This is a genomic window from Microbacterium sp. AG1240, assembly GCF_003635115.1.
Taxonomy (GTDB): Bacteria; Actinomycetota; Actinomycetes; order Actinomycetales; family Microbacteriaceae; genus Microbacterium.
Genome location: NZ_RBXJ01000001.1, coordinates 168739 through 282080, shown reverse-complemented (window position 1 = coordinate 282080; position 113342 = coordinate 168739). Strand labels below are relative to the sequence as shown.

The window sequence follows — 113342 nt, the reverse complement described above, 5'->3', positions numbered from 1 at the left end:
CCGAGCCGATCGACAGGACGTCGACGTTGATGTTGCCCTTGTTGCCCGTCTCGTACTTGAGCGCGATGCTGTTCGCCCCCGCGACGAGGTCGAGGTTGCGGGTGATCGTGCTCCAGGTCTTCCAGTCACCGGTCGACGGGAAGGTCCAGTTGTCGACCTTGGTGCCGTTGACGTAGAGACCGACGTCCTTCGCCCCGGGTGCGGGGTTGGGGCCGTTCGAGTACCGCACGTTCACGGGGAAGTTGCCCGCGGTCGCGGAGTCCACGGTGAACGTGAAGGCCGATCCCGCGTTCCACATGCCGCCGGCGAACCCGGCACCGGAGTATCCGCTGTGCTCCCAGTCGACCTTGGCGCCGCCGGTGAGCGTCGCCTCCTCGGCCTCGTACCAGCCGCGGTCGGCCGGCGAGACGTAGCCCGGCAGCGAGTTCAGCGTGTACCAGGCCTCGGTGCTCCACAGGTCGTTGCCCGAGGCCGCCTCGAACGGACGCGGCGATCGGATGTAGACCACGCGATCCTGCTTGAGTCCCTCGATCTGCAGCGTGACCGTGCGCTTGTCACCGGAGACCTGGGCGCCGGAGACGCTCAGCACCTCTTCGTCGAGCTTGGGTCCGCCGTAGGTGGAGGTGGGAAGGTAGCGCCACTGCTTGGCCTGGTAGGCCTTGGAGATGTTCGCGACCGTCTCGTCCGAGATGGGCTCGGTGTACTCGATCTGGAATCCGCCTTCGACGACCTTCATCGAGGTCATGTCGAACGCGCTCGGGGTCGTGTTCGGAACCAGCTTCTGGAGGCCGTAGGTGAGCTTGCCCGCCTCGCCCCAGTTGCCGCCCTCGCCGGTGCCGCCGATGTAGAGCGACTTGTCCGGGCCCTCGATGACGCGGTTGACCCCGACCTCGAAGCCGGCGGAGTGACGGAACACCGCACCCTGGAACTCGCCGTCGACCTTCTCGAGGAAGGCGCGCTGCAGACCGCCGTAGGTCACGTCGCCGAACATCATCTGGCCGGCGAAAGGACCGTCCTTGAGCATGATGGGCGTGCTCGGGGAGTTGCCGATCTCGTTCTGCGGGATCCAGACGACCGGCCGGGTGACCGGCTTGTCGTCGAACAGACCCGGCTTGCCGTCGATGTCGGTGGTGAAGTGGTTGAAGAAGCGACCCGGCTTGATGTTCACCAGCTTGTTGGCCGGCAGCCACGCGCCCTGGTTGTCCATCGCGAACAGCTCGTTCTCGGGGCCGAAGGCGACGCCGTTGGGCGTGCGCAGCCCACCGGCGACGTAGGTGAGCGCACCGGTGGTGCGGTTGATCGCGACCGACGTGCCGCGGTTCTTCGCCGGCTGGGGGTTGGTGGTGGCGCCGCCGTTGTTGATGGCGACGGAGAGGTTCACGTAGAAGTTCTCGTCGTCGTGGATGAGGCCGAATGCGAACTCGTGGAAGTTGTTGCCCGAGGGGTATTCGGCGACCTTCCGCTTGGCGTCGAAGAGACCGTCACCGTCGGGGTCGCTGAGCTCGGTGAGCTGGTAGCGCTCCGAGACGTAGATCTTGTCGCCGATCACATCGATGCCCATGGGGTTGAGCAGTCCGTCGGCGACCTTCTTGTAGGTCACGTCCTGCGGACCGCTGGCCGTCTGAACGCCGTCGAGGAGGTACACCTCACCGGGCTTCGACGTGTCCCAGCCGCCCGAGTTGACCGACCCGGTGGTGAGGACGGCCAGCTTGTCGCCGAGGAACGCCAGGCCGGAGACCTTCGGGTTGAAGCCCTCCGGGCGCAGGTTGACGAGGGAGTAGTTGGGGTTGACCGCGTCCAGGCGCAGACCGTCTCCGGCGGAGTCGGCACTGCCCTCGCAGTACTTGGTGCCGGGGGCGGTCACTCGCACGACGCCGGCCTCGGTGCTCAGAGCGCTGGTGGGCACGACCACGAAGGAAGACGTCCCGGGGACCTTCCATTCCAACTTCAGCGCCTGACCGTTCGTGGCCTCGAACATCTCGACGAAGAGGTCGTGCACACCGACGTCGAGGGTGGTGGTGCCCTCGACTGCCTCGGTGCCGTGCAGGCCGTCGTTGTTGATGAGCAGCTTGCCGTCCAGCGTCATGCGCGAGCCGTCGTCGCTGCTCAGGCGGAACGTGTAGGCCCCGGGAGTCTCGACGGTGAGGTTCGCCGTCACGTGGGTGATGAAGTTGTCGTTGCCGCCGAAGTCCTCGTCGGTCGAGTAGTTGATGTTCGACATCAGTTTGTCGACGTTCGGGGTCTGACCGGACTTCAGCGTGCAGAGCTGGGTGAGGGGCGGGGTGTAGTAGGTCCGCAGCGTCACACCCTGGTCCTGGCGGGGCAGGTCCGCCGCGGAGGCGGGAACGATCGCACCGGCGGTGACCAGCACGCTGCCGAGCGCCACTGCGATCAGGGATCTCGCCGTTCGGCGAGTGCTGCGCCGGCGGGTGCCGGACAAGACAGCAGATTCGGGCATCTTTGCTCCTTTGGGTCATTGCCGCCCCGCGCGCGAGTACTGAGACGACGACGGCGGAAGCGGGCGTCGTCATCGTAGGCAACTTTTGCCGAGTTGTCTACAAAACCTGTCAGGTGAATGTTGTTTGGCGCCGAGGTGCGAGATGGGACCGGAGTCCACCCCGGTTGATCCTTTATCAGGGCCCGAGTCGAGGCAGGTTTTTCGGCCCCTTCGAGGCCCGAAGAACATTTGATGCCGTTCCGGCAACTTCTGCTTGACGGGTGTCAACCAGCCGACTACTGTCACATCGAACCCGAGTACACCGACCTTCGTGACAGCGCGGCCACGAGACGACTTCGTCATCGATGCCTGCCGTTTCTCCGGTCGGCATCCCGTTCACCGGGCTGCGCACCGCCGCCCCGCCCATCGAAAACGTCGCGGTCGACCCGTCGTCCGCGCACTCGCGGTCGTCGACGACACCGCAGAACGGAGCACACCAACATGACCTCCACCCGCACCGGGCTGGGCGCGCGCATCGGCGTCGCCGCCCTCGGCATCGGCATCCTCACCGCCCTCGGCTCCGGTGCAGCCATTGCCGCGACCGAGGACTCTGTCGACGTCAGCGTCGAGATCGAGCCGAACGCCGAACCGGGAGCCCTCGCCCTGACCGTAGCCGGCGAGTCCGCCGCCCTGACCGAGACGGATTCGATCGGAACCGACCGGGTCTTTACCGGAACGCTCCCGACCGTCACGGTCACCGATACTCGCCTTGCCGACGACGTCGATCCCGAGGCGTTCTGGTACGTGCTCGGCTCGATCACCGATTTCACCGGCGATGCCGACCAGCCCGACATCCTCGCGGCCGACGCATTCGGCTGGGCTCCGGCGATCACCGCGGGCGACCCCGCGCTCGTCAGCGAGGGCGACGAAGTGCTCCCCGGCGCACCGTTCGGCACGGGATTCGGCGACGACCAAGAGCTGCTCGCCCTGGCTGACAACGCCGCCGCGGCCGCGCCCGGCTCCTACTCCGCCAACGCTGAGCTGACGCTGCGCACCCCTGGCACGGTCGCCCCCGGCAGCTACGCCGCGACGATCACACTGTCGCTCTTCGAGGGCTGACACGCGCCACACGGTGAAGGGCGGGGCGAGATGATCTCGTCCCGCCCTACGTCGTACCGGTCGATCTCCGCGCTCCTGACCTGACGGAGGCGTCGACTCAGGCCCGCGCGTCACCCTCACCGGTGACCCGCCGTCCCGCCGTCGGCTCCACGGGAACCGGGGCAGCGCCCCGATCCCGATCCTCCGCCGCCGTCGGCGCCTCCGGCTCGGCGATGAGCGCTTCGCGCACGATGCGACGCGGGTCGAAGCGACGGGGATCGAGCTGGCGCCAGTCGGTGTCGGTGAACTCGGGCCCCAACTCCTCGCGTATGCGCCCCTCGGCGGATCGCGCGAACACCTTGGCGCGGTCGACGACACGGCGAAGCCCTGCCGCGTAGACGGGCAGTCGAGCGGGACCGATGATCATCACGGCGATGAAACCGATCAGGATGAGCTTCTCGAAGGTGAGGCCGAAGGTCATGCGTCGAGCTCCGCGCGATCGGGGACGACCGGCAGCGCCTTCGTCTTGCGGCGATCGAGGATCAGCGAGACCCCCACGGCGGCGAAGAAGAGAGCGCTGAGCACTCCCGCCAGCATCAGCATCGAGATGACGTCGGCCGCGGGCGTGGCCAAGGCGGCGAAGAGCGTAGCCACGAGGATGGCGATGCGCCACCCGCGGAGGATGTCGCGCCCGCTCATCACGCCGGCGAGATTCAGAGCGACGAGGAACACCGGCAGCACGTACGCGACACCGACGACGATCAGGAGCTTGAACACGAAGTCGTAGTAGAACGACGCCGTATAGAACTGAGCCCCCTGCTCGGGCACGAAGGTGGCCATGAGCTCGACGATGTGCGGAACGATCGCGAGGCCCGAGGCGCAGCCCGCGAAGAACAGCGGGATCGCGGCGGCGAGGAAGCCGACCGTGTAGCGCACCTCCGAGCGGCTGAGCCCGGGCATGATGAACGCCCAGATCTGCCAGAGCCAGATGGGCGCCGAGGCAAGGATGCCGATGGCGAAGGCGATGCGCATCCGAAGATCGAACCCGCTCGTCACGGTGTCGAAGTTCAAGACGGCGAAGTCGTCACCCCTCGTTGCGGCGACGACGCGGATCGGTTCGGTGATGACGTGGATGACGGCGTCGGTGAGGATGAAGGCGCCGACCATTCCGAGCACGAGCGCGAGCGCGGCGATCATCAGTCGCTTTCGCAGCTCGACGAGATGGCCGCCCAACGACATGCGCCGATCGCGGCGGTGCACCTTCTTCTCGACGGTCGACGCCCGAAGGGGCGCGGACATCTCTTCTCTCAGCGCGTCGGCGCGGAGTCGCCGACGTCCGAGGCGGCCAGCGGGGACGCAGCGGCGGCGGGGGCCGGCGATGCGACGTCGACGCTCCCGTCCTCGGATTTCATCGCCTTCATCTCACCCTTGAAGACGCGGGCCGACTGCCCCACGCTCTTCGCGAGCGCCGGCAGTTTCGCGGCGCCGAAGAGAAGAAGGATGACGGCGAGAACGATGAGCAGATGCCATCCGGTCAGTCCGTGAAGCATGGGGCCCTCCTTTGGGCTGCGGGCGACATCGCCCGAAAGATCGAGGCGGCGACGGAGAGTGGAAGGCTCCGACGGCAACGTGGCCGATGCTATGCGCGACGACGGACATTTACAAGGTAAGTGAACATGAGAGTCTTGTTACCGATTATTCGGCACCTTTTGATTGACCGCTGGCTGAACATCAGCCATGATGACGACTGAGCAGCTCGCTCCAGAGACGGACCGAGCGCTCGACCCCCCGCAGGCCTCACGGTGCGCTTCGCTGCGTACCGCGGCTCTGGCCTGCCCCAACTCGACGAGGAGTGGAGGACATGGCGCGCGGAGGAGGACTCCGCGCGGGCTTAGGCCCGGGCCGCCACGAGAAGCCGTTGGACCGGCTGGTGACGACCCGGTGAAAACAACTCGAACTCGCATAACAGGAGCTGTTTCACGATGAATCTTATTTCCCGGCGGCAGAGCCGGCGCCAGCGCGCCGTAGCCTCTTTCGCCATCGGCGCCCTCGCGCTGACGGCCCTGGGTGCGGGCGCTCTGCCCGCGTATGCCCACGAGGGCGACGACCACCCGCCCGTCACTGAAGAACCAGGCACTACTCCCCCCGTCACGACCCCCGGTGACACCGCAGCCGCGCTCGACTGGTCGAACTACGAGAAGGTGCTGCTGACGAAGAACGTCGGCGAGCCCATCGACCTCGCGGTGATGCCCGACAAGAAGGTGCTGCACACCGCTCGCAACGGCGATCTGCGTCTGACGGATCCCGCCACCGGTGTCACGAAGACGGTCAACACGATTCCCGTCTACATCAACTCCGAGGACGGCCTTCAGACCGTCGCACTCGACCCCGATTTCGAGAACAACAACTGGGTCTACCTGGTCTACTCGCCCATCGACGCCGACGGCGACGGAGTCGCAGACACCCCGGTGGGCAACGCGCCCAACAGCCTGCCCGCGGGAGCCGACGAGTCGTACTGGGATCGGTGGGTGGGCGTCAACCGCCTCTCCCGCTTCACCTGGAACGGCTCCAGTCTCGACATCGCCAGCGAGCAGAAGATCCTCGACGTCGAGGTGCAGCGCGGCCAGTGCTGCCACGTCGGGGCCGATATCGACTTCGACGCCGACGGCAACCTCTACCTCTCCACGGGTGACAACACCCCGGCGAGCACCCCGGGTTCGAACGGCTTCGCGCCGAACAACGACGCGCCCGGAATGAACCCCGGGTTCGACTCCCGTCGCGGCGCCGGCAACACCAACGACCTGCGCGGCAAGATCCTCCGCATCCACGTGGAGTCCGACGGCTCGTACACGATCCCCGAGGGCAACCTGTTCGCTCCGGGTACCGAGCTGACCCGCCCCGAGATCTTCGTGATGGGTGTGCGCAACCCGTTCCGCATCGAGGTCGACCCCGAGACGAACTCCCTCAGCTGGGGCGATTACGGCCCCGACGCCACCAAGGCCGTCGCGGCTTCCGCGGGCCGCGGCCCCATGGGGTACGTCGAGTGGAACGTCGTCGGTCTCGACGATCCGCACAACGCCGGTTGGCCCTACGTCCACGGCGACAACTTCGCCTACAACGACTGGGACTTCGCCACCGCGACCCCCGGGGCGTTCTTCGACCCCGAGAACCTGGTCAACGAATCGCGATGGAACACCGGTCTCACCGAGCTCCCCGCCGCACGGGCGGCAACGCTCTACTACGGCGACAACCCGGGTGACCAGCCGCGCGACGAGCTCGTGAACTTCGGAACCGGCTCGGGCCAGGCGCCGATGGGCGGACCCGTCTACCACTACGACGCGTCGAACCCCTCGACCACCAAGCTGCCGCAGCACTGGGACGGCAAGGCGTTCATGGGCGAGTGGTCGCAGGACTACATCGCGGCGTTCTCCGTGAACTGGGACGACTTCACCGTCGGGGCCATCGAGGACTTCCTCCCCAACGCAGCGCTGAGCTCCAACGGCCAGCCGATCCACGACAACCCCACCGACATGGAGATCGGTCCCGACGGATCGATGTACGTGCTCGAGTACGGAGACGGCTACTTCCGGGCGAACCCCGATGCCGGGCTCTACCGGATCGACTACGTCGCGGGCAACAAGTCGCCCCAGGCGCGCTACACGGCGACCCCGCGTTCATCGTCGTCCGCTCCGCTGACGGTGCAGTTCGACGCCTCGGGATCCACCGATCCCGAGGGTGAGGCACTCACCTACGAGTGGGACTTCGACGGCGACGGCACGTTCGACGCCACCGGCGTGACCACGTCGTACACGTACACGACCATCGCGAACTACACCGCCCGTCTGCGCGTCTCCGACCCGCAGGGCAAGTTCAGCCTCACGTCGCAGACGATCTCCGTCGGCAACCAGGCCCCCGAGGTCACCATCGAGTTCCCCGGCAACGGCGCATTCTTCGACTGGGGCCAGGCGGTTCCGTTCAAGATCACGACGAAGGATGCTGAGGACGGCACCGCGACCGACTGCACCAAGGTCGCGTGGACGTACGGTCTCGGACACGACGAGCACGCCCACCCCGAGTCCTCGGGCACGGGATGCACGGGCTCGTTCCGCACCGACCCGAACTCGCCTGAGCACGGGCCCGGCGCGCTGCTGTACGGCGCCGTCGTGGTGACGTACACCGACAAGGGCGCGAACGGCCTCCCGCCGGCGACGGGTGAGGCGTCGATCCGCCTCAACCCGAAGACGCAGCAGGCCGAGCACGCCATCCAGCGCCAGGGCGTCGTCACCTACGCCGACTCGGGAGCCTCGGGCGGCAACGCCATCCGCGGCCTGGGTTCGGGTGACTTCCTCAAGTTCGATCCCGTGAACTTCTCGGGCATCGACGGAGCAGTCGTCCGCGCCAACGGCGGCGGAGAGATCCAGCTGCGCTGGGGCGCCGCCGATGCGGCACCGTTCGCGACCGCGACGATCCCCGGCGGCTCCGGCTGGCAGGACGTCTCGATCACGTTCGACGCTCCCGAGGGATCGGGCGCTCTGTTCGTCACCTCCGCGGACGAGCTCGCAGTCGACTCGGTGAAGATGGTCGGCGCCGGTGCTGCCGACGTGACGCCTCCCACGGTGACGCACACCCTCGCTCCGGCAGCTCCTGCCGGTGTCGGCGGCGTGTACAACGTGCCGGTGCGCTTCGCGCTCCAGCCGGTCGACAACGGCGCCCTGCAGAGCGTGCAGTACTCGCGCGACAACGGTGCGACGTGGACCACTCTGAGCGCGAACCAGCAGTACGCTGCGACGTTCTCGGCGAACGGCGTCTACGACCTCCGCTACCGGGCGACCGACGCCGGCGGCAACGTGTCGCAGGTCGGATCCGTGACGTTCACGATCGACCTCGCGGCGCCCAACGAGCCGACGGTCGACACGCGCACGCTCGTCACCCTCGGTTCGCCGCGTGCGACCTACGGCGCCCCCGGCGACGTGGTCGTGGCGGTCACCGGCGACGGCGGCGTTCCGACCGGCGAGGTCGTGCTCTCCGTGGGCACCACCGAGGTCGGCCGCGGAACGCTCGGCGCGGACGGCAAGGCGACCATCACCCTTCCCGCAGACCTCCCGGTCGGCACGCACACCCTGCGTGCCACCTACGGGGCCGACGAGGTCTTCAAGACCTCGGCGGGCACGGGCCGCCTCATCGTGTCGCAGGCACGCTCGACGACCGAGGTCGTCGTCGCGCCGAACCCGGTGAAGCCGGCAGTTGCTGCAACCGCGACCATCTCGGTGGAATCCTCGACGGGCATCGCCCCGTCGGGAACCGCCACGGTCACGGTGCGTCGAAACGGCGCGGTCGTCGCGACGGTCACCGGCACGCTGAACGCGGAAGGTGACGTCGCCGTGACGCTGCCGAAGCTCAGCACGGTCGGCACCTACCAGGTGCAGGCGGCGTACGACGGCTCGACCGGCGTCGCCAAGAGCACGGCGACGGCCAGCCTGACCGTCAAGAAGTAACAACTCGGTGAGGGGTCGCACTCCGGTGCGGCCCCTCACCACCCCGGCCGCCCCCGGGCCCACCGGGCGGACCCACCTCGAAGGAGAGTCATGAGTCACCACCACGATCACGCGCACCCGACGGTGTCGGCGCAGCCGATGAGCCGTCGGACCCTGCTGAAGGCACTGGCGGCATCGTCGGTCGCCGTCGGCATCGGCGCCGCGGCCGCCCCGGCCGCCTCCGCAGCATCCGCCTTCGGCACGAAGGCCGCCCTCCCGACCGTCACCGCCGGCAAGCGCCTCGTCCCCGTCAACCGCATCGGCATCCAGCTCTACACGATCCGCGACAAGGTCAGCTCGCTGGGCTTCCGCGCCGTGTTCGAGGAGCTCGCCAACATCGGCTACTCGGAAGTCGAGTTCGCCGGCTACACCCAGGGCCAGAACGGCGCCATCACGCCGGCCCAGATCCGTCAGCTGCTCGACGACAACGGCCTGCGCGCGGTCGGCGCACACGTCAACCTGAACGCGGGCAACATCGACGCGCAGCTGGAGATCGCGAACGTGCTCGGCATGCCGCACCTCGGCCAGGGCGGTCCCATCGCCGGCGGGTACGGCGGGCCGCTGCCGAAGGAGCAGTGGACCACCGCGATCGCAGCATGGAACGCGATGGGCGCCAAGGCGAAGGCCGCCGGCATCAAGCTCTACGCCCACAACCACTCGCAGGAGTGGAACTTCACGACCGACACGAAGGAGCGCGTCTACGACCTGCTCTGGGACGGCTTCGACCCCGACCTCGTGTTCTTCGAGATGGACGTCTACTGGGCGCACGTGGGCAAGTACCTCTACCCCGGCGTCGAGCCGATCGACTACATCAAGCGCGACCCGCGGCGCTTCCCGATCCTCCACCTCAAGGACGGCAAGACCAACACGGCCAGCACGAACGGCTACGACATCGTCGAGTTCGGCGCCGGGAACATCGACTACACGGCGTTCCTGTCGGTGCTCCGCGACCGCGGTCAGCGCTACGGCGTCTTCGAGCAGGACAACGCCTCGACCGTCCCGCTGAACCCGGGGGGCAACTCGCTCGCCAACGCCGACCGCAGCTACGACAAGATCGCCGCGCTGCGCGGCTGAGAGACCAAGGACATCACATGAGAAACCTGATCAAAGCGTCCACGGTCGCGCTCGTCGTCGTCGGGGGCAGCCTCGTCGCCGTCCCCGCGTACGCGGCCGACCTGACCTGCTCCGGCGACCTGGGCAGCCAGACCGTCGCGGGCACCCTGACCGTCCCGGCCGGCGTCGACTGCGTCATCGGCGGCGGCACCGTCGAGGGCGACATCATCGTCGAGGAGGACGGCTGGCTCGACGCCACGTCGGTCACCGTGACCGGCGACGTCATCGCCACCGACGCCTACGGCGTGTCGATCGACGGCACCAGCGTCGGCGGCGACATCGTCGCCTACTCGGCCGACACCCGCGGCGGCTTCCTCTACCTCAACGACCTCGCGGTCGGCGGGTCGGTCGAAGCCGGCGGCATCGATGTCGAGGTCACCGACAGCACCATCACCGGTTCGCTGAACACCCTGGCGGCCACGTACGTCGACCTCCTGCGCACCTCGGTGGACGGCGACGTCTCGATCGACGGCTCCGACTACGGCGTCTCGGTCTACGGCGCCATCGTCAAGGGCGGCGTCTCGGTGAGCGGCAGCTCGCGCGATGTGCTCATCGGCGCCGACGCCGACGGCGCGGCCGACTCGTTCGGGAACACCATCGGCGGCGGCCTCTCGCTCACCGGCAACACGGCGAACCTCCGAGTCGCGTCGACGACGGTGTACGGCGGCATCGCCCTCGACGGCAACACGCCCGCAGCGGCCTTCGGCACCGGCGTCCTCGCCGGTTCGGTCACCGGCGACTACACGGGCGAGGCGCCCGGGCAGGCCGACGGCGACCAGTCGATCGCGGTCACCGTTCCCGAGCAGGGCGACGGAGAACTGACCTGGTCGCTCGAGGGGACGTCCAACCTGGTCGACCTCGGTGTGGCCGAGGAGCGTCTCGACCACTACTTCGCCGATGGCGAGATCGTGCCGATCCGCATCCAGGACACGCGTCGCGACAACCCGGCGTGGTCGATCACCGCGCAGGTCTCGGACTTCACCGCGGGCGGCGCGGCGGTCTCGAGCAAGTACCTCGGCTGGATGCCCGAGGTCTTCGAGTCCGAGGGTGGAGCCGTAGCCGGCCCCGCCGTCCCCTCGGGCTTCGACGGTGGCGACGGACTCTCCGTGGCGCGCACGCTGGCACAGGCCGACGCGGGTCACACCCGTGGCTCGTCGCTCGTCGGCGCCGATCTCGAGCTCAAGCTTCCGCTCGACACCCCCCGCGGCACCTACACCGCAACGGTCACGCTGACTGTCCTCGGCTGATCATCCCCTCCCGCCCCGGTCGGCGACGTCGAGTCGTCGGCCGGGGCGGGATCCCTTTTTCCGAAAGCGAGCCCCCCGCCATGTCCCAGGCGCCCTTGTCCCCCTCCCCTCTTCCTCGACGGCACCGCGGGTTCCTCGCGGTCGTCTTCGGCCTCCTCCTGGCCTTGACCGCCCCCGGCGCCGCCGCCTTCGCGCAGACCACCGCCGACCCGTCGTACGAGACGACGGTGTCGTGGAGCGTGCGCCCGGCCGACACCGCACAGGGCACCGGCCGCCCCAACTTCGCCTACGAACTCAACCCGGGCGGCACCGCCGGCGACGCCCTCATCGTCACGAACCGCAGCGTCGATCCGATCGACCTCGGCATCTACGCAGCCGACGGATTCCTCACCGCCGACGGCACCCTCGACATCCTCGCCGGCGGCGAGCCCTCCACCGAGCTCGGCAGCTGGGTCGACATCGACGTCCCCCAGCTGACCCTGGCCAGCGGCCAGGCGGTCGAGATCCCCTTCACCGTCGCCGTCCCCGCCGACGCCGCGCCGGGCGACTACGCCGCCGGCGTCGTCGCCTCCATGCTCGTCACCGGCGACGACGGCACGATCACCGAGCGACGTCTGGGCTCCCGCATCAACCTCCGCGTCCTGGGCGACCTCGTACCCGCCCTGTCGGTGACGAACGTCTCGGTCGACTACCACGGCACCCCGAACCCCATCGCCGGCGGGGCGGCCACGGTCACCTACACGCTCGTCAACGACGGCAACACCCGCCTCTCGCCCGACGTGAACGTATCTGTCGCCGGCCCGTTCGGATGGGCCCCCGTCACCGCCGCCGAGGAGGTCCCCGACCTCCTCCCCCGCAGTTCCATCGAGCGCACGGTCGAACTCGCCTCCGTTCCGCCGCTGGCCCTCCTCACCGCGGAGGTCACCGCGACGTCGACGGTCGTCTCCCCCGGCATCACGACCGACGCCGCCCTGCCCGAGCCCCTCGTCTCAAACGGATCGGCCGCGACCGCCGCGGTCCCCTGGACGGTGCTGGCGATCCTCCTGGTCATCGCCGCGCTGATCTACTGGCGGATCCGCGCGCACAAGAGCGCCAAGGTGCAGCAGCAGCGCGCGATCGACGACGCCGTGGCCGCCGCGAAGGCCGAGCTCGCCGCAGCCGAGACGACCGACGGCCCGGCTCCCGTACCCGCCGGAAGCGCGGCGACGCCCGGCTCGCCCTGAGCGAGCCCCCAGACACACCTGCGGCGCGGGGAGGGACACTCCGCGCCGCAGGTGCACCATGTCCCATGGCCGCTCGCGCCGTGCGCGCCCGCTCGTCAGCCCTCCGCGTCGGAGGAGACATCCGCGTCGGAGGACGAGGTTCGCCGGCGGTCTCGCCCCCATCGGACGACAGCGCTGCACGACCGATCGAGGAGAGCGCAGGAGGATCCTCGAAGACCGCGGTCTCGTCGGAGAACGACGACCGGTGGATGCGGCGTGGCCGCCTCAGGAGGTGATGAAACCGCTGCTGAGGGCCTCGGGCGAGAGTGCGTGCTCGACGGCGAGCATGCTGGCGCCCAGGACGGCGGCCCGTTCGGCGGCGATCGACTGCACGATGGAGAGGTATTCGGTGGCGAGCGGCGTGGAACGCGTGTAGACGACCTCCCGGACGCCGGCGATGAGGTGCTCGCCCACCCGCGCCATGGATCCGCCGATCGCGATGATGGAGGGGTTCATCAGACTGACGCAGGTCGTCAGCACCTCGCCGATGTCGCGCCCGGCCTGGCGCACCGCCTGGATGGCGTCGATGTTGCCGCGCTTGACCAGATCGACGACGTCGCTGCCGGTGTGCGCGTCGATGCCCTGTTCGCGCAACGCACGCGCGATCGCGGGACCGGAGGCCAGCGCCTCGAGACAGCCGCGGTTGCCGCACTGGCACGGCACGTTCGCGCCCCGGGCGACCTGGACGTGTCCGATGTCGCCGGCGATGCCCTGCGCGCCGCGCTGCAGCTCGCCGCCCGAGATGATGCCGGTGCCGATGCCGGTGGAGACCTTGACGAACATGATGTGGTCGACCCCGGGCCACGCGACGGCGCGTTCGCCGAGAGCCATGATGTTCACGTCGTTGTCGACGAGCACGGGCACGGGCATCGGCAGGTGCTGCTGGATCCAGCCGGGGATGTCGAAGCGGTCCCAGCCGGGCATGATCGGGGGGTTCACCGGCTGGCCGGTCGAGTGCTCGACGGGGCCGGGCACACCGATGCCGATCGCGGCGACATCGCCGACGGTACGGCCGGACGCGGAGAGGAGCGCCGTGGCGCTCTGGATGAGCCAGGTGAGAACCGGCTCGGGGCCGAGGGCGACGTCGAGCGCCTCGGAGTGCTCGTCGAGCACGTGACCCGTGAGGTCGGTGATGGCGACCGTGGCGTGCGATGCGCCGATGTCGGCGGCGACGACGACCTTGGCCGCGGGGTTGATGGCGAACTGCGAGGGCGGGCGTCCACCGGTGGAGACACCGTCGGCGACGGGAGTGATCAGACCCATGCGCATGAGTTCGTCCACGCGCACCGCGACCGTGGAGCGGGCGAGCCCGGTCGATTTCGCGAGTTCGGCGCGCGTGCGGGGAACCCCGTCGCGGAGCAGCTGGAAGAGCTGGCTCACGCCTGTCACAGACTGTGTGGAGTCCGTCGTCATTCTTGCCACGCCCTCAGTAGATCACTAGATGCTATCGCTCAGCCGTTAAGTCGACGGCGGCCACGCAGAAGCGTGGCCGCCGTCGCTACATGTTCGCCTCAGCTCGACTTTCCGGACGGCCGCGCGAAGCGCTGCTGCAGGAGCACCGCGACCACGATGATGACGCCCTTCGCCACCGCCTGCACCGACGAGGACAGGTTGTTCTGCACGAACACGTTGGTCAGCGTCGAGAAGATGAGCACGCCGAAGACCGTGCCCGTGATGGTTCCACGTCCGCCGACGAGCAGCGTGCCGCCGACGACGACGGCCGCGATGGCGTCGAGCTCGAGGAGCGTGCCGTTGGTCGAGCTTCCCGCGGTCGTGCGACCGAGGATCATGACGGCACCGATACCGGCGCACAGGCCCGACAGGGCGTAGAGCCACATCGTGTGACGGCGCACGTTGATACCGGCCAGACGCGCGGCCTCGCGGTTACCGCCGATGGCGACCGTGCGTCGACCGAAGGTGGTGCGGTTGAGGAGGATCCAGCCGAGCGCCGCGACCAGCACGAAGATCCAGATGAGCACGTCGACGCCGAGGAAATCGGCGTTCATGAAGCTGACGAACCCGCGATCGCTGACGATCAGCGTGCGACGGTCGGCGAGGATCTCGGCGAGACCCCGGGCGCCGACCAGCATGGCGAGCGTCGCCATGAACGCCACGACGTTGCCGTAGGCGATGACGATGCCGTTGATCAAGCCCGCGCCGAGACCGACCGCGAGGGCGATGATGACGATGAAGACCCAGTGGAGGTTGTCGGCGAGGTCCTGCACCGCGGCGAGGGTGGCCACGACCGAGGCGAGTCCGAGCACCGATCCGACGGAGAGGTCGATACCGCCGGCGATGATGACCAGCGTCATACCGATGCTGACGACGCCGAAGATCGACGCCTGCCGGAGGATGACGAGGATGTTGTCGACCGACATGAAGCTCGTCGGCGCGGTGATGGCGCCGACGATCACGATGACCAGGAGCGCGACGACGAGGCCGAGGTTGCGGCCGACGGGTCCCGAGAGGGCGCGACGCCATGCGGGCTGAGGTGAGTCCACGGGCGTCGCCGCGGTCTCAGGAGGGGCGCTTCGCAACCCGGTGGGGGACATCTGCTCGCTCACGCGGCGGATCCTTTCATGACGAGGTCGAGCACTCCGTGCTCGTCGATCTGGTCGGACGGGAGGGTGCGGAGGATGCGGCCGTCGGCGACGACGAGGACGACGTCGGCGAGACCGAGCACCTCCTCGATCTCACTGGAGACGACGACGACGGCGTTGCCGGCGGCGGCGAGATCGCGGATCAGGGTGTAAATCTCCGCCCTGGCGCCCACATCGACGCCGCGGGTGGGTTCGTCCAGCAGCAGCACACGGGTTCCGTGCACCAGCCACCGGGCGAGGAGGATCTTCTGCTGGTTGCCGCCCGAGAGGGTGCGCGCGGCACGATCGGGATCGGCCGGACGAAGCTCGAACGCCTCGATCTGCTCCAGCGCCGTCTTCCGAGCCGAGCGGTCATCGGTGAAGCCGCCCTTGGTGAACTTCTTCATCGACGCCAGCGTGATGTTCACGAAGATCGGTTCGTCGAGCACGAGGCCCTGGCTCTTGCGCTCCTCGGGCGAGAGGCCGATGCCGGCCTTGACCGCATCGACGACCGACCCCTTCTTCAGGGGCTTGTCACCGACCTTGACCGATCCGTTGGTCGCCTTCCGCGCGCCGTAGACCGTCTCGAGGATCTCGGAGCGTCCCGACCCGACGAGGCCGGCGAGTCCGACGACCTCGCCCGCTCGCACCGTGAACGAGACGTCTTCGAAGACGCCGTCGAGCGCGAGGTCGCGCACGTCGAGCATGGTCGCCGCATCCGCCGGCACCGGGACACGCGGGGGGAAGATGTTGGCCACCTCGCGGCCCGTCATGAGTCGGATGAGTTCGGGCGTCGGCGTGTCGGCCGCAGAGAGGCCCACGGCGGTCGTGCGGCCGTCCTTCAGCACGGTGATGCGATCACCGATCTGGCGGATCTCCTCGAGGCGGTGCGTGATGTAGACCACCGCGATGCCCTCGGCGGTGAGCTCGTGCACGACGTGGAAGAGGTTCTTGACCTCTTCGGTGTCGAGCACGGCGGAGGGCTCGTCCATGATGATCAGCTTGATGTCGTGCGAAAGGGCGCGCGCCATGCTGACGATCTGCTTGTTGGCCGCGCTCAGGGAGCCGACCTCCGCGTGCGGGGAGAGGTTCGAGTGCCCGAGGCGCTTGAGGAGCGCCCGCGTCTGCTTGGCCGCCTCCGAACGCTTGGTGAAGCCCCCGCGAGCCAGCTCGTGGCCCAGGAAGATGTTCTCGGCGATGGTCAGGCCGTCGACGACGTCGAGCTCCTGGTACATCGTGGCGATGCCCAGCTCGATGGCTGCCTCGGGCGTCGGGATATCGACGACCTCGCCGCGCCAGCGGATCTCTCCGCCGTCCGGGCGATGCACTCCGGCGAGGGTCTTGATGAGGGTGGATTTGCCCGCACCGTTCTGCCCCAGCACGCAGTGGACCTCACCCGGTGCGATGTCGAGATCGACACCGCGCAACGCCCGAACGCCGGCGAAGGACTTCGTTACATCCCGTACCTGGAGTAATGACGACTGATGGTCAACTTTGATCACCGGGCGAACATAACACGACACCGCACCAGCGCGCGACCCTTTCCCGCACGTCGATGCGGCGGGCACGTACAGACCGTCCACGCACGCGCGGGCGCGGGTTTGCGCGCCTCCCGACAGGTCAGCGGAACTTATAACCGTCGGATAACAAAAGTTGCCCAATCCGCCGTCACTTCTGTTACGGTGATGCTCGTCAGCGTGGACCTCTCCTTCGTATGGAACTCCCGAGAGCACGCTGGCCCAAGCTGCATCACATTCAAGGAGGAAAGAACATGCGCACAATCCTGAAGTCGCGCTCTCGCCTGGTTCTCACCGGCGTTGCGCTTCTCGCCAGCGTCGGACTTCTCGCGGGCTGCACCGGCGGCGCCGCCGAGGGCGAGAACGTCGTCGACCAGGGCACCACGACCGAAGAGAACGCCGAAGCCGGCGACACGGTCGTCATCGGCTTCTCCGGTCCCGCGGCCGACCACGGCTGGCTCGGCGCCATCAACTCGGGCGCCCTCGCCGCAGCGGCGAGCTTCCCCGATGTCGAGCTCCGCCAGGCCGAGGGAACCAACGACGTCACCGCGCAGATCGCGGCCGTCGAGACGTTCATCAACGACGGCGTCGACGCCATCGTGCTCCTCCCCAGCGACGGCGCAGCCCTGACCGAGGTCGCCATCAAGGCGATGGAGGCCGGCATCCCGGTCATCAACGTCGACCGCGAGTTCTCGAGCCCGTTCGCCGCGCGTTCCACCGTTCTGGGTGACAACTACGGCATGGGCGTCAGCGCCGGTACCTACATCTGTGCCGAGCTCGGCGGCAACTCCGACGCCGTCATCGGCGAGATCGCCGGCATCGACTCGCTGCCGCTGACCCAGGACCGCTCCGCGGGCTTCGCCGACGCGCTGTCGGACTGCGGCCTCGAGGTCGGACCCCGCGTCGCCGCGGACTTCACGGTGCAGGGCGGCGAATCGGCCACCTCGCAGATGCTCTCGGCCAACCCGAAGATCGACGCCATCTGGAACCACGACGACGACCAGGGCATCGGCGTCCTCGCGGCGATCTCCGCCGCGGGTCGCGACGAGTTCTTCATGGTCGGCGGTGCCGGCAGCCGCAACGCGATGGAGGCCATCGAGGCCGACGACAGCGTGCTGAAGGCCACCGTCATCTACCCGTCGACCCAGGCCGCGGACGGCATCGCCCTCGCTCGCCTCATCGCACAGGGCAAGACCGCGGGCGACCTGATCACGCCGAGCGTTCCGAACCGCATCGTTCTGGACGCGCCCGTCGTGACCAAGGAGAACGTCGCGCAGTTCATCGACCTCTCCTTCGAGTCCTGATCTGATCGTGTGGGGGCACCCGTCATTCGGGTGCCCCCACCTTTCACCCGTTGTCTAGAGAAAGACCTTTGCCTTGACCAAGCCCCTCCGCGTCGCAATGATCGGCGCCGGTTTCATGGGTGTCGCGCATTCCCAGGGATGGCGCGTCGCCCCTCGCTTCTTCGAACTCCCCCTGCAACCCGAGATGTCGGTGCTCGTCGGCCGCGATCTCGAGCGCACGCGGACGTCCGCCGAATGCTGGGGCTGGTCGGAGGCTGCCACCGACTGGCGCGAGGTCATCGCCCGCTCCGACATCGACGTGGTCGACATCGTCACCCCCGGTGACACCCACGCGGAGATCGCCATCGCCGCGCTCGACGCCGGCAAGCACGTGCTGTGCGAGAAGCCGCTGGCAAACTCCGTCGCCGAGGCCGAGGCCATGACGGATGCTGCCGAGCGCGCCGCCGCGCGCGGGGTCCGCTCCATGGTCGGCTTCACCTACCGCCGCGTCCCCGCGGCCACCTTCGCCCGCGACCTCGTCGCCGCCGGCCGCATCGGCGACGTCCGCCAGGTGCGCGCCGAGTACCTGCAGGACTGGCTCAGCGACGCCGAGGCGCCGCTCACCTGGCGCCTGCAGAAGGACCGCGCGGGGTCGGGCGCACTGGGCGACATCGGCGCCCACGCCGTCGACCTCACCGAATTCATCACCGGCCAGAGCCTCTCGCGCGTCTCGGGCATCCTCGAGACGATCGTCGCCGAGCGCCCTCTTCTCGGCGAGTCCTCGGGACTGTCGGGCACCGCGACCACCGAGCGCGGCGCGGTCACCGTCGATGACCTCGCCCTGTTCACGGGGCGCCTGTCCTCCGGCGCTCTCGCCTCCTTCGAGGCCACCCGCTTCCGCACCGGACGCAAGAACGCCCTGCGCATCGAGATCGCAGGCTCCACCGGCGCGCTCTCGTTCGACCTCGAACGCCTCAACGAGCTCGAGTACTACGACGCCACGGCACCGGCGGAGGAGCAGGGCTTCCGCCGCATCCTCGTCACCGAGCCCGGCCACCCGTACGTCGGCAACTGGTGGCCCGCCGGCCACATGCTGGGTTACGAGCACGGCTTCTCCCACCAGGCGAAGGACTTCGTCGAGGCGATCGCCGACGGCTCCGCCCCCACGCCGTCGTTCGCGGACGGCCTGCACGTGCAGCGCGTCCTCGACGCCGTGGAGCGAAGCTCGAACGCCGACAGCGCCTGGACGCCCGTCGACTGACCGACTTCTCCTCCCCCGCCTTCTCAGGCGATTCCGAGTACCGACGAAAGGACACCGCGATGGCGCGACCGATCACGCTTTTCACCGGCCAGTGGGCAGACCTGCCCTTCGAGGAAGTCGCCCGCCTCGCGGGCGAATGGGGCTACGACGGCCTGGAGATCGCCTGCTGGGGCGACCACCTCGACCCGTGGCGCTGGGATGACGACGCCTACGTGCAGGGCAAGCTCGACGTGCTCGAGCGCAACGGCCTGAAGGTGTGGACGATCTCGAACCACCTCAAGGGCCAGGTCGTCTGCGACGATCCGATCGACCAGCGCCACCGCGACATCGTGTCCGATCGCGTGTGGGGCGACGGCGATCCGGAGGGCGTGCGCCAGCGCGCCGCGGAAGAGCTCAAGAACACGGCGCGCCTGGCCGCAAAGCTCGGCGTGAAGACCGTCACCGGCTTCACCGGCTCGTCGATCTGGAAGTACGTCGCGATGTTCCCGCCCGCCAGCGCCGAGATGGTCGCCGCCGGCTACCAGGACTTCGCCGACCGCTGGAACCCGATCCTCGACGTCTTCGACGAGGTCGGCGTGCGGTTCGCCCACGAGGTGCACCCGTCGGAGATTGCGTACGACTACTGGACGACGAAGGCCGCCCTCGAGGCCATCGGTCACCGCGAGGCGTTCGGGCTGAACTGGGACCCGTCGCACATGGTGTGGCAGGACATCGACCCGGTCGGCTTCCTCTGGGACTTCCAGGACCGCATCTACCACGTGCACTGCAAGGACACGAAGAAGCGCCTCGTCGACGGTCGCAGCGGCCGCCTCGGTTCGCACCTGCCGTGGGCCGACCCGCGCCGCGGCTGGGACTTCATCTCGACCGGCCACGGCGACGTGCCGTGGGAGGACGCCTTCCGCATGCTGAACGCCATCGGCTACCAGGGACCGCTGTCGGTGGAGTGGGAGGACGCCGGCATGGACCGCCTCGTCGGCGCCCCCGAGGCCCTCGCCTTCGTTCGCCGCCTCTCGAGCTACGAGCCGTCGGCCGCGGCCTTCGACTCCGCCTTCAGTACGAAGTAGCCTCGACGCCAAGGGCCCGACTCCCCAGCCCGGGGGTCGGGCCCTTGCTCTGTGCCGGCCCGCTCCCTCGCGCAGCATCCGATCCACGTCAGGTGCGGGCGGGGAAGCGCGCTGCGAGCCAGACGAGCAGATCCGCGCGCACCTCGGCCTGGTTGAGCTCGTTGAAGATCTCGTGCCGGGCTTCGGGGTACACGAGCGTCGTGACGTCGGTGAGGCCGGAGCGCGTGCGGTAGGCGTCGGCGAGCTTGTGCACGCTGCGGGGGCCGCCGACCGAGTCCTCGCGCCCGACCATCAGCAGCGCCGGGATGTCGCGCAGGCCTCGGGCGGGGCGTCCGAACAGCCGCACGGCGTCGAGCGGGCCGAAGAGCTTCAGCAGCGGTACGGAGGTCGTCAGCGGATCATCGAGGAACGCCTGCCCGACGTCGGGGTCGGAGGAGAGCCATTCCGTCCCGGTCGCGCCCTCGGCCTTCCACGCCGCGTTGAGGTTGCCGGCGTTCAGCGAGCCGGGCCAGCGCAACGCCGACCCGCTGAGCACGAGGGCGTCGTAGAGGTCGGGATGCTGGTTCACCAGGATCTGCGCGAGGAACGACCCCCACGAGTGACCGACCAGCACGAGCGGCAGCCCGGGGTTCTCGCCGCGGATGCGCTCGGTCAGCTCCCGCACCGCGTCCACCGCCGCGCGGTGTCCGCCGCGCCCCAGCCGTCCGAGCTTCGCGGGATCGCCGTGTTGACGCAGGCCGGTGCGCCCGTGGCCGCGGTGGTCGTCGGCGTACACCGTGTACCCCTCGGCGACGAGGGAGTCCACGAGCGCGCCGTAGCGGCCGGCGTGTTCACCGACGCCGTGCAGCAGCTGCACCACGGCGCGGGGCCGATCGGCGGGGTGGACGTCGTAGACGATCGCGACACCGTGCGCATCGGCGAACTCGGGCATGTCGCCGAGCCTAGCGGGGCGATGGCGCGAGCCCTCCCCCACCCTGCCCTTAGCTCGACTAATGAGCTATGCTAATCACTGCATGAACGACTCGACGACACCCCCCGAACCACCGAGCGACCTCGGCACCGCAGCATCCGATTTCCGGATGGCGACCTTCCGACTCGCCCGCCGCCTCCGCGCCCAGCGCGCGGTCGACACGATGAGCGACGGCCAGTTCGCCGTGCTCGCCGCCCTCAAGGTCTTCGGCCCCCACACGCTCGCCGAGCTCGCCACCCGCGAGCGGGTGACGGCGCCGTCGATGAACCGCACCGTCAACAGCCTCGAGGAGTCGGGGCTGCTCAGCCGCACGCCCTCGCTCGATGACCGCCGCAAGATCACGCTCGATCTGACCGACGAAGGACGCGCCGTCGTCGTCGAGACGGCCCGCCGCCGCGACGCGTGGCTCGAGGGAGCGCTGGCGGAGATCACCGACGACGACCGCGCCACCCTCGTCCGTGCCGCGCAGATCATGCAGAGGCTGGCGGACCGATGAGTTCGTCGATGTTCCGATCGTTCGCGGTGTTCAACTACCGCGTGTGGTTCATCGGCGCCGTCGTATCGAACGTCGGGGCGTGGATGCAGTCGACGGCCCAGAGCTGGGTCGTGCTCACCCAGCTCACCGACGGCGACGCCGGCGCGATGGGCGTGACGATGGCCCTGCAGTTCGCGCCTCCCCTGCTGCTGGTGGGGGTGACCGGTTGGGTGGCCGACCGCTTCGACCGCCGGCGCCTGATCATGGTGACGCAGACGGTCATGCTGCTGCTGGCCGTCGCGCTCGGCGTGCTCGTGCTGACCGGCGTGATGACCCTGCCGCTCATGTACGGCTTCGCCCTCGCCCTCGGCGTGGTCACGGCGTTCGACAACCCGGCTCGCCAGGCGTTCGTCTCCGACCTCGTCGCGAGAGAGAACGCGTCGAACGCCGTGGCGCTCAATGCGGCGTCGTTCAACACCGCGCGCCTGATCGGACCCGCCGTCGCCGGGGTGCTCATCGTGCTGATCGGCAGCGGCTGGGTCTTCCTCGTCAACGCCTTCACCTTCGTCGCGATGCTCGTGGCTCTTGCGATCATGCGGCCGCACGAGCTCGTGCCGCGCCCGAAGATGCGCGGCCGCTCGCGCCTGGCCGACGGATTCCGTTACGTCGGAAAGCGCGGCGACCTGGCGGTCATCTTCGTGATGGTGTTCCTCCTCGGGGCCTTCGGCATGAACTTCCCGATCTTCGCGTCGACCATGGCCCTCGAGTTCGGCCAGGGGGCCGACGGTTTCGGCCTCCTCAGCTCGATCCTGGCGATCGGCTCGCTCACCGGCGCGCTCCTCGCCGCCCGTCGGGAACGCGCCCGATTGCGGCTGGTGGTGGTCGCCGCTGGCGGTTTCGGAGTCGCGATGCTCGCCTCGTCGATCGCCCCGAGCTACCTGCTGTACGCCGTGACGCTCGTGTTCGTCGGCTTCTCGGTCGTCACGATGCTCACCACGGCGAACGGCTACGTGCAGACCACGACCGACCCCGCCCTGCGCGGCCGGGTGCTGGCGCTCTACATGGCGATCCTCCTCGGCGGCACGCCCGTCGGCGCTCCCGTCGTCGGCTGGATCGCCTCGGAGTGGGGCCCGCGCGCGGCCATACTCGTCGCCGCGATCGCCGCGCTCGTCGCCTGCGCGGTCGGCGTCACGTGGACCCTCCTGTCGGGCCGCGTGCATCGCCACGAGAGCCGGCGCTTCGCCCTCACGCTCGACGAGACGCGTCCGATCGAGGTCGTGCCCGCACCGGTTCCGGAGGAGTTCAGCGACGAGGTCGCCGGCACCACGGCCATCCCCCTTCCGCGCCCCACGGAGTCGTCGCCCCGCTCCTGAGCCGCGCACGCGGGCGCGTCCTCGCGCTCGAACAACGAGGGTGCCCGTTCTCGCCATAGGTGAGCGAAAATGCGGGCACCCTTGGCCGAATCGGGCACCCTCGACGGTCAGCTCGGCGGCGGCGTGTAGACCAGCGCGTTCTTGTAGTCGCTGACGGGGATCGCTCCCGCCCTCCGCGGCTCGATCGCCACGCGCACGCGGAGGTGCTCGCGCACCAGCGCGGCCGCCGCGCCCAGCGACGCAGCCGCGTCGGCGGGCTCGACACCCTCGCGCAGTTCCACTTCGAGCGGGATGTCCTCGTCGAAACGAACCTGGGCGTCGTCGTCCTTGCGGATGCGCATGGTTCCCGACAGCACATCGGATGCTGCCTCCAGCACCACCTCGCGGATCGCCGAGGGGTAGACGTTCATGGCCTTGTAGATGAGCATGTCGTCGGTGCGTCCGACGCAGCGCATCGTAGGCGTCGCACGCCCGCACGGGCAGTCCACCGCGGTGATCTGCAGCTGATCGCGCGACCGGAACCGCAGCACCGGTGACGCCTCACGACGAAGGGTCGTGTAGATCGCCTCACCGGTGGCGCCGGTCTCCCACGGCACGTGAGCGAGGGTTTCGGGGTCGATGAGCTCGACGAACACGTCGGGGGCGGCGGTGAAGTGCATACCCCGACCGATCTCGCACTCGGCCCACATCGCGGGGAGGATGTCGCCGAGCCCCATGAACTCGCTGACGCGGGTCGCACTCCAGGCATCGAGGATCCCGCGACGGATGTGCGGCACGCCCGCGCCGGGCTCTCCGCCCGCGATGACGGTGCGCACCGAGAGTTCGCGCGCCGACACCCCGAGCTCCTGCTCGCACCGCTCGGCGAAATGCGCGGCGAACGACGCGGTGGCCACGAGGACGTCGACGCCGAGCCGCTGCATGCCCAGCGCCATGCGCCCGGTGGTCTGGCCGCCGATCCATGCGAGCGCGCCGCCCGCGTCGCGGATGCCGTCGGCGTACGGCAGGCCGCCCGCGACGATCGCCATTCCCGTCGTCAGCGCGACGACCGATCCGGGCGTGACACCGGCGGTGCGGTAGGCATCGCCGATGCGGGCGCTCCAGCGGCGAACGTCGGTGTCCGTCAGACCGAAGTACGTCGGGGCACCGGTGGTGCCCGACGAGCTCGTCACCTGCGATAGTCGACGCGTGTCGACGAGTTGAAACGCGCCCAGCGGGTGCTCGGGGGTGCGTTCGGCCTGCGCCGCGCGGAGGTCTTCCTTCGTCGTGAAGGGCAGTGCGAGCAGGTCGTCGAGGTGGGAGGGCGCGGCGCTGCGTCCGATGCGGGTCTCCCACGCGTCATGGCGCCCCAGGCGCGCGAGCAGCGGGCCGAACTCCTCCAGTTGCGCCGCCTGCGTCGATTCCCAGGTCGCTCCGGCAGCGACCGTCGTCACTTCTTCGCGCTTCCGGCCTGGCCCATGTTGCGAGGGGCGAAGCCGCCGCCATCGACCGTGACCACCTGGCCGGTGATCCAGCGCGCCTGCTCGGTGACGAGGAAGAACGCCGCCGACGCGATGTCCCAATTGTTCCCCTCGGTCTTGAGCGCCACATTGTCGGCGCGCACCTGTCGCTGTTCGGCCGACAGACCGCGGGCGGCGAACGCGCCCCAGATCATCCCCACCCGTACGCAGTTGACCCGGATGCCGCGAGGGGCGAGACTCGCCGCGGCCCCGGTCGACATCTTCTCCAGCGCCGACTTGGCGAACGAGTACGACATCCCGGGCCCGCGCCCCTCGGCCGCCCCGGACGAGATCGTCACCATCGCACCCCCGCGCCCCAGGTGTCGCTGCGCGTGCCGCAGCACGAACCACACCGCGGTGAAGTTGAGCATCATCCCCCGCTCGAACTCCTCGGGCGTCGCGTCGAACATCGGCTGGGTGCCGCCCCCGCCGATCGAGTCCGCGACGACGTCGATGCGTCCGAAGTGCGCGGCCGCAGCATCCACCGCCGTCTTCACCGACTCGTCATCGGTGACATCGACCTCGAAGAACTCGGCCGTGCCGCCGGCCTCGCGAATGGCCGCGACCGTGCGCTCCCCCGCGGCCGGGTCGCGGTCGAGCACGGCGACGCGGGCCGCGTTCCGCGCGCAGAGCCAGGCGAGGGCGAAGCCGACCCCGCCCTCGGGCCCGCTCAGACCACCACCGGCGATCAGCGCCACCTTGCCCTCGAGCCACGGGGCCGACGCCGTCGCCAACGGGTCGCCGACCGGAACGGGCCAGTTCTCTTCGCTCATGTCGCTGCCTCTCTGCAGGGATGGATGTCGGCGCCGCGATCAGCGCACGGGGAAGGCGCGCCCCGACCAGGCGCCGAGCACCCGGAAGACCAGCGACATGGCCGCGTTCGATGAGCCTGCCACCACGATCGGGAACTGCCCCACCGCCGATCCGGCGATCGTGCGATGGAAGTGGTCCGGCTCGAACGTGCGGTCGCCCCGCCCGTTCAGCCCCTTGCCGACGGCCGCCAGCTCGCGCTCGGTCTTGCCCGCGCGGGTGGTGATCCACTCGCGCACGTCTTGCTTGCTCATGCCGGCGGAGGCGAACAGACGCGCGTGTTCGGGGTTGAGGAGAAGTCCGGCCGGGCTGTGCGGGCCGATGAGGGCGCCGGAGCGCTGCACGGTGTCGACGAGGTCGCCGAGCACATCCTCCGCGGAGGTGAAGCTGCGGTTGTCGACGAGTTCGAATCCTCGGACGAGCGTCGCCGAGACCACGTCGTCACCGGGCGCGTGGCCCAGCTCGACCGACAGGGGCTCCCACGGGCTCTCCTCCTCGTTCTCCCCGATGCACAGGTTCCATCGCCCGGGCACACCGAGGGTGGCCTGCTCGAGCTCACGCGGCCGGATGCCGAACCCGTTGCGCACGGTCAGACCGATCGCCCGCGGCACGCTGAGGTTGGCGCGGAAACCCGGCCCCAACGCACCCCCGGCCGAGGCGATGCCCAGACGCTGTCGGATCGGGCCGTTCACGATCAGCAGCGGACCGGGGCCGCTCGTGCTCTGCCACCCTCCCCCGAGGGCGGCGCGCTCGGAGGACAGAGCGTCCCACGAGGCGAGCACGAGCGGCAGATGTTCGGGCAGGCACCCGGCCATGACGGCGTTGACCGCGACGTCGCGCACCGTGACCTCGCGCTCGAGTTGCGGGTGCCTGCCGACGACGTCGTCGGGGTCGCGATCGGTCTCGGCGAGGAAGCCGGCGACGATGTCGTCGGTCGCGGCCACCGCGGGCAGACCGTCGGTCCACCCTTGGCTGTGGAGATGCTCGGTGACGTCGCGAGCCCCCTCCGGATCGAGCTGCGCGATCCGCTCGTCGACGGGCGATTCGGTCCCGACGAAACCGGTCACGGCGCGAGGGCCGGAACGCGGTCGCCGAGCAGGCGAGCCTCGACCGCGGCGGCCAGCGAGCGCCCCCGCTCCTCGACGCCCGCGTCGCTGAGGTTCGCGATCGGGTGGGCCGTCTGGAGGAACGGGAACTCCGGCGCCCCCTTCAAGCCCGCCATCGCCTGCGACGGTGCGACGAACGAATCGGTGCAGATGACCGCGGTCGGAATCCCCATGCGTTCCAGCGCGATCCCGTCCGCGACCGCCGAGGCGCTGCACGACCCGCAGTCACCGACTCCGACGACCACCACGTCGCATTCGTTGATGAGCTCCTCGACGAGGTCGACGGGCAGAGGCATCGCGAACACCGTCTTGGTGAGGTGCACCAGCGACTCCACGTCGTTCCGAGCGGCCAGCTCGGCGCCGAGCGCCGCCAGGATGCCGTCGGCGTTGCGCTTGGTGTTCTCGAGCAGGCCGATGCGCAGCCCCGCAAGGCTGTCGGGTCGTGGTGCCGCGGCGGCTGCCGCGGATGCGCCGACCTGATGCCGCGCCGTGGGGTCGATGATCGCAACCATGGGAGTACCTCCTCGTAGAACTGGCACCACTATGACGCGGGCTCATCGACCGCCGGGCGGCGCTTCCACACCGCGGAATGGCGGATCGTCCGCCGCATCCGGCCTCTTAGCGTCGAGATGTCAACGACGACCGATGGAGGGAACACCCATGACGACAGCACGCGCCGCGTTCTTGAGCGGACCGAGTCGATTCGAGATCGAGGAGGTGCCGCTTCCCGGGATCTCCGCCGACGACGCCCTCCTGAGAGTCGAGGTCAACGGTCTCTGCGGCAGCGACATCGAACAGGTCACGACCGGGGGGAGGTTCGGCCGGCTCGTTCCCGGGCACGAGCCGGTGGGGGTCATCGACCGCATCGGCGCGGATGCTGCGCGACGATGGGGGGTCTCCGAAGGCGACCGCGTGGCGGTGGAGGTCGTCGTCCCGTGCCACCGGTGCCGGCAGTGCGCCGCCGGGATCTTCAGCTCCTGCGAGGACTCCGTCGGCGCCTACGGCTACCGCCCCGTACCGGGGAGTGCACTGACGGGCGGCTTCGGCGAGTACATGTACCTTCACCCGAACACCGTCATGCACCGCATCTCGAACGACGTGCCGCTCGTCGAGGCCGCGATGTACAACCCGCTGGCCGCCGGCTTCCGATGGGCGAACCACCTCGGCGGCGTGAAGGAGGGCGACACGGTCGTCGTCTTCGGCGCGGGGCAACGGGGCATCGCCGCCGCCATCGCCGCGCTGTCGGTGGGCGCCGCGCACGTCATCGCCACGGGCCTGACCCGCGATGCGCACAAGCTGGAGCTCGCCCGCCGATTCGGCGTGGAGACCACGATCGACGTGGAGCGCGAAGACGCCGTCGAACGCATCGCCGAGGTCACGGGCGGCCGGGGAGCCGACGTCGTGCTCGACCTGACCCCCAACGCGGCGCAGCCGGTGCGCGACAGCCTCGACGTCGCCCGCATGGGCGGGACCGTCGTGCTCGCGGGTCTGAAGCACGGTGCGTCCATCGAGATCGTCACCGACCGCATCGTGCAGAAGGGTCTGCGCGTGATCGGCGCCCGAGGGGTGGAGGGGCGCGCTATCGGCGAGGCGATCGCCCTCATCGAGTCGGGCGCCTACCCGCTCGGTGCGCTCAGCACCCACACCTTCGGTCTCGACGACGCCGCCCGCGCCATCGAGGTGCTCGCGGGCCGCGTCGACGATGAGCCGAGCGTGCACGTCAGCATGATCCCCTGACCCAGCCGTACACGCAGAAGCGCCCGCCCCGGGATCGGGACGGGCGCTTCTGCGTGTGGACGGTCAGCCCTTCAGCGTCATGGACGTCCACGGGGTCAGGTTCGTCGCCGGCATCCGCTCGTCCACACCCTGCCAGCGCGAGTCGTTCAGCAGCGGCAGCCAGCCGGTGTACCACGCGACGGGCGCGTAGATCATGAGCTCTCCCGCGCGCTCCTGCAGATCGCGGAAGGCCTCCCCGCGCACCTCCCGGTCCGTCGATGCGAGCGCGGCCGACGCCGCCGCCATGATCTCGTCGTCGCAGATGCCCGACGGATTGGATGCGGCGAGCTTGTCGGGGTTGCACGCGTACCAGCGCACGATGCCGTTGCTGGGGTCCGACCCCAGCGTGGAGCGCAGGAAGGCGATGTCGAAGTCGCTCTCGGTGTAGACCTTCTCGGTGAACACCGCCGAGGCCGACCCGACGAGGTTCAGCGTGATGCCGACGCGCTCGAGCTGCGCCGCCGCCATCTCGGCGGTCGATCCGACCTCGCTGAGCTCGGTGATGTACCGGGTGTTGAGCGTAAAGCGCGAGCCGTCGGGTCCGACGGGGTACCCGGCGTCGTCGAGCGCGTCGTTGATGGCGTCGACATCGTGCGGGTAGTCGGTGGCGAAGTCGATGTCGTCGTTGACGGCCCAGTCGAGCGCGGGCGGGAAGAAGGTCTCGGCGGGGGTCCCCCGTCCGCCGAGCGCCACATCGGTGATCTCGGTGCGGTCGAGGGCCGCGTAGACGAGCTTGCGCAGCTCGGGGTCGTCGAGCTTTCCCCCCACACCGTTGAACATCATGGTGATCACCTGGGGGAACGACCCGCCGCTCATCTGACTGATGTCGTTGCGCCCGTCGGCCTGCGACAGCTGCGCGGGGTCGAGGCCGGCCTGGTCGACCTCGCCCGCGAAGAGCGCCAGCGCGCGACTGTTCGGATCGCTCATGATCGGGTAAATGGCTCGGTCGACGAGCACCTCGCCGTCCCAGTAGTCGGGATTCTTCTCCAGGATGACCTCGGAACCCGACTGGAACGACCCGAACATCATCGGTCCGGTTCCGATCGGCGCCATGTTCGCGGGGTTGGTCACGTAGTCGGTGCCCTCGTAGATGTGCGCCGGCAGCATGTACTGCACCGCCAGCGTCTCGAGAATCGGGCCGTACGTCTCCGTCAGGCGCACCTCCACCGTCCGCTCGTCGATGATGTCGACCGACTCGAACCTCGCCGCGAGGGCCGCACCGAAGGTCTGCAGCTCCACGATCTCGTCGAGGTTGAACTTCACGTCCTCGGCGGTGAACGGCTCGCCGTCGTGCCAGGTCACCCCCTCGCGGAGAGTGAGGGTCAGGAGCTTCCCGTCGTCGCTCAGATCCCACTCCTCGGCGAGCCCCGGAGACAGCTCGTACGTGTCGGAGATGCGGATCAGGGTGTCGAGGATCTGCGCGCTGAAGGCCGACGGCGAAGCGCCGTTCGTCAGCTGGGCGTTGAAGCTCTGGGGGTCGGCGGCGAGCGCCTGCACATAGATGCGTTCGTCGGAGCCGGATGCACCTCCGCCGTCGGTGGAGCCGGAGCAGGCGGTCAGCGCCAGGCCGACCGTCGCGATCGCGGCGAGCACCCCCAGGGTGCGGTTGCGTTTGTTGAGCACGTTTCTCTGCCTCTCTGCAGGTGTCTGGGACACGGTGTGTTCTCTGGATGGACGCTCAGTCGGCCGGCGCCAGTTCGGGCGCAGCGGCCAGGAGCGTCCGGGTATACGGATGCTGCGGATCGGCGAACAGTCGGTGCTTCGGCCCCTCTTCGACGATCTCGCCGGACTTCATCACGTAGACGTAGTCGGCCACCTTGCGGACGACCGGGAGATCGTGGGTGATGAAGACGTAGCCGACGCCGATCGTCTCGGTCAGGTCTGCCATGACCTTCAGCACCCCCGCCTTCACCGAGGCGTCCAGGGCCGAGACCGCCTCGTCGGCGACGATGATGTCCGGGCCGAGCGCGATGGCGCGGGCGATGAGCACGCGCTGGCGCTGGCCGCCGCTGAGCTCGTGGGGGAATCGGTCGAGGAAGCGCTCGGCGGGCTCCATGCCGACGAGCTCGAGCGCCTCGACCACCTTCGCGCGCACGGCCGATCGACCGGTCGCGATGCGGTGCAGCCGGACGACCTCGCCGATGGCCTGCTCGACGCGCTTTCGCGGATTGAGCGAGCCTGCCGGGTCTTGCAGCACCGCCTGCACGCGGCGCCGGTAGGCGCGCCGGTCGCCACCTCGCAGCTGCGCGATGTCGCGGCCGTCGAGTTCGACCGTGCCGTCGGTGACCGGGACGAGGTCGAGGAGCATGCGGGCCAGAGTGCTCTTGCCGCTCCCGCTCTCGCCGACGATGGCGACGAACCGCCCGGGCTCGGCGCGCAGTGATGCGTTGCGCACCGCGACGACGGGTGCGCCCCCGCGGCGACCGCGGAAGGACTTGGTCACAGACCGTGCTTCAAGGAGCATGGGTCGCCGCCTCCTTCGAGAGCTCTCGACGGAGCTCCCACGGGATCGAGTACAGCTCGAGGTGTTCGTCGGAGAGACTGCGGACGCTGCGCAGGAGCGCCCGGGTGTATTCGTGTCTCGGGCGAGCGAGCACCTCGGCGGTGAGGCCCTCCTCGACGACGCGACCGTTGTACATGACGTAGATGCGATCGGTCATGCCCGCGACGACCGCGATGTCGTGCGAGATGAGGATGAGGGAATTGCCGAGCTGCGAGACCGTGTCGTCGAGCGTGCGCAGCACCCGGGCCTGCACGGTGGCGTCGAGGGCGGTCGTCGGCTCGTCCGCGATGATCAGATCGGGGAGCTTCGCGATGGCGATCGCGATCAGCACGCGCTGGCGCATCCCCCCGCTCAGTTCGTGCGGGAAACTCATCGCGACCTGTTCCGCGTCGTCGAGTCCCGCCAGCCGCAGGAAGCGGGCGACCTCGCTCGTGCGTGCGGCGCGTCCTCGTCGCGACTGAGGTTCGAGCGACTCCGCCACCTGCGCCCCCACACGCATCGTGGGGTTGAGGAACGTCAGCGGGTCCTGGAAGATCATGCCGATCCTGCGGGCGCGCACCTCGGCCCACGCGTCGGCGGACGCACCGTTCATCTCGCGACCGGAGAAGTGGATGGAGCCTTCCACGCGTACCCGCGGCGAGGTGGGTAGGAGGCCGGAGATCGCTCGTCCGGTGATCGACTTGCCCGATCCCGATTCCCCGACGATGCCGACCCGCTCGCCGTCGTGCACGGTGATGCTGACATCACTGACCGCCTCGACCTCCGTGCGGTCGCCCGTCGGCAGGTGCACCCTGAGGTTCTCCACCCGCAGGATCGGCTCCCGCCCCGCCGCACGCGACTCCCGCTCGGCGGTTCGCCCGTTCGTGTCGACGGCCATCACTTGACCCTCCCGATCGTCGGGTTCAGCGCGTCGTTCAGTCCGTCGCCGAGGATGTTGACGGCCAGCACGACGAGGAAGATGCACATGCCGGGGAACAGCGCGAGCCACCACGCCTGCTGCATGTAGGCCTGCGCCGAGTTGAGCAGCGCTCCCCAGCTCGGCCGGTTGGTGTCGCCGATGCCGAGGTAGGCGAGTCCCGATTCCACGAGGATCGCGCGACCCACCGTCATGCTGGTCGCCACGAGCACCGGGGGCATGGCGTTGGGGATGACGTCCGACCAGAGGATGCGAAGGCCCCCGAACCCGGCGGCCTTCGCCGACTCGACGTATCCGAGCTTGGAGATGCGCATCGCCTCGGCTCGCACGATCCTCGCGCAGCTCGGCCACATGGTGATCGCGAGGATGACCACGATGATGAGGACGTTCGACCCGAGCAGGGCCGCCGCGACGAGCGCCAGGATCAGCCCGGGCAGCACCTGGAAGAACTCGGCCACCTTCACCAGGGCCGTGTCCATGAACCCGCCGTAGTACCCGGCGAGCCCACCCACCACCACGCCGATCGTCATGCACAGGAGAGCGACGGTGAAACCGACGAGGAGCGAGATCTGGCCGCCGTAGACGACGCGGGCGAGATAGTCGCGTCCGAGGTCGTCTGTTCCGAGGGGGAACTGCCCGCTCGGCGGGAGGAGGGGCGGATTGCCCGTGGCACTGGGGCTACCGACGAAGAACGGCCCGATGACGGACACGAGCACGAACAACAGCAGCAGCGGCAGGAAGATCAGGGTGGAGGGCTTGCCGAGGAAGACCTTCCATGTCGGCCGACGTGAGGCGACCCGTCCCTCGGTGGGAGCGCCGTGGTCCGTTCCCGTGGGCTGGGAGGCGCCGATGACGATGGCCTCGTCCGTCGTGGTCATGCTGGCACCTCGATCTTTCGTGTGGTGGTGCTTCTGCGGACGAGCTGCGACCGCAGCCGGGGGTCGACGATGCCGTAGACGACGTCGGTGAGGATGTTGACGATGATGATCGTGACCGTCAGCACGATCACGACGCCCAGCACGACCTGGTTGTCCTGGCGACCGATCGCATCGATGAAGAGCAGCCCCATCCCGGGCCATCCGAAGACGCGCTCGACGAGCACCGAACCGGCCAGGATGAACCCGAGGCTGTAGCCCGAGATCGTGACCATGGGCAGCAGCGCGTTCGGCATGGCGTGGCGCCACAGCACGCGCTGCGACGAGACGCCCTTGGACCGGGCGGTGTCGATGAAGTCCTGGCTCAGCGACTCGATCATCGACGCGCGCATGATCCGGGTCTTGTAGGCGAGCTCGCTCGTGGCCATCGTGATGATCGGCAGCACCATGTACTGCAGGGCGATGCCCTCCTGGCCGTACGGCGCCTTGCCCTGGGTGGGCAGCCACCCGAGGGTGAGCGAGAACACCATGATGAGCATCATCCCGAGCCAGAAGTTCGGCACCGAGAAAAGACCGACCGCGACGCCGGAGATGCTGCTGTCGAGCCACCGGCGACGCGTGCGAGCGGCGATCGATCCGAGCACGATGCCGAGCGTGGTCGAGATGACGAACGACGGGATGGCCAGGGCGAGGGTATTGCCGGCCCGTCCGAGGATCAGGTCGAGCACCGGCTCGCTCGTACCGAACGAGAAGCCGAGGTTGCCGGTGAAGACGTTCCCGAGGTAGATGAAGTACCGCTCCCAGAGCGGCTTGTCCAAGCCGTAGGCCGCGGTGATCTGCGCTTCGAATGCGGGGGAGATCGGCACGTCGCCGACGAGGCTCTGGATGGGGTTGCCCGGGGCGAGCTCGAGCAGCACGAACAGCACCGTGATCACGGCGACGAAGAGCAGCAGCGAGGAGACGAGCAGCCTCCCGTAGCGGCTCACGATCGCCCTCATCGTCGGGCTCCTCGTCGGCCGGCGGGGGCGAACCGGCATCCGCGGCACCGATGACCCGGCGCTGCGGGACCGTCGGAACGGGTGGTGGGGAGTGCGAGCATCGGATCTCCTTCGATTCACGCTCGTGAAGTGTGGGTTCACCTTCGCCCCGGGCCTCTCGGTGACCCAACGCCCGGTTCCGCCGGGCGGAAGGTCGGTCGCCGGGCAGGCCGGGACGGGGGGTGTCAGAAGAAGCCCGCGCTGCGTCGGTTGAAGTCGACGGTGCGCGGGTGGGGACGGGTTCGACGCTCGGCGAGCGCGTGCCCGACGCGCGTCGCCGCGGCGCGCACCGGATCGACGAGTTTCGCGGGATCGTCTCGTCCGATCAGGTACACCGTCCCGACGACGGTCTCCACGCTCCCGTCCTCGCTGAAGACCGGGGCGGCGACGGCCCCCGCACCGAGCGAGATGGTCTGGCTCACGACGACGAACCGATTGCGTCTCGCGACCTCGAGCGCCGCCCGGACGGCACCCGGATCGGCCAGGGTGTGCGAGGTGAATCTCTTCAGCGGGCGGGAGAGGTAGTCGTCCACGAACGCCGGTTCGGCGTAGGCGAGCAGGGCGAGCCCCGTCGCGGTCACGTGCAGCGGCATCCGACCGCCCATGCGGTTCTCGCCCGAATAGTTCGAGTGCGGACGGAGCGCTTCGAGATACATCACGTCGCCGCCGTCGCGCACTCCGAGGTGCACGGTCAGGCCGGTCAGCCGGTGCAGATCGGAGATGTGCGGCAGGGCGCTCTCACGCAGGCGCAGAGCCCGTGTGGACGACGACGCGAGATCCAGGATCTTGCGACTCAGACGGTACCGACCCTCGTCGTCCAGTTCGAGCCCGCCCCATTCGAGCACCTCGTGAGCGAGCCGGTGAGCCGTCGTCAGAGAGAGATCGGCGTACCTGCTGATCTCCGTCAACGTGAGCGCACCACCGCCCTGCGAGAAGGCCCCCAGCACCGCGAGCACGCGCGCCGCGGCCGTCCGCTTCGGGTTCTCCTGCTCCGTCACGGTCTCCAGAACCATCGTGTTCCCCCTCCCCCGCACCTGACCCCGTCCGGCAGGGCGCTCGTCGTCGTCATCACGGCACGTCGATCAGGGCCTCGGCCAGATCGAGGAACGCGAGCGCGTTGGCGGATCCGATGCTCTCGGCGTCTTCGTCGGACAGCTCCAAGCCCGAGAGGGTCGCTCCGAGCACACCCGGTCGGGGCATGGCGGGGAAGTCGGTGCCGAGCACCAGGCGGTCCGCGCCGAGGTAGTCGACCGCGAAGCGGAGTCCGCGCGGGTCGAAGAGCATGGAGTCGTAGAAGAAGCGTCTCGCCACGGCGCTCGGCGCCTGCGCCGATCGCGTGTCCGCATCCTGCTGCGACCAGAAGTAGTCGGCGCGCGCCAGCATGAGCGGGAGGCCCCCGGCGGCATGGCTGAAGAGCACGCGATCGAGCCGGCAGCTGTCGGCCATGCCCCCGAAGAGCAGGGAGGATGCGGCGCGCGCGCCCTCGATGCCGACCCCGATCGAGCCGCGGAGGGCGGCCGGCAGCTCCGGCTCGTCGGCGCGCGGGAGGGTATGGACGAACACCGAGAGACCGCGGCGGTCGATCTCCCGGAAGAACTCGGTGAACCGGGCGTCCCCGATCGCCACCCCCCGCACGTTCGAGGGAACCTCCACGCCGCGGAGCCCGAGATCCTGGACGGTGCCGAGCTCCTCGGCGGCCGACTCGGGATCCTGCAACGAGACCATCCCCAGTCCGTGGATGCGCCCGTCGCCGGCGGCGACGAGTTCGGCCACCGACTCGTTGACGTAGCGGGAGATCTCGCGGGCCAGGGGCGCCTCGACGGCGGTGTTCAGGAGCGGCGGCATCGGAGAGACGATCTCCTGGTCGACCCCGGCGGCGTCCATCGCGTCGATCCGGCTCTCGGCCTCGAAGAACGCGGCACGTGCGCGGAACCGGGTCGCACCGAACACGAGCATCCTCGCCGTGTCGGCCTCGATCGGCTCCATCGCAGGGAACCCCTCATCCGGGGGGAAGACCCCCGGGATGACATGGGCATGGGCATCGATGATCATGCGTCCTCCTCGTCGAGGTCTGCCGTCGGCCGGCGCCACCACTCTCCGACCACGCCGGGGTCGAGACATCGAGGCTTCCGCCTGATGGAAGCCGAGCACGTCCGCAGCGCTGCTCTCGACCGCACCGAACGCCTTCCGCTGAGTGGAAAGGAGGGGCGGATGCTACGCCCCCTCCGACGTACGTTGGGTGCGGCGATCGGCACTCCCGCGATCGCTGACAACGACCGCGCCGACGCGGTGCGGTCGGCACGGCTGAGATCGAGGACGACGATGCCCGAACTGCGCAGCAACCTGCCTCCCACCTCCGCTCTGGGAATCGCCCGGCGCGCCCACTGGGTCTCGCTCGGGATCCCCGTGTCGGACCTCCGCAAGCCGAAGGTCGCGATCGTCAACACCTCGTCTGAGCTCGCCGCCTGCTACGCCCACCTCGACGAGATCGTCCCGGTGCTCAAGGAGGAGCTCCGCGCGCAGGGGATGCTGCCGTTCGAGATCCGCACGACCGCTCCGAGCGACTTCGTCACCAGCGCCGGACGGGCCGGGCGCTACATCCTGCCCAGCCGCGACCTCATCGTCAACGACATCGAGGCGGCCGTCGAGGGCGCGAAGCTCGACGCGATGATCTGCCTCAGCTCGTGCGACAAGACCACCCCCGCGCACCTGATGGCCGCCGGGCGCCTGAACATCCCGACCGTCGTGGTCGCGTGCGGCTACCAGCATTCGGGGCGCGCCGAGGGGCGCGAGGCCGACGTCGAGGAGGTCTTCCTCCTCGCGGCGAAATCAGCCGTCACCGGCGAACCCGTCGACGACCTCGAAGAACTCGCCGACGACGCGATCCTCGGTCCCGGCGTCTGCGCCGGGATGGCCACGGCCAACTCGATGCACGTCGTGGCCGAGGCCCTCGGCATGGCCGTGCCGGGGTCGACGCCCGTGCGCGCGAACAGCGAGCGGATGTGGGATGCCGTGCGTCGGTCGGCTGCGGCGCTGGCCGACCTGGTCGAGCGCGATGTGCGCCCGCGTGACATCATCACGGCCGGGTCGATCCTGAACGCCGTGCGGGCCATGCTCGCCGTCGGCGGCTCGATGAACACGATCAAGCACCTGCAGGCGATCGCCGTCGAGTCGGGGATCGATGTCGACGTGTGGGAGGCGTTCCGCGAGCTCGGCCGCCAGACGCCCCTCCTCGCCTCGGTGCGCCCCAACGGCCCCGCACTCGTGGAGGACTACGAAGACGCCGGCGGCGCGGCGACGATGCTCCGCGAGCTCCGCCCGCTGCTCGACCTCGATCGACTCACCGTGACCGGACAGACGATGGGCGAGGCGCTGGAGTCCGCGGCCCCCGCCGACGGCACCGTCATCCGCTCCCTCGACCACCCCTTCGGCACCGACCCGGCGATCTCGGTGCTGCGCGGCACTCTCGCCCCCGGTGGCGCTGTCGCCAAGCGTCCGGTGCCCGACCCCGGCCCCCACCGCTTCACCGGGCCCGCTCGCGTGTTCGCCAATCGCGAGGAGGCGATCGCGGGGATATCCAGCGGGCGTCTGCGCGAGGGCGACGTCGCCGTCATCCGGGGCATCGGCGTCTCCGGAGCGCCCGGGATGGGACTCACCTCCGCCTTCATCTTCGCCCTGCACGCACGCGGTCTCGCCGACAGCGTCGCGCTCGTCACCGACGGCCAGTTCAGCGGTCTGGTCAACCAGGGCGTCTCCGTCGGCGAGGTCTCCCCCGAGGCCGCCGCCCCCGGCGCCCCGCTGGGGTTGGTCCAAGACGACGACGTGATCGACATCGACCTCGCCGAGGGTCGCGTCGACCTGCTCGTCGATCCCGCCGAACTGGCGGCGCGCCCGCCGTACTCGCCCCCCGTCGATCGCGACTCCGGCGGCGGGATGCTCGACCAGTACGAGCAGCTGGTGCAGCCCCTCTCGTGCGGTGCCGTCCTGTGCACCCGCCCCGGGCGCAGCACCTGCGAGAAATCCCCCGAACAGCGAACGAAGGAAACGGTATGACCTCCTCCACCATCCACCTTCCCGCGCGCGCGGTCCCGGTGATCGGCGAGTACGACGTGGTCGTGATCGGGGGCGGGCCCGCCGGGCTCCTCGCGGCGACCGCCGCTGCCCGAGCGGGCATGTCGACACTGCTCGTCGAACGCTACGGGTTCCTCGGCGGCGCGGGCACGATGGGCGGACTCAGCACGTTCTGCGGCCTGCACGCCCGCGTCTTCGGGGAGGACCGCCTGGTCGTCCACGGCTTCGTCGACGAGCTCCTCGACCGCCTCACCGCGCTCGACGGCCTGAACACCCCTCACCTGACGATCGAGAACCGCATCATGGCGGTGTCGTTCGACATCTCGGCCTACAAGATCGCGGCCGACGAGCTCGTTCTCGCCGCCGGGGCCGAGCTCCTCTTCCACGCGACCGCGGTCGACGTGGTGATGTCCGACGAGAAGACGATCGACGCCGTCGTGCTGGAGTCGAAGTCGGGCCGCAGCGCCGTCCGCGCGCGATTCTTCATCGACGGATCGGGCGACGCCGACATCGCCGCCTGGTCGGGGGCTCCCTACGAGCGCTCCCCCGAGCTGCTCTTCCCGTCGCTGATGTTCCGCATCAACGGCGTGCACCCCGAAGAGGCGGGCGAGGCGTGGAAGACCATCCGACGGCTCATGGAAGACGCCGAGGCGGCGGGGACCCATTCGTTCCCGCGCAAGAAGCCGATCGTGCGCCCCCAGCGCAACCCCCTGGAGTGGAGGTCGAACCTCACCCAGCTCCACAACGACGACGGCAGCGCGGTCGACGGCACCGATGTGCGCCAGCTCACCCACGGCGAGATCCAGGGGCGCCAGCAGGTGAAGGAGACGTTCGCCTTCATCCGCGAGCGCACCCCCGGGTTCCAGGACTCGTACGTGGTCGACATCGCACCCCAGATCGGCATCCGCGAGACGCGTCGCATCGTCGGCGGCTACCAGCTGACCCAGGACGACGTGCTCGGCAACGCCGACTTCGACGACACGATCGGCGTCAACGGCTGGCCCGTCGAGGCGCACGTCGCCGGTGATGTCGAGTTCCGTTTCGCCCCCGAGGGCAGCCGCGGATTCCATCAGCTGCCGTACCGGATGATCGTGCCGCAGCAGGTGGGCAACCTCCTCGTGGTCGGCCGGTCGGCGTCGATGACGCAGGGCGGCCAGTCGTCGGGCCGGGTGACAGGCCCGTGCTTCGCGATGGGCCAGGCCGCCGGCACGGCCGCCGCGCTCGCCCTGTCGGGCGGGACGGATGCTGCGAGCATCGACGTCGCGGCGCTCCAGGCCCAGCTGGCGAACGACGGCGCCTACCTCGGCACCGACCTCACCGTCGCCGTGTAGGCCGCGCGTCCGCTGGACCCTCACTCGCGCGCACGAGAACCACCGCGGCGCACCGAGCCCCGCTCACCGCACCGATTCTCGGCGCGGAGCGGGGGTCAGGCCCGCGCGACGACTTCGCGCTCGAGACGCTCGAGGTCGGCGGCGACCGTGGCGACGTCGCGCGCGAACTCCTCGTCGTCGAGCTCGATCTGGCGGACGGTGAAGACCACCTCCGCCCCCTCCGGGTGTGCGAGCACACGGACGGGGTTGGTGACCACGGTTCCGGACGGCAGCGTCACGTCATGGTCCAGCACGCCGAGGGTGTTCCTCTCGACGAAACGGACCTTCACACGCCCCATCGGGGATTCGACGAGCAGCGCATCGCCGTCTCGCACGACCTCGGTTCGCGCCAGACCCGCGGCCCATCGCGGGAGGTTCCCGACGTCGCGGGCGAACTCGTACACCGATTCGGGGGATGCGGCGATGACGCGGCTGACGTGGTGGCTCCTCATGACCGCATCGTGGCACACCACCACGGCCGCAGCATCCGACCCTCGCCGTCACGACGGGAGGAGATCTCACGAAGGGAGGACCCTGAACACCCGGGGCGTCCTCCGCTCGTGAGAACTCCTCCGTGCGTCCTGCACGCAGGACGGTCGTGGCGGGGCTAGGCGCCTCGACGCAGAACCGTCACGACGCCGCGGTCGCCGTCCACGCGCACCCAGTCGCCGGTGCGGATCGCGGCCACGGGGTCGGGGATGCACTCCACCACGCTGGGAACGCGCGTGACGATCGCTCCCAGCACGGCCTTCGTGGTCATGACGTTGAAGACCATCGCGCGCGGCGCCGTGCCCATGAGGCGGGTGCTCTGGAAGAACCCCGACCAGCCCGACGAGCCCTTGGCGCCGGGGAAGACGAGGATCTTGTCGGTGAAGCAGACGCCGAACAGCTCGTGGCGCGGCTCGATGACCGTGCCTTTCGAGGGGTCGATGCCGCCGAACCCCGAGATCGTCTCGGTCGAGACGAGAGCCTCGCCCTCCACGACCCCGGCGACGATCGGACGACCGGTGAACGTCTCGACGACGGTGGTCATCTCGAGAGCTCGCCTCGCCACGTGCCGGTGATCGCCGCATCCACGCACTCCTCGAGGGTGCCGAACCAGCCCTCGATGCCCAGGATGGCCGGCAGGTAGTGCACCTGCTTGGCAGAGTCGGTCGCCATCACGCGGGTTCCGTCGGGGGCGGCCTTCGACATCGCCGGGCACGAATCGGTCAGCACGCGCCCGCCGGCCCGTTCGATCGCGCGGGTGTAGCCGCTGCGGTCGGCCATGGTGCGGATCGCCGCCGGCGTCATCACCCAGAGCTCGGTGTCGGAATGGATGCGGCGACCTTCCAGGCGTCGCGCGACGCGCTCGAGCTGGTCGAGCGAGGCGTGCGGACACCCGAGGAGGATGAAGTCGACGTCGGTCGACTCCCCCTGGTCGTTGAGGGTCTCGTAGACCAGGCGGCGTTCGGCCTCGCCGTACACGAGCGGCTCCGGGACGCCGGCACCGCCGAACGCGGCCTCGAGCGAGGTCGCCTCGGGCGTGACGCCCGGGATGTGGTAGATCTCCACGCCGCCGGCGGTGGCCGTCGCGGCACCGAAGTGCTTCAGGTCGGCCAGGTCGGGGTTCACGAGCTCGCCCGTGATGACGGGCCGACCCTCCTGCACGGCGTCGCCGACGAAGTACCCCAGCATCCCCCACTCCTGGAAGTCGTCGACGGGTACGCCGGCGACGAGATGGTGCGTGCCGAAGCGGTTCTCGGGGAGGTGGTTCCCCCAGTAGGGGATGCGGCCGGTCAGCCCGGCGGCTCCGGTGGAGGCGCCCCCTTCGCAGTTCGTCCGAGCCCCGAGCACGGAGTTGCAGTAGACGACCGCCGACGACTCCATCCACGCGCAGTGCTCGCCCCGCACCGGGATGTTGCCCACCTGGTACGGGGTGCAGGTGGCGAGGATGTTGACGCCGCGCTCGCTGAAGTACGACTCGGCGTCGCCCTGCAGCACGATCGACTGCTCGGGGTAGGACGTGAGTCCCGACGCATCCTTGCCGAAGCCGTGCTGCAGTTGGCACGTCGGCACCTTCATGCGAGGAATCTCGATGTCGTCGTCGCAGTCGAGGTTGATGACCGCGAACGACTTCGCCCAGCCGCCCTCCTCGACGAGTTTCGCCTTGGCCGGCGAGGGCTGGGTCATGGTGCCCGCGACGTTGCGCGTCTCGCACAGCCGCTCCGCACCGAGGGCCTCGCCGTAGCGGATCAGCAGATCCATCGCCGCGGCGACCGCTCCGCCCTCGGCGCCGTCACGCATGCCCTTCTCCTCGTCGGTGAGCAACATGGGCGTCAGGCCGTCGCTTCGCGCAGGCCGTAGACCGACTCGTGCCAGGGGATCACGAAGCGCTTGGCCTCGTTCACGATCAGGTAGAGCACGAGCCCGATGAGCGAGAGCAGGATGATGAGCGCGAACGTCCTCGCCGCATCCAGAGAACTCATCGCCCTCACCACCATCGCCCCGAGCCCCACGCTGCCGCCGAGGTACTCCCCCACGATCGCGCCGATCGTCGCGAGCACGATCGCGACCTCCATTCCGGCGAAGAGGTAGGGCTGGAGGCTCCGCATCTCGAGCTGGAGGAAGGTCTGCGCGCGGCTCGCGCTGATGCTGCGCATCACCTCGCGCTGCCCCTGCTCCACGGAGCGGACGCCGAGGAGCACGTTCAGCATGACGGGGAAGAAGGCGAGGAGCGCTGCGAGCAGCACCTTCGACGTGATGCCGAAGCCGAACCAGATCACGAAGAGCGGGATGAAGGCGACCTTCGGTGCGACCTGGGCCGCGACGATCAGGGGGCGGATGCTGACCTCGAGCCAGGGGAGCTTGCCCAGCACCACGCCGACGATGATGCCGCTGACCACGGCGATCGCGAACCCGACGATGATCTCGAGGACGGTCACGCCGACCTCTTCCCAGGTGCCACCGTCACCGAGGAGCACGACGAGGGCCTCACCGACGGCGAGCGGCGGCGGGAAGACCAGCGGATTCACCTCGAGCGAGGTCACGAGGATCTGCCAGACGGCGATGATGACGACGATGAGGGCCGGCGTGACGATCCACGGCAGCAGCTTCATGATCCGGGGCTTGGGCATGTCAGTGCTCCTCGTCGAGGTCGTGGCGGAGGGCCCGCACGATGTCGTTGAACTCGGGCATGGTCTGAAGGTCGACCGCTCGCGGCTTCGCGAACGGCGCCGGGAGGATCTGACGGATGCGTCCGGGGCGCGGCGTCATGTGCACGACCCGGTCGGCGAGGAAGACCGCCTCGGGGATGTCGTGGGTGACGAACACCACCGTCGAGTTCGTCTCCAGAACGATGCGCTGCAGCTCGAGGTTCATCCGCTCGCGGGTCAACGCGTCGAGCGCACCGAACGGCTCGTCCATCAGCAGCAGGTCGGGCTTCGTGCTCAGCGCACGCGCGATCGCCGCACGCTGGCGCATTCCTCCGGAGAGCTCCCGCGGGTACGACTTCTCGAACCCGGCGAGACCGACCAGCTCGGCCAGCTCGCTCGCGCGGCGCCGCCGCTCCGTCTTGCCGACGCCGCGGATCTTCAACGGCAGCGCGATGTTGTCGAGCACCGAGAACCACGGGAAGAGGTTGCTCTCCTGGAAGACGAAACCCAGCTTCGTCACCGCGGAGCTGTCGACGCGACCGTCGCGCCACAGCTCCTTCCCGTCGACGGCGATGGTGCCCGCCGTCGGCGGCAGGAGCCCGCCGATCATGCGCAGCAGCGTCGTCTTGCCGCAGCCGGAACGCCCGATGAGGGCGACGAACTCCCCTCTCTGGATCGACAGGTCGACCCCCGACACGGCGTGGGTCGTGCCGTTCTTGGTGTGGAAGTCGCGTCCGACACCCTGGATGTGCAGGCTGGGGACGGCGGTGGCTCCGCCGGTGGCGGCCGTGGCGGTGTCGAGCGTGTCGTTTCTCATCGGCATGCCTCTCATTCGTGCGGGTGCGGCGCGGAACGGCTGGGTCTTCGGTCGATCAGCCCGCGGGGAGGTAGTCGTTCGTGATCCACTGGAGCGGATCCTGCCCGCCCTCGACGAAACCGGCCTTCGTGTACACCTCGTAGGTGTCGGTCCAGGCGTCCATGTCGTTCTCGAGAAGCGAGACGCTTCCGTCGGGGTCGACCCAGGTGCCGGTCACGTACTCGGCGAGCGCCGCACGGGCGACGGCGTCGTCCTGGAGCGCGGGGAAGTTCCAGTCGCCGCTGTCGCGCATGATCTGCAGCACGTTGTCGAAGTCGTTCTCCGCGTCGTCGATGACGAACTGGGTGGCTTCCTTGATCGCGGTCAGGAACAGCTCGATCTCCTCGACGCGCTCCGGGTTGTCGAGGTTGGACTTCGTGGTGATCCATGTCTGGATGTCGGGCTGGTCGACGAGGCCGACCTGCTCGATGACCGCGTCGTCGTTCTGCTGCTCGATCGCGAGGGAGGTGTCGAGGCTGACGATGTATCCCGCGAGCTGCTTCTGGCGCACGACCTCGAGGGTCGCGGCCGTGACGGGGACGGCCTGGCGGGTGACCGAGTCCTGGTCCACGCCCGCCTCGTCGAGTGCGAGGTTCAGCATCTTCTCGCTCGTGCCGCCGATCGAGCCCATGCCGATGGTCTTCCCCGACATATCAGAGGGATCGACGATCGGGTCCTCCGTCGTCGAGACGACCCGCAGATTCGACCGGTAGGCCATCGTGCCCACCGCGGTGATCGGCTGCCCGCTCTCCATGGCGGGGAAGACGTCGACCGTGCTGGCGCGGGTGATGGTCGTCGCCCCGCCCACGAGCGACTGGATCGCGGCGGCCGTGCCCTGCACGGGCTGCAGGTCGACGTCGAGCCCGTTCTTCTCGAAATAGCCGCCCGAGTACGCGAACATCTCGGGCGTGAAGCTGAACGACTCCAGCGGCAGGAAGGTGACGACCGTCATCTCCTTGAGCTCGCCGTCGGAACCGGAGGAGCTCTGCCCTCCTCCGCCCGAGCAACCGGCGAGGGCCAGTGCTCCGGCAGCGATCAGGGCCGCCGTAGCACGGATGCCGCGCCGTGCGCGGGAGGGGGCCGTCGAGGTCTGTGCGGTGATCATGTCTGACTCCTGTGTCGGAACGATCCGCCCGCAGCGTTGCGGTCGGCCTGCCCGAGTCTGCCGACCGCCCTCGCCGACTCCAACCCGAATTTTCACTCAGCGAAAGGATAGTTGCTGGCTGTGAAAGCCCTCCACGAACGATGACCCCCGGCCGTCCGGCCGAGGGTCACTGTTCGCGCAACGTCAGTGGGCGTCGGCGGGCAGCACGACGTGGTCGAGGCTGTAGGGCGTCGGCTCGAGGGCCGCCGCCATGATGGCCTCCATCACGGGCTGCGGCACGAGGCAGTCGGCGCACGCGCCCTCCGTGGCGTCGATGCGGACGACGATCTTCTCGTCGTCTGCCGGCGTCCACGACAGCACGTAGCCGTCGGTCGCCATCATGTCGGTGAACTGCTTCAGCGCAGCATCCACCGATGCCGCTTCGGTCAGGTCTGTCATGTCATTCTCCGATCCTGCTGTACGAGTACGGGAACTCCCGGGGCGGGTTGAGGGTGAACACCTCGACGATCGCCGAGACACCCGCGTTGTTCGCGCCGGCGACCATGATCTGCACCGACGTGCGGTGGCTGAGCGAGGGCACGACGTCGGGCTCGGCGGTGGAGCTGGCCGAATCGGGCATCGAATCGGGATGGTCGGATGCCAGGCGCCACCGGGTCTTGTGCGACAGGGCGTCCTTGCCCACCGCGACGAGCTCGTCGCGGGTGCGGTGCGCGTTGTCGAAGATGAAGTCCCGCAGGTCGTCTTTGCTCCAGCCCGCCGAGGCGAACACCTCGGCGTGCTCGGGAGTGAGCACGAGGAGGGCGCTGGTGTACTCGTGGATGAGCGCGCCCGTGCGCCGGATGGTGTCGACGTAGTCCAGGGCGAGCTGCTCGGGAACCATCGTGTGCCGCGCCTCGATGTGCACGACCGAGCGGATCACGTAGGCCGTGACCACGCTGTCGGACGCGTCGAAGCCGTACTCGGTGTGCAGCGGGGGCCAGGGGCTCTGCTCCTCGTCCTCACCGATGCACGAGGAGTACTTCGACGGGTTGCCCTGCGTGGCCTGGTCGAGCTTGTGCGGGTGCAACCCGAACACGTTGATGCAGCCGAGCCGGATCGCGCGACCGATCGTGGCGTTGGAGCGGGTTCCCGATCCGAAGATGTTCCCCTCGCTGTTCAACCCGATCTCGTGACGGATCGGCCCGTTGACCACGAGGAAGGGGGCGGTGCCCGTCGTCGACTGCCAGATGCCGCGCGCCGGATGCGGCTCCTTCGCGATCGCCTCCCATGCGGCGACGACGACGGGGAAGTACTCGGGCTTGCACCCCGCCAGGGCCGCATTGATCGCGGCCAGCTTGATGGTGAGGTGGCGGTTCAGGTGAGTGATCGTGAAGATCACCTCGGCGGGATCGCGGTCGACCGCCGCGAGGAAGGGAGCCAGCGACGACTCGGTCACCGGAACGACCGGCAGTCCGTCGGTCCACTCCTGGTCCCAGTAATAGTCGAGGATCTCGTGGATGCGGTCGATGTCGACGTCGGGGATGTTCCCGATGATCTGCGCGGTCATCTCAACCCTCCAGACCGAGGATGCGGACGACCTCGGGCACGGCGACGAGAGCGCGCTCGCGCACCTCCGGCGCCGACAGGCTGGCCATCGGGTGCTGCACCGCGTGGAAGTCGAACCCGGGGAATCCCTGCACGGAGGCCATCGCCCGCCCCGACATGAGGAAGGAGTCGGAGGTGATCGCCACGGTGGGGATGCCGGCCCGCTCGAAGAGGATGCCGTCGGCGACGGTCGCGGCGCTGCACGAGCCGCAATCACCGACGGCGGTGATCACGATGTCGCACTCGGCGACGATCTGGTCGAGGAGCTCCTGCTTCACGGGCGTGCCGAAGTAGTCCTTCGTGTACAGCCGGGACTCCCCCGCGCCGTAGTGCTCGCGGAGCTCGGCGAAGATGTTCTCCAGCAGCATGGTGGAGTTCGGTTTGGTGTTGTCGAGCAGGCCGATCGTCAGGCCTTTCAGGCTCACCGGCCTGGGCGACAGGGTGTCGTCCTGCGTGTTCTCGGCCGTTCCCGTAGGGTCCAGCAGAAGTTCCATGTTCGCCATCGCGGCTCGCCCTTCGTCGTCATCGGTCGTCGGCGACCCGACTATGACATGGCGCCCGAGCGGCCCCGCGCGGCACTTCCACCAGGTGAAAAACCGCTGTCGTCCCCACGGGGACAACCGAGAGGATCGCCAGGGACGAGCCGCCGCGGCGGCGCGCGACACGCAGCGAAGGAGCTGGCATGACAGACACACGCACGGCGACCCCCACGACGATGGCGGAGTTGCCCGCGCTGGCCGGAGCAGAGCTCGGCCCGTCATCGTGGCGGGAGGTGCCGCAGGCCGACATCGACACCTATGCGGAGTTGACCGGAGACGACAACCCCATCCACGTCGACGAGGTGCGCGCCGCATCCTCTCCCTACGGCGGCCGGATCGCGCACGGGATGCTGACGCTGAGCATGGTCGTCCTCCACCTCCGGGAGATCTACCGCGTCACCGACGCCGGCATGGGCATCGTGTACGGGTTCAACCGCATCCGCTTCCCCAACGCGGTGCGCTCGGGCGCCCGCATCCGCGTCCGCGGCACCGTGTCGCAGGTGGAGGAGATCACGGGCGGATACCAGGTGACCCTCGAGCTGGTCTTCGAGACGGAGGGCGAGACGAAACCCGTCTGCGTCGCCGAACTCGTCCTGAGGCACTACCGATGAGCGCCGTCCGCCTGGACGGGCGCGTCACCATCGTCACCGGCGCGGGCCGCAGCCTCGGGCGCGCCTACGCGATCGCCCTCGCCGACGCGGGATCGGCCGTGGTCGTGAACGACGTCGACGCCGAGAGCGCCGAGTCGACCGTCGCGCAGATCGTGGAGCGGGGCGGTCGCGCCGTCAGCTCGATCGGAGCGGTCGGACCCGCCGAGACCGCCGACGCCCTCGTGGCCGCGGCCGTCGACACCTACGGCCGTCTCGACGCGCTCGTCGCCAACGCCGGAGTGCTTCGCGACCGCGTGCTGTGGAAGATGTCGGATGCGGAGTTCGACGCGGTGGTCTCGAGCCACCTGCGCGGAACCTTCACCTGCGGGAGGGCCGCCGCGACGTACCTGCGCGAGCAGGGCGAGGGAGGTCGGCTCGTGCTCATCGGTTCGCCCGCCGGCCAGTTCGGCAGCTTCGGCCAGACGAACTACGCGGCGGTGAAGGCCGGACTGGTCGCGATGGCCCGCACCTGGTCGCTCGAGCTCGCTCGCGCCGGGATCACGGCCAACGCCGTGGTGCCGACGGCGCTGTCGCCCATGACGGCGACCATCCCGGCGTACGCCGAGCTCTACGAGCGCTACCTGGCCGGCGAGCCCATCCCGGCCTCGTTCCGGCACGACAACGCGCTCGGGACTCCGGAAGACGTCGCTCCGCTGATCGTCTGGCTGGCCTCGGCCGACGCCGGCGACGTCACCGGTCAGGCGATCGGCATCGGCGGCGACAAGCTCACCCTGTACTCGCACCCCGCCGAGCTCGATGCCGCTTACTCCGACGGCGGATGGGATGCGGCGGGGATCGCCGACGCCTGGCGGTCGACCTTCGCCTCGCAGGCGCAGCATTCCGGCCCGCCCGTGCGGAAGGCGGTAGGTGCATGACGTCCGCTCCGCACTACAGCGACCTCTGGCAGGGAATCGCCCGCGCCGCCCCCGACCGCCCCGCCGTCATCAGCCGCGACGGCACGGTGACGTGGTCGCAGCTCGCCGCCGAGGCGGGCGCCCTCGCGACGCATCTGGTCGATCGTGGACTGAAGGTCGGAGACGCGGCAGCGCTCCTGCTGTACAACCGCGCCGAGTATCTCGCCTTCACCTGGGCGAGCCTCGCCGTCGGGGTCTCCCCGGTCGCGATCAACTACCGCTACCGCGCCGGCGAGGTGCGCGAGCTGGTGCTCGACTCTGAGGCGCGGGTTCTGCTGACCACGCGCAGCCTGGGCGAGCTCGCCCGCGAGGCCGTCACCGGACTCGACGTCGAGATCATCGAGGTCGACGACGGCTCGCCCGCCACCCCCGGCTCGCTGGACTACGCCGACATCGTCGCCGCGGGTGGGGCGCTCCCCGAGAGCGCACCGCGGGGGGCCGAGTTGCGGCTCTACACGGGCGGCACGACGGGGTCGCCGAAAGCCGTGGTGTGGGACCTCGACACCCTGCTCGTAGCGCGACGGCAGTCGACCTGGGGCCTGCTCGGAATCACCCCGCCCGAGGATCTCGCCGAGGCGATCCGGATCGCGGTCGATCCCGCCACTCCCCGGATCGTGACCCTCCCCCTGACGCCGCTCCTGCACGGCACGGCACAGTCGACGACGATGGGGACGATGGCGCTCGGCGGCACCGTGGTGCTGCACGCCGCTGCGCGCATGGACATGGAGGAAGCCGCCGACCTCATCGCCGAATTCGGCGTCTCCCGCCTCATCGTTGCCGGAGACGCCCTCGCCCTGCCCCTGGCCGAGACCGTCGAACGACGCGGCACGGGGCTGCCCGGAGTGCGGTGGATCCTGAGCTCCGGGATGCGCTTCAGCGACGACGTGAAGCGGCGCCTGCACGCCCTGGGGGACCTCGCCATCGTCGACATGCTCGCCTCGAGCGAGGGAGGCCCGTTCGCGTTCGGTGTGACGAACGGCGTGGACGAACTGCCCGCCCGTCTCGTGCTCACCCCCGGCGCGGTGCTGCTCGACGACGACCTCGCCGAGATTCAGGCCGATGCGGGGGCCCTCGGCATCCTGGCCTTCCGCGGCATCCTGCCGAAGGGCTACTACCGCGATCCGGCGAAGACGGCCGAGACGTTCCCCACCATCCGAGGCAACCGCTACATCATGCCGGGGGACTGGGCGCGAGCGCGGGGCGACGGCTCGGTCGAGCTGCTGGGGCGCCTCAGCGCCGTCGTGAACACCGGCGGCGAGAAGGTCTTCCCCGCCGAGGTCGAGGAGGCCCTCCTGTCGCATCCGACCGTCGACGACGCCGTCGTCTTCGGTCTGCCCGATCGGCGCTTCGGCGAGGTCGTGAGTGCGATGGTCTCCCCGGTGCCGGGGCGCGAGATCGACGTCGAGGAGTTGCGGACCTACCTCGACGAACGTCTCGCCGGCTACAAGAAGCCCCGGCACGTCTTCGTCCGGGCGAGCCTCGAGCGGTCGATGACCGGGAAGGTCGAGCTCGCCCGCGTCAAACAGGACGCGCAACGCGAGCTGGCGGAGGCGGTGCGATGAGCGCGGGCTGGCCGGGGTTCGATCCCGCGAAGGTGTCGATGATCGACGTGCACGTGCACGTGTCCATCGACGAGACCGGACGCACGGCATCTCCGCCCGCGCTCACCGAAGCGATGGCCGCGTACTTCAAGAGCAGCGAGAAGCCGCGCACCGTCGATCAGACCGCGGAGTACTACCGCGCCCGCAACACCGGCGCGGTCGTCTTCACCGTCGACGCCACCACCAACCTCGATCACCGCCCGAACAGCGTCGACGACCTCGTCGCGGGGGCCCGCCGCAACTCCGACGTGCTGATCCCCTTCGGGAGCGTCGATCCGCTGCAGGGCGAAGCCGCCGTCGAGGAGGCGAAGCGTCAGGCGATCGAACTCGGCGTGCGCGGGTTCAAGTTCCACCCGTCGGTGCAGGCGTTCGACCCGTCGGATCCCGCCTACATCCCGCTCTTCGCCGCGATCGAGGAGCTCGGGCTGCCGATCCTCGTCCACACGGGGCAGACGGGCGCGGGAGCGGGACTCCCGGGCGGGTGGGGCTTCCGGCTCAGCCTGTCGAACCCGATGCTGCTCGACGACGTCGCGGCGCGGCATCCTCATCTCCCCGTGATCATGGCGCACCCCAGCGTCCCCTGGCAGGACGAGGCGATCTCGATCGCCACGCACAAGGCGAACGCGTGGATCGACCTGTCGGGATGGTCGCCGAAGTACTTCCCGCCCGCACTGGTGCGCGCGGCGCGGACGTACCTGAAGCACAAGGTGCTGTTCGGATCCGACATGCCCGCGCTCACCCCCGAACGGTGGCTGACCGACTTCGCACTGTTGGAGTACCCCGACGAGGTGCGCGCGATGATCCTGAAGGACAACGCGGTGCGACTGCTGGGCCTCGCGGGTGAGTGACGCGGCCACCGACCTGTTCGGCTTCTCCGACCGGCTCTCCCCCGCCGCCCGGGCGAAGCTCGAGGCGCTGCGGTCGCTCCTCGACGAGCGCGCACGGCCCCACCTCGCGCAGTGGTGGGAGGACGCCCACTGCCCCGCGCATCTCCGCCTGGAGCTCGCGGCGCTCGACCTCGAGGACGATCCGGCCCTCGCGGGACCCGACGGAGCCCCCGACCCGCTCTACGTCGGCTTCAAGCACTTCGAGTTCGCCCGGTGCGACATGTCGATCGGCACGGTCTACGGCGGCCAGGTGGGCATGTTCCGCACCGTGGTGCGCGAAGGCGGCTCGCCGGAGCAGGTCGCGCGGTGGGACCCGGAAATCGCCTCGTTCTCCGTGACCGGATGCTTCGCCCTGACCGAGCCGGAGCACGGTTCGGATGTCGCCGGCGGCATGCAGACCACGGCCACCCGCGACGGCGACACGTGGCGCATCAGCGGTCGCAAGCGATGGATCGGCAACGCGGCCATCTCGGACGTCATCCTCGTGGTCGCCCGCGATGCGTCCGACGGCCGCGCGAAGGTCTTCCTCGTTCCCCGGCAGGCCCCCGGGGTCTCCCTCACCGACATCTCGGGGAAGATCAGCCTCCGTATGGTGCGCAACGCCGACATCGAACTGACGGACGTGGTGATTCCGGAGTCCGACCGGCTGCAGCGCATCGACGACTTCGGCGACCTGTCGGCGATCCTCGCGAAGCTCCGGCACGTGGTCGCGTGGAACGCGGCCGGCCTCCAGGTGGGCGCCTACGAGGCGGCGCTCGCCTACGCCCTCCGGCGCGAGCAGTTCGGCCGGCCGATCGCCGGCTTCCAGCTGGTGCAGGAGAAGCTGGCACGGATGCTGGGGAACGCCACCGCGTCGCTCGCGATGGCGGTGGGCCTCACCGACCTTCGACAGGCGGGGCGCCTCGGCGAGGAGCACGCGGCGCTGGTGAAGATGTGGACGGCCGATCGAGCGCGCGAGACCGTCGCGCTCGCGCGGGAGGTGTGCGGGGCGGAGGGCATTCGCGTCGATACCGACGTGGCACGGATGTTCGCCGACGCCGAGGCGCTCTACACGTTCGAGGGCACCCGCGAGATCAACGCCCTCATCGTGGGCCGGGCGGTGACGGGTCTGAGCGCATTCACCCGCTGAGAGTCCAGGACACCCGGGCGCCGGGGGCGAAGTGTCCGGGTGTTCTGGACTCTCAGCGGCACGGTGCGGTGCGGTGCGCGTCAGGGGGTCTCGCCGAAGCCCGCGGCGCCGAGCGCGCGCGAGATCGACGTCGCCGTCAGACGCACGAGATGGATCATGTTCTTGCCGTCGACGTCCTGCTCGGTGAGCGCCAGCGAGACCGCGGCGATCACCGTGCCGTCGGCGCCGAAGACCGGTGCGGCGACGCTCACGTGGATGTGGTCGACCTGGCGGTCGCTGACGGCGTAGCCGCTGCGGCGGATGTCGCCGAGCACGCGCGTGAGCGTCTCGCGATCGGTGTAGGTGCGCGGGGTGAACTGCTCGAGGTCGCCCTCGATGACCTCGGTCCTGACCTCCTCGGGCGCGTGGGCGAGCAGCACCTGCCCGATCGCCGTCGCGTGCATCGGGTAGCGGTTGCCCACGAGCGGACGGCGGGCCGGGCGGCGTGGGCTCTGGAAGCGTTCGATCGAGATCAGCTCGCTGCCCTCGCGGATGGCGAGGTGGGTGGCGTAGCCCGTCGTCTCGTACAGGTCCTGCATGTACGGGCGCGCCAGGCGCTGCAGGCCCACGGCACGCGGCGCGAGCGAGGCGACCTCCCACAGGCGCAGGCCGATGCGGTAGCGACCCTCCGTCTCGCGCTCCAGGGCGCCCCACTCGGTGAGGCGCTGGACGATGCGATGGCAGGTCGCGATCGGCAGATCCGTGCGGCGGCTGATCTCCGAGAGCGTCTGACGCACCCGGCCGCCCTGGAAGGTGCCGAGGATCGTGAAGGCCCGGTCGATCACCGAACGCGCCGATGCGTCCTGAGGCCCCGCGTGCTCCGTCGTCACCCTCCCAGTATGGCGGCGCGCGGCTTTCCGCACAGCGAAAGTGCCCGTTCTCGCCTTCCGTTCCCGAAAAAGCGGCCACTCTCGGCGGGAACGGGCACTCTCGGCGCGCTCAACGCGGCAGGCGCGCGCCGACCCGCTCGAGATGCGCGTTGACGAACCGGCCCTCGGGGTCCAGGCGCTCGAAGACCGCGCGGGCGTCGGCGACGCGGGGATGCACCGCCGCGATCCGCTCGGCGTCGAAGGCGTGCTGCTTTCCCCAGTGCGGCCGCGCGGCGAAGGAGGCGAGGGCCTCCTCGATGTGCGGGATGACCTCGGCCACCTCGGCTATGCGGTCGTGCCAGGTGAAGTGGATGGCGAGCACGTCGCGCTCGTACGCCGGGCTCAGCCAGAGTCCGTCGCGGGCCGCGGTGCGCAGCTCGCTCACGACGAGGTGCGGGCGGATCATCGGGGCGAGGCCGCGTATCGCGCGGAGGGCGTCGGGCGCGACCGACCGATCGACGAAGTACTCCGTCTGGATCTCGGCGCCGAACGACGGCTCACGGTCGAGGCGGAAGTGCGGCAGGCGCAGCATCCAGGGTCCCGGAACCCCGCCGAGCTCCGTCACGTTGTCGTGGCTGCCGAGGGGCGAGTCGTTGTGGACGATCGCCCCGTCGAGGAGCGCGGGGGGAACATCGTCGTCGTCGGAGGCCAGGCGCGTCTTCACCCAGACATAGCCGACCTCGTCGTCGTCCCAGCGCGTGAAGACCGACACGCTGTAGCCCGCGCCGGTCACCGCGTCGAGGTCGGCGAGCGCGGCGTTCCACGAGACGCGGCCGTAGATGTCTTGGCGCACCCGGTAGGTCGGCACGATGTCGAGTTCGACCTCCGTCACGATGCCGTACGCGCCGAGGCCGACGACCAGCGCATCGAAGTCGGGGTCGCCGCGGCGCACGTCGCGGACCTCGCCGTCGGCGCCGACGTAGCGCAGCGCCCGCACGCCGGTCGAGAGAACGGCGTTGCCGTTGCCCGATCCGTGAGTGCCCGTCGCCGTGGCCCCGGCGACGCTGATGTGCGGCAGCGACCCCATGTTGCGCAGCGCCCACCCCTCGGCCTCGAGCGCCTCCGCCAGCACGCCGTAGCGCGTACCCCCGGGCACCCGCACGGCGCGCGCGGCGCCGTCGATCTCGATACCGCCGTCGAGCGAGGTCAGGTCGATCAGCGTTCCGCCGGTGTCGGGCAGATCGGTGAACGAGTGCCGCGTGCCGAGGGCGTGGATGCGGTCGCCTCCACCGCGCACGAGCGCCACCAGTTCGTCGAGGTCGCGGGGGCGCGCCCGGTTCGCGGCGCGGTACGCGTAGGTGCCCGCCCAGTTCTTCGCGGGTTCGACCTGACCGTGCGTACCTTTGTCCATGCGAACAACCTATCCGCGCGACACGGGAGCCGAGGTCGCCACGGGCAGAATGACCGCGCGACGATCACCGCTCGCATCCGCCGATATAGCTAGATAATCTAGCGATATGTGGAATTCGTCGAAGCTCCGCTGGGTGGGACTCGTCTTCATCAGTATCGCCGTCTCGCTGATCATCGTGGACTCCACCATCGTCAACGTCGCCATCCCCTCGATCGTCGACGACCTCGGCATCTCGTCCACCGAGGTGCAGTGGGTGCAAGAGGCCTACACCCTCGTCTTCGCTTCGCTCCTCCTCGTCTTCGGCAGCCTCGCCGACCGCTTCGGGCGACGACGGATGCTGCTGATCGGCGTCGTGGTCTTCGTGATCGCATCCGTGGCAGCCGCGGTCGCCCCCACCGGCGGGCTGCTCATCCTCTCCCGCCTCGTGCAGGGCGTGGGCGGATCGATGATCCTCCCGACGACGCTGTCGCTGATCAACGCGACCTTCCGCGGCCGCGAGCGGGGCATCGCGTTCGCCGTCTGGGGTTCGACCATCGGCGGCATGGCCGCCGTGGGGCCGCTCCTGGGCGGATGGCTGACGACCGCGTTCTCGTGGCGGTGGGCCTTCGGCATCAACATCCCCCTCGGCATCGTGATCGTCGTCGGCGTGCTGCTCACGGTGGCGGAATCCCGCAGCGACCGTACCGAGCGCATCGACGGTGTCGGCGCGGTGCTGTCGGTGGTCACCATGAGCACCCTGGTGTTCGGTCTCATCGAGGGGCGCACCTACGGCTGGTGGCTCGTCGACACCGTGCCGACCCTCGGCGACGCGACCTGGCCGTGGGACCTCTCCCCGGTGCCGATCGCGTTCGCCGTCTCGCTGCTCGGGCTCGCAGCATTCATCGCCTGGGGCCTTGACCGCAGGCGCCGCGGCCGCTCGACGCTTCTCGTTCTCGGGTTGTTCGGCATCACCTCGTTCCGCAACGGCAACATCGCCGCGATGGTCGTCTCGCTCGGCGAGTTCGGCATCATCCTGGCCCTCCCCCTGTGGCTGCAGTTCGTGATCGGGTTCGACGCGCTCCAGACCGGCCTCATCCTGCTCGCCCTCGCGATCGGCTCGTTCGTGGCGAGCGGCGTCGCCGGGGCGCTCTCGGGTCGCGTCGCCCCCGTCTGGGTGGTGCGGGCGGGCCTCGCCGCCGAGATCGTGGGCGTCGCCGGGATCGCCGTCGTCATCGGCCCGGATGCGTCGTGGGTGCCGCTGGTGCCGTTCCTCTTCGTCTACGGCCTCGGCGTCGGGCTCGCCACCGCGCAGCTGACCGGCGTGGTTCTCGCAGACGTTCCGCCGTCGGAGGGCGGCCAGGCCTCGGGCACGCAGTCGACCTCGCGGCAGCTCGGCGCGGCGCTCGGCGTCGCGGTGCTCGGAACGGTGCTGTACTCCACCACGGCGGGGATCCTCGGAGCTTCCCTCGCCGACCAGGGGATCCCGCAGACGCAGAGCGACCAGGTCGTCTCCTCGGTGGTCGACAGCGCGGGTGCCGCCATCGCCGGGCTCGAGGCGTCGGGTCAGAGCGCCGAGGTCGCGGATGCGGCGAAGGAGGCCTTCTCCGACGGAACGCGGGCCGCCGCGTTCACCGCCGCCGGCTTCCTCACGCTCGGACTGCTGGCGACGATCTCGCTCGGGTCCGCAGCATCCACCCCCGCCCGCCGACGCGACGAGGCCGAGCCCGCCGACCGTCCGTAGCGCGGCCCGGCGCCCGGCCCCGCGGCTGCGATGCGTACGCCCGCGGCTCCGCGGTGCGAGGGTCCGTGACGCATGCCCGGAGCCGTCGGCCTACGGCCGCCGGCTCCCCGCCCGTCCCGATGCCAGCGTCGCGGCCCTCGCACCGCTCCGCCGCTCACCCGACTCCGCAGCATCCGGTCCCACGTAGGGTGGGAGGCTATGCCTGCTCTCCGCTCCGCCTCCCTCCGGCCCGCCGTCGACGTGCTGCGCGGATCACTGATCGGCGTCGTCGAGGTCATCCCCGGGGTGAGCGGGGGCACGGTCGCGCTCATCGTCGGGGTGTATTCGACGCTGATCGCGTCGGCGAGTCACGTCGTGCGCGGCACCCTCGCGCTGACCGACGTGCTGCGCGGTCGGGGCGCCGCCCGCTCGGGGGAGCACTTCCGCGCCGTGACGTGGCGCGTCGTCGTGCCGGTCGTGATCGGCATGGTGGTCGCCGTCATCGCCGGCGCTCGCATCCTCGCGCCGCTCGTCGCGGAGAACCCCGTGGAGACGCGCGCGGTCTTCGCCGGGTTGATCGCCGCATCCCTTCTCGTGCCCATCGGCATGGTGGGTCGCGCCTGGTCGTGGCGCCTCGTGCTCGTCACCGCCCTCGCGGCGGCGGCGTCGTTCGTTCTCAGCGGCCTCCCCGCCGGACAGGTCACCGATCCCCCGCTGGTGCTCGTCGCAGGGGCCGCCGCGATCGCGATCTGCGCGCTGGTGTTCCCCGGGGTGTCGGGCTCGTTCCTGCTTCTCGTGTTCGGCCTCTACGAGACCACCCTCGCCGCCGTGAACGACCGCAACCTCCCCTACCTCCTCGCCTTCGCCGTCGGCGCGATCGTCGGGCTGGGGTCTTTCGTCGGACTGCTGCGGATGCTGCTCGACACACACCCCGCGATCACGCTCGCGGTGGCGACCGGCCTCATGGCGGGCTCGCTGCGCGCCCTGTGGCCGTGGCAGGACCCGTCGGGTTCCGCCCTTCCTCCCGGCGACGACCTGTGGGGCGTGATCGCGCTGACCGCGATCGGCGCCGCGGTCGTGCTCGGTCTCGTGGCGATGCAGCACCGTCTCACCGACGGGCGCTCCCCCCGCTGACCCGCGCACGGGCGGCACGTCGCGACGGCCGTCATTGTACGAGTCACCGCCCGATCCGGAAGAAGGGTCGACGCGCCACGAGGAATGGCGCACGCTGGGCACTCCTACGAAGGAGTTCGACATGAGCGACAACGACCACTCGAAGAACGACCCCGACGGCGACGTCAAGCCCGACGGCCTGGGCAAGGACGGCACCATTCCGAACGAGCTCGGGGGCGTGGCCGCCGGACACACCGGCACGGCCTCCACGTTCGAACCGGAAGAGGACGAGCAGGCCGACTAGCGGTCTCAGCCTGCCGACGGACTGTGGTCGTCGACGTCGGGTTCTGCGCGAGCCACGTCGGCGACCTCCTCCTCCGGGCGGGGCGCGATCGTCTCGTCGACCTCGATCTCGGGAACGCTCGGCTCGCCGGGCTCGGGAATGCGGTGCGGTTCGGCGTGCTCGGCACCTGGTGACACGGTGACCCCTTCGTTCGACGGTCCGTCCAGCGTAGGCCCGCCCGCGCGCATGCGCCGAGCGGCGACGTAGACCGTGTTCGACGACGTGCCGCCGGTGAGCCGGTTGGCGAAGTCGACCACGTGCGCGGTCGCGTCGTCGAAGACCGACGACAGCGTCGACAGGAAGTCGGCGTCGGGCGGGTCATCCGACCAGAGGGCGAAGATGCCGCCGTCGGCGAGGTGGCGAGCGAGGGAGGCGAGCCCTGCTGCCGTGTAGAGGTCGGCGTGGCTCGGATCGAGCGTGTGGCGCGGGGAGTGGTCGACGTCGAGCAGGATCGCGTCGTACAGCTCGTCACCGACATCCGGCGCCCGCCGCACGACCGCGAAGAAGTCGTCGTTCACCAGCGAGACCCGCTCGTCGCGCACCAGCTGCGCGGAGACGGGGAGCAGCTCACGCTCGTGCCAGCCGATCACCGCGGGAAGGGCGTCGATGACGGTGATGCTCCCGACGCGCGCGTCGGCCCGTGCGGTCGCGGCGGTGTATCCGAGGCCGAGGCCGCCGACGAGCACGCGCAGGTCGTCCCCGGTCGCGGCCGCCAGCCCGAGCGTGGCGAGCTCCTCCTCGGCCACGGTGAACAGGCTCGACATGAGGTACTCGTCCTTGAGCTTGACCTCGTAGATCTGCTCGCCCGTCGAGGGATCTGCCCGCCGCCGGAGCGTCAGCTCACCCATCCGGGTGTCCTGCCAGTCGAGCTCTTCGAATCGCGCGCTCATGGATGTCTCGATCTCCGGCGCACGCGAGAGGGCGCGCCTTCGCCCGAGGCTACCCGGCGGGGTCGGATGCCGCGACCGAGGTCGCGCGCGGTCACAGGTGGGTGATCCCGCGCACTCGATGCCCGACCGCGATCGACTCGCCCGAGACGGCGGCGGCGAGAGGAGAGGCGAGGAAGGCGATGAGGTCGGCGATCTGCGCGGGCGACGACTCGCCGCCCCGACCCGGCTGCACGTCTGCGCGGGGCTCGTCGTTCACGCGGCCCGGGTTCACCACGTTCACCGTCACCCCCGACCCCGCGCACCCGTCGGCGAGGTTCTCAGCGGCGATGATCAGCGCCGCGTTGCGGATCGACCCGCGTACATCGCCCGTGATGAGCGCGTTCTGCCCGGCGACCCCGACGATGCGGCCGTAGCCGGCCTCGCGCATGAGCGGGAGCACGGCGTTCGCCGCGCGGAGGAACGTCATCGCCTTGCCGTCGACGGCGGCCAGCACATCCGCGGGATCGTCGGAGAGGGCCGGGTCGAGGGTCTGCGCCGCCGGCGCCGCCGTGACGATGAGCGCATCGAGGCGGCCGTGCTCGGCGAGCACGCCGGCGATGGCGGAGGCGACCGAGGCGTCGTCCGCAGCATCCACCACCACGTCGCCGGAGCTTCGGCCCGCACCCAGCGCGGTCGCGCCCTCGGCGCGCAGACGGTCGACCACCGCACGGCCGATGTAGCCGGTGCCGCCCACGACGAGGGCGACGTGTCCGTTCAGGGCCAGATCCATGGTTCCTCCGAGATTCGATCGACCCGTCGAGGCTACGCCTGCAGACCCGCCGTCGGCCGACGAGCCGCCTCAACCGGCGGCGGCCGCCTTCTCCCGGGCGCGCAGATCCTTCCGGAGGATTTTGCCCGAGGCCGACTTCGGGATCGCGTCGATGAACTCCACCCGACGCACCTTCTTGTGCGGCGCGACCCGCTCGGCGACGAAGCCGGCCACCTGCTCCTCCGTGAGGTCGGCGCCCGCGACCGCGACGACGAAGGCCTTCGGCACCTCCTGGCCGTCGTCGTCCGACACTCCGATCACCGCAGCATCCGCGACCTCCGGATGCGACAGCAGCAGCGCTTCGAGCTCGGCGGGTGCGATCTGATAGCCCTTGTACTTGATCAGCTCCTTCAGCCGGTCGACGATCGCGAAGTAGCCGTCGACGTGATGCACGCCGATGTCACCGGTGTGGAGGAAGCCGTCGGCGTCGATCGTCTCGGCCGTGGCGTCGGGGCGGTTCAGGTAGCCGAGCATGACGTTCGGCCCCCTCACCCAGATCTCGCCGGGAGCGGTGAGTCCGTCGGCGCCGTGCTCGTCGATCTCGGCGCCCGAGTCGACGTCGACGAGCTTCGCCTCGACGTTGGGCAGCAGCACCCCGACCGCGCTCTCGGGCACGTCGTCGCGGTCGAACGGCGTGGCGTGCGAGACGGGACTCAGCTCGCTCATGCCGTACCCCTGCAGCACGTGGGCGTTCAGGCGACGCGCGGTGGCCCGCGCCGTCTCGCCGTCGAGCGGGGCGGCGCCCGAGAAGACGGTGTGCACGCTCGAGGTGTCGAAGTCGTCGACGACCGGGTGCTTGGCGAGCGCCACCGCCACGGGCGGGGCGATGAACAGGAACGTGCAGCGGTGGTCCTGGATGCTGCGGAGGAACTCGACGAGGTCGAACCGGGGCATCGTCACCAGGCTCGCCCGCTGGCGCAACGCGAGATTCAGCAGAACCGTCATGCCGTAGATGTGGAAGAAGGGCAGAACCGCGAGCACGCGGTCGTCGCGCCCGAGGTTGATCGCGATGCGGCACTGCTCGACGTTCGCGACGAGATTGCGGTGCGAGAGCATGACACCCTTGGCCATTCCGGTCGTGCCCGAGGAGTACGGGAGAACCGCAACGTGGGTCGCCGGGTCGAACGACACGGCGGGAGCCGTCCGCCCTTCGGCGAGGAGCGACCGCAGATCGGGGTGCCCGTCGGCGCCGTCGAGCACGATGATCCGCTCGTCGGGGATGCCCACGGCCCGCGCCGCCTCGGCGGCGTGCTCGAGGAGGGGCGAGATCGTGACGACCCAGGTCGCTGCGGAGTCGCGCAGCTGCTCCTCGATCTCGTGCGCCGTGTAGAGCGAGTTGACGGTCGTCGCGACGGCTCCCAGGCGCAGCACGCCGTGGAACACCGTCGCGAACGCCGGCACGTTCGGGCACAGCATCGCGACGACGGTGCCGACCTCGACACCCCGGTGGGCGAGAGCACCCGCGAACGCCTCGACCTGGCCGCGCAGTTCGCCGTAGGTCGTCTCGGAGCCGGCCTGCGGATCGATCAGCGCCACACGGTCGAGGTCGGAGTCGTCGAGCGATGCGAACAGGTACTCGTAGACGCCGACATCGGGGATGTCGAGGGCGTCGTAGGGGCTGATGAACATGCGGAGCACCTCTCGCTTCGTCGCGAACATGTCGCCGCCCGCGGGCAGCGATCGGATGCTCCACTCTCACCCCGATGAGACGCTGCAGGGAACCCCTTGCGCCCAGGTCGCGCCGACCCTCCGCCGCGCGCCCCGGCGCACGGCCCGCGCCCGAGCGCACGGGCTGAGCACGTACGCACGCCGTGCTCTGGGGCGGACGTCGTGCTTTCGGGGTGGATGCTCGCACTGGCACTTGCGCGACGAGGCCCGTAACGTCGGCGGGATGACCGCCCCGACGACCCGTCGCATCGAGCTGACCCTGCGCAAGCCCTGGTTCGCGCTCTACGCCGGCGTGCGGCCGACCCTCGTGCTCGACGGGCGCGGCCAGCCGACCCAGTGGGGCCTGGGCACGTGGCAGGTGCCGAGCGACGGTGCGACCGTCGCGATCTTCCTCTTCAACCGCGTCTGGCGGTTCGGGCAGGCGGAGTTCGCGCTCTCCGCGGATGACCGCTCGCTCGTGTACCGGGCTCCCTGGCTGCCGTTCCTTCGCGGCAGCATCCGCCCGGCACCTCCCGCGACCGTGCAGGCCTGACCCGTGGACGCCGACTGGATCGAGTACCGCCGCTCCGACGACGGCGAGCGCGTGGGGTGGATCGCGCCCGAAGGCGACGGCTTCGTCGCGATCGACCTGCTCGGGCGCCCACGCACCGGAGTCGTCGAGTGGATTCGGGCGGAGGAGACCCTCGACGAGCTCGGGATCGGCTACCTCGCCGACCCGCACGAGGTGCGGTTGGACGACGGCTCCTGGCTGCGCGTGAGGATCGCCGAGGTCTCCCCCTCCGGCATCCGCGTGAAGAAGGACGACTGGGGCGACATGACCGCGCCCCAGGTCTCCTACGCGGTCGACTTCCCCGTCAGCGACGACCGCCTGCGCCCGCTCACATCTCGCGGGTGATGGTCACCTTCACGTTGAGCGCCGACTTGAACGGACCGGCGTACACGCCGCGCAGCGGCGGCACGTCGTTGTAGTCGCGCCCCCGGCCGACCAGCACGTGACGGTCGCCGATCTCGATGTTGTTCGTGGGGTCGAAGCCCTGCCAGTCGCCGGCGAACCACTCCACCCACGCGTGCGACTCGCCCGTGACGGCCACGCCCACCTCGGCGTTCGGACGCGGGTGCAGGTAGCCCGAGACGTACCGGGCGGGGATCCCCACCTCGCGGAGGGCGCCGAGGGTGATGTGCGCGATGTCCTGACACACGCCCTTGCGCGCGACCCACGCCTCGTGAGCCGTGGAGAGCACGCTGGTCACGCCGTGCATGTACTCGACCGCATCGCCGAGGGCCTCCGCGATCGCGTGCGCTGCGGCACCGGGGTGGTCGTGCTGACCGGCGATGGACCGCGCGATCTCGGCGACCTCGGGGTGGGGCCGCGTGCGCGCCGTCTGCGTGAGCTGCTCCACCGTCGCGATGGAGCGCTCGGCCTCGGCCGCCAGCGACTCCCACGACACGTCGAGATGCTGGATCGGGCGGGGTCGCACCTCGACGAGCGAGCGAGCGGTGATGCTCAGGTCGTCGTGGGGCGAGAGCACGTCGAACGCGCTGACGCGGGTGCCGAAGTAGTCGATGTACTGGTTCACCGACGTCGAGGGGTCGATGTCGAGCGATGAGCTCAGCACGAACTGACTGTCGGTCGAGACCGGCAGCATCCTCGCCTCGTTGTACGAGGCCGACACGTCGCCCTGGTACGAGAAGCCGGTCGAGTGCTCGATGCGCAGTCTCTTCACGAGATCTCTCCGATCCAGCTCGGCTCCGCCTGCGTCGGGAAGAAGCGCTGGCGGATGGCCTCGGATGCTTCGCGCGTCACCTTCTGCACTCGCTTCATGTGGTGCGGCAGCTCCGAGAGCACGTCGCTGATGGGGCTGTATTCGAGGTCGTTGCGGATCTGCCCGAGGGCCCTCAGCACCGTGTTCGAGTGCCCGACACGATCGGCGCGCGGGTCGATGAGGCTCATGCACTCCTCCGCGCGCTGGATCGAGTAGATGATCGAGCGGGGGAAGAGACGGTCGAGCAGCAGGAACTCGGCGGCGTTGTGGGCGCTCGGCATGCCGCGGTAGGTGCGCAGGTAGGGCTCGTACGCCCCGCACGAGCGCAGGATGGTCGTCCACGACGGGCCGGATGCTTCGGTGAGCGACCGCGTCGCGAGAAGCCGCGCCGTCATGTCGGCCCGCTCGATGCTGCGACCGAGGGTGAAGAACTGCCAGGCCTCGTCGCGGCTGGTCGAGGAGTCGACGATGCCGACGGCGAGGGCGGCGCGTTCGCGCACCCAGCCGAAGAACTCCGACACCTTCTCGGTCTGCAGGCGCCGGGGCATGCGCGAGTTCGAGGTGTTCAGGGTCTCCCACAGCTCGGTGGAGACGATCTCGCGCGCCCGCCGGGCGTTCTCGCGCGCGGCCGTGAGGGCGTACGAGATGCTCGCCGGATTCATGCGATCGATGGCGAGGCGCTGCAGCACGTCTTCGCGGCGCACGTGCTCGAGACCCTCGGGCTGGGCCGAGCCCATCACGCTCAGCAGCGACCGGCAGGCGGTGTCTTCGTCGATCCAGGGGTCTTCGAGAAGCAGCTGCAGGTGCACGTCGAGGATGCGCGCTGTCCCGTCGCTGCGCTCGATGTAGCGCCCGATCCAGAACAGCGATTCGGCGATGCGGCTCAGCATCCGACACCGTCCTGGGCCTGCTGCTGCTGCTGTTCGGCCTGCGGTCCGTGCTCGGGGTCGGACTGCTGCTGCTGCTCCTGCTGCTCGCTGCGCGTGAGGGGGCGGTCGTGGGGCGAGACGACCGGCGCCGGCTGCCCGTCGTAGATGATCGGGATCGCCTCTGTCACCGTCGCCGCCTGATCGGCGACGAGGCCGGCGAGTCCGACGCCCTGCCCGTACTCGACGTGACCGGGGGCCGAGCCGCCGACGATCCAGGTGTCTTTCGATCCGCCGCCCTGGCTGGAGTTCACCACGAGCTGCCCCTCGGGGAGCGCGACGCGGGTGAGCCCGCCCGGCAGCACCCAGACGTCCTCTCCGTCGTTGACCGCGAAGGGCCGCAGGTCGGCGTGGCGCGGACGCATGCCGTCCTCCACGAGTGTGGGGATCGTCGACAGCATGACCACCGGCTGTGCGATCCAGCCGCGCGGATCGGCGAGCAGGCGCGTGCGCAGCTTCTCGAGTTCGGAGGGCGACGCGTCGGGCCCGACGACGAGCCCCTTGCCGCCCGACCCGTCGACCGGCTTGACCACGAGCTCGTCGAGGCGGTCGAGCACCTCTTCGAGGGCGTTCGGGTCTTCCAGGCGCCAGGTGTCGACGTTCTTGAGGATGGGCTCCTCGGCCAGGTAGTACCGGATGAGGTCGGGCACGTAGGTGTAGACGAGCTTGTCGTCGGCGACGCCGTTGCCGACCGCGTTGGCGATCGTGACGTTGCCCAGGCGCGCGGCGAGCATCAGTCCGGGGGCGCCCAGCATGGAGTCGGCGCGGAACTGCAGCGGATCGAGGAACTCGTCGTCGACGCGACGGTAGATGACGTCGACGCGCTGCGGTCCGCGGGTGGTGCGCATGAAGACCTTGCCACCGGCGGTGAGCAGGTCGCGCCCCTCGACGAGCTCCACGCCCATGAGGCGGGCGAGCAGGGTGTGCTCGAAGTACGCGGAGTTGTAGACGCCGGGGGTCAGCACGACGACGTTCGGGTCTTCGATCCCGGGCGGGGCCGAGGCGCGGAGGGCCGCGAGGAGCTTGTTCGGGTAATCGCCGACGGGGCGCACGCGCATCGAGACGAAGAGCTCGGGAAGCGTCTGCGCCATCACGCGGCGGTTCGAGATCACGTAGCTCACGCCCGAGGGCACGCGCACGTTGTCTTCGAGCACGCGCATCTCGCCGTTCTCGTCGCGGATGAGGTCGATGCCCGAGACCTGGATGCGCACGCCGTTGGCGCTGCGGATGCCCGCGGCCTGGCGGTAGAAGTACTGCGACGACGAGATCAGGCGCGCGGGGATGACGCCGTCGCGCACGGCGTGCTGGTGGCCGTAGGCGTCGTCGAGGAAGGCCTCCAGCGCCTTCACGCGCTGCTTGACGCCGGCTTCGACCTTCGACCATTCGTCGTAGGTGATCACGCGCGGCACCGCGTCGAGCGGGAACGGGCGCTCCTCGCCGGCGAAGTCGAACGTGACGCCCTGCGCGAGGTACGAGCTCGCGAGCGAATCGGTGCGGCCCCGCAGCTCCTCCTGCGTCATCTTCGCGAGCGCCTGGTAGAGCTCGCGGTACGCGGTGCGCGACTCGGCCGCCTCACCGGGATGGGCGGGGTGGCCGAACATCTCGTCGAAGGCGGGTACCCCCGAGGCCGTCTTGCGCGGCGCCAGCGTGGAGCCGTATCCGTCGAACAGGTCGCCCATCCCCTGAGCCTATCCCCGCCCGTGTTGCGGCATTGTTTCGCCCCGCAGCATCCGCGGACCCGTCTCCGGCGTCGAGACCATACCGTCTCGCCGAGATGACATCCCGCCCGCGTCGAGGAGCTGTCGGTTCGGCGACACGACGGCGTCTCGAGAGGAACGGATGCTGCGGGCCGGGCCGCCGCGCTAGAGAGCGCCCAGCGCGGCTGCGCGGGTGAGCAGGGCGCGCGCCCGGGCGAGCGCGGGGGCGTACGAGCCGTCGACGTCGCCCGTAGGTGTGGCCTCGGCGAGCTCGCGGGCCTGCGCGATGGCCGCGGGAGAGGGGGTGAAGCCCGCGTGCGCGTCGTCGACGGCGGCCGGGTCGAGAGCGAGCGTGCCCGTGAAGCCCATCGCCAGCGCGTGGTCGGCGGCATCCCGGGCCGCAGCGACCTCTCCGCACGGCCCGTCGATCGGACCGGGCAGGCCCGCGGCGGCGCTCGCGACGGTTAGCTGCGCACGCGGCCACGCCAGCGCCATCCGATCGGCGGCCATCCCCGTGTCGCGGCGGAAATCGCCCGTGCCGAACGCGAGACGGGCGGTGCGGGGGTGCGCGGCGATCGTCGGGGCGGCCAGCAGCGCCGCCGCCGATTCGATCATCGGCACGACGGGCACCCCGTCGCCGAGAGCGGCCGAGACGCGCTCGACGTCGTCGGGCCCGGCGCACATCGCGAGCACGACACCCCCGAGGGCGTCACCGGCCCGCCGGCACAGATCGAGATCGGCGAGGCCGTCGGCCGTGCCGGGCGGGCTGATGCGCAACCAGGCGCCGGCGGCGGGGCCGCGAAGCATCCGCAGCGCCCTGTCGCGCCCTTCGCTCTTGCGCGCGGCGGGGAGGCCGTCTTCGAGGTCGAGGACGAGCACGTCGGCCGGGCACTCGGCCGCGGCGATGAGCGGCGAGCGCAGCAGCCAGGTGCGCGCGTGGGCGAACTCCACGACGGCGGCCCGCGCCGCGGTGGAAGCGGATGACTCCACCCCCACCGCAGCGCCCGTGATCGTCGAACTCACGCGTCGCCCTTCGGCGCGGCGCCCGAGGCGGCCCGGGCGCGGAACGCGTCGAGAGCCTGCGTGTCGACGGTGACCTCGTCGCCGGCGGCGACGTCCTGCGCCGCCGCGGCGGCCGGGCCGTGTCCGTCACCGGTGAGCATCGCCTCGTCGAAGGGCAGCCGGCCGGCGAGCACCTCGCGGCCGCGGTCGGCGTCGTACTGCTTCGTCCAGGTGCCGATGAGCACGGTGGCGACCGCGTTGCCGGTGAAGTTGGTGACGGCGCGGGCCTCCGACATGAAGCGGTCGATCCCCACGATCACACCGACGCCGTCGACCAGGTCGGGGCGGTAGGCCTGGAGACCGCCGGCGAGTGTCGCGAGTCCCGCTCCGGTGACCCCCGCGGCACCCTTCGACGCGATGATCATGAAGACCATGAGGCCGATCTGCTCGCCGAGGGCCATCGGCTGACCCATCGCGCTGGCGATGAACAGCGACGCCATCGTCAGGTAGATCGCGGTGCCGTCGAGGTTGAAGGAGTACCCGGTGGGCACCGTGATGCCGACGACGGGCTTCGTGACGCCGAGGTGCTCCATCTTCGCGATGAGGCGCGGGAGCGCGGCCTCCGACGATGAGGTGCCGACGATGAGCAGGTATTCGCGGGCGAGGTACTTCATCAGCTGGAAGATGTTGATCCGCGCGACGACGAGCAGCAGCGTGCCGAGCACGATCGAGATGAAGAGGAAGCAGGTGAGATAGAACGCGAACATCAGGATGCCGAGGCTGAAGATGGCCTGCACGCCCGTCTTGCCGACGACGGCGGCGATCGCGCCGAACGCTCCGAGCGGGGCGAGCCAGAGGATCATGCCGAGGATGCGGAACACCAGCACCTGGAAGCTGCGCACCGACTCCACGATGCGCGCGCCGCGCTCACCCATGGCCTGCAGCGCGAAGCCGACGAGGAGCGCCACGAAGAGCACCTGCAGGATGCTGCCGCCGGTGAAAGCGGAGAAGAACGTGGTCGGGATGATGCCGAGCACGAAGTCGGTCGTGCTCTTCGCCTCGCCCTCGACCTGGTAGCTCGACGAGCCGATGTCGAGCCCCTCACCGGGGTGGATGACGTTGCCCACGACGAGCCCGATCACCAGGGCGAACGACGACATGATCAGGAAGTAGATCATCGCCAGGCCCCCGATCTTGCCGACGGTGGCCGCCTTCGCGATCGAACCGATGCCCACGACGATCGTGCAGAAGATGACCGGGGCGATCATCATCTTGATGAGGTTGACGAAGGCCTTGCCGATGGGTTCGAGCTGCACCGCGATGCCGGGGGCGGTCAGACCGACGATGATGCCGAGGGCCACGGCCACGATGACGGCGATGTAGAGCCAGTGATTGCGGTCGATCCGACGGCGGATGCGGCCGTCGCGGGTGGTGCGGAGTGAGAAGGCCATGATCGTCCATCCCTCTTTCTGACGACGTTGTCGCGCCGACGGGAAGGGCCGGCGATGCAACGACTGTGCTCCGGCGGAGCGCCGGGTCGGAGTTGTGGTCGTATTGTTCTCGGCAGTTCGGACGAGGAGGTGGATGGATGCAGTTGAGCTTCAGCGCTCGTCTGGCCCTCGCCGCCCTCGCCGCCGTGCTCGTCCTCGCCGGCGCCCTGGCCGCCATCCTGGCGTTCCAGCTGTCCGACTCCGGCCGGCGCGAGACGGCGGCGGTCACGAGCGCGCTCGCCGAGACGCTGTCGCGTGATCCCGGCGTTCCCGGGCTCGTGCGCGCCCGCGACTCGGAGGCCCTGCAGCCGTTCGCCGAGGCGGTGATGGACGAAGCCCACCTGTCCTTCGTCACGTTCATGACACCCGACGGCACCCGCCTGACCCATCGCGACCCGGCCGAGATCGGCCGCCCGTACCTCGGCTCGCGAGAAGAGGCACTCGCCGGTGAGAGCTTCACGGAGGTCTACGAGGGCACGCTCGGGCCGTCGATGCGAACGATCGTGCCCGTCCGCGACGGCGGCGAGATCGTGGGGCTGCTCTCGGTCGGAGAGACCCTCGGCTCGGTCGAGGCCGAGCTCGCCCCCCGCGTGCCCCTGATCGTCGCGGCATCGGCGGCGATCGTCTCGCTGGGGGTGCTGGGCGCCCTGTTCGTGCGCCGCTCGGCGCGGCGCGTGACCGGCACGCTGACCCCCGAAGCGCTCGGCCGCATGGTCGAGAACTACGAGACCGTGCTGCATTCCATCCGCGAGGGACTCATCGTCACCGACGCCTCGGGCCGCATCCGCATGTACAACGACGAGGCCGCCGACCTGCTCGACCTGCCGCCCGCCCGATCGGGTCTGATCGACGTCGATCCGGCCGACCTCGTGGTCGACGACGCACTGCGCGACGCCCTGCTGAGCGGGCGACGCGTCGTCGAGGAGACCATCGCCAACGGCGAGCGCGTGCTGCTGGTGAACCAGGAGGAGGCGCGCGATCTCACCGGGCAGCGCGCCGGCCAGCGCGGGCGGGTCATGACCCTCCGCGACCGCTCCGAGCTGCGGGCCCTCATCGGCGAGCTCGACGGCGTGCGTCAGCTCACCGAGACCCTGCGGTCGCAGACCCACGAGCACGGCAACCGCCTCCACACCGTGCTCGCCCTGCTCGAACTCGGCCGCGTCGACGACGCGCGACGCCTCATCATCGAATCGACCGAGGGGCGGCAAGGACTCGCGGACCGGTTGGTGGCCGGGAGCGACGACGCCGTCGTGCTGGCGCTGCTCCTGGGCAAGCTCGACGACGCCGCGGAGCACGGCGTGCATCTCGACCTCGACGTGGACGAACCGACCCCGCACCTTCCCTTCTCCGCCGCCGAGACGGTGACGGTGATCGGCAACCTCGTCGACAATGCGCTGGATGCGGCGAACGCGGGCCCCCGGCCGGCCTGGGCGCGACTGGGCCTGCACGCCCGCGCCGACATGATCGAACTGGTCGTCGTCGACAGCGGCACCGGTTTCGATCCCTCCCTCGACGACCCCTTCGCGTTCGGCGCCTCGACGAAGGGTGCCGACGCCGTGGGGTCGCGCGGGGTCGGGCTCGCCCTCCTGCGCGATGTCGTCACGGCGCGGGGCGGAACCATCTCGATCACCACCGACCCGACGACGGTGACCGTGACGGTGGGGCGGGCCGCCCCGTGATCCGGGTGCTCGTCGTCGACGACGACGCTCTCGCCGTCGAACTGCACACCGCCTACGTCGAGCGCGTCGAGGGATTCGTCGTGGTCGGCCAGGCGGCCGGGGCCCGAGCCGCGATGACCGCCCTCACCGACCCGGCCCGCGCGATCGACCTGGTGCTGCTGGATATGACGATGCCCGACGGCGGGGGTCTCGACGTCGTGCGCCACCTGCGCGCGGCCGGATCGCGGGTCGATGTCATCGCCGTCACCGCGGTGCGCGACTCCGACAACGTTCGGGCCGCGGTGTCGGCCGGGATCGTGCACTATCTGATCAAGCCGTTCACCTTCGCGGCCTTCCGGGATCGCCTCGACGCCTACCGCACGTACGTCGAGGGGCTCGAACGCGCGGCCGGGAGCACGACGCAGTCGGAGGTCGACGCCCTCCTCGGGTCGCTCCGCGCCGCGCCCGCCCCGCTGCCGAAGGGTCTCTCCGACGAGACGCTCGCCGTCGTCGCCGAGCGCGTGCGACGAGCGGCCGGTCCGCTGTCGTCGACCGATGTGGCGGAGGCCGAGGGGATCTCCCGCGTCACCGCCCGCCGCTATCTCGAGCACCTCGCCGACACCGGACGCGCGCGGCGCGAGTCGCGCTACGGCGGTCCCGGCCGCCCGGAGATCGCCTACGCCTGGACGCGCTGAGCCCGCCTGAGAAGCCGCCGGGGGCTCGCCCCGCAGCATCCGCTCGTCCCTCCGACGGACGTACGCTGAGCGCATGCCCGTCGTGACCCGGCCTTCTCCTCTGCTGCCCGCCTTCGCCGGCGTGGCTTCGGTCGCGCTCGCCGCGGGTGCGGGCGAGCTCGTCGCGGGGCTCGTCGCCCCGGCATCGAGCCCGTTCGCCGCGGTCGGCGGCGCGATGATCGACCTCGCGCCCTCGTGGGCCAAAGACACCGCCATCGCGCTCTTCGGCACGAGCGACAAGATCGCGCTCCTCGTCGGCATCGGCGTCGTGGCCGCGATCCTGGCCGCCGGCGCCGGGGTTCTCGAGGCGCGCCGCCCGCCCTGGGGCCGCTTCCTCGTGCTCGCCATCGGCATCGGCGGCGCGGTGGTCGCCGCCACCCGCCCCGACGCTTCCGTCGCCTCCTGGTTCCCCGCGGCACTGGCCGGTGCGATCGGCGCGATCGCGATCCGCTACCTGGCCCGTTCGGCGGTGCGGTCGCAGGAGGCGGTATCGCGCACCGACGACGGCCCCGCCGATCCCGGCCGCCGCGGCTTCTTCGTCTGGGCGGGAGCGGTCACCGCGGCCGGCGTGGTGCTCGCGATCGCCGGCAGCGCGGTGCGTGCGGGCGCTCAGGCCGTGACCGCGGCCCGCGACGCGATCCGCCTGCCGACGCCCGCCTCGCGCGCGCCCGCGGTGGCCGCGGGGGCCGAGCTCGGGATCGACGGTCTCGCACCGGTCATCACCCCGAACGCGGACTTCTACCGCATCGACACCGCACTGGTCGTTCCCCAGGTGTCGACCTCCGACTGGTCGCTGCGCATCCACGGCATGGTCGAGCGGGAGGTCACGCTCACCTGGGATGAGCTCGTCGCCCTACCGCTGGAGGAGAGCATCACCACGCTGACCTGCGTGTCGAACGAGGTCGGCGGCGACCTCATCGGCAACGCGGTGTGGCTGGGCTATCCGATCCGCGAACTGCTCGCTCGCGCCCGCCCGAGCGCCGACGCCGACATGGTGCTCTCCCGCTCGATCGACGGATTCACGGCCTCCTCGCCGATCGAGGCGCTCACCGACGACCGCGACGCGATCCTCGCCGTGGGCATGAACGGAGAGCCGCTGCCGACCGAGCACGGCTTCCCCGTGCGGATGGTCGTGCCCGGTCTGTACGGATACGTCTCGGCCACGAAGTGGGTGACCGAGTTGGAGGTGACCCGCTTCGACGCGGCGACGTCGTACTGGACCGACCGCGGCTGGTCGGAGCGCGGACCGATCAAGCTCGAGTCGCGCATCGACGTGCCTCGCCGCAGCACCTCGCTCACCGCCGGCGACACCGTGATCGCCGGAGTCGCGTGGCAGCAGCACGTGGGGGTCTCCGGCGTCGAGGTGCAGATCGACGACGGCGAGTGGCAGCAGGCCACCCTGGCCTCGGCCATCAGCGACGACACCTGGGTGCAGTGGAGCCTGCCGTGGCAGGCAGCATCCGGCACCCACCGGCTGACCGTACGCGCGACGAACTCCGACGGCGAGACCCAGACCCCCGACCGCGCTGATGTCGTACCCGATGGTGCGACGGGCTGGCACTCGGTCGAGGTCAACGTGCGCTGACTCCTGCGCGAGACCGCACGCCCCTCGTCGAGCGGTTCCGGCGGGCAGGGCGGGCGGATGCTGCGCGTCAGACCGAGAGGACGTGGCGCAGCTGCTCGACGGCCCAGTCGAGCTCTGTGCCCCGCACCACCAGCGGCGGGGCGAGGCGGATCGTCTGCCCGTGGGTGTCTTTGACGAGCACGCCGCGTGCCAGCATCCGCTCGGCCACCTCGCGCCCGGTACCGACGGCGGGATCGATGTCGACACCCGCCCAGAGGCCGGCGACGCGCACCGCGGTCACGCCGTGCCCCAGGAGGGCCTCGAGCCTGGCGGCGAGGTGCTCACCGAGGGCCGCCGCGCGCGTCTGGAACTCCCCCGACGCCAGCATCTCGACGACCTGCAGGCCGACGGCTGCGGCGAGCGGGTTGCCGCCGAAGGTCGAGCCGTGCTCGCCCGGTCGGATGACCCCCAGCACGTCGCGGTTCGCGACGACGGCCGACAGCGGCAGGATGCCGCCGCCCAGCGCCTTGCCCAGCAGGTAGACGTCGGGAACGACGCCCTCGCGATCGCAGGCGAAGGTCGTGCCGACCCGGCCGAGCCCCGACTGGATCTCGTCGGCGATGAACAGCACGCCGCGCGCGGTGCAGAGCTCCCGCACGGCGCGGAGGTATCCCTCGGGCGGAATGACCACGCCCGCCTCGCCCTGGATCGGCTCGATCAGCACGGCGGCGGTGTTCTCGTCGATCGCGGCCTCGATCGCCGCGGCATCGCCGAACGGCACGTGCACGAAGCCCGGGGCGTAGGGGCCGAAGCCCTCATAGGCGACGGGATCGTCGCTGAAGCCGACGATCGTCGTCGTGCGGCCGTGGAAGTTGCCGTTCGCGACGATGATCTTCGCCGCATCCGGTGCGACGCCCTTGACGCGGTACGCCCAGGCGCGGGCGACCTTGATGCCCGTCTCGACCGCCTCGGCCCCGGTGTTCATCGGCAGCACGAGGTCTTTGCCGCACAGCTCGGCGAGAGCTGCGGCGAAGGGTCCGAGTCGGTCGTTGTGGTACGCCCGGCTGGTCAGCGTGAGCCGGTCGAGCTGCTCGCGAGCCGCGGCGAGGATCGCGGGGTGGCCGTGACCGAAGTTGAGCGCGGAGTACGCCGAGAGCAGGTCGAGGTAGCGCTTGCCCTCGACGTCGGTGACCCACGCGCCCTCGCCGCGCGAGATGACCACCGGCAGGGGGTGGTAGTTGTGCGCCAGGTGCTCGTCCTCCGCCGTGATGATCCGGAGGGTTCCGGTGTCGGTCGAGGTGATCATCGCGAGCCGCCGCGCAGTTCGAGGGTGCAGCACTTGATGCCGCCTCCGCCGAGCAGCAGCTCGGACAGGTCGATCAGCACCGGGTTGTAGCCGCGCTCGCGCAGCTGCGCCTCGAAGCCCTTCGCCCGGGGCGAGATCAGCACGTTGCGGCCGTCGCTCGCGGAGTTGAGCCCGAAGACCGCGCCGTCGGCGTCGTCGACCTGGATCGCATCCGGGTAGCGCTCGGCGAGGATGCCGCGGCCCACCTCGTCGAACGCGCTCGGCAGGTAGGCGATGTTCGCCCGCTCCACTCCCCCGGCCCCCTGCACGGGGTCGAGCACCGAGATCGCCGTGTCGAGGTGGTAGAAGCGCGGGTCGGTCAGCGTCAGCGACACGACCTCCTTGCCGAAGACCTCCCCCACCTCGCGGTGGCTGTCGCCTGTCGAGCGGAACCCGGTGCCGGCGAGGATCGTGTCGCCGACGAGCAGGAAGTCGCCCTCGCCCTCGTTGACCTCGACGGGCTCGGCGACGGTGTAGCCGTTGTCGCGGAACCAGTCCATGAACGCCGGCCCCTCGGCCGCGCGCTCGGGGAAACGGAACTTCGCGCCGTAGGCGATGCCGTCGATGAGGAAGCCACCGTTGGCGGTGTAGACCATGTCGGGCAGGCCCTCGAGCGGGTCGATGAGCTCGACCTCGTGACCGAGCGCGAGGTAGGTGTCGTAGAGCGTCCGCCACTGGCGCAGCGCCACGTCGGTGTCGGTCGGGCGGCTCGGCTCCATCCACGGGTTGATGCTGTAGCTGACCGTGAAGTGCTGGGGCCGGCACATGAGGTACCGGCGGTGCTGCGCGGTGCGCTCAGCCGGAGCGGAGGGGGCGGCGGTTTCGTTCGTGGACATGGGGCTCCTCGACTGTGCGTGTAGCAAGGGGCGGCGGACGCTGTCCTGGGGCCCGGCGGCTCTCCACCTCCACTCTCGACGAGAGCGAAGGGGACAGACAGACCCGGGCACGCCGCATCCATTCTGCACCCTCTCCCCTCCGACACCGAGAGACGAGGCGGACCGCGGCGAGGCCACCCGATTCCGGGCAGACCCGCTCGGGGCATCACTCTGGCGGGGCGTCAGAGGTGTTGCCGCGCGAGGTGAACTGGTTCCACAACCACTCGATCGTGCCGGCGAGGTCGACCTCCGGGTTGACACCCCATTGCGCCTGCAACCCGTCGGAGAGCGCGAAGAACACTCGGGCGACCTGCGCCGCGTCTACATCCGCGGGGAAGCTCCCCGCCAACTGACGCGCCTCGATGTCACGTCGCATGCTGGCGAGTACCTCGACCTCGCGACGGAGGAAGAACTCGTGCCCGGGATGCGAAGGGTCTGCAGCTGCCGCCGAGAGCGCGGTGTACAGGTGGACGAGCGCGGGCGCGTGGGTATTGTGCCGGGCGGCCCGGATGGTCATCGGCGCATCCCCGGGCGATGGCGCGAGATTCCGGCGGTTGACGATGTCGCGCTGGCGGAGCACCTCGACCAGCAGATTCTCCTTCGTTCCGAAGTGGTGGAGCAGACCCGCCTGCGTCATCCCCACTTCCGCCGCGATGTCGCGTAACGAGGTCGCACTGTACCCTTTGCGCTCGATGACCTCGAGCGCGGTCTCGAGGATGAGGTCCTGACTCTCCCTGCCCTGCGCATAGGTCCGCTTGCCCGCGCGTCTCTTCACCGGGGCGCTGGGCTGCCCCGCCACGAACAGAGGGCTCACGAGGTCGCCCGGCACGTCGGGGCGCGACGTCACCACCGCCGCAGCCGTACGCGGGACGTCGAAGGGGAGCGAACCCTCCGCGGGGGTTCGACCCAGGAGGACGTCCAGCACCGCAGCATCCGACGCCCCGAATTCTGCGAGGACCGCCGCGCAGTGCGGCAGCAGCGGCTCGAGGATCGCCGGACGGTCGAGATGCACCACCAGCACGACGGGCGCCGACGCGCTCAAGACCCGCAAGCGCTGCTCGACCTCCGGCGCGAACTCGAGAGACCCGGCGTGGAACGACGACTCGAGCATGTAACGATCGCGAGGCTCGAACGGTGCGCGCACGCGGAGGATGATGACCTCGGCATCCACCGGATCGCCCACCGGCTTCAGCCCGCCCCCCGACAACGCGGGGGCATCCATCTCCGGAGCGAAGACCTTGGCACCGCGCCGCAGCGGCAGCACCGACGATGATCCCGACCCATTGGCGAGAACCACGCTGGATCGACTCTGCGCCCGCTGACCCGCCGCCCGAGACTCGGCCGTACCCACCAGCTGGGCAGCAGCATCTTCGTCGACGTATGGGTTCTCGAAGAGCCCGAGCTCGAACTTGACCTTCAACAGCCGTCGCACGGATTCGTCGATGCGCGATTCGGTCACACGCCCCGACTCCACCAGCGAAATGATCCATTCCGGGCTCTCCTCGCCGCCCAGCTGGTCCGCTCCGGCCGCAAGGATCTTCTCGACGCGTTCGAGCTCGCTCAGGTGTTCAACCCCCCACGCGCGCGGTGGAAGGCGGCGGTCCCCGATACGCGACTCGGTGACGAGCCCCCAATCGGTGCAGATCACGCCGTCGAACCCCAGCTTTTCACGCAACAGCCCGGTCAGGATCTGACGGTTGAATCCGAACCCGACCTCCTCGATCGGCTCGCCGTCCAGGACGAGTCCCATGGGCACACCGTAGGACGGCATGATCGCGGGCACCCCTCGCTCGATGATCTTGCGGAAGGGCTCGAGGTGATACTCGAACATGCCGCCCAGGTAGTCCTGCTCCTTGCCGTAGGGGAAGTGCGGGTCCTCGCCGTCACGCTGCGGCCCACCGCCGGGGAAGTGCTTCGCCATGCAGGCGACCCCCGTCGGAGTCAGCTGCGCATCCCCTTCGAACCCGTCGATGTAAGCCAGTCCGAGACGCGCGACGACCTCGGCGTTCTGGCCGAAGGTGCTGTACTGCCGGGGCCAGCGCGGTTCCGTGGATACGTCGAGCGTGGGATGCAGCGCCGATCGTATGCCGAGGGCGAGGTACTCCTGGCGGGCGATGGCCGCGAACTCGCGGACGGCCGCCTCGTCACCCAGAGCTCCGAGACCGAGCGGTTCGGGCCACGCGGAGAGGTGATCCGCTGAGAACGAGGCGCCCGAGTTCTCGGTGAACGAGTGTCGAGGATCGGTCGATACCGTCACGGGGATTCCGTGCGGGCCTCGTTCGGCCAGCTTCTGCACCTCGTTGACCCAGCGCGCCATGATGCGCGGTTCGGGGATCTGGTGCACGTTCAGGTGGGTTACCAGGCGTGTCTCGACGAGTTCGCGAGCGGTCGGACGCCGATCGGAGAAGGGCACGCCGTCGACCGTGCCGTCGATCGTCACGCTCACGACCGACTGCACCATGAGTCCGGCCTTCTCAGCCAGCGACATGCGCGAGAGCAGATCGTCGACCCGTTCCGCCACCGAGAGCCGGGGGTCCTCGAAGGGATCCATCACCCCATTGCCGTTGAGGTCGCGATACACGGTTCCGTCGCTGTGGCGCGACGGGGTGGTGACGGTCAGCGCCGACGTCATGTTCGGTCCTCCTTCTTCGCCACGAGCAGGCGTCGTTCTTCACGCCGGGCGCGCTGCAGCGCGACATCGGCCACCGGGGCGGACATGAACAACCTTTGCGTATAGGGATGGGCAGGTCGAGCGGTCACCTGATCCACCTCGCCCTCCTCCACGACATCGCCCCGGTAGAGGACCATCACGCGATGGCTGATGTGGCGAACGACCCCGAGATCGTGCGAGACGAAGAGGTAGGCCACTCCCGTCGCCTCCTGGATCTCGACGAGCAGGTCGAGCACGCGCGCCTGCGTGGTCAGGTCGAGCGCCGAGACGGGCTCGTCGCAGATGATCAGTTTGGGCCCCAGCGCGATCGACCGGGCGATCGCGATGCGCTGACGCTGCCCGCCGGAGAACTCTCTCGGCAGGCGTCGATCGGCATCGCCGGGCAGCCCGACGCGGTCGAGCAGCTCGCGGATGCGCGCGTAGGCGTCTCGGCGGGTCCACCCCTGAATGAGCAGCGGCTCGGCGAGGATGTCGGCCACGGTCATCGACGGGTTCAGTGACGAGTACGGATCTTGGAAGATGACCTGCACGTCGCGAGCGAGCGATCGCCGCTCGGCCGCTCGGAGACGGGTGATATCGCGACCGTCGAAGGTGATCGTGCCCTGGGTGGGAGCGACGAGGCCCAGGATGGCTCGCCCGATCGTCGTCTTCCCCGAGCCCGATTCGCCCACCAACCCCATCGTCTCTCCGGGACGGATGTCGAGGGACACCCCGTTCAGAGCGGTGAAGGCCTTGCGACCGCTGCCGAAGACGACGTGAACGTCCTCGACTGTGAGAAGTGGCGCGATATCGCTCACGAGGGGTCTTCCTCACTGGTCGCCGGCACGTAGGTGCGCACGGGGCCCTCGTCGAGCATCGACGCGAGCAGTGTCTTTGTATAGGCCTCTACAGGCCGGCGGAGGATGGTGTCGACGTCGGCCGTCTCGACGATGCGGCCGTGCTGCATCACCGCGACCCGGTCGCAGATGTCGGCTACGACGCCGAAGTTGTGCGTAACGAGCAGCACGGCCATGTTCGATTCGCGCTGCAGGTCGCGGAGCAGGTCGAGTACCTCGGCCTGAACGGTGACATCGAGAGCGGTCGTCGGCTCGTCTGCGATGAGCAGCTTGGGCTTGCCCGCCACCGCCCCGGCGATGAGTACGCGCTGCGCCATCCCGCCGGAGATCTCGTGGGGGTAGGCCCGGAACGTGGCCTCGGGATCGGGAATGCCGACTCGCGCCAGCAGGTCGAGAGCGTGCTTGCGAGCCTGGCTTCGCGACATCTTCAGCCGCGCGCGCAGGGGCTCGGTCAGCTGCCGGCCGATTCGGAAGCTGGGGTCGAGATTACTCAAGGGCTCCTGCGGAACGTACGCGATGTCGAACCCGCGCAGCTGGCGGCGACGCGACGCGTCGAGCTGTGTCAGCTCCACACCGTCGAGGAGGATCGAACCTCGCGAGACCCACCCACCCTCGGGCAGGAGCCCGAGTACGGAGAACGCCGTCTGAGTCTTCCCTGAGCCGGATTCTCCGACCAGACCCAGCACCTCACCGGGCGCCACGTCGAGCGAAACATGGTGCACGACCGTGTTCTGATCGTCGCCGACGCCGTAGCTGACTTCGAGGTCGCGCACCGACAGCAGCGCCTCCTCGGGTCGCGCGGCGATAACACCGGGCTCGGCCGGCGTCGGGCGCCCGGCCTTTCCCGCCTTGCCGCCACCGCGGTCTTCGAGAGCATCGCGCATGGCGTTGCCGAGAAGGATCAGCGCCATCGTCGTCAGCCCGATAGCGAGGCTCGGCCAGAGGACGAGCGTGGGCGAGACGAAGATGCGGCGGAACCCCTCGTTGAGCATGCCACCCCAGGAAGGCACCGAGCTGTCGGTGATACCGAGGAACTCCAGGCCTGCCTGCACGGAGATGGCGATGCTCGCCAGACGTGCCGACTGGATGATGACCGGAGCGCGCACGACGGTCAGCACATGGCGACCGATGATGCGCCCGTCGCCGAGTCCGGCCACCCGGGCCGCATCGACGTACAGTTCCCCGCGCACGCTCTGAACGGCTGCGCGGACGATACGGAAGACCCCCGGGGCGAGCAGCACACCGAAGACGGCCATGGAGACCCATACCGATGGCCCGGCGACGGCCCTCACGGCGAGGAGCAGGACGATGCCGGGGAGGGCCATGTTGAGGTTGTTCACCCAGTTGGCGACGGCGTCGAACCGCCCCCCGTAATATCCGGCGATCAGTCCGGTCGGAAGCCCGACCACGAGGGCGACGACGAGGGCGAGGGCAGCACCGGCGAGGTTGATCTGGGCACCCCAGAGCAGCCGGCTGAGCACGTCGCGCCCGGAGGCGTCGGTCCCGAGCAGATGGGCGGCGCTCGGATCCTGCATCGCCTGCCGGAGTTCGACGAGGCTCGGATCGGGGAGCGGCAGGAAAGGAGCCGCCGCAGCGCCGAGGATGATGATGAGCAGCACGATCGACGCAGAAACACCGAGCGGATTGCGCAAGAACCGGTGGAATGCCCCCGGCCGAGTGCGTCGGGCCGCGGCCACGATGGTTGTTGTCTGACTCATGAGAGCCGCACTTTCGGATTGAGCCAGGCGACGGCGAGGTCGACCAGCAGATTGACGACGACGACGATGACGACGTACGCGAGCACCGTGCCCAGCACGAGAGGCACGTCTGTACGCACCGAAGCCTCGATCGCGAGACTGCCGAGCCCGGGTATGGCGAAGATCTGCTCGATGACCACGGCGCCGCCGAGAATTCCCACCACCTGCACCGCGAGAGCGGTCAGACCGGTCGTGGAGGCGTTCCGCAGCACGTGCACGAGCACCACCCGCACCTCGGAGAGGCCGCGGCTGCGAAGTGTTCTGACGTAATCCTGTCCGAGCGCGGAGATCATCGCGCTGCGTACTTGCTGGGCGATACCGGCGACGGCGACGATCGTCAGCGCCGCGACGGGCAGCGTCAGGCTGCGCGCCCAGGCCGCGGGGTTGACGGTGAGGTCGGTATACCCGGTGGCGGGCAACCATCCGAGCTGGATCGCAAAGATCGTCACGAGGAAGAGGGCGATGATGAACGCGGGCAGCGCGTCGCCGAGGGTGGTGACGAACTGGAGCGTCTTGTCCACCCACCCGCGCTTGACAGCCGAGAGCACACCGACGGCGAACCCGATGATCCCGCTGAGCAGGGTCACGAGGACGACGAGGGCGATCGTCACCGGCATGCGGGTCGCAAGCGCTCCCCACACCGACTGCGTCGTGAAGAGCGACTGGCCGAGGTCGCCGGTGAGTGCCCCACCGAGCCAGTCGAAGTACTGGACGAAGACCGGCCGGTCGAAGCCCAGGGTCGAGTTCAGCTGCTCGACCTGCTCGAGGCTGGCATTCTCGCCCAGCACGTTGCTCGCCACCTGATCGAACGCGGGCGAAAGCAACAGGAAGACGATGAGGGACGTCGCGAAGACGAGCGAAACCGCCGAGGCGAGACGCTTGAGGAGGAAGGGCATGGGGTTGTCTCCGACGGAGGCGGGGGCCCGCACGCAGGCCCCCGCCTCGGCTCAGTTTCCGCTCGGCGAGTAGTTGTAGATGGACGGCACGGCCTGCTGCACCTGCGGCTCCACGGTGATGGTGTTGCCGAAGAAGATGAAGTTGTCGGGCCGCATGACGGGAGCGAACCAGACGTTCTCAACGACCCACTCGTTGATCTCCCGCGATACCGCGGCCTGTCCGGCCTCGTCCGCGAGCGGGTACTGCGCGATCAGCGCTTCGAGCTCGGGGTCGGTCGAGCCGAGCGGGTTCCACGGCGCGTCAGGGGCGAGGAGGAACTGCGTCGTGTTCCAGTCGGGCCGCTGAGCGAGGTTCATGAACGCCAGCGGGAACTCACCCCGCTGCATCGACGGCACGGCTTCACCCGGCCCCCACTGGTGGCGGTCGACAGTCACGCCGATGTCCTCCCAGTTCTGGATGATGGCGTCGTAGATGACGGGTTCGAAGACGGGGCTGATGGGCAGGGTGATCCGAAGGTCGGCCGCTCCTGCGGCGGCGAGCAGATCCTTCGCCCGCTCCGGGTCGTAGGCGTAGGCATCCTCGAGGGACTCGTCGTATCCGTCGGTGTCGGGACCGAAGACCTGGGACGTGGTCTGCCCGAGTCCCTCCCAGCCGACGTCGACCAAAGCCTGTCCGTCGATGGCTATTGCGAGAGCCTCGCGCACTCGCACGTCCGCCAGCTCGGGCACAAGGGCGCCGTCGCGATCGAAGAAGAGGATGCCGCCCCAGTTGACCGAATACGCGTCGGGCGCGTTCAACCCTGCTCCCTGGGCCTGCAGAGCGGATGCCGCGCGGTTCAGCGACGCGGTATCGATCTGCCCCGAGGTCAAGGCGTTCAAGCGAGCAGTCTCGTCCGGAAGGATGCGGAACTCGACGGCGTCGAAGGGCAGCGGGTCTCCCCAATAGTCGTCGTTGCGGGTGAGCTTGATCGTCGAACCGACGACCGATCCGCTCGCGTCGAGAACGTAGGGCCCGGACCCGACCGGAGACGCGGCAAGATCGGGAGAGTCGAGTGCCGCAGGACTGGCCATGTACCCGCCCGCGTTGGAGAGGTTCGACGCCAGGTCGGGGTCGGGCGACCCGAGCACGAGGGTGACGGAGTCGGCGTCGACCACCTCGACGGAGGCGATGCTCGCGAGGTTGCTCTGGAGCGGGCCGTTGGCCGTCTGGAAGTGCTCGATGTTGGCTTTCACCGCTTCGGCGTCGAAGGGCGTGCCGTCGGTGAACGTGACGTCGTCGCGCAGCTCGAGATCGAGCGAGAGTCCGTCGTCGCCCATGGACCACTCCGTGGCCAGCATGGGGCTGAGGTCGCCGTTGGGCTCGCGCTTGATGAGCGTGTCGTAGACCGACTGGTAGACGGGTGCGAGGTGCCCCTCGTTCGCCTGAGCCGGATCCCAGCTGGAGGGTTCCTGCAGCGAGCCGATGGTCAGGAGCGGCGCGGTAGAGGTTCCGTTCGCATTCTGAGGCTGAGCAGACTCACCTCCACTGCACGAGGAAAGCACCATCGCGGCGGCGGCCGCGGCGGCGAAGAGGGCCAGTGGTCGGGTGATTCGCATGAGGACTCCTACGACGTCGTTGTGGGGAGGCGTGAACACACGGTGCTGTGTGCGGTGCAAGCGCTTGTAATACTAAATAGCGTTCAGTAGTTTTGGCAACACGCTAGATTCTGGAGGATGACGATGACGTCGCCGAACATCGTGTGGATCAGCACCCACGACATCAACCCTCATATCGGGCCCTACTCCGATCTCTGGCCAGGAGCCGAAGTGCCGCCCACTCCGCGCCTGGATGAGCTCGCTCGTCAGGGTGTCCGCTTCGATCAGGCGTTCGCCGCGGCCCCCGTCTGCGCGCCGTCGAGATCGGCGATCATGACCGGCTGCTATCCGACGGCGATCGGCACCATGCACATGCGCACCAAGGCCGTCCCTCCGCCCGAGACCCGCCTGCTCGCGGAGTACTTCCGCGCGGCGGGTTACTACACGACCAACAACTGGTTCACCGATTTCCAGGTCGAGACCCCTCCGACAGCGTTCGACGACTGCTCCGCAACGGCGCACTGGCGCGACCGCCCCGAGGGGGCGCCGTTCTTCGCCGCGTTCCACAGCCTGATCACCCACGAATCACGCATCTATGGCGACGCGATGCACGCGGAAGCCACCGCGACTCTTTCCGCGGAGGAACGGACCGACCCTTCCGAGGTTCCCGTGCCGCCGTACCACCCCGACACCGCCGCGACGCGTGCGTCGTGGGCCCGTTACTACGACCTGGTGATGGCGATGGACGTCTGGGTGGGCGGGATCCTCGACCAGCTCGACGAGGACGGCCTCACCGACGAAACGCTCGTCGTGTTCTGGAGCGATCACGGCGCGAGCTTTCCCGGCGCCAAGCGATGGGCCAGCGAAGCGGGCCTGCGCGTGCCGCTGCTGGTGCGCTGGCCCGGGAAGATCGCCCCGGGAAGCCACCGACCCGAGGTCGTCCAGATGCTCGACCTCGCCCCGACGATGATGCACGCCGCAGGCCTGAGCGTGCCCGCCCATATGCACGGGGTGCCCCTCTTCTCGCCGGACGGGCAGCCGCTCGCCGCCGCACCATACGCATACGGCGCGCGCGACCGCATGGACGCACAGGAGGACACCGTCCGGACCGTGCGCGACCAGCGGTACCGCTACACCGTGAACATCCACCCGGACCGCTCCGCGATGCAGTACAACCACTACCCCGACCACGTGGGTACCTGGAACGAGCTGCGACGACTCGCCCACGAAGAGGGTGAGATGCTGTCGCTCGGTCACGTTCCCGCACTCCTCACTGATCCTCAGCGCTCCCTCGTGTCTGCGGGTCGCCCGGCGGAGGAGCTCTACGACATCGCCGACGACCCGCACGAGACACGCAACCTCATCGATGATCCCGCCCACCATCCGGTGCGAGAGCGACTCCGTGGCGCGCTCGACGCGTGGCGGAGCACGCATCCGGATCTCGGCGTGGTGCCCGAGACGGAACTCCTCGCGCAGTGGCGGCCCGGCGGAGCCTCCCGCCCGACTTCGACGCCGGTTGCGAGGTCCGACGCCGACCTGGTCACCGTCGCCTGCGATACGCCGGGGTCATCCATCGCCTGGACCACTTCACCCCCGGTAGCCGCTCGCGAGCGGAGCAAACTCGAGATGCAGACGGGAGCACCGCTGCCCGACGGACGCCGCTGGCACCTGTACACCGGGCCCTTCACGCCTCCGCGCGACGCGGAGGTGTGGGTCGGCGCATGGCGCCTCGGCTATGCCCCCAGCGCAGAGGTGCGCCTGCCGTCGGCCATCACTACGGAAGGCTCCTGATCATGCGCGCCATCGTTCTCATGTTCGACAGCCTCAATCGCCGCATGGTGCCCCCGTTCGTCGACGCGGCCCCCGCCGACCTGCCGCAGTTCCGGAGGCTCGCGTCGAGGTCCGTGGCCTTCGACCGGTTCTACGCCGGCTCCATGCCCTGCATGCCCGCGCGACGTGAGATGCACACCGGCCGGCACAACTTCCTCCACCGCGGGTGGGGTCCGCTCGAGCCCTTCGACGACTCTGCGCCGGAAATTCTTGGCAAAAACGGGGTGCACACCCACCTGGCCTCCGACCACGTGCACTACTGGGAGGATGGCGGCGCGACATACCACACCCGGTTCTCGACATGGGAGTTCCTCCGCGGCCAGGAGGGCGACCCGTGGAAGGGTGTCGTCGGGGCGCACGATATCCGGCTGCCTCCTCCGCAGCGCATGCGTACGCAGGATGAGGTGAATCGGCGCCACATGGCGACGGAGGCGACACACTCGCAGACCCGCACGGTTGATGCCGGGTTGGAGTTCCTCGAGACGAACGCCGAGGCCGATTCGTGGATGCTGCAGATCGAGCTGTTCGATCCTCACGAGCCGTTCTTCGCCTCCGAGAGGTTCCGGTCCGCGCGAGGCCTCGACCCCAACGCCTCCTCTGACTGGCCGGCCTACCGCAAGGTTCTTGAGGACGACAATCACGTCGAACGAGTACGCGACGAATACCTCGCCTTGCTGGACCAGTGCGACCATTCCCTCGGGCGCGTTCTTGATGCCATGGATGCCCACGAGATGTGGGACGACACCATGCTGATCGTCAACACCGACCATGGCTTCCTGCTCGGCGAGCATGGCTGGTGGGCCAAGGGCGTCATGCCCTGGTTCAACGAGCTCGTGCACGTGCCGATGTACCTGTGGGACCCCCGCGAACGGCGCGCGGGTGAGCGCGATGAACGACTTGCACAGACGATCGACATCCCCTCGACACTCCTGGACTTCTTCGGCGTCCGCCGGCCGGATGACATGCAGGGCCTGCCGCTGACCGCCGATGCCCCCGTGCACGACGGCGCACTCTTCGGTGTGCACGGGGGTCACGTCAACGTCACCGATGGCCGGTTCGTCTACATGCGCGCCGCCGAGGATGCGAGCAATCGGCCTCTGGAGGAGTACACGCTCATGCCGACCAGGATGCGCGCGCGGTTCTCCGTCGACGAGTTGGCGTCCTGGGAACCGGCAGAGGCATTCTCGTTCACGAAAGGACTGCGTACGCTGCGCGTGGACAGCCCGACGGGCTGGCTCAATTCCTGGGGTCACGGCACCATGCTCTTCGACCTCGCCACAGATCCCGCCCAGCTCGATCCGGTCGTCGATGACCAGACAGAGTTGCGCATGGCGCAGCTCCTGGTGGATCTCATGCGTCGGAACGACGCCCCCGCCAGCCAGTTCACCCGCCTGGGATTGCCGGCCGCGGGCGAGGCGGAGCACGTCCATCTCCGCGCGCGGGCCGACCGCGAGCGCGCCCTGAGCATCGCCGAGCCTCTCCCGAGGGAAAGCGACCTGGCTGCCCGCGACCTGCTCACGCTGCCTCTGGCCGACGTCCTGTCCGAACCCGCCCGCCGCGAGGTCGTCGCGCGCTACGCGCCCGATCTCGTCCACACCGAGATGATCGGCCTGGGTCGGGGCGCGAGCATTCTGACAATCGCTGGCCGCGCCGGGATCAGCGCGCAGACCCTTCGCGACCTCGACCGCGACCTCGATGCCGCCCGTCGTCGAGCCTCGCGCGACGACGGGACGGGGGCTCCCTGACGACCGCCTTCGTCCGCGGACGCGGGTCAGCGCAACATCCGCTCCACTCCGACTCCGACGACGAACGTCGCCGCGGATGCACCCATGACCACCAGCGCAAGGGCGATCAACGCCAGGGTGGAGCCGTCGCCGGGCAGCCTGCCGTCACGAGCCAGACGATCATGGGCGCGTCGGTAGCGGCCTGCCGCGCGAACATACGCGATGCCTGAAGCTGCCATCCCCACGACCCCCAGAAGAGCCGCCCACACGCCGATGGCGTCGCCGGCGAAGCGCACCATCACGGCGCACCCGACCGCCAGGGCGAGGCAGGTGCGCCGCCAGGCCAAGAGAGTCCGCTCCGGCTGGAGTCCGGGGTCGAACGGCGTCTCGGTCGGAGTGCTCATAGCAAGAAGCCGAGGGCGAGAAGGATGACCGCGGCGACGACCCCGATGACGATGACAAGTCCGCCGGTCGGGGCGGGCAGGGCTCGGTTCTCGCGGAGGGCGGCCTCGGTGCGCAGCCAACCCACCCAGGACTGAACGGCAGCGAGCACGCCGAGCGCGACGAAGACGAGAGCCGCGGCGAGGCGGAACCCGGGCGAGATCGGCACCTCGAGCGCCTCCAGGGCTACGCCCGCGGCGAGGAGTGCGAGCGATGTGCGAACCCAGGCGAGAAAGGTGCGCTCGTTAGCGAGGCTGAACCGCGCGTCGGGTTCGTCGCCACGGCGGTACACCGATCTTGGAAAGCGGGTCATGGACGGCGCTCCGGCAGGGAGGGCGGGATCAACTCGTCGACCTGATCCGCGCAGCGTACGCCTCGACCCGTCGGAGCACCGTGGCGTCGTAAGGACCCCACTGCGGATGCGGCGTTCCCGGTCCGCCGTAGGGTTCGTCGCCGTAGTGGCGCTGGTACTGTCCCAGCTTCTCCTCCAGCATCGCCCGCGTCTCGGCGTACGCAGGATCGTCGGCGACGTTGCGCATCTCGTCGGGGTCGACTCCGAGATCGTAGAGCTCCCACTCCGCCTCGAAGAGACGCTTCGACGCACCGGGCACATCCAGGCCCGCACCGTAGTAGCGGATGAGCTTGTAGCCTGCCGTGCGAATGCCGTAGTGGGCGGGCGCGGAGTGGATCGGGTCGTCATGCTCCCAGTAGCGGTAGTACGCCGCATCCGGCCAGTCTTCGACCTGCTCGCCTCGCAGGAGAGGGAGGAAGCTCCGCCCCTGCGAGGTGGGGAGGCCCTCGGCCGCATCGACCCCGCAGGCGTCGAGGAAGGTCGCCGCGAAGTCGACGTTCGTGATGATGGCCTCGCTCCGGCTGGCGGGGGCGATCTCGGCCGGCCACCGCACGAGCATCGGCATCTGCAACGACGGGTCGAACATCAGACGCTTGTCGAACCAGCCGTGATCGCCGAGGAAAAATCCCTGGTCGGACGTGTACACGACGATCGTGTTCTCGGCGAGACCCCGCTCGTCGAGATGGTCGAGCAGACGGCCCACGTTGTCGTCGATGGACTGCACGCACTGCAGGTAGTCGCGCATGTAGATCTGATACTTCCACCGCATCCGCGCCTCGCGGTTCTGCGGGCCACGCAGGTGATCGGGCACCTCGGTCTTGAGGTCGTCGGCTCCCATGTCGTCGGCGATGGTCATGTGCACGCCACGGACGGCCTGACTGCGCGTAGCGTGATCATCGAAGAACGTGTCGGGTTCGGGAATCGTTCCGTCGGCGTAGAGGTGCGCGTGCTTCTCATCGGGGATCCACGGACGGTGGGGAGCCTTGTGATGCACCATCATCGCGAACGGCTCGTCCGCGCTGAGGCTGTCTATCCACTCGATGGACAGGTCGGTGACGATGTCGGTGGCGTAGCCGGGGACGACCGCCGTGCCGCTCTCGTCGATCATCTCGGGGTCGACGTAGTCGCCCTGCCCGGGGAAGATCTTCCAGGTGTCGAACCCACGCGGTAGCGACACCCCCTCCTCGCCAAGATGCCATTTCCCGAACATCGCCGTCTTGTAGCCGCGGTCGTGCAGCACCTCGACGAAGGTCGGCACGCGGTAGTCCAGATGAGTCCAGATCGACGAGACCCCGTTGACGTGACTGTACGTGCCCGTCAGGATCGATGCTCGCGACGGGCTGCAGATCGAATTCGTGCAGTAGACGGCATCCATACGCATGCCCTCTTGAGCGATGCGGTCGAGGTGGGGTGTCCTGTTCACACGGCTGCCGTAGGCCGAGATGGCGTGCGCGGCGTGGTCGTCCGACATGATGAAGATGATGTTCGTGGGGGGCATCGGTGTCCTCGTTCGGTTCATTCGTGTGTCGTCAGTTCGGGCGTGAGAAGAATGCGCTCGGGCTCGTCGTGACTCAGCGAGGTCACGAGACGAGCAGATTCGCGCCCCGCCCGCTCGAGCGGGAGGCGGGAGTAGGCGAGACCCGGCCAGAGGCCCTCCGACAGCGATCCCGCCGCCAGCGCGGTGACTCGCACGTGCGAGCCGGCCTCTCTCGCGGCCCGGTATGCGGGCTCGGCGTCGGCCCCCCATGCGCACAGGACGGCCGACGACGCAGCACCGAAGCCGCTGAGCGCCTCGACGATCCGCTCCGCGAGCTCGCGCGACCGCGCAGGCCAGGCCGTGCGATCGGCATCCAGCCGAGACAGCGCCGCGGGCCCGAGTCCGCTCGAGAAGGGATGCACCCGAACCCCCGGGTGCTCCTGTTCCGCGGCGACGATCGCACTCGCCCGCATGCTCTCGGCGGCGGAGTCGATGTCGGGGCGTACGTACAGCACGTGCTCGACGCCGCGGCGAGCGATGTCCGCCAGGGCCTGCTGCACCCCCACCGCGTAGTCGAAGTCGACACTCGCGTACGCGGCATCCGCGGGCGATGCGCAGTCGACGGCGACGAATGGCACGTGATGCTCGACGACGGCTCGGGAGAGATCGTCGGGCACCCCCTGGTCGTCGTGGCCAACGAAGACGAGGCCGTCGAGGAGCCGCCCGCGCACCTCATCGACGGCGGTCGCGGCATCCGGCTCGTCGATCACCGCGAGCCGGAACCCGCGCTCGCGGAGTCCGCTCGCCAACCCACCGGCGATCGCGGCGTAGCGGGGGCTGGCGAGCGGCTTGCCGAGCACCATACCGACGGTGCGGCTGGCCTGCGATCTGAGCGATCGGGCCACACCGTTCGGCACGTAGCCGATCTCTCGTGCCGCTCGGCGGACGCGGGCCTTCGTGTCGTCCGCGAGCGCGATGGTGCTCGTTTCGTTGAGCGCATACGAGACGGTCGAGACCGATACGCCCGCCAGACGGGCGACGTCTTTCATTGTGGGTCGACCCATTGCGCGCCCTCCCGCCACTGTCTCGCCGCCCTGATGCGACGGACTCAGACTATCGATTCAATCGTTTGAGTCAAGGATCCTCCACCCCTTCCTCTTCGCGCGCGACCTAGAATTGAGGGATGATCAGCCCGGATGACCGTGAATCCGACAGTGGGAGAGCCGACGCCGGATGCGCGAGCGAGTCAGGGGGCGCCTGCGCGTGCGGAGCACCGCCGCGCGGCTCGCTGCTCTCGATCGGCCGGCGCGATGCCGAACAGACGGTCCCGCATGCCGACGCTTCCGGCACACGCCTCGTGCCGCAGGTGCGCATCCCCGCGGGGGTGTTCGTGATGGGTGACTCTTCGGGCGACCGCAACCCGGGCGATGGCGAGAGCCCCCTCCACGAGGTCGCAATCGATACGTTCTCGATCGATGCGACCACGGTGACGAACGAGGAGTTCGCCCGGTTCGTCGCCGCGACCGGGTACCGCACCGAGGCCGAGAGATTCGGGTTCTCCGCCGTCTTCCACCTTGCGCTCGCCGCCTCACCGGCGGACATCTTGGGTCAGCCGCCCGGAACACCCTGGTGGCTGGGCGTGCGCGGCGCCGACTGGGCGCACCCGGGAGGGCCGAAGTCCTCGCTCGAAGGGCTCGGCGAGCACCCGGCCGTGCACGTGTCGTGGAACGACGCTCAGGCGTACTGCGCGTGGGCGGGACGCCGCCTGCCGACCGAGGCCGAGTGGGAGTACGCGGCGCGCGGCGGTCTCGGCGGTGCGAAGTACCCCTGGGGCGACGACGAGCCCGGCGTCGGCGGCGCCTGGCGAGCGAACATCTGGCAGGGCGAGTTCCCTCGAACGAACTCTCTGGACGACGGGTACCTGACGACCGCCCCCGCCCGCTCGTACGAGCCCAACGGCTTCGGTCTCTGGCAGTGCGTCGGCAATGTCTGGGAGTGGTGCGCCGATGCGTTCGATGCGGCGTACTACGGGGCCTCTCCCGCGTCGAACCCCCCGGGCCCTGCAGCGGGAGACGTCCGTGTCCTCCGCGGCGGCAGCTACCTGTGCCACATCTCATATTGCAATCGCTACCGGAATTCGGCGAGGTCGCAGAACACGCCTGATTCCTCCATGGGCAACGCGGGCTTCCGCACCGTCTCACTCGACGCGCACGAGATGCGACGCTGATCCGCCATGATGGCCCGCCAGCGGTGCTCTCCGGCCGCGAAACGCGGGTGATCAATCTGTCGATCGGCGCCGGTCGCGTGGGTCGGACTCATAGCCTCTGATCGGGGGCGTCTCCGGGCACCTGCCCACCCGCCCCCGCGCACGGACGGCGCCGTCTTCGCTCCTCGAGGATCGAGAGCGGGCTGCCCGAGGGCCGTCAGGCGATCGTCGGAGCATCGGCTCGCTCCTGCTCCTCGCCATTGGTGCGCTGGGCCTGGCGCAGGCCATCCGACGGAGGCGGGCGGTCGATTCCTCGTCCTGATCGTTCCCCGGGGTGGCGCTCTACGACGAGACTGTTATTGTGTATATATACAGAAGGGAGCTCGTGAAGATCATCATCTCCACCGACACCGCGGCGCCGATCTACGAACAGATCAAGACGCAGGTGCGGACGGCCATCCTGTCCGGAGAGACGGCCGCCGGAACGACCCTGCCCTCGCTTCGCCACCTGGCGGCCGACCTGCGCGTCAGCGTGATCACCATCACGCGCGCCTACAACGACCTGGTCGCGGAGGGCCTGGTGAAGAACGAACACGGCCGCGGGTTCGTCGTGCGCGAGGTCGACTCCGATCTCGCGACGACCGCGCTACGACATCGCGTGGACGCTGCGCTCCGCGACCTCCGCATCGCCGCCCACCACGCGCAGCTCGACATCGACGACATCCATCGACTCCTCGACGACGTCTGGAGAACACATGACTGACACCATGGCACGCCTCGATGATGTGGCCATCCGCCGCCGCTCCTTCGCGCTCACCGACATCTCGCTCGACATCCCCCGCGGCGCGATCGTCGGTCTTGTCGGCCCGAACGGCGCGGGGAAGACCACCCTCATCCGCACGCTTCTCGGGCTGGTGACGCCCGACTCCGGCACCGCCGAGATCATGGGGCTCCCCGCCGGCTCGCCGGCGGCGCTGGCACGCACCGGAGTCGTGCTCGATCAGCCGGCCGCCTCCCCCGACTGGCGCGTCGCCGGCATCGGTCGCCGGCTGGCACCGTTCTACGACCGGTGGGACCAGCAGCGCATGGACGACCTGCTCGAGCGCTTCGCCGTCCCGCGCAACAGGCGCGTGGGGGAGCTGTCCCGGGGACAGGGCATCACGCTCACCCTCGCCACCGCCCTGGCGCAACGCCCGGAGCTGTTGATCCTCGACGAGCCATCCAGTGGCCTCGACCCGGCCTCGCGTCGCGAGATCAGCGACGTCATCCGGGAGTTCATGATCGATCCCGACCACGCGACCCTGTTCTCGACCCACATCACGACCGACCTCGACGACCTCGCCGACGACCTCGTCGTCCTGGTGGGCGGCCGCATCGCGCGCCGAGGCCCCCTGGCGGACGTGCGCGACGAGTACGCGGTCGCCCGCGGCTCCGGCCCGCATCCCGACCGGGGTCTGATCGGCGTGCAGCGCCTCGGGCCGCAATGGTCCGCATTGATCAACGTCTCCGAGACCAGCGCCTTCGGCCCCGACATCGTCATCGACGCGGCCAGCGTCGACGACATCATCATCCACCTCTCCACCGAGCACGAGCGGAGCGCAGCATGACGATCCTGAAATTCGCCCGATTCGACCTGGCTTCGTGGCTCCCCCGCAAGCAGACGATCCTCCCCCTCGCGTTCATCGTGGTCGTTGCGGCGGTGCTGCCCGTTCCCGGCATGGCCGTGGTCGCGGCCGCCTTCGTCGCGTCGATCATGCTGTCCGCCCCCTTCTTGGGCGACGAGCGCGGTCGACTCGAGACCCTCTACGGCATCCTCCCGGTGTCGCGCGGCAGTGTGGTCTTCGGCCGCACTCTGGCGATCCTGGTCTTCACGGCGATCGCCGCGGCCATCGCCCTGGCCGCGACCGCGGTCGTCTCCCTCGTGAGGGGCGACACGGTCGCCGCCGAGCTGATGGGAGTAGCGCTCGCCGCCGGATTCGCGTTCATCGGCCTGGCCATGGCGCTGCAGCTGCCGGTGCTGTTCCGTATCGGCTATGCGCGCGGGCGGCTCGTCACCTACGCGCCGGCTCTCGCCATCGCCGCATTCCTGTGGCTGAACCAGGCGCTGGGTCTCGTCGATCTCGCCGACGGCGTTTCGGCCTCTGCGACGCAACTGATCGGCGCGGGCGTCGGCCTGGGGCTGGCCGGTGTCGTGGTCGGCGCGCTGCTGGCGACCCGCCTCTACCGCACGCGCGAGCTGCGCTAGCCGTCATCGCGCGCGGGCGCGCCGGCCTCCCGCGCGGGCCGCGGGCGACGCATCCCCACGGTGCGCCGCCCGCGGCCCGGTCACCAGCCCGCGGCCGCCGTCGGACGGGCGGATGCTGCGGGCGTCGCGGGCGCACGACGAGCGCGACGCTGCCACCGCCGGAGGAACAGCACGCCCGTCGTGATCAGAACCAGGTGGAAGGCTGCGAAGGCGACGTAGCTTCCCGGCGAGTAGCCGCTCGCGATCATGTACACGTCATGTCCGACACCTCGCACGACCGACAACGCCACGAGCAGCCAGACCAGCGGCTCCCACCACCGTGGTCGGAACGAGGCGAAGACCAGGAACGCGCCGAGCACGATCTCCTCGAGCCCGAACATGAAGGTGACGTCGACGAACCCGTTCCACGCCGGGCCTCCCCGTGCCGCGTCGAACCCGGGCACGAGGACATCGACCCGGCCCGTGTTGAGGACGGGGATGAACGTGACGCCGAGCGCCACGTAGACGAGTCCGACGATGCGGAACCACCACGCGAGAAGTCTCATAAAGCGCACGCTAGCAGTTCATTAGACACATCGTCTAGTCAATTAGTGGACGGACCGCTCCATCGTTCGATGAGGCTCGCGAGCGCCCGTTCCATCCACGCGCGGTACCGCTGGTCATCCCACCCCGACCGTCTCACGAAGAAGTCATACGTCTCCGGACCGACGAGATGGTTGAGCTCGTCGGTGGCCTCCTCGACCGCCCCGGTCGACAGCATCCCGCGCTCCCGAGCCCATCGCGCGGCGAGACCGATGTCGGCACGGCGACGGGCGTCCAGGTCGGCGACGGCGGCGCGAGCGACGGAATCGGTCTCGGCAGCCACGGCCATGGCCTGCGTGAGCCCCGCGGTGCGCCGGTTGGCTTCGGCGACGTAGTCGAGCCAGCCGCGCAGCGCATCGGCGCTGTCGGGGCGCGCCATGATCTCGGCCATCTCCGGCCGCTCCGACAGGCTGTGCCGCCCCTCGTCGCCGGCGAAGGTGCGCTCGAACGCGGCGATGAGCAGGGCGGCTTTGGTGCCCGCCAGGCGCACCGACTGCACCGAGACGCCGGCCTCGCGAGCGATCGAGGTCATCGTGGTCGCGGGATACCCGTCGCGGGAGAACAGCGCAGCCGCCGCGTCGACGATGGCCGCGCGGGTTCGGGCGGCCTCGGCCTGCCGCACCGGCGAGGAATACGTTCTCGGCGTCACAACGACCTTCCATTTATGGCTAGAGTCTGCATCTAACGAAACTTTACGGGGGAGTACGCGGTGGCCACCTATCTTCTCGCGGCGAATCCGATCCACGGGCACGCCGGTCCGATCCTGAGCGTCGCCGGGCACCTCGTCGCACGAGGGCATCGGGTCGTCGTCCTGACCGGAAGCCGGTTCTCGTCGCAGGTCGAGGGCGCCGGGGCGGAGCACCGGGCGCTGACCGGGACCGCCGACTACGACGATCGACGGCCCGACACATACCTGCCCGACGGTGCGCGCTACCGTGGCGTCCGACGAGCCGAGTACGACATCCGCACCATCTTCGTCGAGACGATCCCCGACCAGTACCGATCGATTCGTCCGCTGATCGAAGCCCTGCGGCCCGATGCGGTACTCGTCGACGGCGCCTTCGCCGGAGTGCTGCCCCTCATCGCGCAGACGGATGACCGCCCACCCATCCTGGCGCTGGGGGTGACGCCCCTCAGTCAGACCTCGCGCGATGTCGCTCCCTACGGTCTCGCTCTTCCCCCTCCCCGCGGCCGGTTCGACCGGCTGAGGTACGCCGCCATGGGCGCCGCGGCGCGGCGCGTCGTCTTCGCGCCGACGCAACGAGCCGGCGCCCGCGCCTTCGCCGCCACCGGCGCCGAACTGCGCGGGTTCATCATGGACGCCTCCCGTCACTACGACCGGTTCCTGCAGACGGGCCCGGCGGCCCTCGAGTATCCCCGCACCGATCTCGCCCCCAACACCCGCTTCGTCGGCGTCCTGCCGCAGAATGCCACGATCTCCCGTCGCCCCTCCTGGTGGGGAGAGCTCGACGGCGAACGCCCGGTCGTGCACGTGACCCAGGGGACGATCGACAACCACGACTTCGGTCGGCTGGTGCGCCCCACCCTCGACGCCCTCGCCGATCGCCACGTGGCCGTGGTGGTGACCGCGGGCGGACGCGAGGTCGAAGCCATCGGCCCCCTTCCGCGCAACGCCTACGCGGCGAGCTACCTCGACTACGACGCGCTCCTCCCCCGTGTCGACGTCGTCGTCACGAACGGCGGATACGGCGGGGTGCAGGCAAGCCTCGCCGCCGGCGTCCCCCTCGTCGTCGCGGGCGGCACCGAGGACAAACCCGAGGTCGCGGCCCGTGTCGGCTGGACCGGAGCCGGAATCGACCTCCGCACCGGAACGCCGGATGCTGCGTCCGTCGGGTCCGCGGTCGCATCGATCCTCAACGACCGCTCCTACCGCGCCGCGGCGCAGCGCATCGCCGCCGATGCGGCAACGCACGACGCCCTCGGCGAGATCGCACGGCATCTCGCCGAGGCCGCCGGTGGTGTCACCCCGTGACGGGGGTCCGGCGTCAGTAGCCTGACCCGGCGACACCGTCCTCGACGATCGTGCGCGTGCTCGAGAGGCCGAGGCGCGAAGCGCCCGCCGCGATCATCGCCTCCGCGTCGGCGCGCGTGCGGATACCGCCCGAGGCCTTCACCTCGAGGCGATCGCCGACGGTCTGCTTCATGAGCTCCACGGCGTGCACCGTGGCACCGCCGCTGGGGTGGAACCCGGTCGATGTCTTGACGAAGTCGGCCCCGGCCGCCTCCGCGGCCCGGCAGGCGCCCACGATGGCCTCGTCGGGGAGCGCGGCCGACTCGATGATGACCTTCAACACCGTCGGCGACACGGCCGCTTCCCGCACCGCGCGGATGTCCGCCTCGACGTCGGCGAAGCGCCCCTCGAGAGCGGCACCCACGTCGATCACCATGTCGATCTCGTGGGCGCCCTGAGCGACGGCCAGTCGGGCTTCGGCGGCCTTGATCTCGGAATGATGCTTTCCGCTCGGGAAGCCCACGACGACGGCGAGCTTGAGCCCCTCCGGCAGATCGACGGGAAGGACAGACGGAGACAGGCACACGCTGTACGTGCCGAGCGCGGCGCCCTCCGCGATCAGCGCGGCGACGTCGTCGCGGGTCGCCTCGGGCTTGAGCAGGGTGTGGTCGACGTAACGTGCGAGCGAGGTGGTCATCGTTTCTCCGATCGAATCAACGAGCCGCGGCGAGTGCGCGACTGTCCAGCAGTTTGTTCAGCACGAGTGCGAGCACGAGGATGACGCCGGTGGCGATCATCTGCACGAACGACCCGATGCCCATGAGGTTGAACAGGTTCTTCAGAACCGACAGCAGCAGCACGGCGATGAAGGTTCCACCGACCCCGCCGCGTCCGCCGAACAGGCTCGTACCACCCAGCACCACCGCAGCGATCGCGTCGAGCTCTGCGCCCTGGAACGCGGTGGGCTGACCGATCGTGAGGCGACTGGTCAGCAGCACTCCGGCGAGCGCCGCCGTCAGCCCCGAGAACCCGAAGACGGCCATCTTGATGAGGTTCACCGGCACGCCCGACAGTCGCGCCGCCTCCTCGTTGCTGCCGACCGCGTAGATGTACTCGCCGAACGTGGTGTAGCGCAGGATGAGCCCGGTGAGCAGCGTCACCCCGATGAAGATCACACCGGTCAGGGGCAGAATGCCGAGGTAGCCGCCGCCGATGATGGTGAATCCCTCCGGAAGCCCGCTGCCGGCGGGGCGTCCGTCGGTCAGCGTGAACGCCCACCCCCGCACCGCGGTGAGCCCCGCCAGCGTCACGATGAATGCCGGCAGGCGGATCCAGGCCGACACCGCGCCCATCAGCATGCCGATCCCGACGCCCGCGGCCAGCGAGACGAGGATCGCCACCGGGATGGGTACGGCACCGTCGAGGAGGATCGCGACGATCATTCCGCTGAGGGCCGCAACTGAACCGACCGCGAGGTCGATGCCCGAAGTGAGGATCACGAGGGTCATGCCCACGGCGATGATGCCGGTGAGGCTCGACTGCTGAAGCAGATTGGCGAGGTTGCGCGCGGTGAGGAACTCGGGGCTGAGCAGGGCCGCGATCGCGCAGATCACGACGAAGACGATCAGGAGGTTGCCCTTGATCAGCCAGGTCGATCCCCGCTGGCGCCACGATGGCGCTGTCGCAGTGGTGGTCGTCGGCTCCGCCGGCGACGTCGTCGTCTCGTTCATGCTGCCTTCCCGCTGATGATGGTGTGACTGATGTGTTCCTCGGTGTCGGTGAGGGGGTCGAACTCGCCGACGTTCCGGCCCTCGTGCAGCACCACGATCCGGTCCGCGTTGGCCATGAGCTCGCCGAGCTCGCTCGAGGCCACGAGCACGGCGGCGCCGCGATCGGCCAGCTCGCGCACCTGCCGGTAGAGATCGGCCTTGGCGCCGATGTCGAGCCCGCGCGTGGGCTCGTCCAGGAGCAGGATGCGCGTGTCGCGGGCGAGCCACTTCGCCAGGACGACCTTCTGCTGGTTGCCGCCCGAGAGCAGGCGGATCTCCTGGTGCGGGCCCGCGTACTTCACCGCGAGCTGCGTGAGGATCGGGGCGGTGCGACGGTTCTCGCGCTCGCGCGGGAAGAAACCGGGAGCCCCTCTCAGCGCGGCGAGCCCGGCATTGCGCGCCACCGAGAGGTTCAGCAGCAGGCCCTGCGACTTGCGGCTCTCGGGCACCAGCCCGAATTTGTTGCGAACCGCGTCGCGCACCGTGCGATTGCGCACGGGGCGCCCGAATGCTCGCAGCGCCATCTGGGCGCTGCGTGCGCCGAACACCGCGGAGAGCAGCGTCGTGCGTCCGGCGCCGCCGAGACCGGCGAGACCCACGATCTCGCCGGTGCGCACGGAGATCGCGCGCACGTCGAGCAGAGAGGGGATGAGGACGTGGTCGATCTCCAGCGCGACCTCGTCGCCGATCTCGCGGCGCTCGCGGTGCTCGGTGAGCTCGCTCTTCTTATCGCCGATCATGTCGGCGATCCACCGCGTCGCGTCCGTCGACGAGACCGTGTACTTCGCCGCGTTCACCCCGTCGCGCAGGACGGTGATGCGGGTGCCCACGGCGCGGATCTCATCGAGACGGTGCGAGATGTAGATGACGGCGCGGCCTTCTGCGATGAGGCGACGGATGACGCGGTGCACGTTCTCGACGTCGGCCTCCCCGAGCGTGGCCGTCGGCTCGTCCATCACGATGATGCGCGCGTCGGTGGTCAGCGCCCGTGCGATGGCGGTGAGCTGCTGATCGGCGATGGGCAGGTCGGCGACTCGGGCGTCGGGCGAGAACGTCGCCCCCACGCGGTCGAGGTACGACGTGGCCTCTCGCCGCCGGGCGCCACGGTGGACGACTCCGGCCGTGTTCGGGGTGTGCCCGAGGAAGAGGTTCTGCGCGACGGTGAGGTCGCCGAAGAGGTCGAGCTCCTGGTAGATCACGGCGATACCCGCCTTGATGCCGTCGAGCGGGCGGTGGAACTCGACGAGCTCACCGCCGATCTCGATGGTGCCCGAGTCGGGTACGTAGCTGCCGGCGAGGATCTTCATCAGGGTCGACTTGCCGGCGCCGTTCTCGCCGAGGATGCAGTGCACCTCCCCGGCGTGCACGTCGAGATCGACGGACGACAGAGCGACGGTCCCGGGGAAGGTCTTGCGGATGCCGCGCATCCTCAGGACCGGGGTCTCGGATGCGGTGTGCGAGTCGGTCATCGTGGGGGGTCCTCCAGGAGTTCGAGCGCCGTGCCTTCGTCGGTCACGAGCACTGTGCAGAAGCGGTTGGCCACCACGGCGCGAGCGACGGCTCGCTTCGCCCGTCCGGCGATGACGGCGATCGACGACGTGGCCGCGCGCAGATCGTCGAGGGTGAGGCCGAGCGTGCGCTCGTCGAGCTCACGGTCGACGATGTTCCCGTCGGCGTCGATGTAGCGCCCGACGATGTCGCCGACCGCGCCCTTCTCCGCCAGGTCTCGCACGCCGTCCCCGGTCATGTAACCGCTGGTGACGAGCACCGACGAGTTGCTGACGGGGCCCGCGCTGAAGATGAGCGCGGAGGCCTGGCGCGCCCGATCGAGGATGGATGCGACGACGCGGTCGTCTTCGATCGCCCGACGCGTGGAGGCATGCTCGAGGATCGCCGGACTCGGCAGGAGGGTCACGTTTCCGCCGGCCTTCTGCGCGATCGCGGTGGCCGTCGCCGAGGCCATGCCGGCTCGACGGTTCACGGTGACGCCGCCGTTGATCTGCACGACCTCCACCCCCGACGCCCACCCCTCGGGGAGCGCCGCGGCGATCTGCTGCAGAGTGCGCCCCCAGCTGATGCCCAGCACCCTCGGTACCGGGCGCATCGAGGCCAGCAGCTCGGCGGCCGCCGCGGCGACGCGCTCGGAGAGCACGGCCTCGTCGGCGTCGGCCGGGACGACCACCGCCTCGCGAAGTCCGAAGGTCTCGCGCAGACGGCGCTCCAGGGGGAGGCGGCGCGCGCGGGGGTGAACGATCTCGATGCGCACGATGCCGCTCTCCTTGGCGAGGGCGAGGAGCCTGCCGACCTTCCACCGGTTGATGCCGACCAGCGCCGCGATCTCGGCCTGGCTCTTGCCGTCCTGGTAGTACAGCTCGGCGGCGCGGACGGCGAGCAGCTCGTCGTCGCTCATCGCTCGACCTCCGAGCTGCCACCCGCGATGTCGGCGAGACGCCCGCTGAGATCCGCCACCAGTTCGGTGGCCTCCAGGTACGACCCGTACGCAGCATCCAGCGGCGCCACCGCCGCGGGGTCGGGCTCGATGGTGCGGTACTCCGGGGTGAAGCGTCCGGCGACATCGGCGAGGGGTTCGCCCGTGGCCGCGGCGACCCCGAGGATGCCGAGCGCCCGAGTGGTGAGGTTCTCTCCGTCGACGAGGCCGATCGGGCGACCCAGAGCATCGGCGGTGGCCTGCGTCCAGAGCCGATTGTGCCGGATGCCGCCGGTGAAGAAGACGTCGGTGGTATCAACGCCGACGTCTTCGAACGAGCTCAACACCTGACGGGTGCCGAACGTGACCGCCTCCACCGTGGCGCGATACAGGTGCTCGGGGGTCGTGCCCAGCGAGAGCCCGAGCACCGCTCCGCGCAGCTTGGGGTTCTTCAACGGGGTGCGGTTGCCCATGAAGTGGTCGAGCACGAGCAATCCGTGCGCCGCCGGAGCGACCGCTTCCGCCCGGGCGATGAGATCGCCGATCCGGTCGCGGGTCACACCCAGGATGCGTTCGGACAGCCACGACAGTGCGGCTCCCGCCGAGATCTGCCCGCCCTCCACCAGCCAGCGTCCCTCGGTGAGAGCGCCCGGGTAGGGGCCCCAGATCGTGGGGGCGAACACCGGCTCGTCGAGCTCGGCGATGAACGCGTTCGACGTTCCGGCGACGACGGCGACCGGATTGGCGCTCGCTCCCCGCAGAGCGACGAGAGCGAGGTGCGCGTCGATGCCGCCGGTGACGACGATCGCCCCGGGAGCGACGCCGAGCTCGGCAGCCGCCGCCGCGGTGAGCTCCCCGGCGACCGAGCCGGTCGGGAGGATCTCCGAGGGGAGCTTGTCGGCGAGACCGTCCACACCGAGGGCGTGATAGAGGTCGGCCGGAAGCGACCCGGTGCGGTGGTCGTAGTTCCACTTGCAGGTCGCGTTCATGCGCGACCCGACCCACCGGTCCGTCAGGCGCAGGGTGAGGTAGTCGACCGATTCACCGATGTACCGGGCGGCGGTGTAGATCTCCGGCTCGTGACCCGCGAGCCACATCGCCTTGGGCACGAGCCACTCGGCGCTGTCGGTGCCACCGGCGAACCGCAGTGCCGGATGGTCGACCTCCGCGGTGCGCCGTGCTTCGGCGGCCGCGCGACTGTCCATCCAGAGCAGGGCGGGCCGCGACGGACGACGGTCGACATCGAGCACGACCACCGAGGAGGCGGTCGTGGCCACCCCGACCGCGTCCACGCGCGTGACGCCCGCCTCGCTCAGCGCGGAACGCGAGGCTTGCACGGCCGATCGCCACCAGTCCAGCGGATTCTGCTCGGCCCACCCCGGTCGCGGATAGCTCGTCAAGTACGACGCCGAGGCATCGGCGAGCCGTCGCCCGTCTGCGGCGAAGACGCCTGCCCTGGCACCCTCGGTGCCGATATCGATCGCGAGATAGAACGCCATCGTCCCCGTCCGTCCGTCAGTCCTGATTCGGAAGGAACAGTACCTTCGAGCTGAAGATCGAGCGCTCGCCGAGCTGCTTCATCGTCTCGGGAAGGGCATCCAGTCCCAGTTCGTGGGTGATCATGAACTCCCAGCGCAGGCGTCCGTCCGCGAACGCCGCCGCCGACTCCGTCCATTCCCGGCCCGGGAACGGCGCGGAGAAGGAGTTCCAGCTGCCGTGGAGCGTCGCCTCGCGACGGAGGAAGTGGCTGAAGGTGCTCTTGTCGAGCTCGACGGGACGGTGCGGGATGCCGATGAAGGCCGCCTCACCCCGACGCGCGGTGAGATTCGTCGCGAGCGCGATCGTCTGCGGCACACCGGCCGACTCGATCACGACGTCGAATCCGTCGTGCCCGGCGTGTGCGAGCGCCTCGTCGTCGTTGACCGCTGTGAGGTCGGCTCCCGCCTCGCGGGCCATGTCGGCCTTCTCGACGCTCACATCGACGGCGAGCACCTCACGTGCGCCCAGGATCTTCGCCCACTGGACGGCGAACAGACCGATCGGGCCGGCGCCGATGACTGCGACGCGCGAATCCTTGCCGAGCCGGGTGCGGTAGATGGCGTGCAGGGCGATGGCGGAGGGGTCCATCATCGCGGCGGCGCGGGGATCCACGCCCTCGGGCATGACGAACGCGTTCGAGGCGTTGACCGATACGAACTGCGCGTAGGCCCCCTCCTGGCGGCTGCCGAAGTATCCGTAGTTCTCGCAGAGGGAGAACTGGCCCGCGCGGCAGCTGTCGCAGGTGTTGCAGGGGATCAGCGGCGGCACCGTGACGAGCTGTCCGACGGCGAGGCCGTCGACGTCCGCGCCCACGTCGACGATGTGACCGGAGAACTCGTGGCCGCAGATGATCGGCGTGTAGTACGCGCCCGCGAAGTTCATGCGGGGGATGTCGGAGCCGCACACGCCGCACGCGGCGACCTTCACCAGCACATCGCCGGGGCCGATCTCGGGCACGGGCACTTCTTCGACACGGATGTCACCGGGCGCGTGCATCACGGCGGCGGTCATCGACTCGGACATGTTCTCCTCCGATTGGGGGTGGGGTAGGAACCGGTGCGGGCCGCGGGGCGACCCGCACCGGTCGGGGACTACTTGGTGGCCTGCGCGAAGAGCGTCGAGCCCACCAGGGCCGAGGCGTTCGCCTTGGTGACCAGTTCTGTGCCGGCGTCGATCTCCGCGTCGACGGATTCGCCGGAGGCGACCGCGATGGCCGTGTCGGCCGCCGTGGCTCCGAGGGCGATCGGGTCGTTGAGGGAGGTCGCGACGTACTGGTCGCCGTCGGCGATGGCCGAGACCGCCTCCATCAGACCGTCCACGCCGGCCACGAGCACGTCGGTACGGCCGTTCTCCTGGAGCACCTGCAGTGCACCGAGGGCCATGTCGTCGTTGTGGGCGTAGACGACCTTGACGTCGGCGTTGGCCTGCAGGAGGTCCTGCATGGCGGTGACGGCGTTGGAGCGGATGTACTCCGCGTACGGCCCCTCCACGATCGTGACGGCGCTGTCTCCCTCGAACGCCTTGTGGAAGCCGGCCGAGCGGTCCATGGCCACCGTGCCGCCGGCGTCACCCTGGATCTCGATGATCTTGCCGCCCGTCGCGCCCAGCGCCTTCTTCACCTCGCCGCCGACGAGCTCGCCCATGGCGACGTTGTCGCGCCCGACGTGAGCGACGGCCCCCTCGGCCGAGCGGTCCACCGTGACGACGGGAATGCCGGCGGCCTTGGCCGAGGCGAGGCTGGGCGCGATGCCCTGCGGATCGACGGGGTTGATGAGGAGGACGTCGACGCCGCGGGTGATGAGGTCTTCGATGTCGTTGTTCTGCTTCGTGATGTCGCCGTTCGCGTCGACATATTCCAGCGAGGCGCCCGCGGCCTCGGCCGCCTGCTTCACGCCGTCGCCGAGTTCGACGTAGAAGGGCGATTGCTGCGTCGCCTGGCTGAAGCCGACGACGACATCGCCGTCGTCCGCGCCGGACGCAGCGCCGGTGCCGCCGGGCGTGGTGGTCACCGAGCACGCGGTGATGCTTAGGGCGAGGGCCGCGAGAGTCGCGAGCCCGAGAACTGCCTTTTTCATGGACTGAACCTCCTTGGTCAGTGGGTGCCTGCAGAACGCTAAGCAATCGATCTGCTGCGTTCAACTTTTGAGCAGCCTCCTGCTCACATGAGCACTTCGCCCTGGATCGCGTGCGCATATGCGCACGGATTGCGCACATGCGGCCCCACCGCGACGACCCGGTGGGACCCTCGCGCCGAGCGCCCGCTCGTCGCCGCGTGGAAGGATGGGCGGGTGACCGCGACCCTGGAGAACTCCGTCGTCCTGGACGAGAACGCGGGCGTTGTCCGCATCCTCGACCGCCGGGTCTTCCCGGCTCGTATCGAGTGGGTGACTGCCGAGACCCCGGATGCTGTCGCCGCGGCGATCCGCGACATGGTGACCCAGAGCTCGGGGCCGCTCTACGCCGCCACCGCCGGCATGGCCCTCGCCGCGCTGCAGGCGCGCGACCTGCCCTTGCGCGATGCACGCACCGCCCTCGGGGTCGCCGGACGCGCCCTGGCGACCGCTCGCCCCACCAACGCCCATCCGCGTGACGCGGTCGCCACGGTCCTCGCCGCGGGACGCGACGCCGACACGACGGCCGAGCTCGTGACCGCCACCGTCGACTCCGCCCGCACGGTCGACCGCGACTATCGGGAAGCCGCCCTCCGCCTCGGCCGCGCAACGCTGTCGCTGCTCCCCGCGACGCCACGCATCCTCACGCACTGCTGGGCCGACGCCTACCTGTTCGGCCTGGTCGCCGCCGCGGGCGAGGCCGGCCGGGAGATCGAATGGATCGCGACGGAGACCCGCCCCTACCTGCAGGGCGCGCGACTGACCGCGCACTCGCTGCGCGAGCTCGGCCAGCAGGTCACGCTCATCACCGACGGCATGGGGGCCGCCGCGCTGTCGTCGCCCCGCGGCGTGGGCACCGGCCCGATCGATGCCGTCGTCACCGCCGCCGATCGGGTCGCGCTCGACGGCTCGGTCGTGAACAAGGTGGGCACGCTCGCGCTCGCGACCGCAGCATCCGCCTTCGACGTTCCGTATTACGCCATGGTCGAGGCACCCGACCGGGCCGCCCCGACCGGCGCCGACGTGGTGATCGAAGACCGCGACCCCGCCGAGGTGCTCGAAGTCCTCGGACACCGGTCGGCCAGCCCGCTCGTGACCGACGCGTGGTACCCGGCGTTCGACATCACACCGGCGCGCCTGGTGACCCGCATCGCCACGAGCCGGGGCACGTTCGAGCCCGCGCGGGTCGCCGACCACTTCGCCGCCGACCCCGAGGCGCTGGCCGCAGTCCCGGCCGTACCGCCGCTCCGGCGACGTCGGACCCCGGCCGTGCCGGTGCCCGTCAACGCCTCGACGCAGCCCGACACCGTCGCCTTCCACCCCTTCTCGAACGACTCCTCCGGAGGAACCGAATGACCGTCACCCCCTCCGCCGACGTCGTGGTGCTCGACATCGAGGGCACCACGAGCGAGGCCGGCTTCATCCTCGGCGACCTGTACGACTTTGCGCGCCCTCGCCTCGAGGAGGCTCTCGGACGCGAATCGCTCCGCGCGGCGCGAGCCGACGCGATCGCCGAGACCGGGCTGCCGGCCGACGCGACCGACACCGAGGTCGCCGATGCGCTGCGCGCCCTGATGGCGACCGATGTGAAGTCCACTCCGCTGAAGACGATCCAGGGCGTCATCTGGGCCGAGGGCTTCGCCGCCGGGGAGATCACGTCGCAGTTCTTCGACGACGTGCCGCCGCGCCTGCGCTCGTGGGCCGACCAGGGACTGCGGATCGCCGTGTACTCGTCGGGCTCGGTCGCCTCGCAGCAGCCGTGGTTCCGCCACGCCCCGCAGGGCGATCTGTCGACCCTCGTCGAGGCCTGGTTCGACACCGTCAACGCGGGCGGCAAGAAAGACGCGTCGTCGTACGCGACGATCGCCGAGGCGCTGGGCGTCGCCCCCGCCCGCGCCCTGTTCCTCACCGACCACCCCGAGGAAGTCGCCGCCGCCCGCGCGGCCGGGTGGCAGACCGTGGCGCTCGACCGCGCCGGCGAGCCGTGGGCCGGCGCCGCGTTCGAGGGCCCCGTGGTGCACACCTTCGACGAGATCGAGCTCGGCCGATGAGCGCCCTGTCGACCGCGCGCACGCTCGAAGCCGGTGCGATCCTCGCCGCCGAGGCCGCACGATTCTCCGGCTACGGCTGGATGCGCGGCACCTCGGGGAATCTCTCGCTCGTGATCGACCGCGATCCGCTCGTGCTGGCGGTCACCGCCTCGGGTCTGGACAAGTCGGAACTCACCGAGGCCGACGTCGTGCTCGTCGGCCCCGACGGTCGGGGCCTGGACGCCGACGACCCGCGCCCGCCGTCGGCGGAGGCCGGCCTCCACGCCCACATCGCCGCGCGCACCGGTGCCGGTGCGGTGTTCCACGTGCACGCCCTCGACGCTGTCGTCGCCGCGCACCGCTGGCCCGACGGCGTCGAGATCAGCGACATGGAGATGCTCAAGGGCATCGGACACCGCGCCCACGACGAGACCGTCGTCATCCCCGTGATCGCGAACGACCAGGACATGGCGGTCGAGGCCGCCCGCTTCGACGAGGTCTACGTGCCCGCCACCGCCGACGTCCCCGAGGTGCCGGTCATGATCGTGGCGACCCACGGCATGTACGCCTGGGGCGAGGATGCGGCGGCAGCCCGCCGCCACCTCGAGATCGCCGAGTGGCTCCTGCGCTTCACCGTCGCCACGCGCTGATCGCGCAGCATCCGCCCTCCCCGGCGTCGAGATCACGGCCTCTCGGCGAACCGACACCGCCATCGCGTCGCGCTGATGTCGCCTCGGCGAGACGACGTGGTCTCGGCGGGTGGGGCACGCGCTACGTCAGGAGGGGCTCGCGCGTGAGCTGCGTCAGGCGGCGCGGGTCGGGATCGATCAGGCGCGCGATGCCCAGCGTGCGGGCGGTGAGCAGCACCCGGCGAGCGGCGATCGCGCGCTCGCGCTCGGGAAGGGTCTGGATGTCGGCGACCTTCGAGAACCCGACGATGCGGCGCACGGCCTTCGCCGCGGCGTAGATGGCGGCATCCGAGCGGATGCGGCGCAGCGTCACCGCGAGCACGTCGTCGCCGTAGACACGGGGGTCGACGCGGTCGGGCCAGCGGCGGGTGAACTCCTCCTCGAAAGCGGCGACGAGCTCGACCGGCAGCGCGAGCAATGCCTCGGCGTCGGCCTCGCGGCCGAGCACCGACGCCCTCGCCGCGGCGATGATGAGATTCGCCCACACGGCGCCGAGGTCGAAGCCCGTGGGCGCGTAGGTGCCGAACTCCGAGTCGAACGCGCGGACCGAGCCGCCCTCGGCACGCACGAACACCGACCCGGTGTGCAGGTCGCCGTGCACGAGGCTCTGGTGGTCTTCCTGGAACCGCTGCTTGGCCAGGCCGATCTCGCGCACGAACACGCGGTCGGCCCGCAGCTCGCGCACGTCGTCCTCGTTCGCGGGCAGCCACCCGTTGTGCTCGTGGTCGACGTAGGGCTCGCTGAAGACGAGGTCTTCGGTGATCTCCGACAGCTCGGGATTCGTGGCCTCGGCGATCCGTCGTCGCCGCTCGGGCCCGGGGGTGCCGAAGACGCTCGTGGCGAAGCCGATCGCGCCGACGTAGGTGCCGAGCTGCGCGGCGGCGTAGGTGTGCAGGCGCCCCGCGTTCAGCTCGTTGCGCCACACGGCGTGGTCGCTGAGGTCTTCGATGGAGAGGGCGAGGGATGCTTCGTCGAAGCCGTAGAACGCGGGCACGTGCGCCGCATCCACCGCCTCGTGGGCGGCGAGCACGACCGCCTCGCGCTTGGCGCGCTCGCGGGTGAGCGGCCAGGTGGGGTCGACGCGCACGTGCGGCAGCGACTGCTTGACGACGACGCCGTTGCCGGCGGCGTCGGTCACGATGAAGACGAGATTGAGGTTGCCGTCGCCGACCTCGACCACGGAGACGATCGACGCGGGATCGACGGGTCCGGCCAGTCGCGGACGGGCGAGGAGGTACGCACCGACCGTGTCGACGGTGAGGATGTCGGCTTCGAGGTCGCTCATGCGGTGGTGCTCCCGGCGATGATCGTGGTCTTCCGGCGGCGGAACGTGAAGCTGAACAGCAGTGCCACGAGCAGCACGATGCCCTTGCCGAAGTCCTGGATGTAGTAGGGCAATCCCATCATGGAGAAGCCCGTCACCATGACCGCGATCAGCACGGCCCCCAGTGCCGTGCCCCACGCGTTCGGGCGGCCGATGCCGAGAACCGAGACGCCGACGAGCGCGACGGCCACCGCGTCGAGCAGCAGCGAGTTGCCCGCCGAGACGTCGCCCTGGCCGATGCGGGCGGCGAGCACGAGCCCCGCGATCGAGGCGAGCACACCGCAGCCGATGTACGCCGCGGCGCGGTAGGCGCGCACCCGCACGCCGGCGAGCCGGGCGGCCTCCGGGTTCGATCCGACCGCGGCGAGTGCACGACCCCAGCGGGTGCGGTCGAGCACGAACCACAGGAGGGCCGTCAGAACGAGGAAGAGCACGACCGGCACGGACACGGGGCCGAAGGAGCCGCGGTCGAACCAGAGGAAGTCGGCGGTGAAGCGGCCGGGGGCGGTGGAGCCGTCGGCGAGGGTCATCTGCGACGAGATCGACTTCCCGTCGACGATGATGAGCTTGAGCCCGACCACGGTGAACATCGTCGCGAGGGTCGCCAGCAGGTCGGGGATGCGGGCGAAGACGATCAGCGCCGCGTTCAAGGCCCCGATGAGAGCGCCAGACAGCAGCACGACGCCCACGGCGATCCCGCCGACCTGACCGGCGATCACGAGCGTCCACGCCGCGATCGACACGGCGAAGCCGGCGTTGGCTCCCACCGAGAGGTCGAGGCCGCCGACCGTCATGGCGAGGGTGACACCCAGCCCCGCGATCCCGACGGGCGCGATGAACTTCAGCATCCCGAAGACGTTCTCCACCGTGCCGAACGCGGGCTGCGTGGCGAAGAAGAACACGATGAGCAGCGCGGTGACGGCGACGAAGCCCCATTTCGCGACGCCGTCGATGACGCGCGTTCCGATACCGGGGGCGGATGCTGTCGTGAGGCTCATGCCGTCTCCTTCGGGTGGCCGGGGTCATCGAGCAGCGCACGGACGATGCGCGCCCGGTCGTGGACTCCGGCGGGGGTGTCGAGGGCGATCCTGCCCGAGACGAGCACGACGATGCGGTCGGCGACATCGAGGATCTCGTCGACGTCGCTCGAGAGCACGACGACGGCCGCGCCCTCTTTCGCACGGGCTCGTGCGGCGTCGCCGATGCGTCGGCGCGCGCCGATGTCGACACCGCGGAACGGCTCGTCGAGCACGGCGAGGGCGGGTGCGGTACGCAGCCAGCGACCGACGATCACCTTCTGCTGGTTACCGCCCGACAGGTCGTCGACGGCGGTGTCGGCCGATGGCGCGACGACGTCGTAGGCCTCGATCACCTCGTCGGCCACCGCACGCTCGCGGCGCACGCCGACCACACCGAGCCGGTCGGAGATCTCGCGCAGCACCGGGAGTCCGACGGTGCGCGCGATCGACCAGCCGGGCTGGATGCCGCCGCGTTGACGGTCTTCGGGAACGAGCACGATCCCGGCCTCTTTCGCCGCCGCGGGAGTGGCCGGCCGGTAGTCGCCGCCGGAGAGCGTCATGCGGGCCTCGCCGGCGGGTCGCACGCCCGCGACCGTCTCTGCGAGCTCGGTCTTGCCCGCGCCGAGAAGACCCAGGATGCCGGTGACCTGCCCCGCGTGGATGTCGAGCGCGAGCGCCTCGGCGCCCGGGATGAGACGGGCCCCGTCGATCGAGAAGACCACGTCGCCTGCCGGCTGCGGGTCGGTCACGTGCTGCTGCAGCTCGGTGGGGACCCCGAGCATGGCTTCGAGCGCGGCGTGCCAGTCGAACGGCCGAGAGGCGGCGAGGGTGAGCCCGCCGTCGCGGAGCACGAGGATGCGATCGGCGAGGCGCTCGATCTCGCCGAACCGGTGGCTCACGAACAGGATGGCCAGGCCCGGCCGGCCGGGCTCGCCGTCGCGCAGCGCCCGCAGCACCTCGAAGAGACGATCCGCCTCGGACGCGGTGAGCGCCGACGTCGGCTCGTCGAGGATGAGCAGCTTCGGGGTGGAGCGCAGGGCGCGGGCCAGGATCAGCAGCTGCGCGTCGGAGGTGCCCAGGCGCCCGGCGTCGGCGCGCAGCACCTCGTCCGACCAGTCGAGCCCGAGGCGCGCGAGCGCGGCACGGGCGATGCGTTCGGTCTCTGCCCGGCGCACCACCCGGTGCCCGCCCGAGGAGAGGTCGGTGAGCGCGATGTTGTCGGCGACCGACAGCGAGGGCACGATGCCGTCGGCGATGCGCTGGTGCACCGTCTCGATGCCGGCCCGGCGTGCCCGGGCGGGCGAGGTCAGCCGCGTCGATGCGCCCGACACCTCGATCGACCCGGTGTAGCCGGGGTTCGCCCCCGACACGGCACCGATCAGCGTGGACTTCCCCGCGCCGTTCGTGCCGAGCAGGGCGGTGATGGTGCCCGCGGCGAGCTCGAGCGAGACGTCGCGCAGCACCCGGTTCGCGCCGAAGCGCACGCCGACGCCGCTCAGGCGGACGACCGGTCGGTCGTCCGCCTGAGCGGGATGAGGCGTGGAGGAGGTCATCCCGAGACGGCGGGGAGCCAATCGGCGACGACCACGTCTTCGAGCAGCAGCGACGGCTCGGCCTCACGCAGCTGGGCGACGTTCGTGATCTCCTTCTCGAGCAGGAAGTCGCGGGTGACGGTGATCGCGGGGAACTGCACCTCGGTCTCGTCGAGCTCGCCCGCCAGCGAGAGCGCGAGCGTGCGCACGACCGCGGCGCCGATCGATGCGGGGTCGGTCGCCGAGGTCGCGACCCACGGGCTGCCGTCGGCGATCATGACCTCGATGTCGGCGTTGGAGATGTCGATGCCGTAGACCTTGACCTTGTCCTGCAGGTTGTTCTGCGTCACCGCCTGCACGACGCCCTTGGTGATCTCGTCGTAGGGGGCGAAGATCGCCTGCACGTCGGGATTGGCCTTGAGCGCCGCATCCGTCAGCGGGATGTTGTCGGTCGCGGTCGACTCGGTGACCTCGCCGGTGAAGAACAGCTGGTCGAGGTCGTACTCGGTGAGGTACTGGTCCCAGACGGCCTTCCGGCGGTCGAGCGGCGCGAAGCCCTCGGCGCTGACGAGACCGACCTTCGCGCCGTCACCGGCCGTGGCGACGAGCTCGTCGAGCACTCCCTCGGCCATCGACGTGTCGGACTGCGACGTGACGAGCACGCCGTCGGTGTCGTCGAGCGCCAGGTCGTAGACGATCACGGGGATGCCCGCGTCGACGGCCTCGCGGATGCGCGGCTCGATCGTGTCGGTCTGACCGTGGTCGACGATGATCGCGTCGGGCTTCGACGCGATCGCCTGCTCGAGATCGGAGGCGTGCTTGGCGTTGTCGTTGCGCGCGTCGCTGACGGTCAGCTCGATGTTCGCCGCGGCCGCCTGCGCCTTCGCGCCGGCGGTCCAGGCGGTGAAGTAGTCGCCCGCGCCCGACTGCTGCACGAGCGCGACCGTGACGGGCTCGCCGTCGAAGGGCGCCGGCGCGTCGGCCGTGGCCGCCTGCTGCGATGCGGCGGGAGCGGTCGTGCCGCCCGTGTTCTGCTGGGCGCAGCCGGCGAGGACGAGCGCGGTCGCACCGGCGGCGGCGGCGAGGCCGAGCAGACGGCGGTTGTGCGAGAGGAACGACATGGATGTCACCTTCGGGTGAGGGGTGCTGTGGGCGCTGGGGGACGGCGGCCGGTGCTGTCCGGCGCGGGAGCAGTAAACCAGTTCGAGCAGGCACCGACCCAATCCGCCGTTGCGCATTGTTACGTCGAAGTCGACGGAAGTGACCGTGAACTGGCCGCGCGGGCGGTAGACGCGCGAGAATCGACCTCTACACCCCATCCGAGGAGATCCCCGTGACACTTCTGACCGTCTGGAAGGACACCGACCCGAGCGTGCCCGTGCTCGAGTCCACCGACGAGAACGAGATCCGCGATGCGCTCGCTACTCTGGGCGCCCGTTTCTCGCGCTGGGAGGTCAAGGACTTCGCCGACGACGCGCCGCTCGACGAGGTGCTCGCGCTCTACTCGACCGAGGTCGAGGGCGTGAAGCAGAGCGAGGGCTACACGCTCGTCGACATCGTCGGCCTCTCGCCGTCGCAGGAGAACTACGACGAGGTCAAGGTCACCTCGCGCGAGAAGTTCCTCTCCGAGCACAAGCACGACGACGACGAGGACCGCTACTTCGCCAAGGGCGCGGGGGTCTTCTACCTCCACGTCGACGGCAAGGTGCACGCTCTCTACTGCGAGCCCGGCGATCTCGTCTCGGTGCCGGCCAACACCACGCACTGGTTCGACATGGGCACCTCGCCCGAGTTCACCAGCATCCGTTTCTTCCACGACGACGACGGCTGGGTCGGCCACTTCACCGGCAACCCGATCGCCGACACCTTCCCGACGTTCGACCAGCTGCAGGCCCGCCGCGCGGAGCTCGCCGCGGCCTGACGCACAGCAGCAGCCCGAAAGCCCAAGACACCCGGAGACGCGGAGCGCCGCGCCCGGGTGTCCTGGCCTTTCGGCGGGCGGATGCTGCGTCGGGCGGATGCTGCGGGGCGGGCGTCAGATCGCGCGCTCGCTCCAGGCGTCGGGGTTGCCGAAGCGATGGGCCGTGATAGAGATGGCCTGTTCGCGCAGGAACGGCAGCAGCTCGATGCGCCCGGCGGTCGTGACCTCGTCGGCGTAGACCGCGAGGTCGGGATCGCCCGACGTCGCCTCGGCCAGCGCGCGTCGCAGGTCGACCACCGACGCGGGCGAACCCACCAGCCGCGCGCGCGAAGGGCGGGGCCGGGGGTCTTCGTCGGCCGCGGCCGCGACGACGTCGCCGGCCCCGGCCATGCGCTCGATCCACTCGTCGTCGCTCTCCACCCACACCGGGACGTCGAGGTCGCCGAGAACGCGGCGCACCTCGCCGGGGAGCCCGACCGGCACGCTCAGCGCGAAGCTCGACCCCGACCGCACACCGGCGAGCACGACTCTCAGCACCGCCTGCCACGCCGCGTCGCCGGTCGCGCGCACCGCGACCGATGCCGGGCGGTAGCGGAAGAGGTTTCGCTCGACGCCGAGCTGCGAGACGTCTTTGACGCGGCCGAACTCGCGGTCCCACGCGATGGCGTCGGCGAGCGCGCCGCGGCGCAGCCATTCGAACGCCTCGTAGGAGAGCGTCGGCTGCGCCGCCTCGATGATCGTCGTCAGTCGCGAGTCGAGTCCGCGCAGGTGCAGCGTCGACGACGCGGTCGCTCCCGTCGACGGGCGCCACGTGCCGAGGCCGATGAGGTGGTTCGGGCCGCCCGCCTTCGCGCCGGCGCCGACCGATGAGCGCTTCCAACCGCCGAACGGCTGGCGCTGCACGATCGCGCCCGTCGTGCCGCGGTTGACGTAGAGGTTGCCCGCCTCGACGCGGTCGAGCCAGAGGGCGAGCTCGTCGGGGTCCTGGGTGTGCAGGCCCGCGGTCAGCCCGTAGTCGACCGCGTTCTGCAGCTCGACGGCCTGGGCGAGGGAGCTGGCGTGCATGATGCCGAGCACCGGTCCGAAGAACTCCTCGCGGTGGAAACGCGAGCCCGGCTGCACCCCGGTGCGGATGCCCGGCGTCCAGTAGCGGCCCGCAGCCGGACCGTCGAAGTCGAGCTCTCGCGGCTCGACCAACCACCGCTCGCCCTCGCCGAGGGTGGTGAGGGCCCACTTCAGCTTGCCGCGCGGCTCCTCGATGAGCGGGCCGACCTCCGAGAGGGGGTCGGCGGCGGGCCCGACGCGCAGCGAGGTCGTCGCGTCGATGAGCTGCCGGGCGAAGCGCCGCGAGCGCGCGACCGATCCGACGAGGATGGCGAGCGACGCCGCCGAGCACTTCTGCCCGCCGTGCCCGAAAGCGCTGCGGACGAGATCGGATGCGGCCAGGTCGAGGTCTGCCGATCCCGTGATGATCATCGCGTTCTTGCCGCTCGTCTCGGCGTGCAGGGAGAGCTCCGGGCGCCACGAACGGAACAGCTGCGCGGTCTCCCACGACCCCGTCAGGAGCACCTGATCGACCGACGTGTGCTCGATGAGCCGGCGCCCGAGCGCCTCCTCGTCGAGATCGACCAGAGCGAGCAGGTCTCGCGGCACCCCGGCGTCCCACAGCGCCTCGGCGACGACGGCGGCGGTGCGGCGGGCCTGCGGCGCCGGCTTGAACACCACGCCCGAGCCCGCCGCCAGCGCGGCGAGCACTCCCCCGGCGGGGATCGCGATCGGGAAGTTCCAGGGCGGGGCGACCACCGTCACCCGGGCGGGCACGAAGACGGCGCCGCCGACGCGGTCGAGTTCTCGCGCCGTGGCGGCGTAGTAGTTCGCGAAGTCGACGGCCTCGCTCACCTCGACATCCGCCTCGGCGAAGACCTTGCCGGTCTCGGAGGCCGCGACCTCGATCAGCGCGCCCCGGCGCTCCGCCAGTGCGCGCGCCGCGCGCTGCAGCACGGCGGCCCGCTCTGCGGCGGACGTCGCGCCCCAGGAGGCCGCAGCATCCTTCGTTCCCGCCACGAGCGCGTCGAGGGCATCGCCGTCATCGACGCGCGCCGCGGCGATGGTCGCGGTTCCGGCCGCCGAGTCGTCGACGCGGGCGAGCACCTCGCGCGCCCACTCCCGGTTCGCGGGAAGCGCCGGGTCGGTATCGGCGACGTTGCGGAAGCCGAGCGCGCCGACCGCGTCTCCGGCCTCGCGCGGGGCGTAGACGGCCGTCTCGACGAAGGCCTGCCCGCCGAACAGCACGTGCTCCGGTGGAGCATCGGATGCTGCGGCGTCGCGGGCGATGCCGAGCACCGCCTGGGTGAGCCCCGGGTCATCGGCCTGCGGCTCGCGCAGGATCGCCGGCTCGGGGGTCTGCGCCGCGGCGCCCCGATCCTGCCCGCGGTTCGGACCGGTCGGGAGCGCCGGGTCGGCCGCGCGCTCGAGGGAGGCGAGGAAGCGGTCGCGCTCGCGGCCGTACAGCTCGGGGTCGTCGGCGAGGTCGAAGGCGGCCGACAGGAAGTTCTCGCCCGAGGCGTTCTCTTCGAGGCGACGCACCAGGTAGCTGATGGCGACGTCGAACTCGTCGGGCCGCACCACCGGCACGTAGAGGAGCACGTGCCCCACGTCGCGAGCGACGGCGGCGACCTGGCCCTGAGCCATGCCCAGCAGCATCTCGATCTCCACGCAGTCGCGCACGCCCCGGTCACCGGCGAGCTCCCACGCGTGCGCGACGTCGAAGAGGTTGTGCCCGGCCACACCGATGCGCACCCCCTCGGTCGCCTTGGCCGTGAGCGCCTCGTCGAGGCAGCGCAGGTAGTTGGCGTCGGTGTCGAGCTTGCTGCCGTACGTGGCGAGCGACCAGTCGTGCATGATCGCGTCGACGCGCTCCATCGCGAGGTTCGCGCCCTTCACGAGGCGCACCTTGATGCGCGCACCACCGGCGGCCACCCGCTGCCGCGCCCACGCCGTGAGCTGCCGC

Annotated in this window: 100 protein-coding genes (2 of these 100 only partly in view); 37 read left to right on the top strand and 63 right to left on the bottom strand. The window is 69.9% G+C overall.

Features of this window, described 5'->3' with window-relative positions:
- A protein-coding gene (locus DEU34_RS01300) for a family 16 glycoside hydrolase (RefSeq protein ID WP_121148124.1) crosses the window boundary here: on the bottom strand, nucleotides 1-2458 show its 5' portion. It extends 875 nt beyond the left edge of the window; only the first 2458 of its 3333 coding nucleotides appear in the window; it begins with the start codon at nucleotides 2456-2458; its stop codon lies off the left edge, out of view.
- A 480-nt stretch (nucleotides 2459-2938) separates the two neighbouring features.
- Between DEU34_RS01300 and DEU34_RS01295 the strand changes: the two genes are divergently transcribed.
- Nucleotides 2939-3556: a hypothetical protein gene (locus DEU34_RS01295; protein WP_121148122.1), complete on the top strand. Its 618-nt coding sequence runs from the start codon at nucleotides 2939-2941 to the stop codon at nucleotides 3554-3556.
- 97 nt (nucleotides 3557-3653) lie between these two features.
- On the opposite strand, the gene DEU34_RS01290 is transcribed toward DEU34_RS01295, so the two are convergent.
- Genes DEU34_RS01290 through tatA form a run of 3 tightly spaced genes read right to left on the bottom strand, consistent with a single transcriptional unit; the run spans nucleotide 3654 to nucleotide 5085 of the window.
- Nucleotides 3654-4016, bottom strand: coding sequence for a Sec-independent protein translocase TatB (locus DEU34_RS01290; protein WP_121148120.1), 363 nt, complete (start codon nucleotides 4014-4016; stop codon nucleotides 3654-3656).
- Nucleotides 4013-4834, bottom strand: coding sequence for a twin-arginine translocase subunit TatC (gene tatC / locus DEU34_RS01285; RefSeq protein WP_259459994.1), 822 nt, complete (start codon nucleotides 4832-4834; stop codon nucleotides 4013-4015). The genes DEU34_RS01290 and tatC overlap by 4 nt, the downstream gene beginning before the upstream one ends.
- An 8-nt stretch (nucleotides 4835-4842) precedes the next feature.
- Entirely contained in the window at nucleotides 4843-5085 is a 243-nt protein-coding gene (tatA, locus tag DEU34_RS16360; protein ID WP_220659913.1) for a twin-arginine translocase TatA/TatE family subunit, read from the bottom strand.
- A gap of 432 nt (nucleotides 5086-5517) precedes the next feature.
- Between tatA and DEU34_RS01275 the strand changes: the two genes are divergently transcribed.
- The 4 genes from DEU34_RS01275 to DEU34_RS01260 all read left to right on the top strand — a co-directional run bounded on the left by DEU34_RS01275 (nucleotide 5518) and on the right by DEU34_RS01260 (nucleotide 12652).
- Nucleotides 5518-9030: a PQQ-dependent sugar dehydrogenase gene (locus DEU34_RS01275; protein ID WP_121148118.1), complete on the top strand. Its 3513-nt coding sequence runs from the start codon at nucleotides 5518-5520 to the stop codon at nucleotides 9028-9030.
- A 90-nt stretch (nucleotides 9031-9120) separates the two neighbouring features.
- A complete protein-coding gene (locus DEU34_RS01270) occupies nucleotides 9121-10143 on the top strand; it encodes a sugar phosphate isomerase/epimerase (RefSeq protein ID WP_259459993.1) in 1023 nt (340 codons plus the stop codon).
- Nucleotides 10144-10160: 17 nt separating this feature from the next.
- Complete coding sequence (locus DEU34_RS01265; protein WP_121148116.1) at nucleotides 10161-11429, top strand: hypothetical protein; 1269 nt, start codon at nucleotides 10161-10163, stop codon at nucleotides 11427-11429.
- A gap of 80 nt (nucleotides 11430-11509) precedes the next feature.
- Nucleotides 11510-12652 carry a hypothetical protein gene (locus tag DEU34_RS01260; RefSeq protein ID WP_121148114.1) on the top strand — a complete coding sequence of 381 codons (1143 nt, stop codon included), beginning with the start codon at nucleotides 11510-11512 and terminating at the stop codon, nucleotides 12650-12652.
- 264 nt (nucleotides 12653-12916) lie between these two features.
- Here the strand turns inward: DEU34_RS01260 and DEU34_RS01255 are convergent, their stop codons facing one another.
- The 3 genes from DEU34_RS01255 to DEU34_RS01245 all read right to left on the bottom strand — a co-directional run bounded on the left by DEU34_RS01255 (nucleotide 12917) and on the right by DEU34_RS01245 (nucleotide 16772).
- Nucleotides 12917-14104: an ROK family transcriptional regulator gene (locus DEU34_RS01255; RefSeq protein ID WP_121148112.1), complete on the bottom strand. Its 1188-nt coding sequence runs from the start codon at nucleotides 14102-14104 to the stop codon at nucleotides 12917-12919.
- A 98-nt stretch (nucleotides 14105-14202) separates the two neighbouring features.
- Nucleotides 14203-15255: an ABC transporter permease gene (locus DEU34_RS01250; RefSeq protein WP_396652096.1), complete on the bottom strand. Its 1053-nt coding sequence runs from the start codon at nucleotides 15253-15255 to the stop codon at nucleotides 14203-14205.
- Nucleotides 15252-16772 (bottom strand): sugar ABC transporter ATP-binding protein, encoded by a 1521-nt coding sequence (locus DEU34_RS01245; protein ID WP_259459992.1) that lies wholly within the window; start codon nucleotides 16770-16772, stop codon nucleotides 15252-15254. Before DEU34_RS01245 ends, DEU34_RS01250 begins: the two co-directional genes overlap by 4 nt.
- 269 nt (nucleotides 16773-17041) lie before the next feature.
- On the opposite strand from DEU34_RS01245, the gene DEU34_RS01240 reads away from it, so the two are divergent.
- From DEU34_RS01240 to DEU34_RS01230, 3 genes are all read left to right on the top strand, one after another.
- Nucleotides 17042-18091: a substrate-binding domain-containing protein gene (locus tag DEU34_RS01240; RefSeq protein ID WP_121148109.1), complete on the top strand. Its 1050-nt coding sequence runs from the start codon at nucleotides 17042-17044 to the stop codon at nucleotides 18089-18091.
- A gap of 97 nt (nucleotides 18092-18188) precedes the next feature.
- Complete coding sequence (locus DEU34_RS01235) at nucleotides 18189-19331, top strand: Gfo/Idh/MocA family protein (RefSeq protein ID WP_121148108.1); 1143 nt, start codon at nucleotides 18189-18191, stop codon at nucleotides 19329-19331.
- Between the two features lie 59 nt (nucleotides 19332-19390).
- Nucleotides 19391-20395, top strand: a complete 1005-nt coding sequence (locus DEU34_RS01230) for a sugar phosphate isomerase/epimerase (protein ID WP_121148105.1) — start codon at nucleotides 19391-19393, stop codon at nucleotides 20393-20395.
- A gap of 88 nt (nucleotides 20396-20483) precedes the next feature.
- On the opposite strand, the gene DEU34_RS01225 is transcribed toward DEU34_RS01230, so the two are convergent.
- Complete coding sequence (locus tag DEU34_RS01225) at nucleotides 20484-21326, bottom strand: alpha/beta fold hydrolase (protein WP_121148103.1); 843 nt, start codon at nucleotides 21324-21326, stop codon at nucleotides 20484-20486.
- An 82-nt stretch (nucleotides 21327-21408) separates the two neighbouring features.
- Here DEU34_RS01225 and DEU34_RS01220 point away from each other — a divergent pair, with 82 nt between their 5' ends.
- Together DEU34_RS01220 and DEU34_RS01215 are read left to right on the top strand one after the other, a co-directional pair.
- Nucleotides 21409-21861 (top strand): MarR family winged helix-turn-helix transcriptional regulator, encoded by a 453-nt coding sequence (locus DEU34_RS01220; RefSeq protein WP_259459991.1) that lies wholly within the window; start codon nucleotides 21409-21411, stop codon nucleotides 21859-21861.
- The gene (locus DEU34_RS01215) at nucleotides 21858-23213 is read left to right on the top strand and encodes an MFS transporter (RefSeq protein ID WP_121148101.1); all 1356 of its coding nucleotides are present in this window, start codon (nucleotides 21858-21860) and stop codon (nucleotides 23211-23213) included. Before DEU34_RS01220 ends, DEU34_RS01215 begins: the two co-directional genes overlap by 4 nt.
- Before the next feature lie 107 nt (nucleotides 23214-23320).
- Here the strand turns inward: DEU34_RS01215 and DEU34_RS01210 are convergent, their stop codons facing one another.
- From DEU34_RS01210 to DEU34_RS01195, 4 genes are read right to left on the bottom strand one after another with little or no spacing between them, the layout of a single operon-like run.
- Nucleotides 23321-24643: a phenylacetate--CoA ligase family protein gene (locus tag DEU34_RS01210; protein WP_121148099.1), complete on the bottom strand. Its 1323-nt coding sequence runs from the start codon at nucleotides 24641-24643 to the stop codon at nucleotides 23321-23323.
- Complete coding sequence (locus tag DEU34_RS01205) at nucleotides 24640-25482, bottom strand: SDR family NAD(P)-dependent oxidoreductase (RefSeq protein WP_121148096.1); 843 nt, start codon at nucleotides 25480-25482, stop codon at nucleotides 24640-24642. The genes DEU34_RS01210 and DEU34_RS01205 overlap by 4 nt, the downstream gene beginning before the upstream one ends.
- Before the next feature lie 39 nt (nucleotides 25483-25521).
- Nucleotides 25522-26586: a hypothetical protein gene (locus DEU34_RS01200; protein ID WP_220659912.1), complete on the bottom strand. Its 1065-nt coding sequence runs from the start codon at nucleotides 26584-26586 to the stop codon at nucleotides 25522-25524.
- Nucleotides 26583-27137, bottom strand: a complete 555-nt coding sequence (locus tag DEU34_RS01195; RefSeq protein ID WP_121148094.1) for a UGSC family (seleno)protein — start codon at nucleotides 27135-27137, stop codon at nucleotides 26583-26585. Before DEU34_RS01195 ends, DEU34_RS01200 begins: the two co-directional genes overlap by 4 nt.
- 148 nt (nucleotides 27138-27285) lie before the next feature.
- On the opposite strand from DEU34_RS01195, the gene DEU34_RS01190 reads away from it, so the two are divergent.
- Nucleotides 27286-28362 (top strand): zinc-binding dehydrogenase, encoded by a 1077-nt coding sequence (locus DEU34_RS01190; protein WP_121148092.1) that lies wholly within the window; start codon nucleotides 27286-27288, stop codon nucleotides 28360-28362.
- Nucleotides 28363-28425: 63 nt separating this feature from the next.
- Here the strand turns inward: DEU34_RS01190 and DEU34_RS01185 are convergent, their stop codons facing one another.
- The 7 genes from DEU34_RS01185 to DEU34_RS01155 all read right to left on the bottom strand — a co-directional run bounded on the left by DEU34_RS01185 (nucleotide 28426) and on the right by DEU34_RS01155 (nucleotide 35784).
- Nucleotides 28426-30024, bottom strand: a complete 1599-nt coding sequence (locus tag DEU34_RS01185) for an ABC transporter substrate-binding protein (protein ID WP_183042302.1) — start codon at nucleotides 30022-30024, stop codon at nucleotides 28426-28428.
- Nucleotides 30025-30079: 55 nt separating this feature from the next.
- On the bottom strand, nucleotides 30080-30844 hold the full coding sequence (locus DEU34_RS01180; RefSeq protein WP_259459990.1) for an ABC transporter ATP-binding protein: 765 nt from the start codon (nucleotides 30842-30844) through the stop codon (nucleotides 30080-30082).
- A gap of 10 nt (nucleotides 30845-30854) precedes the next feature.
- Nucleotides 30855-31781 carry an ABC transporter ATP-binding protein gene (locus tag DEU34_RS01175; protein ID WP_121148085.1) on the bottom strand — a complete coding sequence of 309 codons (927 nt, stop codon included), beginning with the start codon at nucleotides 31779-31781 and terminating at the stop codon, nucleotides 30855-30857.
- Entirely contained in the window at nucleotides 31781-32698 is a 918-nt protein-coding gene (locus DEU34_RS01170; protein ID WP_121148083.1) for an ABC transporter permease, read from the bottom strand. Before DEU34_RS01170 ends, DEU34_RS01175 begins: the two co-directional genes overlap by 1 nt.
- Complete coding sequence (locus tag DEU34_RS01165) at nucleotides 32695-33693, bottom strand: ABC transporter permease (RefSeq protein WP_183042301.1); 999 nt, start codon at nucleotides 33691-33693, stop codon at nucleotides 32695-32697. Before DEU34_RS01165 ends, DEU34_RS01170 begins: the two co-directional genes overlap by 4 nt.
- 224 nt (nucleotides 33694-33917) lie before the next feature.
- Nucleotides 33918-34745: an IclR family transcriptional regulator gene (locus DEU34_RS01160; RefSeq protein WP_121148079.1), complete on the bottom strand. Its 828-nt coding sequence runs from the start codon at nucleotides 34743-34745 to the stop codon at nucleotides 33918-33920.
- A 55-nt stretch (nucleotides 34746-34800) separates the two neighbouring features.
- Nucleotides 34801-35784: an amidohydrolase family protein gene (locus tag DEU34_RS01155; protein ID WP_183042300.1), complete on the bottom strand. Its 984-nt coding sequence runs from the start codon at nucleotides 35782-35784 to the stop codon at nucleotides 34801-34803.
- Between the two features lie 159 nt (nucleotides 35785-35943).
- Between DEU34_RS01155 and DEU34_RS01150 the strand changes: the two genes are divergently transcribed.
- On the top strand, nucleotides 35944-37785 hold the full coding sequence (locus tag DEU34_RS01150) for a dihydroxy-acid dehydratase (RefSeq protein ID WP_220659911.1): 1842 nt from the start codon (nucleotides 35944-35946) through the stop codon (nucleotides 37783-37785).
- Entirely contained in the window at nucleotides 37782-39134 is a 1353-nt protein-coding gene (locus DEU34_RS01145) for an FAD-dependent oxidoreductase (protein ID WP_121148076.1), read from the top strand. The genes DEU34_RS01150 and DEU34_RS01145 overlap by 4 nt, the downstream gene beginning before the upstream one ends.
- Nucleotides 39135-39229: 95 nt before the next feature.
- Here the strand turns inward: DEU34_RS01145 and DEU34_RS01140 are convergent, their stop codons facing one another.
- The 9 genes from DEU34_RS01140 to DEU34_RS01100 all read right to left on the bottom strand — a co-directional run bounded on the left by DEU34_RS01140 (nucleotide 39230) and on the right by DEU34_RS01100 (nucleotide 46346).
- Nucleotides 39230-39625, bottom strand: a complete 396-nt coding sequence (locus tag DEU34_RS01140) for an SRPBCC family protein (RefSeq protein WP_121148074.1) — start codon at nucleotides 39623-39625, stop codon at nucleotides 39230-39232.
- A 155-nt stretch (nucleotides 39626-39780) separates the two neighbouring features.
- Nucleotides 39781-40206, bottom strand: a complete 426-nt coding sequence (locus DEU34_RS01135; protein WP_121149654.1) for an aconitase X swivel domain-containing protein — start codon at nucleotides 40204-40206, stop codon at nucleotides 39781-39783.
- Complete coding sequence (locus DEU34_RS01130; protein WP_121148071.1) at nucleotides 40203-41486, bottom strand: aconitase X catalytic domain-containing protein; 1284 nt, start codon at nucleotides 41484-41486, stop codon at nucleotides 40203-40205. The genes DEU34_RS01135 and DEU34_RS01130 overlap by 4 nt, the downstream gene beginning before the upstream one ends.
- A 5-nt stretch (nucleotides 41487-41491) precedes the next feature.
- The gene (locus DEU34_RS01125; RefSeq protein ID WP_121148070.1) at nucleotides 41492-42289 is read right to left on the bottom strand and encodes an ABC transporter permease; all 798 of its coding nucleotides are present in this window, start codon (nucleotides 42287-42289) and stop codon (nucleotides 41492-41494) included.
- Between the two features lies 1 nt (nucleotide 42290).
- Nucleotides 42291-43124, bottom strand: a complete 834-nt coding sequence (locus DEU34_RS01120; RefSeq protein WP_121149653.1) for an ABC transporter ATP-binding protein — start codon at nucleotides 43122-43124, stop codon at nucleotides 42291-42293.
- Between the two features lie 55 nt (nucleotides 43125-43179).
- Complete coding sequence (locus tag DEU34_RS01115; RefSeq protein WP_121148067.1) at nucleotides 43180-44268, bottom strand: ABC transporter substrate-binding protein; 1089 nt, start codon at nucleotides 44266-44268, stop codon at nucleotides 43180-43182.
- A gap of 183 nt (nucleotides 44269-44451) precedes the next feature.
- Nucleotides 44452-44706, bottom strand: coding sequence for a hypothetical protein (locus tag DEU34_RS01110; protein WP_121148065.1), 255 nt, complete (start codon nucleotides 44704-44706; stop codon nucleotides 44452-44454).
- Nucleotide 44707: 1 nt separating this feature from the next.
- Complete coding sequence (locus DEU34_RS01105; protein WP_121148062.1) at nucleotides 44708-45814, bottom strand: hypothetical protein; 1107 nt, start codon at nucleotides 45812-45814, stop codon at nucleotides 44708-44710.
- 1 nt (nucleotide 45815) lies between these two features.
- Entirely contained in the window at nucleotides 45816-46346 is a 531-nt protein-coding gene (locus DEU34_RS01100) for a UGSC family (seleno)protein (RefSeq protein WP_147423978.1), read from the bottom strand.
- A gap of 188 nt (nucleotides 46347-46534) precedes the next feature.
- On the opposite strand from DEU34_RS01100, the gene DEU34_RS01095 reads away from it, so the two are divergent.
- The 5 genes from DEU34_RS01095 to DEU34_RS01075 are packed head-to-tail and all read left to right on the top strand — an operon-like array spanning nucleotide 46535 to nucleotide 51572.
- Nucleotides 46535-47002: a MaoC family dehydratase gene (locus DEU34_RS01095; RefSeq protein ID WP_121148057.1), complete on the top strand. Its 468-nt coding sequence runs from the start codon at nucleotides 46535-46537 to the stop codon at nucleotides 47000-47002.
- Entirely contained in the window at nucleotides 46999-47916 is a 918-nt protein-coding gene (locus DEU34_RS01090; protein ID WP_121148055.1) for an SDR family NAD(P)-dependent oxidoreductase, read from the top strand. Before DEU34_RS01095 ends, DEU34_RS01090 begins: the two co-directional genes overlap by 4 nt.
- A complete protein-coding gene (locus tag DEU34_RS01085; RefSeq protein ID WP_183042299.1) occupies nucleotides 47913-49517 on the top strand; it encodes an AMP-binding protein in 1605 nt (534 codons plus the stop codon). The genes DEU34_RS01090 and DEU34_RS01085 overlap by 4 nt, the downstream gene beginning before the upstream one ends.
- Nucleotides 49514-50404: an amidohydrolase family protein gene (locus DEU34_RS01080; protein WP_121148050.1), complete on the top strand. Its 891-nt coding sequence runs from the start codon at nucleotides 49514-49516 to the stop codon at nucleotides 50402-50404. The genes DEU34_RS01085 and DEU34_RS01080 overlap by 4 nt, the downstream gene beginning before the upstream one ends.
- On the top strand, nucleotides 50397-51572 hold the full coding sequence (locus DEU34_RS01075; protein ID WP_121148048.1) for an acyl-CoA dehydrogenase family protein: 1176 nt from the start codon (nucleotides 50397-50399) through the stop codon (nucleotides 51570-51572). The genes DEU34_RS01080 and DEU34_RS01075 overlap by 8 nt, the downstream gene beginning before the upstream one ends.
- Before the next feature lie 80 nt (nucleotides 51573-51652).
- On the opposite strand, the gene DEU34_RS01070 is transcribed toward DEU34_RS01075, so the two are convergent.
- Together DEU34_RS01070 and DEU34_RS01065 are read right to left on the bottom strand one after the other, a co-directional pair.
- The gene (locus DEU34_RS01070) at nucleotides 51653-52441 is read right to left on the bottom strand and encodes an IclR family transcriptional regulator (protein WP_121148045.1); all 789 of its coding nucleotides are present in this window, start codon (nucleotides 52439-52441) and stop codon (nucleotides 51653-51655) included.
- 109 nt (nucleotides 52442-52550) lie between these two features.
- Nucleotides 52551-53831, bottom strand: coding sequence for a D-arabinono-1,4-lactone oxidase (locus DEU34_RS01065; protein ID WP_121148043.1), 1281 nt, complete (start codon nucleotides 53829-53831; stop codon nucleotides 52551-52553).
- Nucleotides 53832-53937: 106 nt separating this feature from the next.
- On the opposite strand from DEU34_RS01065, the gene DEU34_RS01060 reads away from it, so the two are divergent.
- The 3 genes from DEU34_RS01060 to DEU34_RS16135 all read left to right on the top strand — a co-directional run bounded on the left by DEU34_RS01060 (nucleotide 53938) and on the right by DEU34_RS16135 (nucleotide 56947).
- Nucleotides 53938-55551: a DHA2 family efflux MFS transporter permease subunit gene (locus tag DEU34_RS01060; RefSeq protein ID WP_121148040.1), complete on the top strand. Its 1614-nt coding sequence runs from the start codon at nucleotides 53938-53940 to the stop codon at nucleotides 55549-55551.
- 198 nt (nucleotides 55552-55749) lie between these two features.
- Nucleotides 55750-56664, top strand: a complete 915-nt coding sequence (locus tag DEU34_RS01055; RefSeq protein WP_121148038.1) for a DUF368 domain-containing protein — start codon at nucleotides 55750-55752, stop codon at nucleotides 56662-56664.
- Nucleotides 56665-56785: 121 nt separating this feature from the next.
- Entirely contained in the window at nucleotides 56786-56947 is a 162-nt protein-coding gene (locus tag DEU34_RS16135) for a hypothetical protein (RefSeq protein ID WP_183042298.1), read from the top strand.
- A 5-nt stretch (nucleotides 56948-56952) separates the two neighbouring features.
- Here DEU34_RS16135 and DEU34_RS01050 read toward each other — a convergent pair whose 3' ends face one another.
- The 3 genes from DEU34_RS01050 to DEU34_RS01040 all read right to left on the bottom strand — a co-directional run bounded on the left by DEU34_RS01050 (nucleotide 56953) and on the right by DEU34_RS01040 (nucleotide 60313).
- Complete coding sequence (locus tag DEU34_RS01050; RefSeq protein ID WP_310793497.1) at nucleotides 56953-57876, bottom strand: spermidine synthase; 924 nt, start codon at nucleotides 57874-57876, stop codon at nucleotides 56953-56955.
- 91 nt (nucleotides 57877-57967) lie between these two features.
- Nucleotides 57968-58645, bottom strand: coding sequence for an SDR family oxidoreductase (locus DEU34_RS01045; protein WP_121148037.1), 678 nt, complete (start codon nucleotides 58643-58645; stop codon nucleotides 57968-57970).
- 69 nt (nucleotides 58646-58714) lie between these two features.
- Nucleotides 58715-60313 (bottom strand): AMP-binding protein, encoded by a 1599-nt coding sequence (locus tag DEU34_RS01040; RefSeq protein ID WP_121149652.1) that lies wholly within the window; start codon nucleotides 60311-60313, stop codon nucleotides 58715-58717.
- Between the two features lie 262 nt (nucleotides 60314-60575).
- Here DEU34_RS01040 and DEU34_RS01035 point away from each other — a divergent pair, with 262 nt between their 5' ends.
- Together DEU34_RS01035 and DEU34_RS01030 are read left to right on the top strand one after the other, a co-directional pair.
- Nucleotides 60576-60884 carry a hypothetical protein gene (locus DEU34_RS01035; protein WP_121148034.1) on the top strand — a complete coding sequence of 103 codons (309 nt, stop codon included), beginning with the start codon at nucleotides 60576-60578 and terminating at the stop codon, nucleotides 60882-60884.
- A 3-nt stretch (nucleotides 60885-60887) separates the two neighbouring features.
- Nucleotides 60888-61247 carry a hypothetical protein gene (locus DEU34_RS01030; RefSeq protein ID WP_121148032.1) on the top strand — a complete coding sequence of 120 codons (360 nt, stop codon included), beginning with the start codon at nucleotides 60888-60890 and terminating at the stop codon, nucleotides 61245-61247.
- Here the strand turns inward: DEU34_RS01030 and DEU34_RS01025 are convergent.
- From DEU34_RS01025 to DEU34_RS01005, 5 genes are all read right to left on the bottom strand, one after another.
- Nucleotides 61231-62076: a transglutaminase family protein gene (locus tag DEU34_RS01025; protein WP_116648037.1), complete on the bottom strand. Its 846-nt coding sequence runs from the start codon at nucleotides 62074-62076 to the stop codon at nucleotides 61231-61233. The two genes, DEU34_RS01030 and DEU34_RS01025, sit on opposite strands and share 17 nt — an antisense overlap.
- Nucleotides 62073-63005, bottom strand: coding sequence for an alpha-E domain-containing protein (locus DEU34_RS01020; RefSeq protein WP_116648038.1), 933 nt, complete (start codon nucleotides 63003-63005; stop codon nucleotides 62073-62075). The genes DEU34_RS01025 and DEU34_RS01020 overlap by 4 nt, the downstream gene beginning before the upstream one ends.
- On the bottom strand, nucleotides 62999-64720 hold the full coding sequence (locus tag DEU34_RS01015; RefSeq protein WP_121148030.1) for a circularly permuted type 2 ATP-grasp protein: 1722 nt from the start codon (nucleotides 64718-64720) through the stop codon (nucleotides 62999-63001). Before DEU34_RS01015 ends, DEU34_RS01020 begins: the two co-directional genes overlap by 7 nt.
- Nucleotides 64721-64903: 183 nt before the next feature.
- Nucleotides 64904-65761, bottom strand: coding sequence for a CoA ester lyase (locus tag DEU34_RS01010; RefSeq protein WP_121148028.1), 858 nt, complete (start codon nucleotides 65759-65761; stop codon nucleotides 64904-64906).
- Nucleotides 65758-67191: a cation:dicarboxylate symporter family transporter gene (locus tag DEU34_RS01005; protein ID WP_121148025.1), complete on the bottom strand. Its 1434-nt coding sequence runs from the start codon at nucleotides 67189-67191 to the stop codon at nucleotides 65758-65760. Before DEU34_RS01005 ends, DEU34_RS01010 begins: the two co-directional genes overlap by 4 nt.
- 137 nt (nucleotides 67192-67328) lie before the next feature.
- Here DEU34_RS01005 and DEU34_RS01000 point away from each other — a divergent pair, with 137 nt between their 5' ends.
- The 3 genes from DEU34_RS01000 (at nucleotide 67329) to DEU34_RS00990 (ending at nucleotide 71207) form a co-directional block, all read left to right on the top strand.
- The gene (locus DEU34_RS01000; protein ID WP_121148024.1) at nucleotides 67329-68909 is read left to right on the top strand and encodes an ATP-binding protein; all 1581 of its coding nucleotides are present in this window, start codon (nucleotides 67329-67331) and stop codon (nucleotides 68907-68909) included.
- Entirely contained in the window at nucleotides 68906-69583 is a 678-nt protein-coding gene (locus tag DEU34_RS00995) for a response regulator (protein ID WP_121148021.1), read from the top strand. Before DEU34_RS01000 ends, DEU34_RS00995 begins: the two co-directional genes overlap by 4 nt.
- A 73-nt stretch (nucleotides 69584-69656) precedes the next feature.
- Nucleotides 69657-71207: a molybdopterin-dependent oxidoreductase gene (locus DEU34_RS00990; protein ID WP_121148019.1), complete on the top strand. Its 1551-nt coding sequence runs from the start codon at nucleotides 69657-69659 to the stop codon at nucleotides 71205-71207.
- A gap of 67 nt (nucleotides 71208-71274) precedes the next feature.
- Here the strand turns inward: DEU34_RS00990 and rocD are convergent, their stop codons facing one another.
- The 7 genes from rocD to DEU34_RS00955 form a co-directional block, all read right to left on the bottom strand.
- On the bottom strand, nucleotides 71275-72492 hold the full coding sequence (gene rocD / locus DEU34_RS00985; protein ID WP_121148016.1) for an ornithine--oxo-acid transaminase: 1218 nt from the start codon (nucleotides 72490-72492) through the stop codon (nucleotides 71275-71277).
- Complete coding sequence (gene ddaH, locus DEU34_RS00980; RefSeq protein ID WP_121148014.1) at nucleotides 72489-73367, bottom strand: dimethylargininase; 879 nt, start codon at nucleotides 73365-73367, stop codon at nucleotides 72489-72491. Before ddaH ends, rocD begins: the two co-directional genes overlap by 4 nt.
- Before the next feature lie 205 nt (nucleotides 73368-73572).
- Entirely contained in the window at nucleotides 73573-76038 is a 2466-nt protein-coding gene (locus tag DEU34_RS00975) for a glycoside hydrolase family 3 N-terminal domain-containing protein (protein ID WP_183042297.1), read from the bottom strand.
- Nucleotides 76035-76865, bottom strand: coding sequence for an ABC transporter ATP-binding protein (locus tag DEU34_RS00970; RefSeq protein ID WP_121149651.1), 831 nt, complete (start codon nucleotides 76863-76865; stop codon nucleotides 76035-76037). The genes DEU34_RS00975 and DEU34_RS00970 overlap by 4 nt, the downstream gene beginning before the upstream one ends.
- Nucleotides 76866-76870: 5 nt before the next feature.
- Nucleotides 76871-78631 carry a dipeptide/oligopeptide/nickel ABC transporter permease/ATP-binding protein gene (locus DEU34_RS00965; protein WP_121148011.1) on the bottom strand — a complete coding sequence of 587 codons (1761 nt, stop codon included), beginning with the start codon at nucleotides 78629-78631 and terminating at the stop codon, nucleotides 76871-76873.
- Nucleotides 78628-79566 (bottom strand): ABC transporter permease, encoded by a 939-nt coding sequence (locus DEU34_RS00960; RefSeq protein WP_121148009.1) that lies wholly within the window; start codon nucleotides 79564-79566, stop codon nucleotides 78628-78630. Before DEU34_RS00960 ends, DEU34_RS00965 begins: the two co-directional genes overlap by 4 nt.
- A 51-nt stretch (nucleotides 79567-79617) precedes the next feature.
- Nucleotides 79618-81162, bottom strand: coding sequence for an ABC transporter substrate-binding protein (locus DEU34_RS00955; RefSeq protein WP_121148007.1), 1545 nt, complete (start codon nucleotides 81160-81162; stop codon nucleotides 79618-79620).
- Between the two features lie 117 nt (nucleotides 81163-81279).
- Between DEU34_RS00955 and DEU34_RS00950 the strand changes: the two genes are divergently transcribed.
- Both DEU34_RS00950 and DEU34_RS00945 read left to right on the top strand, forming a co-directional pair.
- Nucleotides 81280-82932: a sulfatase gene (locus tag DEU34_RS00950; protein WP_259459989.1), complete on the top strand. Its 1653-nt coding sequence runs from the start codon at nucleotides 81280-81282 to the stop codon at nucleotides 82930-82932.
- Nucleotides 82933-82934: 2 nt separating this feature from the next.
- Nucleotides 82935-84716 (top strand): sulfatase-like hydrolase/transferase, encoded by a 1782-nt coding sequence (locus DEU34_RS00945; protein WP_121148002.1) that lies wholly within the window; start codon nucleotides 82935-82937, stop codon nucleotides 84714-84716.
- Between the two features lie 26 nt (nucleotides 84717-84742).
- Here DEU34_RS00945 and DEU34_RS16395 read toward each other — a convergent pair whose 3' ends face one another.
- From DEU34_RS16395 to DEU34_RS00925, 4 genes are read right to left on the bottom strand one after another with little or no spacing between them, the layout of a single operon-like run.
- Nucleotides 84743-85099 (bottom strand): DUF202 domain-containing protein, encoded by a 357-nt coding sequence (locus DEU34_RS16395; protein ID WP_259459988.1) that lies wholly within the window; start codon nucleotides 85097-85099, stop codon nucleotides 84743-84745.
- On the bottom strand, nucleotides 85096-85449 hold the full coding sequence (locus DEU34_RS00935) for a YidH family protein (protein WP_121148000.1): 354 nt from the start codon (nucleotides 85447-85449) through the stop codon (nucleotides 85096-85098). Before DEU34_RS00935 ends, DEU34_RS16395 begins: the two co-directional genes overlap by 4 nt.
- Before the next feature lie 28 nt (nucleotides 85450-85477).
- Nucleotides 85478-86986 carry a sulfatase gene (locus tag DEU34_RS00930; protein ID WP_121147998.1) on the bottom strand — a complete coding sequence of 503 codons (1509 nt, stop codon included), beginning with the start codon at nucleotides 86984-86986 and terminating at the stop codon, nucleotides 85478-85480.
- A gap of 17 nt (nucleotides 86987-87003) precedes the next feature.
- The gene (locus DEU34_RS00925) at nucleotides 87004-88029 is read right to left on the bottom strand and encodes a LacI family DNA-binding transcriptional regulator (protein ID WP_121147995.1); all 1026 of its coding nucleotides are present in this window, start codon (nucleotides 88027-88029) and stop codon (nucleotides 87004-87006) included.
- Between the two features lie 119 nt (nucleotides 88030-88148).
- Between DEU34_RS00925 and DEU34_RS00920 the strand changes: the two genes are divergently transcribed.
- The 4 genes from DEU34_RS00920 (at nucleotide 88149) to DEU34_RS00905 (ending at nucleotide 91416) form a co-directional block, all read left to right on the top strand.
- Nucleotides 88149-89192 (top strand): formylglycine-generating enzyme family protein, encoded by a 1044-nt coding sequence (locus DEU34_RS00920; RefSeq protein ID WP_183042296.1) that lies wholly within the window; start codon nucleotides 88149-88151, stop codon nucleotides 89190-89192.
- A 313-nt stretch (nucleotides 89193-89505) separates the two neighbouring features.
- Nucleotides 89506-89934, top strand: coding sequence for a GntR family transcriptional regulator (locus tag DEU34_RS00915; protein WP_259459987.1), 429 nt, complete (start codon nucleotides 89506-89508; stop codon nucleotides 89932-89934).
- A 4-nt stretch (nucleotides 89935-89938) separates the two neighbouring features.
- Nucleotides 89939-90778, top strand: coding sequence for an ABC transporter ATP-binding protein (locus DEU34_RS00910; RefSeq protein WP_183042295.1), 840 nt, complete (start codon nucleotides 89939-89941; stop codon nucleotides 90776-90778).
- Nucleotides 90775-91416 carry an ABC-2 transporter permease gene (locus tag DEU34_RS00905; protein WP_183042294.1) on the top strand — a complete coding sequence of 214 codons (642 nt, stop codon included), beginning with the start codon at nucleotides 90775-90777 and terminating at the stop codon, nucleotides 91414-91416. The genes DEU34_RS00910 and DEU34_RS00905 overlap by 4 nt, the downstream gene beginning before the upstream one ends.
- Nucleotides 91417-91496: 80 nt before the next feature.
- Here the strand turns inward: DEU34_RS00905 and DEU34_RS00900 are convergent, their stop codons facing one another.
- Nucleotides 91497-91961, bottom strand: a complete 465-nt coding sequence (locus DEU34_RS00900) for a BphX family protein (RefSeq protein ID WP_121147985.1) — start codon at nucleotides 91959-91961, stop codon at nucleotides 91497-91499.
- A gap of 38 nt (nucleotides 91962-91999) precedes the next feature.
- A complete protein-coding gene (locus DEU34_RS00895; RefSeq protein WP_183042293.1) occupies nucleotides 92000-92647 on the bottom strand; it encodes a TetR/AcrR family transcriptional regulator in 648 nt (215 codons plus the stop codon).
- A 60-nt stretch (nucleotides 92648-92707) separates the two neighbouring features.
- On the opposite strand from DEU34_RS00895, the gene DEU34_RS00890 reads away from it, so the two are divergent.
- Nucleotides 92708-93991 carry a glycosyltransferase gene (locus tag DEU34_RS00890; protein WP_121147980.1) on the top strand — a complete coding sequence of 428 codons (1284 nt, stop codon included), beginning with the start codon at nucleotides 92708-92710 and terminating at the stop codon, nucleotides 93989-93991.
- Between the two features lie 13 nt (nucleotides 93992-94004).
- Here DEU34_RS00890 and deoC read toward each other — a convergent pair whose 3' ends face one another.
- From deoC to DEU34_RS00855, 7 genes are all read right to left on the bottom strand, one after another.
- Nucleotides 94005-94667 carry a deoxyribose-phosphate aldolase gene (deoC, locus tag DEU34_RS00885; protein ID WP_121147978.1) on the bottom strand — a complete coding sequence of 221 codons (663 nt, stop codon included), beginning with the start codon at nucleotides 94665-94667 and terminating at the stop codon, nucleotides 94005-94007.
- Nucleotides 94668-94683: 16 nt separating this feature from the next.
- Nucleotides 94684-95700 carry an ABC transporter permease gene (locus DEU34_RS00880; protein ID WP_121147976.1) on the bottom strand — a complete coding sequence of 339 codons (1017 nt, stop codon included), beginning with the start codon at nucleotides 95698-95700 and terminating at the stop codon, nucleotides 94684-94686.
- Nucleotides 95697-97208, bottom strand: coding sequence for a sugar ABC transporter ATP-binding protein (locus DEU34_RS00875; RefSeq protein ID WP_121147973.1), 1512 nt, complete (start codon nucleotides 97206-97208; stop codon nucleotides 95697-95699). The genes DEU34_RS00880 and DEU34_RS00875 overlap by 4 nt, the downstream gene beginning before the upstream one ends.
- Nucleotides 97205-98149, bottom strand: a complete 945-nt coding sequence (locus tag DEU34_RS00870) for a sugar-binding transcriptional regulator (protein WP_121147971.1) — start codon at nucleotides 98147-98149, stop codon at nucleotides 97205-97207. The genes DEU34_RS00875 and DEU34_RS00870 overlap by 4 nt, the downstream gene beginning before the upstream one ends.
- Nucleotides 98146-99666: an FGGY-family carbohydrate kinase gene (locus tag DEU34_RS00865; protein ID WP_121147969.1), complete on the bottom strand. Its 1521-nt coding sequence runs from the start codon at nucleotides 99664-99666 to the stop codon at nucleotides 98146-98148. Before DEU34_RS00865 ends, DEU34_RS00870 begins: the two co-directional genes overlap by 4 nt.
- Before the next feature lie 16 nt (nucleotides 99667-99682).
- Complete coding sequence (locus DEU34_RS00860) at nucleotides 99683-100729, bottom strand: galactitol-1-phosphate 5-dehydrogenase (protein ID WP_220659908.1); 1047 nt, start codon at nucleotides 100727-100729, stop codon at nucleotides 99683-99685.
- Nucleotides 100730-100797: 68 nt separating this feature from the next.
- Nucleotides 100798-101781, bottom strand: a complete 984-nt coding sequence (locus DEU34_RS00855; protein WP_121147966.1) for a substrate-binding domain-containing protein — start codon at nucleotides 101779-101781, stop codon at nucleotides 100798-100800.
- Between the two features lie 213 nt (nucleotides 101782-101994).
- Between DEU34_RS00855 and DEU34_RS00850 the strand changes: the two genes are divergently transcribed.
- Genes DEU34_RS00850 through mtnB form a run of 3 tightly spaced genes read left to right on the top strand, consistent with a single transcriptional unit; the run spans nucleotide 101995 to nucleotide 104497 of the window.
- Nucleotides 101995-103173 carry a hypothetical protein gene (locus DEU34_RS00850; RefSeq protein WP_220659907.1) on the top strand — a complete coding sequence of 393 codons (1179 nt, stop codon included), beginning with the start codon at nucleotides 101995-101997 and terminating at the stop codon, nucleotides 103171-103173.
- The gene (mtnC, locus tag DEU34_RS00845; RefSeq protein WP_121147961.1) at nucleotides 103170-103868 is read left to right on the top strand and encodes an acireductone synthase; all 699 of its coding nucleotides are present in this window, start codon (nucleotides 103170-103172) and stop codon (nucleotides 103866-103868) included. Before DEU34_RS00850 ends, mtnC begins: the two co-directional genes overlap by 4 nt.
- Nucleotides 103865-104497 carry a methylthioribulose 1-phosphate dehydratase gene (gene mtnB / locus DEU34_RS00840; RefSeq protein ID WP_121147959.1) on the top strand — a complete coding sequence of 211 codons (633 nt, stop codon included), beginning with the start codon at nucleotides 103865-103867 and terminating at the stop codon, nucleotides 104495-104497. The genes mtnC and mtnB overlap by 4 nt, the downstream gene beginning before the upstream one ends.
- A 121-nt stretch (nucleotides 104498-104618) precedes the next feature.
- Here mtnB and mtnK read toward each other — a convergent pair whose 3' ends face one another.
- Genes mtnK through DEU34_RS00820 form a run of 4 tightly spaced genes read right to left on the bottom strand, consistent with a single transcriptional unit; the run spans nucleotide 104619 to nucleotide 109532 of the window.
- A complete protein-coding gene (gene mtnK / locus DEU34_RS00835) occupies nucleotides 104619-105821 on the bottom strand; it encodes an S-methyl-5-thioribose kinase (RefSeq protein WP_121147957.1) in 1203 nt (400 codons plus the stop codon).
- Nucleotides 105818-106858 (bottom strand): ABC transporter permease, encoded by a 1041-nt coding sequence (locus tag DEU34_RS00830; protein WP_121147955.1) that lies wholly within the window; start codon nucleotides 106856-106858, stop codon nucleotides 105818-105820. Before DEU34_RS00830 ends, mtnK begins: the two co-directional genes overlap by 4 nt.
- The gene (locus DEU34_RS00825) at nucleotides 106855-108432 is read right to left on the bottom strand and encodes a sugar ABC transporter ATP-binding protein (RefSeq protein ID WP_121147952.1); all 1578 of its coding nucleotides are present in this window, start codon (nucleotides 108430-108432) and stop codon (nucleotides 106855-106857) included. Before DEU34_RS00825 ends, DEU34_RS00830 begins: the two co-directional genes overlap by 4 nt.
- Complete coding sequence (locus tag DEU34_RS00820) at nucleotides 108429-109532, bottom strand: substrate-binding domain-containing protein (RefSeq protein WP_121147950.1); 1104 nt, start codon at nucleotides 109530-109532, stop codon at nucleotides 108429-108431. Before DEU34_RS00820 ends, DEU34_RS00825 begins: the two co-directional genes overlap by 4 nt.
- Nucleotides 109533-109744: 212 nt before the next feature.
- Here DEU34_RS00820 and DEU34_RS00815 point away from each other — a divergent pair, with 212 nt between their 5' ends.
- The gene (locus DEU34_RS00815; protein WP_121147947.1) at nucleotides 109745-110332 is read left to right on the top strand and encodes an acireductone dioxygenase; all 588 of its coding nucleotides are present in this window, start codon (nucleotides 109745-109747) and stop codon (nucleotides 110330-110332) included.
- Between the two features lie 114 nt (nucleotides 110333-110446).
- On the opposite strand, the gene DEU34_RS00810 is transcribed toward DEU34_RS00815, so the two are convergent.
- A protein-coding gene (locus DEU34_RS00810; RefSeq protein WP_121147945.1) for a bifunctional proline dehydrogenase/L-glutamate gamma-semialdehyde dehydrogenase crosses the window boundary here: on the bottom strand, nucleotides 110447-113342 show its 3' portion. It continues 800 nt past the right edge of the window; 2896 of the gene's 3696 nt are visible here — the last part of the coding sequence; the start codon falls outside the window, past its right edge — the gene reads right to left on this strand; the stop codon is at nucleotides 110447-110449.

What these genes read in the sequence shown, in the direction of transcription:
- DEU34_RS01295 (WP_121148122.1), top strand. Translation starts at nt 2,939, where the DNA reads ATGACCTCCACCCGCACCGGGCTGGGCGCGCGCATCGGCGTCGCCGCC.
- DEU34_RS01290 (WP_121148120.1), bottom strand. Translation starts at nt 4,016, where the DNA reads ATGACCTTCGGCCTCACCTTCGAGAAGCTCATCCTGATCGGTTTCATC.
- tatC (WP_259459994.1), bottom strand. Translation starts at nt 4,834, where the DNA reads ATGTCCGCGCCCCTTCGGGCGTCGACCGTCGAGAAGAAGGTGCACCGC.
- tatA (WP_220659913.1), bottom strand. Translation starts at nt 5,085, where the DNA reads ATGCTTCACGGACTGACCGGATGGCATCTGCTCATCGTTCTCGCCGTC.
- DEU34_RS01275 (WP_121148118.1), top strand. Translation starts at nt 5,518, where the DNA reads ATGAATCTTATTTCCCGGCGGCAGAGCCGGCGCCAGCGCGCCGTAGCC.
- DEU34_RS01270 (WP_259459993.1), top strand. Translation starts at nt 9,121, where the DNA reads ATGAGTCACCACCACGATCACGCGCACCCGACGGTGTCGGCGCAGCCG.
- DEU34_RS01265 (WP_121148116.1), top strand. Translation starts at nt 10,161, where the DNA reads ATGAGAAACCTGATCAAAGCGTCCACGGTCGCGCTCGTCGTCGTCGGG.
- DEU34_RS01260 (WP_121148114.1), top strand. Translation starts at nt 11,510, where the DNA reads ATGTCCCAGGCGCCCTTGTCCCCCTCCCCTCTTCCTCGACGGCACCGC.
- DEU34_RS01255 (WP_121148112.1), bottom strand. Translation starts at nt 14,104, where the DNA reads ATGACGACGGACTCCACACAGTCTGTGACAGGCGTGAGCCAGCTCTTC.
- DEU34_RS01240 (WP_121148109.1), top strand. Translation starts at nt 17,042, where the DNA reads ATGCGCACAATCCTGAAGTCGCGCTCTCGCCTGGTTCTCACCGGCGTT.
- DEU34_RS01235 (WP_121148108.1), top strand. Translation starts at nt 18,189, where the DNA reads ATGATCGGCGCCGGTTTCATGGGTGTCGCGCATTCCCAGGGATGGCGC.
- DEU34_RS01230 (WP_121148105.1), top strand. Translation starts at nt 19,391, where the DNA reads ATGGCGCGACCGATCACGCTTTTCACCGGCCAGTGGGCAGACCTGCCC.
- DEU34_RS01225 (WP_121148103.1), bottom strand. Translation starts at nt 21,326, where the DNA reads ATGCCCGAGTTCGCCGATGCGCACGGTGTCGCGATCGTCTACGACGTC.
- DEU34_RS01220 (WP_259459991.1), top strand. Translation starts at nt 21,409, where the DNA reads ATGAACGACTCGACGACACCCCCCGAACCACCGAGCGACCTCGGCACC.
- DEU34_RS01215 (WP_121148101.1), top strand. Translation starts at nt 21,858, where the DNA reads ATGAGTTCGTCGATGTTCCGATCGTTCGCGGTGTTCAACTACCGCGTG.
- DEU34_RS01205 (WP_121148096.1), bottom strand. Translation starts at nt 25,482, where the DNA reads ATGAGCGAAGAGAACTGGCCCGTTCCGGTCGGCGACCCGTTGGCGACG.
- DEU34_RS01195 (WP_121148094.1), bottom strand. Translation starts at nt 27,137, where the DNA reads ATGGTTGCGATCATCGACCCCACGGCGCGGCATCAGGTCGGCGCATCC.
- DEU34_RS01190 (WP_121148092.1), top strand. Translation starts at nt 27,286, where the DNA reads ATGACGACAGCACGCGCCGCGTTCTTGAGCGGACCGAGTCGATTCGAG.
- DEU34_RS01175 (WP_121148085.1), bottom strand. Translation starts at nt 31,781, where the DNA reads ATGGCCGTCGACACGAACGGGCGAACCGCCGAGCGGGAGTCGCGTGCG.
- DEU34_RS01170 (WP_121148083.1), bottom strand. Translation starts at nt 32,698, where the DNA reads ATGACCACGACGGACGAGGCCATCGTCATCGGCGCCTCCCAGCCCACG.
- DEU34_RS01165 (WP_183042301.1), bottom strand. Translation starts at nt 33,693, where the DNA reads ATGAGGGCGATCGTGAGCCGCTACGGGAGGCTGCTCGTCTCCTCGCTG.
- DEU34_RS01160 (WP_121148079.1), bottom strand. Translation starts at nt 34,745, where the DNA reads ATGGTTCTGGAGACCGTGACGGAGCAGGAGAACCCGAAGCGGACGGCC.
- DEU34_RS01155 (WP_183042300.1), bottom strand. Translation starts at nt 35,784, where the DNA reads ATGATCATCGATGCCCATGCCCATGTCATCCCGGGGGTCTTCCCCCCG.
- DEU34_RS01150 (WP_220659911.1), top strand. Translation starts at nt 35,944, where the DNA reads ATGCTACGCCCCCTCCGACGTACGTTGGGTGCGGCGATCGGCACTCCC.
- DEU34_RS01145 (WP_121148076.1), top strand. Translation starts at nt 37,782, where the DNA reads ATGACCTCCTCCACCATCCACCTTCCCGCGCGCGCGGTCCCGGTGATC.
- DEU34_RS01140 (WP_121148074.1), bottom strand. Translation starts at nt 39,625, where the DNA reads ATGAGGAGCCACCACGTCAGCCGCGTCATCGCCGCATCCCCCGAATCG.
- DEU34_RS01135 (WP_121149654.1), bottom strand. Translation starts at nt 40,206, where the DNA reads ATGACCACCGTCGTCGAGACGTTCACCGGTCGTCCGATCGTCGCCGGG.
- DEU34_RS01130 (WP_121148071.1), bottom strand. Translation starts at nt 41,486, where the DNA reads ATGTTGCTCACCGACGAGGAGAAGGGCATGCGTGACGGCGCCGAGGGC.
- DEU34_RS01125 (WP_121148070.1), bottom strand. Translation starts at nt 42,289, where the DNA reads ATGCCCAAGCCCCGGATCATGAAGCTGCTGCCGTGGATCGTCACGCCG.
- DEU34_RS01120 (WP_121149653.1), bottom strand. Translation starts at nt 43,124, where the DNA reads ATGAGAAACGACACGCTCGACACCGCCACGGCCGCCACCGGCGGAGCC.
- DEU34_RS01115 (WP_121148067.1), bottom strand. Translation starts at nt 44,268, where the DNA reads ATGATCACCGCACAGACCTCGACGGCCCCCTCCCGCGCACGGCGCGGC.
- DEU34_RS01110 (WP_121148065.1), bottom strand. Translation starts at nt 44,706, where the DNA reads ATGACAGACCTGACCGAAGCGGCATCGGTGGATGCTGCGCTGAAGCAG.
- DEU34_RS01105 (WP_121148062.1), bottom strand. Translation starts at nt 45,814, where the DNA reads ATGACCGCGCAGATCATCGGGAACATCCCCGACGTCGACATCGACCGC.
- DEU34_RS01100 (WP_147423978.1), bottom strand. Translation starts at nt 46,346, where the DNA reads ATGGAACTTCTGCTGGACCCTACGGGAACGGCCGAGAACACGCAGGAC.
- DEU34_RS01095 (WP_121148057.1), top strand. Translation starts at nt 46,535, where the DNA reads ATGACAGACACACGCACGGCGACCCCCACGACGATGGCGGAGTTGCCC.
- DEU34_RS01090 (WP_121148055.1), top strand. Translation starts at nt 46,999, where the DNA reads ATGAGCGCCGTCCGCCTGGACGGGCGCGTCACCATCGTCACCGGCGCG.
- DEU34_RS01085 (WP_183042299.1), top strand. Translation starts at nt 47,913, where the DNA reads ATGACGTCCGCTCCGCACTACAGCGACCTCTGGCAGGGAATCGCCCGC.
- DEU34_RS01080 (WP_121148050.1), top strand. Translation starts at nt 49,514, where the DNA reads ATGAGCGCGGGCTGGCCGGGGTTCGATCCCGCGAAGGTGTCGATGATC.
- DEU34_RS01065 (WP_121148043.1), bottom strand. Translation starts at nt 53,831, where the DNA reads ATGGACAAAGGTACGCACGGTCAGGTCGAACCCGCGAAGAACTGGGCG.
- DEU34_RS01060 (WP_121148040.1), top strand. Translation starts at nt 53,938, where the DNA reads ATGTGGAATTCGTCGAAGCTCCGCTGGGTGGGACTCGTCTTCATCAGT.
- DEU34_RS01055 (WP_121148038.1), top strand. Translation starts at nt 55,750, where the DNA reads ATGCCTGCTCTCCGCTCCGCCTCCCTCCGGCCCGCCGTCGACGTGCTG.
- DEU34_RS16135 (WP_183042298.1), top strand. Translation starts at nt 56,786, where the DNA reads ATGAGCGACAACGACCACTCGAAGAACGACCCCGACGGCGACGTCAAG.
- DEU34_RS01050 (WP_310793497.1), bottom strand. Translation starts at nt 57,876, where the DNA reads ATGAGCGCGCGATTCGAAGAGCTCGACTGGCAGGACACCCGGATGGGT.
- DEU34_RS01045 (WP_121148037.1), bottom strand. Translation starts at nt 58,645, where the DNA reads ATGGATCTGGCCCTGAACGGACACGTCGCCCTCGTCGTGGGCGGCACC.
- DEU34_RS01040 (WP_121149652.1), bottom strand. Translation starts at nt 60,313, where the DNA reads ATGTTCATCAGCCCCTACGACGCCCTCGACATCCCCGATGTCGGCGTC.
- DEU34_RS01035 (WP_121148034.1), top strand. Translation starts at nt 60,576, where the DNA reads ATGACCGCCCCGACGACCCGTCGCATCGAGCTGACCCTGCGCAAGCCC.
- DEU34_RS01020 (WP_116648038.1), bottom strand. Translation starts at nt 63,005, where the DNA reads ATGCTGAGCCGCATCGCCGAATCGCTGTTCTGGATCGGGCGCTACATC.
- DEU34_RS01015 (WP_121148030.1), bottom strand. Translation starts at nt 64,720, where the DNA reads ATGGGCGACCTGTTCGACGGATACGGCTCCACGCTGGCGCCGCGCAAG.
- DEU34_RS01005 (WP_121148025.1), bottom strand. Translation starts at nt 67,191, where the DNA reads ATGGCCTTCTCACTCCGCACCACCCGCGACGGCCGCATCCGCCGTCGG.
- DEU34_RS01000 (WP_121148024.1), top strand. Translation starts at nt 67,329, where the DNA reads ATGCAGTTGAGCTTCAGCGCTCGTCTGGCCCTCGCCGCCCTCGCCGCC.
- DEU34_RS00990 (WP_121148019.1), top strand. Translation starts at nt 69,657, where the DNA reads ATGCCCGTCGTGACCCGGCCTTCTCCTCTGCTGCCCGCCTTCGCCGGC.
- rocD (WP_121148016.1), bottom strand. Translation starts at nt 72,492, where the DNA reads ATGATCACCTCGACCGACACCGGAACCCTCCGGATCATCACGGCGGAG.
- ddaH (WP_121148014.1), bottom strand. Translation starts at nt 73,367, where the DNA reads ATGTCCACGAACGAAACCGCCGCCCCCTCCGCTCCGGCTGAGCGCACC.
- DEU34_RS00975 (WP_183042297.1), bottom strand. Translation starts at nt 76,038, where the DNA reads ATGACGTCGGCGCTGACCGTCACCACCCCGTCGCGCCACAGCGACGGA.
- DEU34_RS00965 (WP_121148011.1), bottom strand. Translation starts at nt 78,631, where the DNA reads ATGAGTCAGACAACAACCATCGTGGCCGCGGCCCGACGCACTCGGCCG.
- DEU34_RS00960 (WP_121148009.1), bottom strand. Translation starts at nt 79,566, where the DNA reads ATGCCCTTCCTCCTCAAGCGTCTCGCCTCGGCGGTTTCGCTCGTCTTC.
- DEU34_RS00955 (WP_121148007.1), bottom strand. Translation starts at nt 81,162, where the DNA reads ATGCGAATCACCCGACCACTGGCCCTCTTCGCCGCCGCGGCCGCCGCC.
- DEU34_RS00950 (WP_259459989.1), top strand. Translation starts at nt 81,280, where the DNA reads ATGACGATGACGTCGCCGAACATCGTGTGGATCAGCACCCACGACATC.
- DEU34_RS00945 (WP_121148002.1), top strand. Translation starts at nt 82,935, where the DNA reads ATGCGCGCCATCGTTCTCATGTTCGACAGCCTCAATCGCCGCATGGTG.
- DEU34_RS16395 (WP_259459988.1), bottom strand. Translation starts at nt 85,099, where the DNA reads ATGAGCACTCCGACCGAGACGCCGTTCGACCCCGGACTCCAGCCGGAG.
- DEU34_RS00935 (WP_121148000.1), bottom strand. Translation starts at nt 85,449, where the DNA reads ATGACCCGCTTTCCAAGATCGGTGTACCGCCGTGGCGACGAACCCGAC.
- DEU34_RS00930 (WP_121147998.1), bottom strand. Translation starts at nt 86,986, where the DNA reads ATGCCCCCCACGAACATCATCTTCATCATGTCGGACGACCACGCCGCG.
- DEU34_RS00925 (WP_121147995.1), bottom strand. Translation starts at nt 88,029, where the DNA reads ATGGGTCGACCCACAATGAAAGACGTCGCCCGTCTGGCGGGCGTATCG.
- DEU34_RS00920 (WP_183042296.1), top strand. Translation starts at nt 88,149, where the DNA reads ATGATCAGCCCGGATGACCGTGAATCCGACAGTGGGAGAGCCGACGCC.
- DEU34_RS00910 (WP_183042295.1), top strand. Translation starts at nt 89,939, where the DNA reads ATGGCACGCCTCGATGATGTGGCCATCCGCCGCCGCTCCTTCGCGCTC.
- DEU34_RS00905 (WP_183042294.1), top strand. Translation starts at nt 90,775, where the DNA reads ATGACGATCCTGAAATTCGCCCGATTCGACCTGGCTTCGTGGCTCCCC.
- DEU34_RS00900 (WP_121147985.1), bottom strand. Translation starts at nt 91,961, where the DNA reads ATGAGACTTCTCGCGTGGTGGTTCCGCATCGTCGGACTCGTCTACGTG.
- deoC (WP_121147978.1), bottom strand. Translation starts at nt 94,667, where the DNA reads ATGACCACCTCGCTCGCACGTTACGTCGACCACACCCTGCTCAAGCCC.
- DEU34_RS00880 (WP_121147976.1), bottom strand. Translation starts at nt 95,700, where the DNA reads ATGAACGAGACGACGACGTCGCCGGCGGAGCCGACGACCACCACTGCG.
- DEU34_RS00875 (WP_121147973.1), bottom strand. Translation starts at nt 97,208, where the DNA reads ATGACCGACTCGCACACCGCATCCGAGACCCCGGTCCTGAGGATGCGC.
- DEU34_RS00870 (WP_121147971.1), bottom strand. Translation starts at nt 98,149, where the DNA reads ATGAGCGACGACGAGCTGCTCGCCGTCCGCGCCGCCGAGCTGTACTAC.
- DEU34_RS00865 (WP_121147969.1), bottom strand. Translation starts at nt 99,666, where the DNA reads ATGGCGTTCTATCTCGCGATCGATATCGGCACCGAGGGTGCCAGGGCA.
- DEU34_RS00860 (WP_220659908.1), bottom strand. Translation starts at nt 100,729, where the DNA reads ATGTCCGAGTCGATGACCGCCGCCGTGATGCACGCGCCCGGTGACATC.
- DEU34_RS00855 (WP_121147966.1), bottom strand. Translation starts at nt 101,781, where the DNA reads ATGAAAAAGGCAGTTCTCGGGCTCGCGACTCTCGCGGCCCTCGCCCTA.
- mtnC (WP_121147961.1), top strand. Translation starts at nt 103,170, where the DNA reads ATGACCGTCACCCCCTCCGCCGACGTCGTGGTGCTCGACATCGAGGGC.
- mtnB (WP_121147959.1), top strand. Translation starts at nt 103,865, where the DNA reads ATGAGCGCCCTGTCGACCGCGCGCACGCTCGAAGCCGGTGCGATCCTC.
- mtnK (WP_121147957.1), bottom strand. Translation starts at nt 105,821, where the DNA reads ATGAGCGACCTCGAAGCCGACATCCTCACCGTCGACACGGTCGGTGCG.
- DEU34_RS00830 (WP_121147955.1), bottom strand. Translation starts at nt 106,858, where the DNA reads ATGAGCCTCACGACAGCATCCGCCCCCGGTATCGGAACGCGCGTCATC.
- DEU34_RS00825 (WP_121147952.1), bottom strand. Translation starts at nt 108,432, where the DNA reads ATGACCTCCTCCACGCCTCATCCCGCTCAGGCGGACGACCGACCGGTC.
- DEU34_RS00820 (WP_121147950.1), bottom strand. Translation starts at nt 109,532, where the DNA reads ATGTCGTTCCTCTCGCACAACCGCCGTCTGCTCGGCCTCGCCGCCGCC.